Below are 114,318 nucleotides of genomic sequence, written 5' to 3'. Positions count from 1 at the left end.
TCCGGAGTACCTCCCTGTTGAGCCTGAGGATTATCGCCTTACCTTATTGGCAATCAAGGCTGATCAGCGCTTTCATGTGCTGGAGCATCGAGATGTGATGGGGGCGATGCTGGGCGTCGGGATGAAGCGGGAAAAATTCGGAGATATGCTGACAGATTCAGATGGCAGCTACGCGATTGTAGCAGAGGAAGTCGCTGATTTTGTGTGTGGGCAGGTGACGCAAATTCATCGGACATCTGTTCATTTTGAGCGGGTAGCATGGGAGGCGTTTACACCGCCTGCACCCAAGTTTGCAGAGAAAACAATCACCGTGCCATCACCGCGAATGGACGCGATCATCGGAGAAGTACACAATATGTCTCGCGCAAAAGCACTGGTTCCAATTCGAGCGGGAAAAGTAAAAATCAACTGGAAAGTAATCGAAGACCCGTCTTATCAACTCCAGATGGGAGATATGGTATCTCTTGCAGGCTATGGTCGGTTCAAAATTCTTGAGGTAGCAGGTCCAACACGCAGCGGAAGACTTCGCATGATTGTCGGACTGGTTACATAAGATGGACCATGGCGCAAAAAATTGTAAAATACGGCAGGAAACAATGCTAATCCTGTCGAAATGATTGAAGACGAATTATCGGGAAAAGTGGGGGGTTCATGTGCCATTAACGCCGTTGGATATACACAATAAGGAATTCAGCACAGGCTTTCGTGGGTATAACATTGACGAAGTGAACGAGTTTCTCGATCAGGTGATCAAAGATTTTGAGCTCTTGATAAAAGAGAAAAAAGAACAGGAAGAGCGCGTAGCCATTCTGAATGAGCGCGTAGATTACTATAAGAGCTTGGAAGAAAATTTGAGCAAGTCGATTCTGGTGGCGCAGGAGACAGCGGAGGACGTGAAGTCGAATGCCCGCAAGGAAGCGCAGCTCATCTTAAAGGAAGCCGAGAAAAATGCCGACCGAATCGTCAATGAAGCATTGGCGAAGTCGCGCAAAATCGCAATCGAAATCGAAGAATTAAAAAAACGTGCTTCGGTTTACCGTATGCGCTTTCGGACGCTCTTGGAAGCACAGTTGGAAATGCTGGAAAATGGCGATTGGGATAGCATTGAACAGCCACAAGTTGATTCGCCTGTAACAGTTGAATAAATCATTGACGTTCGAGCAATGATGGTATTATAATGAAAGACAACTTTTTCGAAATAAAGCACTTATAGAAGTTGAACACGCTTATACAAATCATAGACGATGAACGGGAAGAGTACGTGAGCCAGCACTGCCTAGAGAGTCGGGAAAAGGTGAAAACCCGGCCAGTTGCTTTCGCAGAAAATCACCCGGGAGTTCAATATCCGAAAACCCAGAAACCTCGATGGTTAAACAGGTGAGTAAGTGAGCGCGTCATTCCCGTTACGAATGAGTGAAGTGGAGCGAATCCGATGCAGGCTTTTTTGTCGTACGGGTTTGTTCAATCAGGGTGGTACCACGGGAGCTTTCTCTCGTCCCTTTTATGGGATGAGTGAAGGCTTTTATTTATTTAAGGAGTGAATCAGGCCATGGATTACAGCAAAACCTTAGCGCTACCAAAAACAGATTTCCCCATGCGCGGAAATTTGCCAAGTCGCGAGCCACAAATGCACGCGGCATGGGAAGAGCAAAATATTTATCAACAAGTGTTAGATCGTACAAAAGACCGCCCGTCTTTTGTCTTGCATGATGGCCCTCCGTATGCCAATGGAGACATCCATATCGGTCACGCACTGAACAAAATCCTCAAGGATTTCATCGTTCGCTACAAATCCATGGCAGGCTTTTATGCGCCGTACATCCCAGGCTGGGATACACATGGTTTGCCGATCGAGCAAGCGATTATCAATGCACAAGGGTTGGATCGTCGCAGCATCGAAGTGAACGATTTCCGCCAGCGCTGTGAAGACTATGCTTGGTCTTATATCGATAAGCAACGCGACCAATTCAAGCGTCTGGGCGTTCGCGGAGATTGGGAAAACCCTTATGTGACACTCTTGCCTGAGTATGAAGCCAACCAAATTCGCGTATTCGGCGAAATGGCGAAAAAGGGTTATATTTACAAAGGTCTGCGCTGCGTGTACTGGTCTCCGTCTTCTGAGACGGCACTTGCTGACGCAGAAATCGAATACAAGGACAAGCGCTCTCCTTCTATTTACGTCAGCTTCCAGGTAGCAGATGGAAAAGGCAAGCTGGACACAGAAACAGGCGTTGTTATCTGGACAACGACTCCGTGGACAATACCAGCAAACCTTGCAATCAGCCTGCACCCTGAACTCGAGTACAACGTAGTGAAGGCAGATGGCCGCAAATTCCTGGTAGCCAACGGTCTGATTGAAGCTGCGAGCAAAGAAATTGGCTGGGAAGGCGTAGAGATTCTTGCGACCTTTAAAGGTCAAGATCTGGAAGGCATAGAGACTCAGCATCCGTTTTACGATCGCAAGTCTCCACTCATCCTGGGTGAGCATGTAACCTTGGATGCAGGTACTGGTTGCGTTCATACTGCTCCAGGTCACGGGGAAGATGACTTTAACATTGGTCAAAAATACAATTTGGGTGTCCTCTGCCCAGTAGATCACGAAGGTAAAATGACCAATGAGGCACCAGGCTTTGAAGGTCTGTTCTACGAAGATGCCAACAAAGTGATTACGGAAAAGCTGAAAGAAAACGGAGCACTCTTGAAGCTCAATTTCTTCACACACTCCTACCCACATGACTGGCGTACGAAAAAACCGGTTATCTATCGAGCGACAGAGCAATGGTTCGCGTCTATCGACGGATTCCGTGAGCAAATGCTCGAAGCGATTAAAAATGTAAAATGGATTCCGCATTGGGGAGAAACGCGTCTGGCAAACATGATTGCGGATCGTGGCGACTGGTGCATTTCCCGTCAACGTGTATGGGGTGTACCGATTCCAATCTTCTATTGCAAATCGTGTAATGAACCGATCATTAACGACACGACGATCAACCATGTTGCTGATCTGTTCCGCAAAGAAGGATCGAAAGTATGGTTCTCTCGTGAAGCAAATGAGCTCGTTCCAGAAGGGCTTTCTTGCACGAAATGCGATTGCAAGGATTTCCGCAAAGAAACGGATATCATGGACGTTTGGTTCGACTCCGGTTCCAGCCACCAGGCTGTTTTGCGTGAAAGAGGCATTGCTTGGCCAGCTGACATGTATCTGGAAGGCTCTGACCAGTATCGTGGCTGGTTCAACTCTTCTCTCTCGACAGGTGTTGCCGTGTATGGCACAGCTCCTTACAAATCTGTCCTGAGCCACGGCTTTGCATTGGATGGAGAAGGACGCAAAATGTCCAAATCCCTCGGTAACGTCATCGTGCCTCAACAAGTTATTGACAAGATGGGCGCAGACATCTTGCGTCTGTGGGTAGCTTCTGTTGATTATCAGGCTGATGTGCGCATTTCCGATGCGATTCTGAACCAGATCGCTGAGGTGTACCGCAAAATCCGCAATACGTTCCGCTTCCTGTTGGGTAACCTGGATGGATTTAATCCAGCAACAGACCGCGTAGCGTACGAAGAGCTGGGTGAGCTGGACCGTTATGTTCTGGCGAAAGCGGCAAAAGTCGCTAAGCGTACACGCAAAGCGTACGATGAATATCAGTTCCATACCGTTTTCCATGCCGTTCACAACTTCTGCGTCATTGATTTGTCCGCGTTCTATCTGGATATTTGCAAGGATCGTCTGTATGTAGAAGCGCCAGATAGTTTGAAACGACGCGCTGCACAAACAGTGATGTACGATTGCTTGCTCAGTCTGGTGAAGCTGGTTGCTCCGCTGTTGCCGCATACATCCGATGAGGTGTGGGCGTTCATTCCAGGCGTGGAAGAGAAGAGCGTGCAGTTGACGGATATGCCAGAAGGTGACGAACAACATCTCAGCTTTGCAGCAGAAGCAGAGAGCAAATGGGATGCGTTCCTGGCGATCCGAGACGAGGTACTCAAAGCCATGGAAGAAGCGCGTCGCAACAAGGTGTTCGGTAACTCTGTTGACGCGAAGCTGGCTCTGTACCCACAAACGGAAGAAGTTGCGAAAACATTGGCAGCAATGGACGATCTGGCTGACCTGTTCATCGTGGCTCACGTGGATGTACACAGCGGATCTGCTCCGGCAGAAGCGGTACAACTCGAAGGAATTGCTGCTGTGGTCTCAGCCGCAGACGGTGGAAAATGCGAGCGTTGCCGCGTAGTAAAACCTGATGTTGGCACTCGCGAGTCGCACGCGTCACTCTGCGTACGTTGCGCAGATATCGTAGAACAACATTACGCACATGTAACAGAATAAAAATCGGTTGATCAACCTGTCATCCTATTGGGGATGGCAGGTTTTTTTCTGTGAAAAACGTCTAACCGTTTTGTTGGTCATATTTCCTACGGGACCAAGACATACTACCTGTTGAGGAAACCAAACAAAGGTGGTGTACAGCGTGGACCAAATGATGGTGGCCAGCTTCCGAGAAAAGCTGCTGGAACAGAAAAAGGAACTGGAAGACCGCGTACAGGACCATTATGGCATGAGAGAACCGATGACAACCTCTTTGCAGGAGTTTGCCATGTACGATAATCATCCGGCAGATATCGGCAGTGAGATGTTTGAGCGGGAAAAAGATTTGGCTCTAGACAGTCTCGATCGTGAGACTTTAAAAGAGATTGATCAGGCGCTTCTGCGTATGGAGGAAGGCACCTACGGCCTGTGTACGGTCTGTGGAGAGCAAATACCTGTGGAGAGACTAGAAGCACTGCCTCAGGCACAAACGTGCAAGGAGCACGCACCAGCACCGTTAGTCAATGAGTCACGTCCGATTGAAGAGGAGTTTTTGCAGCCACCATTCGGACGTACTTCTTTGGATGAAAAAGAAGGGCAGAATGGATTTGACGGTGAGGATGCTTGGCAAATTGTCGAGTCATGGGGGACATCCAGCACGCCTTTCTCGTACCAGGAACCCGACAAAACGGATTACGACGAAATGTATATCGAGAGCAATGAGCCGGATGGTTTTGTCGAAGCCGTAGAGGAGATCGGTTATACCGATATTGAGGGCTATCACGGACCGGACAGTGTGCATTTTATGAGAAGCGGGACGTATGAGGAGTACATGAGAAAAGGAGAAGGGAAAGGAAACTTCCTCTCCTATGATGATTACGAGGGAGAGCAAGCAGAACGAGAGGGTATGGATGATTACTCATGAGCCAGGTAGCGGTCGCAGACCTGCAAATTGAGCGCGTGGAAACGTATCCGCTACTTCATCGTCTATCGCAAGCTTACGGCGATGCGAATGGGTATAAGCGTTATCGAACCAGTTATCTCATTCGGATTATCACACGGGCTGGAATAGATGGCTGGGGAGAAATTATCGATTGGCTGCCGACGCTCCATAAGGGCTTTTGTGAGCGCATCATTCCGTACTTGCTAGGTAAGCAGGTCGATAACAGAGTAGCCATTGTCGATGTCCTAGGAAAGTGGCATCAGCGATCGGCTTCAGGTGTCAGTATGGCACTTACGGAAATTTTGGCGAAAGCAGCGGGGCTATCTGTATGTCAACTGTGGGGAGGCCAGATTCATTCTCGCATCCCGGTATATGCCTCCCTCCAATCTTATCGTGAAACAGAAGACTGGATGCAACAGTCATGGAAGCAAGTCAGCCAGCAAGTCGACGATGGCTTCAAGATGGTGAAAGTAAAGATTGGTGGGCGCTCTGTACAAGAGGATCAGACGCATATCGAAAAACTGATGAAATTGCTTCCTGAACAAGTTCAAGTAGCGGTAGATGCCAATCAGAGCTACGACTGTGCGACTGCAAGGAAGTGGGAAGGGCTTTTTTCCCGTTATGGCAATTGGCTTTGGCTGGAGGAGCCGATGCCCATGGATCGTACAAACGAGTATGTTAAGCTTCGTTCGTCATTATCCATCCCGCTTGCTGGCGGAGAAAACTTGATTCGTTGCGCACAGTTTTTGCCCTTGTATGAGGGGGGCGCTATCGATATTGCTCAGCCTGACCTGATGCATACGGGGGGCATTGACGATTATCGAACGCATCTACAAATGGCCCGTCAGTTTGGCTATCGCGTGTCTCCGCATTCCTTTGATGGCTCGCTGGCACGATTGTATACGTTATTTGCACAAGCTTGCTTGTTGGCATGGACCAAGATGGATAGCCATCCGATTGAGCCTGTCGAATGGGATGTCATGGAGAACCCGTTTACACAATTATTTCCGCTACGACCCATAAATGGCGAAGTGACGCTTCCAGCTGGCGCTGGAATTGGCATCGACCCTGATTGGGAGATTATTAACGCGTTGCGCTGGGACGGTAGCGCTTATGCGTAAGAGAAGGAGTTTCGTATGGCACAAAATGCGAAAAACCTGATTGGGCTTGTCGGGGTTCCATTAGTGATGGTGCTGGGTAACTCGATGCTGATCCCTGTACTGCCTACGATGAAAACAGAAATGAAGCTCACTGCCTTACAGACGAGCTTGTTGATCACCGCTTTTTCGATTGCAGCAGGTATTGTTATTCCTTTTGCCGGCTATTTGTCAGATCGATTTGGGAGGAAAATTGTCATTATCATCTCCCTTGCCTTGTACGGTCTGGGTGGTTTGGTCGCAGGACTTGCCGCGCTGTGGATAGATCAACCTTATATGGCCATCATGGGAGGGCGAGTCTTGCAGGGGATCGGGGCCGCCGGGACAGCCCCCATCGCGATGGCATTGGTAGGGGATCTGTTCGATGGCGCTTCGGAGAGTAGGGCATTGGGGTTGTTGGAGACATCAAACGGGATGGGAAAAGTATTAAGTCCGATTATTGGCTCCTTGCTTGCTCTCATCTCTTGGTACATGGTCTTTTTAGCTTTTCCGATTATTTGCGGAGTCGTCCTCCTGATGTTTTTATTTCTGACCAAGGAAAAGAAACAGGAGAAGAAGCCGCTTCCCGTCAAGCAGTACATGCATTCGATCTCGCAGGTGTTTAAGCAGCACGGAAAATGGCTTGTCCCCGCGTTTTTTATTGGGAGCATCTGCTTGTTCACGTTGTTTGGTGTACTGTTTTACCTGTCTGATTTATTGGAGGAAAAATACAAGATCGATGGTGTCATCAAAGGCTTCTTTTTGGCGATTCCCTTGCTCGTGATGAGTATAGCGGCATATGTGACAGGAATTATCATCAAAAAGAAGCTGAAGCTGATGCGTCTGTTTGTGATTATCGGCATGTTTTTGCTGGCTACGTCTTACATTCTGGCTAGCTTTGTCAAAGGGGCTTATGTTCTGATTGGTATTTTGGTCATCGGCAGCATGGGGACGGGGATGATTTTACCTTGCTTGAACTCCATGATCGTTGGGGCCGTACAAAAAACAGAGCGTGGCATGATTACCTCTTTGTATAGCGGAGTCCGTTTTATCGGTGTTGCGATCGGCCCACCTATTTTTACCTGGTTGCTTGGGATTTCTCGGACGGTTATGTTTATGTCAATCGCAGGTTTATCGCTCGTTTTCGCTGTAGTTGCGATCTTTTTCTTGAAGCCCAAGCAGGTCGAGCAGCAAGGACAAGGGGCAAAAGACAGCGAGACGCAAGCGTGGCGGCAAATATCAGAGGTAATGGGAATTGAACCAGAAACGGTACACGAAGTACAACGTGAGAGAGCCATCGAAAAGTATGGCTTTGATCCAAATGAGCTCGTCAAGCGTGTGTTGTCGGGAAAGAAGGAAAAGGAAAAACAATAAACAGGCTGTCTCTGTCGGTCATTCTCACCGAATACAATGTCGGAGAGCGACAGGGACGAGCCTGTTTATGATGGCTAGGACTCAGCGAAGGGATGACGTAAAGCTCGTTCGAGTGCGAGCGGATACACATCATCTTGCAGAATACGACTAAACTCCTGATTGCCTTTTACATCTCGCGGGATTTCCGAAAACACAATGGTGGCAAGCACGTCTGAGCCGCTTGGCTGGTTTGTATAATGCGCTACCTTTGCGATATAAATGTCTTTTCGCATCGAGTCGTCGATGGTGTACTGCCCGATGCGCTCAATCCCTTCCAGAATGGCGCCGGTTTCTTCATGGACTTCACGAACTGCTGCCGCCAGGCTGTTTTCACCCGGTTCAACTTTTCCCCCTGGTAGCTCCACACCACGTGTACGATGGCGAGTAAATAACAGCTTTCCTTGATAAAAAGCGAAGATCAGCACGTGACCTGCTTGGTGGATACGATACTCTTCGGGGGAAAAGGTTAGCTTGACAGGTAAGCCGAAATCGTCGTAAAAAGCGTACATGCAAAGCTCTCCTTCTACAGGCTCATTGATCTGTTGTTTTGAATTTGCAAGGAAATATGCTTGATCGCCTTCATCGCTTGACCAACTGCCAATGACAAACTCGCATAAGCGGCTCCGTTGCTCACGTCTCCAACTGCGTATATCCATGCAGAGTTGACTCGTTGATACGAATCCGTTTGCAAATAGTCATCGCCAAACGTGTCCAAGCCATCGAAACCAGCTGTGTTTCCATGAACACCAATTCGTGGCAGAATCCAATCGACTACGACCGTCTCTGGATTGCCTGCGCGTGTAGTAGTGAGTGTCAGAACCGTCCGTGCCTCTTCGTCCTGATAGTCACTTACTTGTGTTTCCCACAGGACTTGGATGTTGGGAAGGCCTGTGATTTTCTTTTGCCATTCGGGACGAGCACGCCACTCACTGCTCCGAACCAACAGATAAACTCGTCGGGCATGAAAGCTCAAATTTGCTGCACTCTCTAATGCACGATCTCCTCCGCCAATAACGGCGATATCTTGCCCGGCGATGGTGTGCGCTTGGGCAGTTGTAGAAAACCAAGGCGACAGGACGCTCGGACAATCAGCTAGGGCCGGTATTTCATTCCAGCCAACTCCTGTGGCGATGAGTAGATAGTCGACACGATAAACGGATTTCGAAGTAATTACCTGTTTCGTTTCCCGATCAATGGAAAGAATGGCTTCGTTCAATCGTATGTTTGGCTGCTGGATGAAAGGATGTGCGATCAGTACCTTTACAAGTGCAGCTCCCTGGTCATATACAAGGGGCGGAAAGTCGGTAATCTCGTTGTAAATGTGATGCAGTTGGCCGCCGAGTCTATCCGTTTTTTCGATAAGAAGACAAGAAAGACCTAATCGTTGGCACCATATTGCTGCGGACAACCCTGCGATGCCGCCACCTGCGATCAGCACCTGTATGTGTTCCACTCTCAAGTCCCTCCGATTCCCTTATTCATCTATCCGATTTTCCTCAGTTTTAGACTACCTGTTTCGATTCGCAAGTGCAAGAACTCTCAGGGAAAACCGATCGAGTTGAATCGGCAAGATTCTACATTTTGACGGAAGATTGTGGTAAAATGGGGCAAGGTTTTCCAGAATATATTGAAAAATGAAAAGCCCAAAGCACTATGGACCCCGTGATTTTAAAAAGGAGTGAACCGAACGTGCAAGTCAAGAATGACAAGCCTCAAGCTCCTGCAAAACCGCCGCGCAAAAGGATCAAGCGTGGCCAGCGAAGCAAGCGGATGTATCTGCTCTTGGCTGGTTGCTTATTCCTCTGTTTGTTGGCTGTAGGAGCAGGCTATGCCCTCAACCAGTTAAACAAGACACTGGACATTGTAACGGAAGACCCTTACAAGCTACCGGATCAACCTGTTGTAGAAAAGCCGTATGAGCAAAAAAAATCAATTGCCTTTGTCATCGTCGGGGTGGATACGCGCAAAAACATCGGCATGTTAAACACGGATGTCCTCGTCGTCGCGGTCGCCAATCCGGTTACGCAAAAGCTGAGCATGGTATCGTTGCCCCGTGATACCCGCGTTCAAATCCCAGGATATCCAGGTTATCACAAAGTTAATGAAGTATTTGCATTAGGGGAAAATATCAGGAAAGATGCAGAAATCAAAAGAAAGCCTGTTACCGAAAATGGCATGACGATGCTTAAAAAAACATTGAATCACATGCTGGGGATCACTGTCGAGCATTACGTGCAGCTTGACTTTGAGGGCTTCACAGCGGTCATAGATAAGCTTGGCGGCATTACGGTTGACGTCGATCGCGATCTCGTATATGAATTGCCGAAGCAAGGTGTATACCGCAATTTGAAAAAAGGAAAGCAAGTATTGAACGGAGAGCAGGCACTTGGCTTCGTTCGCCATCGCATCGATAGACGTGGAGACGCTTACAACTCGAGCGACTTCGATCGCAATCGCAGACAGCAGCAGGTAATCCGAGCTGTGGCAGAAAAGAGCATGTCTCTGGATGGGATATCGAGTTTGACAGCCGTACTGGATACCGTTGGTCAACATATCAAAACCGATCTCTCACCAAACCAAATAAAAGGATTGGCCCTCGATTTTGCCAGCTTTTCGTCAAGCAACATGGTTACTTTGGATAATGGAGCGATCTGGAGCTCTCCTTATTCTTTATGGCCGAGAGAGAACATGCAAGCTGTTCGAACTGCCCTGCAAACAGAAGTGGGAGTAGCTGGACCTGGCGAACAGCTCAGTGATGCAGCTGTAGCGGAAGTTGCAAAGGTCGAAATGAAAGCAGAGAAGAGAACACCAGCTCCGAAGCCTAAGTCTGCAACAGGTACAAAAGAACAGCCAAAAACACAAAAACCAGCTACACCACCAGCAAATCCGGCTCCAGAACCAACACAGGAGCCTGGAACATCGCCGACTGTACCAGATGGAAATGGCGGCGAACCCAATCCTGAGCCGACGGATAGTAATATGCCACCACCAGATATTTTGGCCCCGCCTGCACCGGCGACAGATAGTGCTGACATCGGGCAAACCGGATGATCTTGAGTACACCCCCCCAGGCAAAAGCACATATTCTATCGTACAAAGACAGTCTTGCCTTTGCCGGGAAGGGAGTGAGGAAGTTATGAAAAACCTGCAAGAGACCATGAAACAGTTGCAAAAAGCATCCGAAAGTTTGTCCAAGCTCGGCTTTGACCCAGATCATCCGTGGAAAGCATTGAGCCAGATGGGACAGGTGCTGGATACGAATTTTTGGGAGAATATCTCGACGCTCAATAAGCAAACAGCACAAAAGACGGCCGCCGCCGCCGCGCCAAATGTACCACCCGTGAAAAAGGGGAAAAAAAAGACGAAGGAAAAATCGATGCGTTTCGGGCAGGTAGACGATTCGCATTTTTCCCCAGCCTCGGATATCTTCCAGTCAGAGCAAATGGTCATTGTTTCCTGTGAACTCCCGGGCTTCGATCGCGATAGTCTGGAGATCACCCTCTCCGACCAACGGTGGTTGGAGGTCAAGGGGATCATCAAGGAAAGTGATCACCAGGGGTTTCGTACACAAGGGGAAAGAAGCTACGGCCCCTTTTATCGTAAGCTGGCTCTTCCGGTTTCCGTCAGTTCAAAAGGAATGAAGGCCCAGTATCAAGACGGTTTGTTAGAAATCTATTTGATGCGTGGTAGGTCTGCGAACGAACGAAAAACAACTTTTAAGGCGAGCTTGTAAAAGCAAGTGGTAGTGGAAAAGCAAAAAAGAACCTGGATGTTTCTACCAGGTTCTTTTTTATTGCACATAAACAGACGCGATGATATAATCAGATCACGACTGTTTTATATTGTATGGTCATAGTTAATGCATCTTACACTTTAATCGTACCATGCTGTTGAACTCTTGTCAAATGTTTTTTCTCAATTTAATGGTTAGGAGAGATATTGAATGAGTTCTTTGGTTCTCAGTTTTCAGGAGATGGAAAAAACGCAGCTTTTGCTCGTTGGCGGAAAAGGGTTACATTTAGGGGAATTGTCAAAAATTCAAGGAATACAAGTACCAGAAGGATTTTGTGTGACAACAGTGGGATATCAAAAGGCCATCGATCAAAACGAAACGTATCATGCTTTGTTGGATCGACTAGCCATGCTAAATGTACAAGACAGAGAACAAATCGGAGAAATCAGCAGGAAGATTCGACAAATCATTATGGAAGCAGAAATTCCTTCCGATGTTGTGAACGCCGTTACTCACTATCTCTCCCAATTTGGAGAGGAGCATGCTTATGCAGTGCGTTCTAGTGCGACTGCTGAAGATTTACCACATGCCTCTTTTGCAGGTCAACAAGATACCTATTTAAATATCATCGGCAAAGAAGCAATCTTCCAGCATATCAGCAAATGCTGGGCTTCCCTCTTTACGGATCGTGCGGTAATCTACCGCATGCAAAATGGATTTGACCACAGTCACGTTTATTTATCGGTTATCGTTCAAAAAATGGTTTTCCCACAGGCTTCCGGAATTTTATTTACCGCTGATCCCATTACATCCACCCGGAAGTTGCTATCCATCGATGCCAGTTATGGACTTGGAGAGGCACTGGTCTCTGGTCTGGTGTCTGCTGATTGTTATAAAGTGCAGGAAGGGGAAATCGTCGATAAGAGGATAGCAACCAAAAATTTGGCTATCTATGGACGAAAAGAAGGCGGAACAGAGACAAAGCAGATCGATCCTGATCAGCAAAAGACCCAAACACTTACTGAACAACAAATTTTACGACTGGCACACATTGGAAGGCAGATTGAAGCCTATTTTGGTTGCCCACAAGATATCGAATGGTGCTTGGTTAATGATACTTTTTCTATTGTCCAGAGTCGTCCAATCACGACTTTATATCCCATTCCTGAAGCGAATGATCAAGAAAATCATGTCTATGTATCTGTTGGTCATCAACAAATGATGACTGACCCCATGAAACCATTGGGACTGTCTTTTTTTCTGTTAACGACTCCTGCACCTATGCGCAAAGCGGGTGGAAGGTTGTTTGTTGATGTTACAAATATGCTAGCTTCACCTGACAGCAGACAAATCATATTAGATACCCTGGGACAATCCGATCCGCTTATAAAAGACGCGCTTATGACCGTCATAGAGCGAGGAGATTTTATACAATCGTTACCAATAGATAAAAACGAGCAGAGTCCCGGTAAGAGCAATAAAGGTATATCGTCTTTGGGTTTTCAAGAACAATTCGAAAACGATCCGACAATTGTTTCTGATTTGATTAAGCGTAGTCAAACATCGATCGAAGAGCTAAAGCATCACATCCAAACAAAATCAGGACCGGATTTATTTGATTTTATTCGAGAAGACATCCAGCAATTAAAGAAGATTTTATTTGATCCACAAAACATAGGCGTGATTACGGCTGCTATGAATGCTTCAAAATGGATCAATGAAAAAATGAACGTGTGGTTGGGGGAAAAAAACGTAGCAGACACGCTTTCTCAGTCTGTGCCAAACAATATTACTTCGGAAATGGGACTGGCGCTAATGGATGTTGCAGATGTGGCTCGTCCTTATCCAGAAGTAATTGATTTTTTACAGCATGCAAAAGAAGATAACTTTTTGGATGAGCTGGTTCAGTTTGAAGGTGGACAGGAGACGCAAGACGCAATCTATGCTTATCTCACGAAATACGGAATGCGATGTGCCGGAGAAATCGATATAACGAAAACTCGTTGGAGTGAAAAACCAATGACACTTGTTTCAACGATTCTAGGTAACATCAAAAACTTTGAGCCGAATGCTGGCAATCGGAAATTCGAACAAGGGCGACAGGAAGCGTTGGAAAAAGAGCAAGAGTTATTAGAGCGATTGAAGCAATTACCGGATGGTGAACAAAAAGCCAAAGAAACAAAACAAATGATCGACCTAATCCGGAATTTCAGCGGCTATCGGGAATATCCAAAATACGGCATGATTAATCGCTACTTCGTTTATAAGCAGGCTTTACTGAAAGAAGCCGAACAACTCGTACTAGCTCGCGTTATTCATGAAAAAGAAGATATATACTATCTCACTTTTGAAGATCTTCATGAGGTCGTACGCACAAACAAAGTGGATTATGAGATCATCAGCAAACGAAAAGACGATTACAAGTTTTTTGAAAAACTGACTCCCCCACGTGTAATCACGTCTGATGGTGAAATCATTGCAGGTGAGTACAAACGAGAAAATCTGCCAGCCAATGCGATTGTAGGTCTTCCTGTTTCTTCCGGGATTATAGAGGGGCGAGCACGAGTCATCTTAAACATGGAAGATGCTGATCTAGAAGATGGAGATATATTAGTCACCTCCTTTACTGACCCTGGCTGGACACCGTTGTTTGTATCCATAAAGGGGCTTGTCACCGAAGTTGGTGGACTGATGACCCATGGGGCAGTTATCGCGCGTGAATATGGTTTGCCAGCAGTTGTCGGCGTGGAAAATGCTACCAGTCTGATAAAAGACGGACAACGAATTCGCGTGCATGGAACAGAAGGGTATATTGAAATATTGTAGTAAGGGGGCTCGTGCCTCCTTTTTTGTGTCCTTTTTTCAGCCAAAATAAAAACAGTGTCAATGAAAAGACATTAACACTGCAGGGATTAGATGTTCCCAAACATCGGTTGATCGACGACATTGGGGTCCAGTGTATTCGTTGCGTTGACACCATTGAGCGTGTTGACGACGTTACCAGTGTTGCCGCCTCCTGAACCGGAGAATGTCTTGGCGGCTGTTTTGGGTGATATGTTGAGCGTATCTCCGAAGTTAACGGTACCCGAATTACTATTGATATTGACAGCTCCAATGACAGAAGGCACAGCCTACCCCCTCCCTCTGGTTTTTGGCTCGTCTTGGAAAATGTGACGAATATTTACGACTCGCGTTTCGAGTGTAATGGATTCATTAGAACCAACATGGACGACGGACGCTCCTGCTACGAAAGGGACTTCCACTTTTCGAATGAAAATGTACGGACAGTCGTGGAACGTATCAATGCAAATCGGATCTGAGAGACTAGGGGGAGTTAAAGGAACGGAAAAGGCCGAGAAATCCTCGAACATAAATTCATTTTCATAGAATATGGCCTGTTCGCGTTGGACGGCTAAAATGTTCGAGACAGCATCAATCTGCCGGGAATCACCTATTTGCAGAACAGATGAGGTATCGACCGAGATAACATCCAGCTTACGGACATGACTGGTTCTTCGGTACATGGAGACAACCTCCTTATGAAGCAGGCAGAGCAGTATCAATCGGGATCGAGGCCCCGACAATCATTTTTTCGGGTGGGGTTTCATAAATCGCTCTGAGGTCTACAGTCTGTGTGTCTCCAATAAACAAGGAAGCGGCAGAAGAAAGCGCACTGACGGAGACCTTCTTTACACAAATGGCTTCGTTTATCACTTGATACCTCATCATGGTTCGTTCACCTCACGAGGCAAATTTTTCACGAATGTTTCGCAGGTCTTGTCGATATCTCGTTTAACCTTTTGGACTGTATTTTGCATGAAAATATCGAGTTGCTCTGGTTCTAGTTCATCGGCAGGAAGCTCGCTCAGGTAATACTTAATCCGCTGATCGATCTGCTTTTTAATGTCATCCAAGATAAAGGCTCGATAATTGTTATCCAGTGGATAGTTGCATTCTGTTTCGATTCTTTCAAGAACGAGGTAGGCATCTGTCTCCAAGTATTGATAAATTTCTTTCTGGACACGGTCAAAAAGCGGGGCATTGCTTTGGTGCGGATTAGGGACATCCATCGATTGATTGATGGAAAAATCACCGATTCCAGCATCATTTCCTTTTGGGTTTAAGCCGATATTGAGAGTCCCTTCCAGTCGCTCAACCTTTAGCAGATCGAATTTGTACTCGTTCTTGATGACGGAAGGAATCTGTTTTTCCTTGAGATCATTTACATCTTGCTGCAGCTGTTCAAGCATTTGCTTCATCTTTTCGATCTTGTTGTTTTGCAATTGTATATAGTCATGTAACTGTTGAAAATACTGCATCATTTCGGGATCCATGTACATGACGACCATCCTTCTTCATCTAGCATAAAGCGGGTTAGCGAATCCGCGAGGGCGAGGGCGAAACCAACGGAATGAGCGGCACGAATTCTTCCGAACCGGTTGTGGGCAGAGGCCCCACTGGTGGAGCTGGCTCTGTGTATCCGCCAGTATTGTACAGCTTGGAAACGGGCTTAATAATCCCGGCACTTCCTATTTGGCACACCGAAGAGTTGCTTATGCCTTCGATCTTAAGCGAATTGATTACGATATGTTGCGTAACAAAAAAATTCATGCGAAATCTCGTCCCTTTGCCCTGAAATCGTTCGTTTCTTCTACAAAAAGCGGGATATCATTATCGGATTGTTCATTGACGTAGACGACGCTACGTGGAATTTTGAAGGACAGATTGGTACCAGAATTGAATGATCCTCCACCCGCGAAGGTTTTGGCATAGCTGGTAGGAGCGATTTTACGGACGTCTCCGACATTGAAAACGCCGCCCACGTTGTTTACATTGATGACTCCAACGAATGCTGGCATGTTCGGCACATCCTTTTGGGAGAGATCCTCTCTGTATTGTATGTCGTAGGCCAGTGGGTGTTCATACCTGTTTTTGCGACCGAACCAGTGTGAGCAGCATACGATGTATGGATAGGCGCGAGTTTTAGGAAAAGGAGAAAAAGTTCCATGAATATGAAGGTGACGAATAAAAAAATAGACGTCGGTGATTTCAGCTTTGGGGGAGTGTCTCGGTCGTCGATTGTGCTGATTGGGGACACCGATGTCCTGTCCTGCTACTCTATTTTTGATACGCCGCCACACGCCGTGATTTATTCACCCCAGGTTCCTCTCCAGCCGTTAAACCTTGGTTTGCGAAGAGGGTAGCGGTGGTTATTATGTGTTCGCATATTTGGTCTGATAGTGGCTGAGAGCCAACAATGGCCAAATCCAACGATAGCTGTGATAAGCAAAGTAAGTGCCGCCAGGACGTCCCCCGCCAGTCGGGTAGCGAGTCGTCCAGTCATTTGCTTGATTATGAGTGAGCAAATAGTGAATCCCTCGTTGAAGCTCTGCTGTCGGCTTTGTTGACACAGCTATCAGTGCATCGGTTGCCCATGCCGTTTGCGAAGGAGTACTTGCTCCGAGGGGGACGTACGTTTTTTTCTGGTCGCTTTGACAAGATTCTCCCCAGCCGCCGTCGGGATTTTGGTTGGCAACCAGCCACGCAACTGCTTTTTGGATGGCGGGATCAGTAGGGGAAAAGCCAACCGCCATCAGCCCGGTAATTGCAGCCCATGTACCGTATAGGTAAGCAATTCCCCAACGTCCATACCAGGAGCCGTCTGACTCTTGATGTTTGAGAAGCCAGCGGACTCCTTTTTCTACATGGGGGTCAGTCAATGTTCGTCCGGCATAGTTTCCGAGGAACTCTAAGGTCCTCCCTGTCAAATCGGCAGAGGAGGGATCTGTACTGACGGTATCTGCTCCTTCGATCGGCAGGTGACGAATGAAATCAGCATCGGTGTTTCGTTCAAAAGCAGGCCAGCCCCCATCGTCGTTTTGCATGGATAATAGCCATTCGAGACCGCGTTTCCAAGCGGCTGCTGCTGTTATATCCGTACGGGCAAGCAGGCGCAGAGAGCGCAGAGCAGCCGTCGTATCATCAATATCCGGGTTCATGGTGTTGTAGTCAGAAAAGCCCCAACCGCCAGGCTTTCCTTTTGGATTGCGGATTTTCCAGTCACCGTATGTATGCTGCTGCTTTTGGAGAAGGTAACGATTTGCTTTTTGAATCGCGGGATGTGTGGTAGAAAGTCCGCTTTTTTGCAGAGAAGAAGCCAAGAGCGCCGTGTCCCATACAGCTGAGGTAGCTAGCTGCAAGTGTGCGCCGTTTTCATAATCGTAGACACTATTCGTAAGCCCCTGCATCGCTTTTTGGATGAGTGGGTCTTTCGGAGAATAACCGCGAGCGAGCAGCGCAAAGATCATGAAAAAGGTAGAGGTCGAATAATTGTATAGAGTACCGTCCGGCTCGATTCGCGCGAGGATGTATTGTTCCAAACGCCGTAGGGCGAGCTTGTGCAGTTGTCCGGGTAAAAAGGGGAGACGCTGCAAGGAATCATGGATAGTAGCGAGGAACGATTGCCCTTCTTTGAGGAAATTCTCTAGGAATCGATGCGGATATAGCCCGCGAGAGATAGGTGTATCTGCGTATAAATCGGACAAGTCTGGCGCATCGTCAGGCTTTTTTACATATTTGCGATCAGCCACAATCATCATGGGGGCAAGATGGACACGTGCGTACCCGACAAAATCGTAAAAGCTGACAGGGAAACTCGGATGCAAGAGAGCAATCTCGACGGGAACGAGAAAATGCGAGGGCCACTGGTATTGTCCTGTCAAGGCTGTAGAGAATTTGGTCAGCATGTTCGCTTGTGTCAGCCCACCCTTTTCCAAAATAAACGAGCGAGCCAGTGCCATTCTCGGTTCGTCCTTCGTGTATTTGCCTGATAGCAGAAGGGCGTAATACGAGTCAATCGTCGTAGACAGATGGCCTTCATGCTCGTCAGGGTACAGCTTCCATGCCCCATTATCGTGTTGGAGAGATGTGATGTGAGCAGTGAGCTTCTCCATCAAACGCTCATCATGAATACCCAGCGTGCGCAATAGGATGATCATGTGAGAATCTGTCATCGGTGAGCTTTCCAGACAAAAGCGCCAAGTGCCATCCTCTTGTTGGCGCTGTAACAAAAAGGCTTGAATGCGGCTAATTTCTTGCTGGACTTCACGCAACTCATTCACCTCCCGATAAAATACGTTGCCTAAGGAAGAGAGGGGGAAGAGCATCGATGGGTTTGTCGTGGTACCAATACGCATCTCGCTTGCCGCTTGCCAGGAATCTGGGGAGAGTCCGTACGGCGACAGCACCATTGCCAATGCAAGAGCAAAAGACTGCAGAGCGGATTAGACAGGAGACGCTCGCCCACAACCGTGACAACATAGACAGAACGCGCGCCTATTTGTCGTTTTATCAAAAGCATCCACAAATTCATTGGGCGCTATTGGCTCATCTCGTATCGCGCAATGCGGGATGGAGTATGACCGATTTACGGGGAGAATTATTGCCTCGCTTGCTTCGAACAAAAGAGCAGCAGGATTATTTTTCGTTTTTGGAGCGGGGAAACTGGCTGATTTTTCACGATGCGTACCCTCAATTGTTACTGTATGAAGAGAGTGTCAGGCGACAGACCAACCTTTTTTACTTACTGCCTCATCTGGGCGTCTCTACTTTCATGCAGGCGATCTGGAATCATTTCTGGAAGACAACTGACAAAGAACTGCTCACCATTGGCTTGATTATCAATGAACAAAACTACTTGGAAGAACAGGTCATGAAAGACCCGGGTTATCAAAATTCAGTTGTCCGCACATTCCCGTTTGCCCTGCAGGAGCTTTTGCAATTGAATATGATCTTGTTTCCTCATCGGAAAGTGGCTAACGAGCAGGGAAGCTCCTTGCAGCTCGCGGGTGAGCGAGTGTTTCATTTTGCCTCCTTACCAGAGAGAATCAGCTTGGGAAAAAGGCTGTACAATCTGCTGTTCGGAGATACGAACAGGCAGGAGGCAGCGTACGCTTGGGCATTGGAACAGCCACACACAGGTTCGCGAAAAGATTATTGGCCCCATCTTTTTCACGATGTGAATGATATAGCTCCTGGCAAGCCTTATCAGGTAAAACTAATGAACTGTCAGCTGAGATCAGGGGCAAAGCGACTATTTTCCCCAGCGCTGCGTCAAGTTTGGAGACCTATCCATCATGAGCCGCCAAAAGAGTTAGATTGGTACAAAAACAAGAGCGATGTATGGCGTGTGCTGACTCGAACGGAGGAGACAGCAAATGCAGCGGAGTTGCGTGAGGCGTATTGCCAGGCGTTGGCGAAAATCGAGTGGGCTGTCGCAGCCAGAACGAGAATACTTGGCTAACTTGTAGTAAAATAGAGAGGAATCCAGAACGTTAGACCGATCCTCGACAGGTTGGCGGTCTTTAGGTACATTTGCAGAGAGTTTTTAGAAGGAGCGATTATCATTTGAAGATATTAATTATTGCGGAGAAACCTGACATGGGACGAAATATTGCCGCCGCAATAGATCCTAAAGCGAAAAATCACCGCACCTACTTAGAAGGTGAAAAATACATCATTACGTGGGCAATCGGGCACTTAATTGGACTAGCGGAACCGGAGGCGTACGACCAAAAATATAAAAAGTGGAACATAAATGATCTTCCTATCATTCCAGAAACATTTAAGCTAGTGCCCAATCGGAAAACAATCGATCAGCTAAAAATGATCGGGCAGTTGGCCAAACGAAGCAATCAGCTGATTAATGCATGCGATGCCGGGCGGGAAGGTCAACATATATTTTCACTCATTCAGCGACATCTAAAATTGAGTCACCCCGTTAAAAGACTGTGGATATCGGACTTGACCCCTGAAACGATCAGGAAAGGATTTGCGGAGATGAAAGATGCCGCAGCCTATGAAAACTTAACGAGGGCAGCAAAAGCTCGTAGTGAAGCAGATTGGCTAATCGGGATGAATGGCTCACGTGCATTTACGACCAAACATAATGCGCTCCTTTCTGTCGGACGAGTACAGACACCTGTCCTTGCTCTCATTTATGATCGACAGAAACAGATTGAGGCTTTTTCATCGGTTACGTTTTTTCAAGTGGAAGGGCATTTTTCGCAGGGTGAAAGGACGTACAAGGGTATTTGGCAAGGTGATCGCTTAACTGATCCATCCAAAGCAGAAATGCTGGCTCGTAAAGTGAAAGGAAAACAAGGGCGGATCGCATCCTACGAAGTAAAGGATACCAAGGAGTATCCATTCAAGTTGTATGACCTGACATTGCTACAACGTGAGGCCAATGGCAAGTACGGTTTTTCCGCCAAGAAAACCTTGGATTTAGCACAGGCACTCTATGAAAAACACAAGGTGATTTCTTATCCGCGGACGAATTCCAACTATGTGACAGAGCAAAATATTCCCGAAATGCACAACACCTTGTCGTCCTTGCAAGGCACTGGATATGACAATCTGGTAAAGGGTGCAAACCGTAGTTTGGTTCATAAAGGCAACAAATTTATATGTAATCCAGCAAAGGTAGACGACCACCATGCGATCCTGCCGACAAATCGCAAGGCTTCAGGGCTTACGCCAGATGAGCAAAAGTTATACGATTTGATCGTGCGCCGCTTTCTGTCACAGTTCTATCCACCAGCTGAATATAAGATGCATACGGTCATAACCGATGTGGAAAATGAATTGTTCAAAACGTCGGTGAAAGAACGGAAAAGTCTAGGTTGGAAGATTATTTATGCCGATCAGCAGAAGGAAAAGCCCAAGAATGTGAAAGGTTCGGCCAAAGAAGAAGAGGATAAAGAAGAGATTGAAGTGAACGAGCCTTTTATCATTCAACCTGATGCCAGCGTTGTATGCTCGGATGCCATGGTAAAGGAGAAAGAAACACAGCCGCCCAAGCATTATACGGAAGGAACGCTTCTAAAGGCCATGGAAAGCGCAGGCAAGCAAATCGAGGACGAGGAACTGCGTGATGCGATGAAAGAATCTGGTCTGGGAACCCCGGCAACTCGTGCCGCTACCATCGAACGACTGAAAAAAGTCGGATACGTTGAGATGCAGGGGAAAAAGGTTCAACTTACGCTAAAAGGCCGTACCGTTATCGAATTGATTAGGGGAGCAGGGATCGAACTATTAACCTCTCCTGAAATGACAGGGCATTGGGAGCGCCGCTTGAATGAGATCTCCCGAGGGACCGCCTCCGAAAGGCAGTTCATGGAGAATGTGAAGAAATTCGCTACAATGATCGTAGAAAAGGTTCGCGTACAATCTCGTGCTGAGAAGACCTTGTTTGAGAGTGAGAGTACCACGCAGAAAGGATCTTCGAAAACAAGAGGACGAGCTGGTGGGCGAACTACAGGCAGATCAAGTGGCAGGAATGCCACATCAAAGACTTCAACTCGAACGGTCGCAAAGGCCACTAGTACCACTTCGAGTATTATCACCAAATGTCCACGACCGGGTTGCGGGGGCTCTATATTCATGGGACGCAAAGGTTACGGTTGTTCAAATTACAACGTAGGCTGTAAATTCGTCATATGGAAAGAGAATTACGGGCGTATGCTGACGGATACACAGATTAAAGCACTCATTGAAAAAGGCAAAACAGGTAAAATGAAGCTTGAACGTCAGGATGGGACACAATTTCAAGCAAAACTTATTTTGAAAAGTGTAGAATCGGGCGAGCTTACTTTCGAGTAACGACGAAACGTAGGTTTAGACTATGCTTGAGCCAATAAAAAAATAAATTGTTGAAACTTACTTGCGTAACCTTCGTAAATACAGGTATAACGGGGACGGCAAATTTAGGCCGAACTACCTAGCACGTACTTAAGGAGGAATAAATCCATGTCCATTTTTAAAAGACTGCGTGATTTGACCATGTCCAATTTGTACGCTTTGATTGAGAAAGCAGAAGATCCAATCAAAATGACAGACCAATATTTGCGTGATATGCAAGAAGACTTGAACGAAGCAGAGAAAGCGGTTGCCGCCCAAATTGCTTTGGAAAAGAAATTCAAGGTGCTGTATGAAGAACAGGAAGCCTTGGTGAAAAAGCGTGAAGAGCAAGCTCACATCGCAGCACAAGCGCAGAACATTGATCTGGCTCGACGAGCTCTGGAAGAAAAGAAAGCCGCCGAGCAAAAAATGAACGAATACAAGGACAGCTACGAGAAAAACAAGCTGGCAGCCGACGGATTGCGCGAGAAGCTGGCTGAAATGAAAAAACAGATTACCGAGCTGAAAAACAAGCGCGAAACATTAGTTGCCCGCGTCAATGCAGCCAAAGCACAAAAGACGATCAACCAGGCGATGGGTGGCTTCGACTCGAACTCGGCTATGGCTGGATTGAAACGCATGGAAGAAAAAGCACTGCAAATGGAAGCAGAAGCAGAAGCCAGCGGCGAAATTTACAAAAAACAGAGCTCTTTAGATGATGAAATTGCGAAGCTGAATAAGGATCAAGCCGTTGAGGACGAACTGGCTGCTCTGATGAAAAAATATGAGGGGTAAACCGCTTCAGGCGGTTTCCCTTTTTTTCAGACCTTAAACACCTTGACGAAAGTGGAGTGATTCGCTTTGACGTGGAACGAAATACTAGGGATGCTGGTTTGGACAGGAGCTGGCGGCATTTTACTTTTTGTTTTAATGTGGATCGATTCGTTGTTTACGAAATACAAGGACATCACGGAAATCAAAAATGGAAACATCGCGGTTACGACGCGTTTTGTCATGAAGTTGTTTGCGCAAGGATATATCTTATCGCAATCCATTATTACTTCCAACTTATTGTGGACAGCACTGCTCGTTTCTGTGGTCTCCTTTATTATTTTATTCCTTTTGGAGAGAATCGTGGAATGGCTGTTAAAGCAAGTAGCCGGACTGGACTTGGAAAAAGGGACACAGGAAGGAAAAGTGGCACATGCCATGATGGCTGGTTCATTCCATCTCGTGGGTGCCTTGGTTTTGGCTGCATGTCTGTAAGACTTGAAAGGGAAGGGAGTACAGCATGAGTTTGATGAAGCGAATCCAAAATATTTTTGCCAAACATGAGCCTCCTGCACCGGAGAAGAGCATCCTGACGGTGGGACCGGGTGATGTGGTCGATGTATCGCTCGTTACCTATCAAGTAATCGGGAAGGCGAGCAATGCGAGTCGCAAAGCCACGATGCTTACGTTACAGGATGGAACGACCATTCGCTACCTGTATATCGAGGAACGGGAGAAGATTGTCTATCAACTGTATAGCGTGATTGATGGACGACTGGATTCAATAGACGAAGTACCGACCACAATCGAGATGGACGATGTCACCTACCATTTGGAGGAGCAATATAATGGCTCCGTTCAGGTTGTGGGGAAAGCGCCGTTTCACACATCAGGGGAGCAGTACATCTGGCAATTTCAATCGGATCAACGACAGTTGTTGCGAATCGAGTGGCAGGATGGCCGTTTCATGCTCTATGAGGGAGAAAGTGTTCTGCCAGCGGACGTGCAGGTACTGCGCGGCGCATAGAGAGGAGGGACAAGTACATGCCAAATCCATGGATGAAATCAATCAAGCTCCTGCTGATTCCGGCCTTGTTCCTCCTTACGCTAGCGGGTTGTGGCAGTCCTGCGGTGGGCGAGACATATCCGCTTGAATCTGTCTCTACCAAAGAAAATGGACAGTCGTCACGCATCTATCGTGCGGAAGACAAGACTGTACCGGAAGTAGCCTTGGAGCTGGCGGAGCAGAATACGCCAGATGAAATATCCAAAGAAGATCCGCAGCATATGTTCCTCATTTATCCGGACGAGGTATACCATTTGCAGCAAGACGCTGCTAAGCCGACGGATACGTTGATCGAGGTCGACAGCAAAGAGTACGTCCGGCAAAACTACGATTCTTCGTTTTTGCAAGGATACATTGTAGCCAGCGTACTGGATGATTTGTTCGACGGGCTGAAGAAAAATACTAAGGGCAGCTATCGTGGCTACTCTAGCAAGGACATATACAAGCCTTCCGGAACGTATCGCGTGCCTACAACCGAGGACAAAAAAGTAGCGCCGCCGATTACCAAAGAGGGTACCGGAAGTATTTTCAAACGGAGTAATGCGAAGAACGCGGATGGTACGGTAGGTTCTGACGGCAGCCTTTTCAAGAAGCAGGGGGAGTCGTCGTCTAGCGGCAGTTCAGGTAAAATTATTCGTTCTTCCAGCAGTCAATCGTCGAAGTCGAGTGGTTCTGTCTCATCCAAACGCTCGAGCTTTTCTCCACCGAAAAGTAAATCGCCCCCACGAACGAAGGTAGGGGGCTCTGGGCGAATTACAAAGCGCCGATAACCGTAAAAAATAGGACAGAAACGAACACCCCCAAACGATTTTTTGTATCTCGTTTGGGGGTGTTTTTGTTTTGCGGATTAGCGCTGCTTGGTCTCTACCGTATACGCAACGTCTTCATTTTGATATTTGTACACATACAAGTAGTAACGGCCTGGCTTTACTTGATAATGGGCATTTTGCAGATTTCCCTCCATCTCTTGCGGGTACGCTACAGGCTGATCTGGATTTCCTTCGTGGAACAGCATCCAAGTCACACTTTGTCCCTGCTGAGGGTTCAGAGAAATACGTATTTCTTCTGATTTATCTACTTGGAAGGCAAAAATATCTTGCCAGTCGTTTCCTTTCATATCGCCTGAAACAGTCGTGCCTATCGGCAATGGGCCATTTGCTTGCTCAGTAGAATCATTGCTCTCGCTTTCTTGATAGAGTTGCTCTTGCGGGCTATCTTCACCCGTAACCAATAAGGTAAAAGGTTGGTTCTCTTGCCCTGTACCATACGTATATGCAGTCACATAGTAAGTCCCTGGTTTTGCATCGAATGATCCGATCAGCTTGTTGCCTTCACGCTTGTTGGGATAGGCGATGTAGTTCTCTCTATCGGACTCGTGGAATACAAGCCACGCCACTCCATCTCCCTGCTTCGTTTCCATCTCTACTTGAAGCTGTTGGGCTGATTTTACATCGAGACGGAACTCCTGACTCGGTTTTTGTGGATGGATGATACCGGTGATCGGTTTACCCAATGAAATAGACGACTCTTCAGGGGTAGGCGTTGGATTCTCTGTCTCGGGTCCATCTTCATGAGCCAGCTTCCCGTGGAACACGACATCATAGACAAAGCGTCCATCTTTTGTCGTACGATAATTGGTGAAGTAGCTCGTAACTGTGTCATAGCCATTCCAGGAATGATCCGATAACTCCTTGAGGAATCCATCTGTGAGGCGGTTCATTTCTTGCCAATCCTGAAATTCCCCTTGGGAAGCTCCACCCGTATAGACCCCACGCAACGTGAAGCTGCGGAAATCTCCAGAGTCTTTTTCATCTGTTTTTACATCGGTCAGAGAGGCAACCTCTGCGATTTGACGATAAACCTCTTCTTTGCTGGTCACGTCCACTTTTTGTAAATAATCATCTGAAACGAGAGGGACATCCAACTCTTCATACTGGCCGATCAACTCTTCTAACGTTTCTTGATAGCCACGTTCAAGAGCGCGATCACGGCTGAATTCTTCGATCAAGTCATCATAAGCAGAGACATCATTGGAACGGATCGTATCATTGATTTTATCCAGACGAGCAAAATCATTCTTGAACATATGGTACTGAAGCGCGAAAGAGTAGTCGTAGAATGCCATGGTTCCGTATTTGGCACGCAACATATCTGCCGCGGTGTAATCGAGATAAGGCGCTGCATTTCGGATATTGCCTACAACTGACTGGCGGGGCTTGATTCCTTCTGTTCGGGTAGCACCTGCGAAAAACTCAGCTCCGCCTTCTTCATACCAAGGCAAGCGGCTGTTTTCATAAATCTCTCCCTGTCCCCACATGCCCGGCACTTCATATCTGCCTTGCAAATAGTGGACGAATTCATGGCGGAACAGCTCTTCCAGACTGTAAATGCTTTGCTCTTTTGTCCGGTCGTAGGTGAAGAAAGTGCCGGTACCCTCAATGTAGATACCACCGTTATCTGTTTCGTATCCGTACAAAAAGCGATTCATTTTATATTCATCAGGCGTATTGTAGATGACAATGGTCAGTACATCATCCGGATTACCACTCTCCAGCTCCTTGTCATTGCCGATGACACGATGGAATTGTGCCTTTACTTCCTTGGATGCCCAATACAAGCGCTCAACCTGTTCTTCTGTTAGTTTATCTCCCGTTTTGAACACAACCGCTCCGTCATCAAAAGTAAATTGCTGCGGAAGATAATGCTTTTTCCCTTCTTTTTTCATTTCCTCGAGGTCGATTTTCTTCCCATTGGCATCCTCACCATATGCTTCCTCGATTTGTTGCGCGGCCGTGAAGTATGGCTCGCTCCACTTATTAAAGGTTTTCATTGCTATCGTCAATACTTCATTGGCTTTGTCTGGATCACTGTAGTAGCTTCCCAATTTCCCTGTGTAATACAGGGCATTGTTCGTCAACCATACGTGGTCAGCGGAAGTGTCCCCATTTTCCGCCATGTCAAAGATGGGGGCGAGAAATGCGTCGATGTTGCCTTCCAGCTCATCTCTTTCTGAATCATCTACTCCCCAAATCAGAACATAGCCAACACCTTGAAGGACGCTGTAAAAGGCCTCGCTCGCTTCGCGATCATCTGACCATTTATCCCGATTGTCGTTAAAGTCCTCCATTACTTTTGACAGAAGGTCGATTGTCTCAGAATCAACAGTCGTGTTGCTAATTAATTTTCCCGTAGAACTGATGATTTCATTTTGAGTCTTTGTACCTAAGGCGAAATTTTGATTGGAAGTAATTGCTTGAAGTGCTGGAATAATCTTTTGCTTATACTTTGGTTCCATCAAATACTTTAATTCTTTATGGTAATACCCCAAGTAATATCCCGAACGCAAAACTTCTACAAATGTATGTATGCCTTGCTCGTCATCCTTGGTGAAGTTCTTGCCACTCTCTTGCAAGGCATCGATGATGGCCTGAACTCGCTCCTGATCCTCATAAAATTCCTGGGTGTCGTCGTTGTAAGTAAACAGCTCAGGGATTTGCGTCCAACTGATTTCCTTCAACAATTCAACAAGCTCTGAATTGTCCAATGTATTCAGGTGCGAGATGCTGTACTTCTCCTGTTTGGCTGCTTGGCGTAACTGACTCTTCGACATGTTTTCCTGAACCGGTGTATGACCAATCTGCGAATCACTGCGCTCTTTGGATGGGCTTGGCGGCGTGCTTTTGGCTTGAGCTGCTAGTGGCAAGCCTGCCGCTACCGTTGAAATTGCAATTGATCCTGCTGTTACCATGCTAATCCATGAATGATTCATTTGTTTCGTTGACTCCTTTTTCATTCTTTTTGGAAGTAGAAGTGAATATTTTATAGTATCGGTATCCAACATGAAAATACTTACAAATAAAACAAAAGATGACGGAATATAGCTCTTTCTTCCTATTCGACAAAAAGAAAAGAATGTCTAGAGAAGTTGCTTTGTAAGAATGGAAGGAGAGCGACTTTTGTTTGCCTATGACGAAAACATGATTGTTGATCGACAAAAGAAGAAGGGATGTGCATCCAGTATTCGACAGTCTTTGTTAGCAGTATTGGCTATGATTGACATTGGGAAAGCACAGATAGGTGAAGTTGGCGGAGGGGAGTGCTAGAAGATGCTGGAAAAAATTCTCGAACTGCGTTCACGATCCATGTCCATTGCACAAATTGCCAAAGAGTGCGGCTTAACGATCGGTCAAGTTAAGTATCGCCTGCAAAAAGACCGTGCGAAGCCAGTGACACCACCTCCCGCAAGAACGGAATTGGAATGGCAATTGCCTGCGTTTTATGGTCGGGACATTGTCAAAGTCATGACACAAGGACCGACTGTGCTATTCGTCTATTGGGAAATCACTTGGCCACGCATGAGAATGGTCGCATCGTACCTGCAAGCTGATTATCGTCACATCCAGAAGGGCTTGCGTCTGTATGATGTAACGGAACGTTTGTTTGATGGAAAAAATGCACATTCCGTCCGAGATGTGCTCGTACATGAAGACGCTCATTCCTGGTACGTGAAAGATGTAGAGCCAGGACGTACATACATGGTTGATTTTGGTTTATATGAACAGAAGCGGTTTTGTCCGATATTACGCTCGGAAACGGTGGTTACCCCGCGCCATTCAAAAGCTAACTGGGGGGAACCGTTAGTTGAGCCCATCCACGATTCAGCTACACCTTCCTGGTATGAGAACTTTTCCTCCTACTCGTTGTATACCCAAACATCAAATAAGTGAGGTGTCATTTGTGCACAAAGGATATCTCTCCCTCGTGTTGCATGCCCATCTGCCTTATGTCCGACACGGGGATCGGGACGATCGCCTGGAAGAGCGTTGGGTGTATGAAGCCATGCTGGAATGCTATCTTCCCTTGCTCATGGTTTTCGACAAGCTCCTCTCAGACGGCATCGCTTTTCGCATGACCCTTGCTATTTCTCCGACATTACTTTCCATGCTGGATGATGATCTGATCGTGACACGCTTTCGCACACATCTAGCGAAGACTGTTGAATTGGCTGGGAAGGAAGTCAAGCAAACCGCAGGTCAACCCCAAGAACACCGTATCGCCAAAATGTACGTGGAGCGTTTTCGAAGCATCATTGCCTATTGCCGCAAGTGGGATTTTCGCCTGATCAAGGCCTTTAGGCATATCGCGGACAGCGGATGCCTCGAACTCATCACTTGCGCAGCCACACACTCCTTTTTGCCCTATGTGGAAACAGAAGAGGCAATTCGGGCACAGCTTCAGGTGGGTGTCGATACACACGAGCGGATTCTGGGGAGACGTCCGAAGGGAATTTGGCTGCCGGAGTGCGCGTATACACCTGGACTGGATCGTTTGCTGAAAGAGGCGGGGCTTCGGTATTTCTTTGTAGACAGTCACACGGTAGAGCATGCGACGCCTGTACCTCGCAGAGGGGTGCTGGCTCCCTTGTTCACACCGCATGAAGTGGCTGCCTTTGCCCGAGATGAAGTAGCTTCCCGCCAGGTATGGAGCTCGATCGACGGCTATCCAGGGGACTATGACTACCGTGAATACTACCGGGATATCGGATTCGACAGGGAGATGAGCTACATCGAGCCATACATCCATCCTGACGGCATTCGCGTGCATACCGGTTTGAAATACTATCGGATCACCGGAAAAGAAGGGGATAAAGACTGGTATGAGCCAGACTGGGCGCGCGAAAAAGCAGCGTCTCATGCGGGACACTTCCTGTATCACCGAGAGCGTCAAGTGGAGGAAGCCATTCACTGGATGGATCGCAAGCCGTTAGTCGTCGCCACTTATGATGCGGAACTGTTTGGTCATTGGTGGTTCGAGGGTCCGCAATTTTTGGATTTTCTCATGCGAAAAACGGTTTGTGATTCAAAAGAAGTGAAATTAATTACACCATCTGAATATTTGGAGGAGTATCCAGAACAGGATCGTGGTCACTTGCCTATGTCTACGTGGGGGAGGAATGGCTACGGAGAAGTCTGGCTGAACGAGAACAATGGCTGGATATACAGGCATCTGCATCAAGCAGAGCGGGAACTGATCGGAGCGATTACTACTTTTTCTGAAAACAAAGGAGATCAGCTTGCCTTACGGTGCCTCAAACAGGCCGCACGCGAATTAATGCTGGCCCAAAGTAGTGATTGGGCGTTTATTTTAGACGGTCAAACGGTCACACGTTATGCGGTGCAACGCGTTCATGACCATTTGGTTCGCATGCGGGCTCTCGTAGCGATGTATCGAGAGCATCAACTGGATGAAGAGGCAATTTCGCAAGCAGAAGCTGACTTTCCAATCTTTCCTGACTTGGATATCACGTTCTATTTGCCTAAACAAACGCATAGAGTGAACGTATCGCGTCAATTGGTAGCGGCTACGCAAGATCAGTCTTCGACAAAAACAGTTTTGATGCTTGCATGGGAATTTCCCCCTCATGTGGTAGGGGGGCTTGGTCGGGCTGTCTACGATCTCGCCAGGCATCTTGTCCAGCAAGGAATCGTGGTGCATGTGCTGACACGTTCGACAGATTCATGCTCCATAGATGAGACGATGGAAGGGGTTCATGTACATCGTTTGCCTACGTACATTCCTTCTGAACAAGCTGACTTTCTGGCATGGGTGTTTCAACTGAATTTGGCGATGGTCGATGCTGCCTTCCAGCTCTGGTCATTCGGGGTGCGACCAGATGTCATCCACGCTCACGATTGGCTTGTCAGCTGGGCTGCGATCGAACTGAAACAGAGGTACTCTCTTCCGCTCGTCAGCACGATTCATGCTTTGGAACATGGACGGCAACAAGGCATTCATACACCGTTGCAGCAAAGGATTCATGAGTGTGAACGTACGCTAACACAAAGCTCTGACTCGCTGATCGTTTGCAGCAAGTATATGGAGTCGGAAGTCATGCGCCTTTTCGGAACGCCATCATCGCAATTACGTGTCATTCATAATGGTGTCGATCTCATGCCTCTACCGGATGTAAATCGTGAGCAGCTTCGGCAGGAGTTGGCGATAGGGGATGGCCCTGTCCTCTTTTTTGTAGGGCGCTTGGTCCAGGAAAAAGGTGTTCACCTATTGTTGGAAGCCATGGCAAGGCTGCGCGCTGAGTTTCCCCATGCGAAGTTGCTTATAGCTGGCAGAGGACCGATGCAAGACGAGTGGAAGCAGTTGGTTTATCAGATGGGACTTTCTGAGCAAGTCCGCTTCTTGGGCTTCGTAGAAGATGTTAGGAGAAATGAGTTGTTCGCCTTGTCTGATGTGGCGGTATTCCCGAGCTTGTATGAGCCTTTTGGAATTGTTGCACTGGAAGCGATGGCTCTGGGTACGCCAGTTCTTGTTGCGGATACGGGAGGGCTGCGAGAGATCGTTCGCCATGGTGAAAATGGCGCCATGATGTACACAGGCGACCCCGAATCCTTGACGAATCAACTCCGCTGGCTACTGCGCGACTCTGATCAGCGGCATCAACTAGCACAGACGGCCATGCAAGATGTGAAACAGTTTTATAACTGGACACTTCTGGCGAGTCAAACCATCGATCTATACCGTTCGCTTGGCGTACCCGCGGAAATCGGCATGACAACATAGATTGCAACGATGAAGGAGGAAGAAAAGAAGATGAAGGCAGTAATCATGGCTGGGGGAAAAGGTACACGACTACGTCCGTTAACATGCCACACGCCAAAACCAATGGTGCCACTCTTAAACCGGCCTTGCATGGAGTATACGATTGATCTATTGAAAAAGCATGGGATTACAGAGATAGCAGTGACACTCCAGTACCTGCCTGATGTCATCCGCGATACGTTTGGTGATGGATCTCGTTACGGTGTTTCGCTCGTCTATTTTGAAGAAACGATTCCTTTGGGCACGGCAGGCAGCGTGAAAAACTGCGCGGATTTTCTGGATGAGCGCTTTGTCGTGATTAGTGGAGATACGTTGACAGACATCGATTTGTCGGCAGCCATTCGTTTTCATGAGCAAAATCACGCACTGGCTACGTTGATTTTGACGCGCGTAGAAACACCACTGGAATTCGGAGTTGTCATGACAGATGAGGGCGGACGCATTACCCGTTTTTTAGAAAAGCCGAGCTGGGCGGAGGTTTTTAGCGATACGGTGAATACCGGGATATACGTCTGCGAGCCCGACGTCTTGTCTTATATAGAAGAAGAGCGGGAAGTGGATTTCAGCAAGGAAATTTTCCCGTCCTTTTTACAAGCAGCAAAGCCTCTATACGGATATGAGGCAAGCGGCTATTGGTCTGATATTGGCTCCTTGGAGGTTTATCAGCAAGCCCAGTTTGATTTGTTGGATGGACGCGTGCATCTCGAAATAAAAGCACAGGAAATCGCGCCGCGCATTTTCCTGGAAAATGATGTTCGCATCGATTCATCGGTCCGCTTGGAAGGCCCTGTCTATATCGGTGAAAATGTACACTTGCAGGCTGGAGTTTCCGTTGGTGCTTATTCCATTTTGGGAAAAAATACGGTGATTTCTTCCGGTACAAAGCTGTCCCGGTCAATCATTTGGGAAAATAGTGTCATTGGGAAAAAAACAGAGATCACAGGAACGACCCTTTGCCGCAACACCCGAATTGCAGATTGCGTACAACTCGGGGAAGGGGCGGTCATTGGAGACCAGTGCCTCATTGGGGCGAAGTCAGTGGTAAAGGCAGGGGTCAAAATTTGGCCGGATAAGGAAGTCGGTGAAAATGCGACTGTCACCACCTCGCTCATCTACGGTGCCAAGCAAACCAAAAATTTGTTTGGGACGCATGGAATCAAGGGCATTGGCAATGTTGACATCACACCCGAATTCGTCACTAGACTTGCTGCTGCCTACGCGTATTTATTACAAGCGGGGGATAAAATTGCGCTCTCCGCATGCGCACACCCATTTGCTCAGCTATTGAAGCATAGCATCATGACGAGCTTGTGCTCTTCCGGTATTGATACAGTCGATCTCGGGATTGGCAATTCCCCCTTGATCCGATATGGCGTGCGCTCTCTCGATTGCAAAGGCGGCATTCATGTTTATATGGCAGAGCCAGTCGATGATAAAGAGATTGTCATCCAATTTATCGATCATGCGGGCTTGCCGATTTCTCGTGATATGGAGCGAAAAATTGAGAATGCTTACTGGCAAGAGACGTATGTGCGCAACCTGCATCGGTTGGGAGCACTGCAAGTCGAGCATCAAGTACAAGAAGCTTATCTTCATGCTTTGGTCCAACAGTTGAATGTATCGTCCATCCAGCGCCAGCGCTTCCACCTGCTGATCGATTGTGAACAGCGTTTTTTCCCGACTTTTCTTGAGCCACTCTTGCATGCACTGGGAGTCACGGCACATTACAGCTCTATACAAGAAGGGATTCGTAAAAAGGGAGCGGATTTAGGGGTTCGTCTCGATAAAAATGGCGAGCAATTTACCTTGTTTACCGAGCATGGAGAGAAGCTCTCGAACGAACAGATCACGGCTCTGCAACTGCTGGCTTGCAGTGGTCAGCACCGACGTATCGGCCTTCCTGTGAGTGCACCGATTGAATTGGAGCATATGGCCCAGCTGTTGCAAATGGAGGTTGTACGCACCAAGGTCTCTCCGCGATCCATGATGGAGGTATCAAACGAACAGCGTTTTCATCCGATGTTTGACGCCGTGTACAGCCTCATGAGAATTCTTTCGTATCTCGCTTCTGAAGAAAAACCGCTCAGCGTTCTGCTGGAGCTGTTGCCAGCGTGCCATATGGAGAAAAAGACTGTCTTTTGCCCATGGGCAGCAAAAGGGAAGGTCATGCGCAGAGTGATGGAAGAAAACAAAGGCAAGCTGCTGGAGCTCGTCGATGGAATCAAGGTATACGATTCGAACGGCTGGGTGCTGATTTTACCCGATTCAGAGGATTCGCACGTCAAAGTGATTTCGCAAGGGGCGACGGCAGAGACCGCGGCTACACTTGCTTCTTCCTACGCGAGGCGAATTGCCGAATATCAGTTTCACGAAAAGAGAGAGATCGACAGCCTATAACGAAAAGGACGTGAAGGCATGCCGAGACCGCTCGTCGTCGGGAACGGAAAACTGCTGATTAATTTTGATGACAAGCTGCACATGCGAGATCTTTATTTTCCGTATGTCGGTCAGCTGAATCATGTTGGGGGACACTTTAGCAAGCTGGGGATATGGGTCCAAGGTCGCTTTTCCTGGCTGGATGAAGACGGCTGGACGCGGAAGCTCGGATACGGACAGGAGTCTTTGGTGACAGATGTTCATGCTCATCATGAACATCTGGGCATCTCCCTGCAAATTGCAGATGGGGTGCATCAGCGTGACCCGATTTATTTGAAAAAGGTGTGCGTTCGAAATTTGACGAGCGAGGTGCGAGAGGTCAGGCTGTTTTTTAATCACGATTTCAGCTTGAATGAGACGGAGGTAGGGGATACCGCTGTTTTTGATCCTATGCTGCGCACCATTTACCATTACAAGCGCAATGTGTACATCATGGCGAATGGAAAAACGGATACAGGTGGGATCGATCAGTACAGCGTCGGGATCAAGCGGTTCAACTATGCGGAGGGGACCTGGAGGGACGCGGAGGATGGCCTTTTGTCCGGCAATCCGATTGCGCAAGGCTCCGTAGATAGTACGATCTCCTTTTCCCTCATGCTGCAACCGCAAGAAGAGAAGGCGCTCTTTTACTGGATGTGCATTGGTGAATCGTATGAGGATGTCAAAGTATTGAACCAGTATGTACTCGAAAGCGATCCGGAACGTTTGCTCAGCCGGGTCGCGGTGTATTGGCAGCGTTGGGTCAATAAGGAAGAGCGGGACTTTGCTGATCTTCCGGCAGAGATTGTCAATCTGTATAAGACCAGCTTGCTACTCGTGCGCACGCAAATTGATCAGAACGGAGCGATTCTCGCTGCGAATGACTCGGATATTCTCCAATTCAATCGCGACCATTACAGCTACATGTGGCCAAGAGATGGAGCGTTGATTGCAAGTGCGATGGCGAAAGCGGGCTATACGGGAGTAGTTGCACCCTTTTTCCGATTTTGCTCAGACGCATTGAATAAGGACGGGTATTTGCTGCACAAGTACAATCCAGATGGGTCTGTCGGCTCCAGTTGGCATCCGTATATCGTTGAAGGAGATATTCAGCTCCCCATTCAGGAGGATGAGACGGCGCTCGTGCTGTACGCGCTCTGGGAGCAATACAAGAGTGGCAAGCAAATTGAAGACTGCCAGGCGCTCTATCCCACGCTGGTTCGTCCGGCGGCCCGCTTTTTGCTGGAGTATGTCCATCCAGAGCTGCAACTCCCAAAACCAAGCTACGACTTATGGGAAGAGCGACGGGGAATTTTTACGTTTACCAGTGCTACTGTTTTCGCAGGCTTAATGGCTGCGGCTCGTTTCGCCCAGCTGTTTGGTGATGATCGGCGCTACAAACGCTACGTAGAAGGGGCAGAGCGCATTCGTGGGGCAATGGAAAAACATCTGTACGACCCTGAAATCGGGCGTTTTTTACGTGGGATTTATGTAAGAGCAGATGGGAGTGTCGAAAAAGATTTCACGGTGGAGAGCAGCTTGTTCGCCTTGTTTGCACTTGATGTGTTTTCCGTAGACGATCCGAGAGTTGAGCGGACGATGGAAGCTGTCAAAAAGAGTTTGCGGGTAGACACGGCGATCGGTGGAATTGCTCGCTATCAAGGCGATTACTATTTCAAAAAATCACATGACACGGCGAAGGTGCCGGGAAATCCATGGATCATTTGCACCTTATGGGTGGCTGATTGGGAAATTGCCAAGGCAAAATCGCTCGATGAACTCCAAGAGCCAAAGAACAGACTGACCTGGGTCGTACGCCATGCCCTACAAAGTGGCGTGCTATCCGAACAGCTCGATCCGTATACAGGTGCTCCTGTATCCGTTGCACCGCTGACGTGGTCACATGCTACTTATGTTGCCACTGTTTTGCGTTATTTGGAAAAGGTGAATGAGTTGCGGTAACGAGGGGAGAGATGAGGAGATGACAACGATCCGTTTCGGTACGGACGGTTGGCGCGACATAATCGCAGATGGCTTTACTGTCGAGAATGTCCGCATTGTCGCACAAGCCATCGCCAGCTATACCAAAGAAATCGGACAACAGGAGCAGCCTGTTTTGGTCGGGCACGACACACGGTTCTTGGGGAGACGCTTCGCGGAAGAGGTTGCAGCTGTCCTGACTGCGAATGACATTCGAACCTATTTTGTGAACGAAGCAGCGCCAACGCCTGCCGTAGCCTTTGGAGTGAAGCATTTTGCAGCGAGTGGTGCAATCATGATCACGGCCAGTCACAATCCACCCGAATATAACGGCATCAAATACATTCCGGAGTACGCTGGACCTGCAACGCCTGCGATCACGCAAAGGTTAGAAGAGTGGATCAGCGAAACCTGCCAGGCGAAATCGGTGCGTACGATTTCCCTCGCAGAAGCAAAGGCCCGCAAGCTGCTGCAAGTCATTGTGCTGCGTCCTCATTACGAGGCGCATCTTAGACGGATGGTAAATATGGACGTTTTGCAAAACTCTTCCTTGTCCGTTGTTGTCGATGCCATGCATGGTGCCGGCATGGGGTACGTGAGCGGTTTTTTGTCTGAGGCGGGGGTGAAAAACGTTGGAATCCGAGAAGTCCCCGATGCGGCTTTTGGAGGAGATTTGCCTGAGCCAAACGATAAGCATTTGCATCTGCTAAAAAAAGAAGTCGTAGAACGCCAAGCATCTCTTGGCCTTGCCAATGACGGCGATGCGGATCGCTTCGGAGTCGTCGACCGCTTCGGACAGTACATCACGCCAAACGAAGCACTCGTCCTGCTGACCTATCATTTGCGAAAAAATCGTGGCTTGACGGGACGGATTGTCAGGACAGTAGCGACTACGCATCTATTGGATCGGATGGCTACATATTATGGTCTTGAGCTGGTGGAGACGCCAGTCGGCTTCAAGTACGTCGGTGAGGAAATGCGCAAAGGTGACGTGCTCATCGGCGGAGAGGAAAGTGGCGGGGCCAGCATTCTCGGTCACATCCCGGAGAAAGACGGTGTACTCATCAATTTGTTGCTCGCCGAGATGTGCGCGTATGAAAACAAAGGAATCGATCAAATATTGCGAGACGTATACGAGCAGTTCGGCGAGCTGTTCCATACGAGGCTTGATATGAAATTGCCGGAAAAAGATCAATGGGTACAGCAAATGATCACCAAGCCACCTGCACTAATTGGTCCTTATCAGGTTTTGGAAATTCAACGAGTGGATGGGGTCAAGCTGTTGCTCGAGGAAGGACATTGGGTCCTGATCCGTCCGTCTGGAACAGAACCGTTGGTACGCATCTATTGTGAAGCAACGAATGCGACGGCTTTGCAGAAGCTGCAAGATGCGATTCGTGAATGGTTTTTGGAGATTAATGTGTAAAATCTGAAGAGGAGAGCCTGCATGGATGTGCCAGGTTCTTCTTTTTTTCGTCGGTTCATGTTATGGGGCTGCGGTGAAGAGAAGAATATTTCCAGTCTAGGCTCCAGGTTCCGTCCTGCTGGGGGCTGAGACTGTCCGCTCCGAAGGGATTCGCGGGGAAACGCAAAAGTGGTAGCCGCTTCGAAGTAGGAGCACGGTTGCGTTTCTTTTGCCCGCGAATCCCTTCTCCGCTGGGTAGGACTCCACAAGTCGCTACGTCTGGAAATATTCTTCTCTGTCGTAACTGGTAAGGTTCTTCAATCTTTTCAGGCATTAAAAAATCGGTTCACACAGAAAGCTCGTAGAGGAAACAGGAGAAATAAGCGAAGATCTTAGGGACACCGACCGAGACGCAATGCAAAAAGCGAAACACGCCGTTAAGCGTCCACCTCTGAAACACATCCTGAAAGGACCACTTTGGACGCGGTTTCGCTTTTTGCATGGAGTCGTGCAGTCAATCCCGCAGGGGGTGGCCCTAGAATCTGAGCGTTTTCTCCTGTTTCCTCCCCACCACGACAGCAACGTACAAGAGACTTCATGAATCAGATAGAATAATTCGTGATACACTACTTAAAAACAGGTGCTATTGCTGGACATTGACTACCCATTTACCAAATCGAAAAAATGAGGTATTCTTGTCCATATGCAATCCTTTCATTGGAATCGGACAGGGCTTCCTGGCCACACCAGTGCAAAGGATTTTTTGCCCCTTATAGGAAGTGTCTGAATGATCGTAGTAGTAATTTTGTTTTAACGTAATTCGAAGTCGGTAACTGATGAGAGATGATGAGAAACGATGCGGATCGATCAGCATATATTGCAAACATTTTTACAGGAAGTTCAAGTGGAGAGTCTGTCGCCGGATGATCCAGTCGTCGTACACCACACACCGTACCCGTGGGAGTTGGTCGGTACCGGCAATTATGCTGCCGTATTTGCCCACCCGGACTATCCAAAGGTAGTCATCAAGCTGTACGCACCTGGAAGACCAGGAGCCGAACAGGAAATCGAAGTCTATCGCAAGCTTGGGGAGACTCGTTCCTTCCCCGTCTGTTATGATTATGGGGAAGGATACTTAGTCATTACGCGGATGAACGGCATCCCCCTGTTTGACTGTGTTCGCTTTGGTATTCCGATTCCTCCCCAGGTGATTGAAGACGTGGAGGAAGCGCTAGAAGAAGCTCGCAAGAAGGGTTTGTTTCCGCATGATGTCCATGGGAAAAACGTGTTAATGGATCAGGGACGAGGTTATCTGATTGACGTATCGGATTACTATGTCAATGATACAGACACGAAATGGCGTGATTTACGCAAGGCGTATTACAAGGTGTACCTGCCATTTATCAAGGATCGTGGATGGAAAATTCCATTGTGGATGCTGGAAGTGGTGCGGAAAGGCTATCGACTGTACAAAAAAGGAAAGCGCTTGTTCACGTAGGCCGACTCTGGTAAAATGATCATTTGACATTGTATTTGTACAGTTGCTGGTCGTAGCAGAATAAGGAGGACATTCCATTGTTGTACTATCTCATTGCGGCAGTAATTATTGCGCTTGATCAGTTTACAAAGTATTTAGTCGTGAAGTATATGGAACTGGGAGAATCCATTCCTTTGATCGCGGACGTATTTCATCTAACTTCCCATCGAAACATGGGAGCGGCGTTTGGCATCCTGCAAAATCAACGTTGGTTTTTTATTGTCATTACCACTGTCGTTGTGATTGGGATTGTCATTTCCTTGATTCGCTTGGGAAAAAATCAACCTCGTGCATCGTTGGCGCTGTCATTGGTCTTGGGTGGAGCCGTCGGGAATTTCATTGATCGTGCGATGACCGGTCAAGTCGTAGATTTTCTCGATTTTACGTTGATTAACTTCCCGATCTTTAACGTGGCTGATATGGCCATCACGATTGGTGTGGGGATTTTGCTTCTCGATGTTTTTCTGGATGGGAAGAAAAACAGATAGTCATGATAATAATAGTGGGAAAGCTCGGATAGGTGGAGAACATACATGAATGACACGCAATTGTTTGAACGTTACGATTGGACGGTAGAGCCAGCGGATACGAAAGAGCGCATTGACAAGTTTATCACGCTGCAAAATGAAGATTGGTCCCGTTCACAGGTGCAGGCTTGGGTGAAGGAAGGCCGTGTCACTGTAAATGGTGAACCGATCAAAAACAACTACAAGCTGCAGGCAGAGGACGAAGTGACCCTTCGTGTTCCGCCGCCAAAAGAAATGGAGATCCAGCCAGAGGAGATGTCCTTGGATATTGTATACGAGGATAGCGATGTCGTGGTCGTGAATAAACCACGTGGTCTTGTCGTACATCCTGCTCCTGGTCATTACAGTGGGACACTCGTCAACGGGCTTTTGGCACACTGCAAGGATTTGTCCGGAATCAATGGCGTTTTGCGTCCGGGAATTGTCCATCGCATTGACAAGGATACATCCGGCCTGTTGATGGTAGCCAAAAACGACAAGGCACATATGGGTTTGGCTGAACAATTAAAAGCACATACGGTCAATCGGAAGTATATCGCGATTGTTCATGGTGTCATCCCGCATGAAATGGGAACGATTGAAGCACCAATCGGGCGCGATCCGAAAAATCGCCAGCAAATGGCGGTCGTCTTTGAAAACAGTAAGCCAGCTGTTACGCATTTTATCGTGCTGGAGCGCTTCAAAGAGTACACGTTGGTGGAATTGAAACTTGAAACAGGACGTACCCATCAAATTCGCGTACACATGAAGTACATTGACTATCCACTGGCAGGGGATCCGAAATACGGTCCGAAAAATACATTGGAGCTCGATGGACAAGCTCTGCATGCGAAAACACTCGGCTTCATCCATCCCCGTACAGGAGAGCAGCTCGAATTCGAAGCGCCAATGCCGAAGGAAATGCTTGACGTCATTGAGGTTCTCAGACAAGCGTAAGAGAACGGGAGGAATAGCCGTGCTAAAAAGATTAGCGCATGTGACGCTGTACGTTCACGATTGTGAAGATGCATTGCGGTTTTACACGGAAAAACTCGGCTTCGAAAAACGCATGGATTCTCGGATGGATGATGGTTCTCGTTGGCTCACCGTCGGTCTTCCCGGGCAGGAGATAGAGATCGTATTGCATGACCCTACCCATTGGCATCGGGAAGAAGTTGCGCAGGAAATGCTTCGTCAGGTCGGCAAAAATCCAATGTGGGTTTGGGAGACGGATGATTTTGCGTCCACATACGAAACACTGCGTCAACGCGGCGTGAAGTTTGTGAGTGAACCAAACGAAGTGATGTATGGCATTGAGGCTGTTTTCGAGGATCTGTATGGCAATCGTTTTTTGTTGTTGCAGCCAGTCTTCCTATGACACTTACATAATGGCAGTTGGATTGGAAAACGCTAGTAGAAAGCTTATTACTTTCTTCTGGCGTTTTTTTTCATCATTCAATAGAGAGTGTAGGGAGTGAATGCCTGTGATCGGAAAATGGGGGAAGCTGATTAGTCTTTTTGTCCTTTTGGTTGTACTTGTCACTGCAAACGGTGAAGCAAAGGTGGCAGCCCAAAGCCAACAGCCAGAGCGTGTGAACAAAGAAATAAGCGTTCCGGCAAAAATTGCATTTACGAGCAACCAGCATTTGTTTTTGGTAGATGGACAGGATGCGACGGGAAAGATAAAGCAAATCACCAAGGACGGCTATGCACAGATCGTGGGCTGGTCACCAGATGGCAAGTGGCTCCTGTTCGTGAAGTACAAAGGCAACGACAATTACTCGACACCAGGCTACGTATGGATCGTCAGGGCGGATGGCAGCAAAGCTGTGCAGGTAGACGAGCGAGCAGTCTTTGAAATGCCGAAATGGTCCCCAAAAGCGAACAAGCTAGCATACACCGTGAATATCGGCAGCAATGAGACGCCAAGCCCATTACTGATTGTAAAAGAAGTCCATGATCAAGGAGAAGTAGCCTTGCAAAGTACAACAAAGGCTGATTTCGCAGATTTTGCCTGGATGCCGGATGGGGAAAACATGCTTGTCTCGCTACCTGCTGAAAAAAATAAGCCGATGACGCTGGCCTTGCGCACGCTTGCAGGTAAACCGTTGGCTGCCTACCCGATTGCAGAACCGCCAAAAGAGGAGGAAGGTATCTACCCATGGGCAGCGACAGGCTTACAAGTATCCCCGGATGGGAAGGCTGTAGCCTACTTTGTCAGGTATAACTCCGGCTCCTTGTCTGCTGATGGCGTACCTATTCAATGGTTTGATTTGACACAGCCTGCCAAAAAGCCAACAGAACTCGGAAAAGGATTGGCTTATCCTGATTGGCTTGTCTGGACACCAAATAGTGAACAGCTCGCCTTTGTCGATGGCACTGACCGGATCGCCACGACTAACAAGCAGTTGAAGCTGGCGGATCGAGCAGGAAAGGTCAAAACAGTCAGCCCTGGTCCAGCGGTGGTAGACAATTATCCAGTATGGATTCCAAAAGCTCCGTACACGCTGCTTTTCACTAGAGGCTTGGCTACAGCGTATTCATACGACCCCAAAAAGGTCATGGTACCGGAACAAGGCATCTGGCGACGGTCCGCAGATGGAGCTGAACAGCAGGTGACAAAAGGGGATGCGAATACAGCAGACTACTATCCTGCGCCATCTCCTGATGGGAAACAGCTCCTTTTCTTGCGTTTGGATCGAGCGGAGCATGGCTCCCTGTTTATCCAAGGAATAGGTGAGGATGCGGACAAACAAGTCGAGCTGATCAAAGACATTACAGGGGACATTGGTTATTATGCGAACTATTTGCCACCATGGGTCAGCGTCTATTGGGAATAGTTAGACTTTTTCGGGCTGCATTGACACCCGTCCAGAATCGTGACATAATTCTACATGACGAATGGAACCTTTTAATCCAGTCCAGTGAGGCTGGCAAGGGCACGGAATGACAAGCAGGCGGGACTCTTACAGTCCGGTCAGTTTGTCCGAGGGCTTCTTGTCTCCTGACAAGGAGCCTTTTTTCGTAAGGTCCACTGTTCCCGTCGAGAAGGGGGATATTGAGATGATTAACAAAAGCGTCATTATGGATGAAGCGGCGATCCGCCGCGCGCTCACTCGAATCGCACATGAAATTATCGAGCGAAACAAAGGCGTCGAGGATCTCATTATCGTGGGTATTAAGACCAGAGGGATCTACCTCGCGCAACGTCTTGTGGAAAGAATCGAAATGATTGAAAATGTAAAAGTCCCAGTCGGTGAGCTGGACATTACGTTCTATCGTGACGATCTGCAACACAAGTCCGAAGATGCCATTTTGCAAGGCTCCAAGCTCCCGGATCAAATCACAGGCAAGACGGTGATTCTGGTGGATGATGTTCTCTACACGGGAAGAACGGTGCGCGCCGCATTGGATGCACTGATTGACAACGGTCGACCACGGATGATTCAACTGGCTGTTCTGGTTGATCGCGGTCATCGCGAGCTGCCAATCCGCCCTGATTTCGTCGGAAAAAACCTCCCAACTGCTCGAACGGAAATTGTCGATGTACAATTGGCAGAAGTGGACGTTATGGACATTGTGTCCATCCGACAGCTACTGTAAAAATAAAATAACTCCTCTTTAAAAACGATCCCGTGAGGTCGGCAAGAGGCAAGAAACTTCCCATGAGCATGGTGAAGCTAGCCTCTTTGTGTCCGCACAAAGAGGTTTTTTGTATAAAAGAAGCTTTTTGAATGAAAGAAACAAAACAGGGGGCATACAGGCATGAGCCAAAAAAATTACATCGATGTAGACGAAACACCACATATTTCGCGATTGCTGCCACTTAGTATTCAACACTTGTTCGCGATGTTCGGCTCGACTGTACTTGTACCGATCTTGACGGGTCTGGATGTTGCAACAGCCCTCTTGGCGAGCGGGATCGGAACACTTCTGTTCCTGTGGATCACCAAAGGAAAGCTTCCGAACTATCTCGGTTCTTCCTTCGCCTTCATCGGTCCGATTATCGTCGTGAGTCAATCACATGGCGTAGGTACTGCACTCTTAGGTTGCTTCCTCTCCGGGATTGTGTACATCATCGTCGCCGGAATCGTGAAGAAGGCAGGGGTCAAATGGCTCGATCGGGTACTGCCACCAGTTGTCATCGCATCTGTCATCGTTGTAATCGGTCTGAGCCTGGCTGGCGTAGCAGTAGACATGGCGACGAAAGTCACCGTAGACGGTCAATCGCAAATGTCACTGACTTCGATAGAAATCTCGCTCGTTACTGTGGTCGTAACAGTGCTTGCAGCGGTTATGCTACGCGGTTTCCTTGGTCTTATCCCCATCTTGATCGGAATGGCTTCAGGTTATGTATACACACTGCTGCGTCACCCTGATCTGATTCATTTTCAAACAGTAAAAGATGCTCCTTGGGTTGTTGGATTCAGTGAAATGTTTACCTCTCACTTCAAATTTGCAGAGGTGACGAGTGCAATGGCGAATCCAAGCGCATGGATCGCTGCCCTGGTTATCGCACCAGTCGCTTTCGTCACACTGGCGGAACATCTGGGTCACTTGCTGGTAACGAGCAAGGTCATGGATCGTGATTTGATGAAAGACCCTGGACTGCACCGCAGCTTGCTTGGGGATGGTGTTGCAACTTCACTCGCTGCGATTATGGGCGGTCCTCCTGCAACGACGTACGGTGAGAACATCGGAGTCCTTGCGATTACAAAGGTATACAGCCGCGTCGTCATCGGTTTGGCTGCCGTTCTCGCGATTATGTTCGCCTTCGCAGGTAAGATCAGTGCCTTCTTGATGACGATTCCAACGCCGGTACTTGGCGGTGTCTCCATCATCCTGTTCGGTATCATCGCGGCACAAGGCTTGCGGATGTACGTCGAGCACAAAGTGAATTTTGCAGACAAACGCAATATGATTCTCGCAGCCGTCATCCTCGTCACGGGAATCGGCGGATACAAAATCAGTTTTGCAGGTACAGGTATCGCTTTCCTGAACGATCTGACCATCGATAATATCGCACTCTCTACCTTCCTGGGAATTATTCTGCACCTGATCCTTCCAGGGAAAGAGTCCGCGATGGGAGAAGCGCACCACGAAGAACAAAAACAAATAGCCTAAACGTTCCCAATCCTTTAAATCCAGTCCAGAGAGGCTGGCAAGGCAAAGAACGCTGTTTTGGCTGCCCGAAAAAGGCACTCAAGCAGCTTCTTGTCTCGCTTGCCTCCAGATGCAAAGCGATGCCAAGAAGCTTTTTCTTTTGACCAAACTGAACCGGAGGGATTCATGATGAAAAATGTAGCGCACCTGATTGGCCTCAAAGACTTATCAAAAGAACAGATCATCCAGCTCCTCGAGCGAGCAGAGTATTGGGCTGCCAGACCAACTGAGCAAGCGGATATCCTGCGCGGACGGTTTGTCGCGAATCTGTTCTTCGAGGCCAGCACCAGAACCCGCTTTTCTTTCGAAGTAGCTCAAATGCGACTGGGCGCACATGTTTTGAACTTCATTCCGGAAACCTCCTCTACCGTAAAAGGCGAGACGGTCTATGACACGATCCGCACCTTGGAGGCAATGGGCGTGGAAGCAGCCGTTATCCGCACCAAGAAAGAAGGCCTGCTGCAAGAGTTGGCAGAAAGCGTAGACCTGAAGCTGATCAACGCGGGAGATGGAACAAATGAGCACCCGACCCAATGCCTGCTCGATCTTTTGACCATGAAAAGGCAGTTTGGCCAGCTCTCTGGTCTCACAGTAGCAATCATTGGAGACCTGCGCCACAGCCGCGTGCTCGGTTCTCACCTCCATGCGCTACCGAAGCTCGGCGTGAATCTGCTGCTCTCAGGTCCAGCTACGATGATGCCGGCGCATATCCCGCAAGGTGTCAAAATCGTGGATATGGAAGAAGCGGTTCAAACCGCAGATGTGGTCATGATGCTGCGCGTTCAGCTGGAGCGCCATGCGGAATCCCTCTATCTATCGAAGGAAGAGTACCACAAGGCACACGGGCTCACTATAGAAAGAGCCAAAATGATGAAGTCTGGCGCAGTCATCATGCATCCGGCACCCGTCAATCGCGGGGTTGAGATTCATACCGATTTGGTAGAATGCGAAACGTCCTTGATTCAAACCCAAGTGACCAACGGAGTCGCAGCAAGAATGGCAGTTCTAGAAACTCTTTTGAAAGGGAGCGAAATGACATGGGAATCATCCTTGGCAACGGCAACGTACTAAATCAGGCGGGGGAACTCACCCCGATGGAAATATTGGTGGAAAAGGGAAGAATCACAGCGATGGGGGAAACACTCGATCGCGAGGGGCATGAATGGATCGACTGCCACGGCGGCATGATTAGCGCGGGTCTCATCGATGTCCACGTACATCTGCGTGAGCCAGGCTTTGAACATAAAGAAACGATCGAAACAGGGGCAAAAGCAGCGGTACAAGGCGGATTTACAACAGTAGCATGCATGCCGAACACACGACCGTCCATCGACAGTGTCGAGACCGTGACCTACATTTTGGACAAAGCGAGCGAGGCTGGTATGGCGCGCGTCATCCCATATGGTGCGATTACCGTTCGCCAATTGGGAAAAGAGCTGACGGATTTCGCTGGGTTAAAAGAAGCGGGGATCTTCGCGCTGACAGATGACGGTGTAGGTGTGCAATCAACAGCAATGATGAAAAAGGCCATGCAAAAAGCAGCAGAGCTCGGTATCGCAATCGTCGCTCACTGTGAAGACGAAGACCTGTTGATCCCGGGAGCAGCTTTGCATGACGGGGTGGTAGCAGCTCGACACGGACTCCCTGGAATTCCATCTGAGTCAGAGTCCATCCACGTCGGCCGCGATATTTTGCTGGCAGAACAGACAGGTGTGCACTACCATGTATGCCACATTAGCGCGAAAGAGTCGGTGCGTCTGGTACGCGACGGGAAACGCGCTGGCGTAAATGTAACGTGTGAAGTCAGTCCGCATCACCTCTTGCTGTGTGACGAGGATATTCCGGACAATCTGGATACAAATTGGAAAATGAACCCGCCTCTGCGCTCTCGTGAGGATCGCGCTGCACTGATTGCGGGATTGAAAGACGGCACCATTGATATGATCGCCACAGACCATGCACCGCACACCCAAGAGGAAAAAGCAAACGGGATTAACCGTGCACCATTCGGAATCGTCGGACTGGAGACAGCATTCCCGCTGCTGTACACCAATCTCGTGCAAAGCGGAGAGCTGACCTTGAAGAAACTGGTTGAGCTGTTGACCGTGAAGCCAGCAGAAGCATTCAAACTGCCATACGGACGTCTGGAAGTGGGCGCACCAGCAGACCTGACTGTGATTGATCTGGAAACGGAAAAAACAATTGACCCAAGCACATTCGCAAGTAAAGGAATCAACACACCATTTGCTGGTTGGGCATGCAAAGGCTGGCCGACCCTGACGCTGGTTGATGGGAAGATCGTATATCAAAACGTGTAAAAACGACTTACAGACAAGACAAAAGTTTTTACACGACAATGGAGGAGGAGCATAAATGCGTGCAAGATTGATCTTGGAAGATGGAACAGAATTTATCGGGACGGCATTTGGAGCGACAACGGAGTCCTACGGGGAAGTGGTTTTTAATACAGGGCTGACTGGCTATCAGGAGGTTTTGTCCGACCCATCCTACTGCGGACAGATCGTCACCATGACATACCCGCTGATCGGAAATTACGGGATCAATCGAGACGACTTTGAAGCTGTTCGTCCATACATTCATGGCTTCGTTGTTCGCGAGCATTGCGAGGCACCGAGCAACTGGCGCAATACGAACACACTCGATGAACTACTGAAAACATACGACATCCCGGGCATTGCGGGTGTCGACACTCGGATGCTGACGAGAAAAATTCGTTACCACGGCACGATGAAGGGCATGATTACAACCAGTGAAGCTCCGTTGGCTGAATTGGTTGCTGCCCTGAACGGCACGACATTGATGACAGACCAAGTATCACGCGTTTCTACGAAAAGTGTCTTCAGCTGCCCAGGTACAGGTCATCGGGTAGTGCTGGTAGACTTCGGAGCCAAGCACGGGATTTTGCGCGAGCTGACCAAGCGCAACTGTGACGTAGTCGTCGTGCCTTACAATGTAACAGCAGAAGAGATTCGCCGCATTCAGCCGGACGGAATCCTCTTGTCCAATGGCCCTGGGGACCCGAAGGACGTACCGCAAGCCGTAGAGATGATTCGCGAAATCTTGGGTGAATATCCTCTGTTCGGAATTTGCCTTGGTCACCAGCTGTTTGCACTAGCATCTGGCGCTGACACGACAAAAATGAAATTCGGACACCGTGGCGGCAACCATCCGGTAAAAGAGCTGCCAACGGGACGAACATATATCACATCCCAGAACCACAGCTATGCAGTCAAAGAAGACTCACTGGCAGGCACGGAACTGGAAGTTACACATATCGCACTCAATGATGGCACCATCGAAGGTGTACGTCATGCAGCAAAGAATGCATTCTCAGTACAGTACCATCCAGAAGCAGCTCCAGGTCCGTATGATTCCGGCTACCTGTTCGACCAGTTTCTTGCGATGATGGAAACCGCTAAGGAGGAAAAAACTCATGCCAAAACAAGATAATCTGAAAAAAATCCTCGTAATCGGCTCTGGACCTATCGTCATCGGGCAGGCTGCTGAATTTGACTATGCAGGCACGCAAGCATGCGAAGCGTTAAAAGAAGAGGGCATGGAGGTAGTTCTGATCAACTCCAACCCGGCGACTATCATGACCGATACAAACATGGCGGACAAAGTATATATCGAGCCAATCACACCTGAATTCGTAGCGCGCGTCATTCGTCAAGAGAAGCCGGATGGACTACTGCCTACGCTTGGAGGTCAAACAGGCTTGAACATGGCTGTTGCCCTCTCAGAAGCAGGCGTTCTCGAGCAAGAAAATGTAAAGCTGCTCGGAACCAAGCTGGAATCGATCAAGCAAGCAGAAGACCGCGAACTGTTCCGCTCCCTCATGAATGAACTGGGTGAGCCGGTACCTGAATCTGTCATCGTGAGCACGGTAGAAGAAGCTGTCAATTTCGCAAACGAAATCGGTTATCCCATCATCGTTCGTCCTGCCTACACCTTGGGTGGTACAGGCGGCGGAATTTGTGAAGATGAAGAAACCCTCCGCGAGATCGTCGCAAGCGGATTGAAATACTCCCCGATTACGCAATGCTTGATCGAGAAAAGCATTGCCGGTATGAAAGAAATCGAGTACGAAGTGATGCGCGATGCCAACGACAACTGCATCGTAGTCTGCAACATGGAAAACATCGACCCAGTCGGCGTGCATACAGGTGACTCCATCGTAGTAGCGCCTAGCCAAACACTGGCTGACCGCGAATATCAAATGCTGCGCACATCCGCACTGAACATCATCCGAGCGCTTGGTATCGAGGGTGGCTGCAATGTACAATACGCACTCGACCCGCACAGCTTCCAGTACTACGTGATCGAAGTGAACCCGCGTGTGAGCCGCTCTTCTGCACTGGCTTCCAAGGCAACAGGCTATCCAATCGCAAAGATGGCAGCCAAAATCGCAATCGGCTACACGTTGGATGAACTGAAAAACCCGGTGACAGGCCAAACGTACGCATGCTTCGAGCCAACACTGGACTACATCGTTAGCAAAATCCCACGCTGGCCGTTCGACAAGTTCCAATCCGCCAACCGCAAGCTCGGTACGCAAATGAAAGCGACTGGAGAAGTCATGGCGATCGGCCGGACGTTTGAAGAATCGATCATGAAAGCCATCCGTTCCTTGGAAATCGGCAGCTATCACATCGAGATCAAGGGAGCAAACGAAATCAGCGAGGAAGATTTGAAAGCACGACTGGTGCACGCGGATGACGAACGCCTCTTCCTGCTCGCAGAAGCACTGCGCCGTGGCTGGACGATCGAACAACTGCACAACCTGACCAAGATCGATCTGTTCTTCCTGCACAAGTTCCATAAAATGATTGCCTTTGAAGCGGAACTGGCAAAAGGCTTGACGAGCGAGAAGCTATACGAAGCAAAACGCATGGGCTTCACGGACCGCAAAATTGCCGAGCTGTGCGGTGAGACGGAAGAAGCGGTATACGCCATGCGCAAAGAAAAAGGCTTTGTACCTGTATATAAAATGGTAGATACTTGCGCGGCAGAATTCGAAGCGCAAACACCGTACTACTACTCCGCGTATGAAGTGGAAGACGAGCGCATCGAGACTGGCAAGAAGCGCGTGGTCGTGCTGGGCTCCGGACCAATCCGCATCGGTCAAGGAATCGAGTTTGACTATGCGACTGTCCACGCTGTCTGGGCACTAAGAGAAGCGGGCTATGAGGCAGTGATCATCAACAACAACCCGGAGACCGTTTCTACAGACTTCAACACTTCTGATCGCCTGTACTTCGAGCCTCTGTACATCGAAGACGTCATGAACATTCTCGATGTGGAAAAACCAGAGGGTGTCATCGTACAATTCGGCGGACAAACCGCGATCAATTTGGCTGACAAGCTGGCTGCACGCGGAATCAAAATCTTGGGTACGAGTCTGGAAAACATCGACGCAGCGGAAAACCGTGAGAAGTTCGAAGCGCTGCTGCGCGAGCTGGAAATCGCCCAACCACCAGGCAAAACGGTTACGTCGGTCGAGCAGGCAGTAGTGGCAGCAGAAGGTCTTGGCTTCCCAGTCCTGGTTCGCCCATCCTACGTACTTGGCGGACGTGCGATGGAAATCGTCTACAACGAGTCCGAGCTGTTGGAGTACATGGAAAAAGCGGTGAAAGTAAATCCTGATCACCCTGTACTGGTAGACCGTTACATGGTCGGGGTTGAAGCGGAAGTCGATGCGATCTGCGACGGCGAAAACGTTTTGATCCCAGGCATCATGGAGCATATCGAACGCGCAGGGGTGCACTCCGGTGACTCTATCGCTGTATATCCTCCGCAATCCTTGTCCCAAGCGATCAAGGATGAGCTGATCGACATGACGACAAAGCTGGCGCTTGCTCTGCAAATCAAAGGTTTGCTCAACATCCAGTTCGTCATTTATAAAGACCGCCCATACGTAATCGAGGTCAATCCGCGTTCGTCCCGTACGGTGCCATTCCTCTCCAAAGTAACGGGGATTCCAATGGCAAACATCGCAACGAAAGCGATCCTTGGTCACTCTATCATCGAACAAGGCTTTACACCGGGCTACCATCCAGAGGAGTCGATGGTTTCTGTCAAAGTACCAGTCTTCTCCTTCGCAAAGCTGCGTCGCGTCGATATTACGCTCGGCCCTGAAATGAAATCGACCGGAGAAGTCATGGGACGCGAGAGCACACTGGCAAAAGCATTGTACAAAGGCTTGGTCGCAGCGGGCATGAATATCCCGACACAAGGCACCTTGCTCGTGACTGTTGCTGACAAAGACAAGGAAGAAGCGCTAGACATCGTGAAACGCTTCCGTCACCTCGGGTTCAAGCTGATGGCGACCGCAGGCACAGCCGATTATTTGGAGCAAGCGGGACTGCAAGTCACACGCGTAAGCAAATTGTCCGAAGGCACGCCAAACCTGTTGGATGTCATCCATACAGGCGAAGCGAACATCGTACTCAATACACTGACAAAAGGCAAAACGCCACAACGCGACGGCTTCCGCATTCGTCGGGAAGCAGTAGAGAACGGCGCCGTATGCTTGACTTCACTCGATACAGCTTCCGCTCTCCTGCATGTACTGGAGACGATCACATTCTCTACAGAAGCAATGCCAGCCCAGCGTGCTGGTGCAAAAGTGGTAGTAACCGTATAAAAAGGGGAGAGCAGTGTGCAACAACAACTTATCGATATTCGCGAACGCATGATTGTTGCGCTCGACTTTTCCACACTGGATGAAGTCAAAAAGTGCATCGAGCCCCTACAAGGGCATATCCGCTATGTAAAAGTGGGGATGGAGCTCGCTTACGCAGAAGGGCCAGCAATCGTTTCCTTCTTGAAGGAAAAAGGACTCAAAGTGTTCCTCGACTTGAAGGTTCACGATATTCCCAATACAGCTAAAGGCGCGATGAGAAGCCTGGCGCGTCTGGGAGCAGACATGGTAAACGTTCATGCGGCAGGCGGCGTAGCCATGATGGCGGCAGCGAGAGAAGGTTTGGAGCAAGGGACAGCGGCAGGTGCTGCTCGTCCCCTCCTGATCGGTGTGACGATGCTGACATCTACTGGTTTGCAAACGATGAATCAAGAATTGGCGATTCCAGGTGCGGTAGAAGATGTTGTGGTGCACTATGCATTGATGACCAAGCAAGCTGGTTTGGATGGGGTCGTTGCTTCTCCACTAGAGGTACCGATGATCAAAAAAGCTGCTGGAGACGCATTTGTAACCGTGACGCCAGGAATTCGTCCACTGGGAGCAGATCAAGGTGACCAGACGCGTATCACGACGCCGGAACAGGCATTTTGCTTGGGCAGCGATTACCTCGTGATCGGACGCGCGATTACGGGTTCAAAAGATCCGGTAGGGGTTTGGCAAAGTATCGTCGCAGCAGTGGAAAAGGATCGTTCGTAAAGTAGCCAGCTGGAGGGAATAAGTGAAATGACGACAATGACAACCGCTAAACAAATTGCAGCGAATCTTCTCGAAATCGGGGCAGTTCATCTGCGACCGGAGCAACCATTTACATGGACGTCCGGGATCAAATCCCCGATCTACTGCGACAACCGGATCACGATGTCCTATCCGCATGTGCGCCGTGCCATTGCGAGAGCATTTGCCGATTTGATCAAGGAGCAGTATCCAGATGCGCAAGTCGTTGCTGGAACAGCGACTGCTGGTATTCCACATGCCGCATGGGTAGCAGAGCTGCTTGATCTGCCTATGATCTACGTACGGGACAAGGCAAAAGGCCACGGTCGCCAAAACCAGATTGAGGGCGCATTGGCGGCTGGTCAAAAGGTCGTCGTGATTGAAGACCTGATTTCCACAGGAGGCAGCTCCTTGAAAGCAGCGCAAGCGGTACAGGCTGAGGGTGGAGAGGTCCTGGGGGTCGTAGCCATTTTCAGCTACCAATTCCCGGATGCCCAAGCCTTGTTTGAGGAAGCAGGCATTCCTTGCTCCACCATATCGAATTACACAGCATTGTTGGAAGTAGCTTCAGAGCAAGGGGTTATTACAAGCGAACAGGAAAAAGTATTGGGCGAATGGCGGAAATCCCCGCGTACTTTTTTTGAATAAGAAGGGATGCATGAAGAGTAGGGCGGCGGTCAAACCGTCCTACTCTTTTTTGTTTCATCGTGGATCACAACCTGGACCCCTTCGGATCGATAGAACTGGAGGATATCGTCGGCGGTCATATCGAAATGGCCGAAATCCTCTGGAAAAAGAATACCGGGCGTAACAGTTGAGTTTTCGTTATCCCGAATGATTGGTTGTGCAAAAATGGCAGCTCCCAAAGCGGTCAGGTGAGTCTGCCCTTTCGGATCCGTGATCTCGACTTGGCGTTTCACGTTCATGCCATGCTGATTGCGTCCATTTATTTGGATGACAACATGGTGAGGTGAGCCTGCGCCTGGATTGTACAGTATTTTTTGACGTGTGTTCTTGCCGAGCAGGTTCCAAATCCGGCTTTTTACCAATGAAACGAGGGCAAAAGTAGACAGTTTACTGTCGAAGGCGATACGAAAATCAGCGGCAGTTACGTTTTGGGCTTTCACGAGCGTCATGTGATCCGGTGTGTCAAGACGATAGCATTTCGTATGGTATCCATTCGGAAAGGTCACAGGTAACGGATCTGACAAGGGTGTCACTTCTTTTACGCCAGTGGGTGTGGTGACAGTAAAAGGGATCGTCATACGATCCATATAGTCAGTGGAATCTGGACCTGCTTTGTCTTGAAGAGAATAAAGAGCGTGAAGATGAATCCGGACATCTTGCAGGGAAGAGGTATGTATGCTTGCAAGAAGGGCTACAGTTCCCCCCATCCACCCTGAGGCGAGTATGACTGGAGAGCCCATGTTCTGATTCTTCAATCGGTCGATGGACCGTGAAAATCGTTCTGTCCAACGCGTGACGTCAATCAAAGGGATCTGTCGGCGGACCGCAGCTAGTAGCAGCGTGTCATCAGGATCATTTACTGCACTAATAATCAAGGTCAAATCATCTGGAGCATGGGCGAGAGGATCGGATTTGGTGATGTCCAGGAGGAAAGGCTTTAGCCTAGTGGACGCAAAAGGCAATGACTTTCCTGCAGACCTTCCTCCCAGCAATAATTCGAGATTCGGGTGGCGATCGTGCAGGATCTTGGCAATTTGGCTCCCAACCGTTCCGTAGCCGCCGACTATTAAAACTTTGGTGAGGTTCATGAAGATTTCTCCTTTGATTAAAGGTTTATTCGTTTAAGTTTATTAACGGATAGGTGTGAAAAACAGGGACACACTGTCCCTTATCGTGACGGTTCAAATTCAGTTGCACTCTTCTTCGACGAAAGTCACCAATTGCTTAAAAAGTCTGATCGCCTCTGTAATTTCAAGCCGGTAAAACATCTCCGTTCCCTTCTTTTGAACGTTTACTAGGCCCGCTTGTTTTAATATTTTCAAGTGATGAGACACCGTAGGTCTAGACATGGGAATATGCTCGGCGATTTGTGTTACGTTCATGCTTTCCTTGTCGATGAGAAGAGCTACGATTTGCTGCCGAATTGGATCACCTAAGCCTTGGAAGTATGGACTTAACTCCATAAATATTTGAATCGCTTTTTCATTGCAGGTTGGATTCGTCATTGCACACTCCGTTAATAAACTTAATCATTTAAACCAAAGTATATGGGTTCCTCCTTATTTTTGCAAGTCATAAAAACGCCTCGTCTCTTCAAGGGGACGAAGCGTTTTTCATGGAAAAGAGCTAACTTTAGTTAGTGTTAGAAGGAATTTGGCTAATGATATCATTATTCATGATTGCTATTTAATTAGGCAGGGTATCAGAAAAAGTTCGAAGGAGGAAGAGCGATACACATAGGAAAGACAAGTCAGCGTATTCAGGCCTGAAAGAATGTAAGCAGGTAAACTGATTAAATGACAGAAAAGTACGGCGATTGAGTGCAAGGAGGATTATGGTACATACCAGACCTTTTGAATATGAGCAAGACGAAGCATTTATTTGGGAATTGTACTGTTCTACGAGAATCGAAGAAATGGCTCTTTGGGGTTGGAGTGAGTCGGACAAGCTTGCTTTTTTACAGTCGCAGTTTATCATGCAGCAGAAATCTTACCAAATGCAGTTTCCCGCTCAAAATCATCAAATCATTCTCCAATCCGAGCAGCCTATCGGTCGGATGATCACGGATGCGAGTGGAGATGCGCTGCGTCTTGTAGATATTTCTTTGCTGCCTGCTTATCGGGGACAAGGTGTTGGTTCTGGTATGATTGGCGATCTGCAAAAAGAGGCTCAAGCTTTCCAATTCCCTATCCGTTTACGTGTTGTACAAGGGAATCCCGCCTTTCGATTATATGAACGACTTCATTTCATCGTGACAGACTCAACGGGGCTGTATATCCAAATGGAATGGCAGCCACTTCTGCAAAAATGACCAATCTGTTCGTTTGACAAGGGAAATAACCACTTTACATAAGGAGGAAGCAACATGGCAGAGCCATTTCTTGGAGAAATCAGGATGTTTGGAGGAGATTATGCACCACAAGGATGGGCATTATGCAATGGACAAATCTTATCTATTTCTGAAAACGACACGCTGTTTAGTTTGATTGGAACCACATATGGCGGGGATGGACAAACGACTTTTGCGCTGCCTGATTTACGGGGACGTATCCCGCTTAATCAAGGCACAAATCCGAGTACAGGAACTACCTACGTGATGGGTGAAAAAAATGGGGTAGAATCAGTCACCTTAACCGTCTCACAATTGCCCGTGCATACGCATACGGTCCACGCATCATCGCAGCCAGGAACACAGAACAGCCCTGCCAATGCTGTATGGGCAAAAAATGCGCAGCAATATTCAGCGAATGTACCTGATGGATTAATGAACGCGTCCAGCTTGAGCAGTGTGGGTGGGAATCAACCACACAGTAACCTGATGCCGTTTACGGTTATTAATTTCATCATCGCCTTGTACGGAATCTATCCTTCACAAAATTAACATCCAAATCGAACAGGAGGATTTTACATGGAACCATTTCTTGGAGAAATTCGATTTTTTCCATTTTCATTTGCACCAAAGGGTTGGGCTTTGTGTAATGGTGCCGTGCTGCCTATCAACGTAAACCAGGCACTGTATTCCTTGTTAGGAACTACTTATGGGGGGAACGGGAAAACCACGTTTGCTTTACCCGATTTAAGAGGGCGTGTCCCCGTTCATAAAAACAATCAACAGGATCGTCCAATCGTACCGCTTGGTATGTCAGCTGGCGAAGAAACGCATGTATTAACGACAAACGAGATACCCGCCCATACCCATACGGCAACCGGCTCAAATGCAGCTGCCAATGAAAAAGTATGCGCGGGGAACTACTGGGCACAAGCTTCCGCTACAACCTATGGGACAACCCCGGATACGACGATGAGCGAGAGTGCGTTGCAAATGGTAGGGAATAGTGCACCTCATATGAATATGCAGCCGTATTTGGTCGGGAATTTTTGTATCGCGATTCAAGGGGTTTACCCGTCAAGAGACTAGAGGAGGTACTATCATATGGATCCGTATATTGGAGAAATTCGTATCTTCGGTGGCAATTTCGCACCGAGGGACTGGGCTTTTTGTGATGGACAATTGATCCCGATCTCTTCCAATCCTGTATTGTATTCGATATTGGGCACGAAGTATGGGGGAGATGGCAAGAACACATTTGCGCTTCCTAATTTAAGAGGTACAGCCCCGATGAACCAGGGGGCAGGACCTGGCTTGACACCGCGTTCGGCAGGAGAGACAGGTGGCGATGAAAACATCACTCTTCTGCAAAACGATATTCCGGCGCATACTCATATTCCGAATGTGTGCTCAACGCCTACAGTCGCTACACCAACAGGTGCGAAATGGTCATCTACTTTTGGCCGGGGAGCTGTCATTCCTTACTCCAACACGAGTGATGGAACACAGCTTAGCCCCCAGGCAATCGGTATGACTGGCGGGACTCAACCACATAATAATATGCAACCCTATCTCGGACTCTCGTTTATCATTTGTGTGAGAGGCGGGAATTTTCCGTCGAGAGGATAGGAACCGTAGCTTGGACGCCCGATGCTGTGTAGCAGGAGGCGTCTTTTTCGAATGACAGTCACAGCCCTTTCTTCCATCTTTTTCTACTTTTCGTATTCTTCTTGCGAGACGTATGCATTATAATGGATATGTCCGTGATACTAAACGATCGCTTGAAGCTTAAACGATCGCAGAGGATGAAGCAGATGACGAAGATAGAAATACTGAAAAGCATGTTGACGAGCGATCAACGCAACGCGCCAGTATGGCTGTTATTAGGGTTAGAGCATGCTGAGCAGGGGGATCGTACGGAGGCTTTACAGGCGTTTACGCAGGCCCTTGCCTATGGAAATGAAGCGATGAAGGAAAAAATTGTGATCGAACTCAACAAGCTACAAAAGGAATCCCCATATTCGCGGACGTTAAAAGGGATCAATCAGAAGGATTCCTCTACATATACGATGTTTACACCTAAGATACGCGTCATTGAAGGGGGCAAAGGGAAGACCACCGCGAAATCGGTTCAACTCGTTGAGAAAACGGCGGGTTTTGGAATGGTCGGCGGGCTTGGACGAGTAAAAGAGGCAATTTTTCAAAGACTCCTACATCCTATTTCGCAACGGTTGCCTCAAAAGAAAAGTACCATTTTACTTTACGGACCATCGGGGTGCGGAAAATCTTTGCTAGCAAAAGCAACGGCAGAAGAATGCCAGGCTCATTTTTTCTCCATGGCAATCACAGGCGGTCGAAGTATGTATACGCCGTCTAACAGGCAGTTCAACATCCATGACTTACTGGCAACAATCCCTGCCAATAAACCGTTCCTGTTCTTTTTGGATGAACTAGATGCTTCCAGCCATTACGAAGAGCATCCGAACTCCTATCATAGACAGGGGATCGATTCTAAATGGTTTCAGCAGATAACGGAGGCAGGCGAGTACGACGAACGATTCGTCCTGATGGGCGCAACCAACGTTCCATGGGAACTGGAGCCTTCCATGCTCCGAGCGGCTGGTTTTGATCACTGGATTTTTGTCGGGCCGCCAGATCGGAAAGCACGGGAGGATATTTTTCGCTTAAAACTGGAGGGCCGTCCTTCTGAGCTGCTCGATTATGAGCAATTAGCAGGATGGACAGAGTTTTATTCGGGGGCAGACATCGAGTATGTAGTGGAGCTCGCGACGGAGCAGGTATGGCATGATATCGTAACAAAAGGGGTCGAGCGCCCGATTCAAATGAGCGATCTACGGGAGGCCATTGCAGCTACCTATCCAACAACGATTGAGTGGTTGAGGACTTTGAAAGAACATTTGAAACAAGTAGACTACAACGGAATCTATGATGAAGTGTGGGACTACCTGTCTCTTCACAGTAGAATCTGAAATCAACGAAAAGATTGTCGGCTCGCTATCAAGCTGCGGTCTTTTTTTCTTGACGAAAATGTTGGAATATTGACTCAATATAGTCTTTTCTGTACGCTGAGTATAGGTACGAACAGTTGCTGGAAGGTGGAGGATACGCGATGAAAATAATAGATATATCCCGTCCGCTCATGGCAGGTATACCGACTTGGCCAGGAGACACTCCCTTTCACTATTTCGTAAACTGGCCTAAATCGGAGAGTGGCTCAGTCAATGTCGGTAAAGTAACAATGAGTATTCACACAGGTACCCATGTGGATGCTCCGTTTCATTTCGATGACGATGGCCGAAAAATAGCAGAATTGCCTTTGGACTTGTATATCGGAGAGGCAAGAGTGGTAGAGCTTACGGGACGTTCCAGCATTGGCCCAGAAGATTTTGCCCAGGTAGATCTGGAGGGGGTAGAACGCTTGCTACTCAAAACATTATCATGGAGCGACCCCAATCAGTTTCCGTCAACCATCTGTCACCTGCGAGCGGACTTGCCAGTGTTTCTCGCCCAAAAAGGCATTCGGCTAATTGGAGTGGATGTCCCATCTGTCGATCCGTTGGACAGTAAGGAACTAGCTGCTCATCATGGGCTTCACCAGCATGACATTCATATTTTGGAGGGGCTTCTGCTCGATCATGTGGAACCGGGTGATTACGAACTGATCGCACTGCCGCTGCTTTTGATGGAAGCAGATGGAAGTCCGGTACGTGCAATCTTGCGTCGTTCGTGAGGCTGCATATTGATAAAGCAGTGATTTTCTCGAATAATAACAGTGTAACTACAAAAACCATCATCACGGCGTACGTATGAAGGGAATGAAAAAAGTAGATGGAAGCGATGACCTTTGTCCTTTTTGGCGCAACAGGAGATTTAGCAAAACGCAAAATTTTCCCTGCGCTCTTTAACTTATATGTAGATCAAAAGCTGCCTGCTGCCTTTTCGATTATCGGTGTAGGGAGAAGGGCCTGGTCTGATGACGAATTTCAGGAATCTGTTCGCCAGTCTGTCCATGAGTTTTCCCGTCGTGCCCAAATTGATTCCCACGAGCTAGACGCTTTCTTGTCTGCTTGTCGCTATGCGGAAGTAGATGTCATGGAACCACATGCTTATGTAACGTTACATGATCTGGTCCTGCAAAGAGAGCAAGAGCTGCAGATCCCGCAAAACCGGATGTTTTACTTGTCAGTAGCCCCGCAATTTTTCGAGGGAATTGCAACCAATGTCAAAGCCAGCGGACTGGGTTCAACGACAGGCTGGAAGCGTCTAATCATTGAAAAGCCATTTGGACATGATTTGCAATCAGCGAAAGAATTGAATGAAAAGCTGGGGAAAGCTTTTTTGGAAGAAGAAATTTATCGCATTGACCATTACTTGGGAAAACCGATGGTTCAAAACCTCGAGGCTCTCGAATTTGCGAATCCGGTTTTCCAGGCTCTCTGGAACAATCAGTACATCGCCAACGTGCAAATTACGGCGAATGAAACGGTCGGCGTCGAGGACCGGGCTGGATATTACGAGCCAGCCGGAGCACTGCGTGACATGCTCCAAAATCATATGCTACAAATGCTCATGATGATCGCCATGCAGCTTCCGAAGCGAATCACGTCCGCCCATATCCGAGAAGAAAAGCGCAAGGTAATGGCCGCGGTGCGTCCGATGATGAAAGAAGAAGTCCGTACCCACGTCATTCGCGGTCAGTATAGCGCAGGACATATTCAAGGAACGCCTGTGGCTGGCTATAGGGACGAGCCTGGTGTCGATCCAGTTTCGATGACAGAAACGTATATTGCCACGCGTGTCTGGATTGATGACCCGTTTTGGCAAGGGGTACCTTTTTATATTCGCACGGGAAAAAGACTGCAAGAGAAATCAACCAGGATCGTCATTGAGTTCAAAAATCCGCACGAAAAGCTATATCAGGAGCAAAATGAAACGACATCACCTAATTTGTTGATCATCAGTGTGAATCCGAACGAAGGTATTGCCTTGCAGGTAAATAGTAAGAATCCGACAAATAGCGGTAAGATTGAGCCGGTGACGGTAGATTTCAGTGCAGGGACAAAAGACGTGCCAGAAGCGTACGAGCTGCTCTTGTTCGATGCACTCCGAGGGGATTCTACCTACTTTGCGCATTGGGATGAGGTCCGGCTGTCGTGGGAGTGGGTGACACCGATTTTGGAAGCCTTTGCTGAAAATTTGGTGCCGCTCTTTACGTACGAAGCTGGCTCATTCGGACCGAAGGCCGCAGAGCAATTGCTTGCTGCGGACGGATTCGTGTGGTGGATGGATAAGGTCGAAGAACAAGTGCCGGTCACTGCAACAAGATAGACCAAAAGAAAAGGGAGCGGATGAGATGCGATTTGGCGTAATCGGAACGAACTGGATCACCGAGGAATTTATCCAGGCTGGTCAAGAAGTAGAAGGCTTTTCTCTTCAGGCTGTTTATTCACGTACCATCGAACGCGCCAAGGAATTCGCTGACAAGTACCATGCTCCATTCGCCTATAACAGCCTAGAAGAAATGGCTGCAAGCAAAAATATTGATGCAGTCTATATTGCGAGCCCTAACTCCTGCCACGCGGAACAAGCCATCCAGTGTATGGACGCGGGGCTACACGTATTGTGTGAAAAGCCACTGGCTTCCAATGCGATTGAGGTAGAAGAAATGATCGAAGCAGCGAAAAGAAATGACGTGCTGCTTATGGAGGCTGTCAAATCTACGCTACTGCCCAATTTTTTTGCGATACAAGACAACCTGCACAAGCTGGGAAAAGTACGGCGTTTCATTGCTAGCAATTGCCAATATTCTTCGCGCTATGACGCCTATCGCGAAGGGAAGGTTTTACGTGCTTTTGATCCTGCTTTTTCAAACGGAGCCTTGATGGACATCGGAATCTATTGTCTTTATCCGTTACTCATCCTTTTTGGCAGACCAGACGACATCAAAGCAGAAGGAATTGTACTTGATTCTGGAGTGGACGGGGCAGGGAGTATGCTTTTGAAGTATCGAGAAATGGATGCAATCATTAGCTTCTCGAAAATTACGACCTCCTATCAACCAGCAGAAATTCAAGGGGAGGACGCTACGATGGTGATCGATCGAATCAACCATCTCAAAGAAGTGGACATTCGTTACAGGGACGGACGAATCGAACAAGTAACAAGGCCACAAACGCCAAAGACCATGCATTATGAAATAAGAGAATTCCTGCACTTGACGAGGAATGGGGCCAGACAATCTGCAACGAATTCGCATGAAGTATCCAAAATGGCCATGCAGGTCATGGATGAAGCGAGAAGACAAATGGGGATTGTTTTTCCAGCGGATCGAAGAAAACAGTAGGCAAAGGGGAGGGCGTTTGGGATGAAAATGTATGATGTAACCGCCACCGTGTACGAAGGAATGACGGTGTATAAAAACAAGCCGGAAAAGCAGCCGAAAATACGTACCGCTACCAATGGCTATGTAACAGAATCGAGAATCGACATGGACCTTCACACGGGTACCCATGTGGATGCTCCCCTGCATATGGTGAATGCTGGGGATACATTTGAGAGTATTTCATTGGACAGTCTGGTAGGCAGTTGCAAGGTTCTTGATCTCACAGCCGTAGAGGACAGGATCACTCGCTCCGACTTGGAGAGCTTCGATCTTGCGCAAGGAGATTTTGTCCTGTTTAAAACGAAAAACTCTTTTGAAGAGGCGTTCTCTTTTGAATTCATCTTTCTGTCTGAAGAAGGGGCAGAATATTTAAGTGAGCTGGGTGTGCGAGGCATTGGTACCGATGCACTTGGAATCGAACGCAGCCAGGAAGGACACCCCACACATAAAAAGCTGTTTTCAGCGGGAGTCATTGTCGTGGAAGGCTTGCGGCTCGCGGAGGTCCCGCCAGGCGAGTATTTTCTGGTAGCTGCACCACTCAAGCTGATCGGCACGGATGCAGCCCCGGCAAGGGTCCTATTGTTTGAAGGCTTACATAGCGTGTAATGGTGACGGTCACCCGCCTGTGAAGATCAGGCGGGTTCATTCATAGTGAGCTTGGTGTAAGCGTGGCTTTTTTGCAGGTAAAATAAATGACGAGGAGTGGGAATCACATGCTCAGACGACCAGAGCGCGATGAATACGCTGCTTATTTCGACTATTATATTGGACTTGTACCAGAGGGGGAGCTGCAAACGATCCTCACGCAGCAAGGAGAGAGGCAAGTCGCGCTATTTTCGTCACTTGCGCCCGAGCAAATTGATTATCGGTATGCACCAGGCAAGTGGACGGTAAAAGAGGTTTTGGGTCATCTCGTCGATACAGAACGCATCATGAGCTATCGTTTGCTGAGAATCGCGAGAGGAGATCACACACCCCTCGTCGGTTTTGATGAGAATGCTTTTGTCGAGCACGGGTGTTTTCAGCTAAGAGACCTCTCAGATTTATTGGAAGAGTATAAGGCTGTTCGTGCTTCCACCATCGCGCAGGTGCGAGGAATTTCTCCAGAAGCGTGGTTACGTACAGGACTTGCCAACGGAAACAAGCTATCTGCAAGGACGTTGGCCTATGTGATTGCAGGACATGAAGCTCACCACAGTACCATTTTAAAAGATCGGTATTTAGGGTAGGTCTTGTATGGAAAGGTTACAGACAATGTTCGCAAAACAAGGAAAAATAAGGTAAAATCTGAGGGGGTAGTGAGAACGGACAATTTCATAGGTGGAAACAGGTTCCTTAGGGTGTAATCAATTCGCCACAAGGATAATAGGGAAGCTCGGTGCAAATCCGCTTGCGAAAAACAGAGCGTGGACAAGTACGTCCCTCTTTTTCTGGCATTTTCTAACGATCGTCACGGTCGAGAGGAAAATGCTCTTTTTATTTTGGGCACGATAAAAGAAGGGGAGGGCGTGCGATGATTCCACTTTTCATTTGCCAATGGTGCGGATATGTCGAGGAAAAAGAGCTGCCTGAGGAAGGTCAGGAGGGCGTGTTTCATTGCACTTGCTGTAGTATGGAAGAAATAGAAAGCCTGTTCACCCACAACTGAAAGCCTTGCCAAATCAGCATGCAATCAGAAAAGAAAGAATTTTGTTGACGCTTGCCTTGGAATTTCTTAGAATAAAGCTCAACAGCATAATTGTTCTTATCCAGAGAGGTGGAGGGTCTGGCCCGATGAAGCCCGGCAACCGTTGCATATTGCGACAAGGTGCCAATTCCTGCGAGACGTTTCGTCTCGAAAGATAAGAAGCGGGTTACTCCATTAGTAGATGAACCTTCTTCTTAGCGAAGAAGGTTTTTTCAATTTCATATTTTCTTTATCCAGAGAGGTGGAGGGACTGGCCCGATGAAGCCCGGCAACCGTCACGCATATTTTGTGACAAGGTGCCAATTCCTGCAGGACATATACGTCCTGGGAGATAAGGAGGGGGAGCATTAGCTACTAACAAGCCTTCTTCTTATCGAAGATGGCTTTTCTTTTTATCTAAAATTCGGGGTATGGGGTGGTCAGGATGAGTGCAGAAGTGGTACGTGTGGGATTATTGGGGTTGGGAACAGTCGGTGGAGGCGTAATCAAAACGATCCGTTCGCAACAGGAGAAGCTGGCTTCTCGTCTGGGAAAACGAATTGAAATCGTCAAGGCATTGGTACGTGACTCGGAAAAAGAGCGGGCGGTTCATGTCGACCCGGCTTTACTGACAACTAACTTTGAGGATGTATTGAGAAGCGATGTAGATATCGTGGTTGAGGTCATGGGCGGTGTAGAACCTACCTATGACTACGTCCGTGCTTTGATAGAAAAGGGCTGCCATGTAGTAACTGCCAACAAAGAGCTCCTGGCGAAAAAAGGAACAGAGCTAGTCGATTTGGCAAATCAGCATCAAGTGCATCTGGCCTATGAAGCGAGTGTGGCAGGGGGCATCCCGATCTTGAGCGTGCTCCGGCAGTTCCTTCGTACGAACGATATTCAAGGCGTTCGCGGTATTCTCAACGGAACAACGAACTTCATTTTGACGAAAATGGAGGCAGAGCAGCTCTCTTACCAGGAGGTGCTCAAGCAAGCACAGGAGCTGGGCTATGCGGAAGCAGACCCTCGTTCGGATGTAGAAGGCTTCGACGCTATGTACAAGTTGTACATCCTGGCACAGCTTGTTTACGGAGAATCGCTGCCGCTAGCGGATGTTGTTCGTAAAGGGATTTCAGATTTGTCAGCGGGTCACATTCGGATTGCAAGCGAGCTGGGGTACCGGATCAAGCTGATCGCGCAGGCTTATCAAGCTGAAGAAGGAATTCGCCTATCTGTTGAACCAACGATGCTTCTGCTGAGCCATCCGTTGGCGCAAATCCACGACGCATTTAATGCTGTTCAGCTATCCGGCAACATCGTGGGAGACTTGTTGTTTACAGGAAGAGGGGCAGGAGAGCTCCCTACAGCAAGTGCAGTCGTGGAGGATTTGGCCTATTTATTGACACAGCCATTCACACCGCATCCTACTTGGAAAGAAAAAACGGCTGACAAAGCTGGGGTCACGGTGGACTCGGCAGAACACGTCCTATGTTATCTAGAGGGCTCATGTCATACTGCTACGCCAGATCGTGTCTTGCATTTTCTTCAGCAGGCAGGAGTCGACGTGCATAAACTAAAAGTCCAATTCGACTTGGGGGGCGTCTTGCGCGCAGGGTTGATTGTGACAGGAATCAGTGAAGAGCATGAGTCCTTATTGAAAAATGATTTTGGCTTAGAAGTACGCTGCTTCCCCATTATCGAATCTGCGTAAGTAAGAGGAATCATAAGATGAAAAGCCGTATTTCTAGGTATCTGGAAACACGGCTTCTTTTATCAGGGGGCAGTCTCCACCGCTTTTGCACGTGGCTGCACACGCCCGTCACTTTGTATGTCGACACTCTCAGAAATGGATTCCATGCGTTTTAGCAGGGCAGCGCCGTTGCTTTCATTCATGGGTACGGCTTGTCCCAATTCTGCGTGAAACGGAAGCATCGTCAGCTCACAATCACCGCTTTTCGTACAGTTTGCTTGCAGGACCATCGTTTCCCAAGTCTTGGGTTCGTTTGATCGTGTGAAAATGAAATTGCCAAGACTGTACGCAATCCATTTGTCGTTGTATCGTTCAAAGCCTTGAAGTACGTGGGGATGACCACCGACAATCAAATCTGCACCAGCATCGATGTAGGTACGAGACAGCTCTTTTTGATGATCGATAGGATAATCGGAGCGTTCCTTGCCCCAGTGTGCAATCACCACGACGAGATCCGCTTGGTTGTTCGCATCTTGGATCGCTTTCACTGCTAGCGTAGGATCATAGGAAGCGGCCATACCTGGCTGGGAATCCCCTGCAAACCAGCTTGTTTCGGGAATGACCCTGCTGAAGCCGAGAATCGCGATCTTGATGCCGTTCTTTTCTATGAATACAGGTGAATAGGCACGGTTGGCATCCTTCCCTGCACCGACGTATTCAATCCGGTTCTTGTCCAAAGCGTCAAAGGTATCGAGCAATCCCGGAACTCCTTGATCCATGGAGTGATTATTGGCGAGATTCACCACATCAATCCCTGCGTTTTTCATGGCAGGAACAGCAAGTGGCGACGACTTGTAGACATACGCCTTGTTCTGTGCAGCAACACCTGTGGCGGTTATCGGAGTTTCCAAATTGGCAATCGTAATATCATCTTGCGAAAAGAGTGAGCTTACATGCTTGTATGGGTAGTCATAGCTGTTTGCAAGTAAGGTTTTCTCTACATTCCCTGACATCATGATGTCACCGACAAAGGTAAGCTGCACAGAGGTCTTTTGGTTCACGTTGTCAGGAGCAGGCTGCTCGTTCGGGTTGGCATGTTCTCCATCCATCGCAATTTGGAATAGGTAGTAGGTTCCGACGACGAAGATGGCCAATACGCTAAATAGGAGCGTGCTCTTTCCAGCCCGTACCCATTTTCTGCGTGATTGTTTGCGCCGAGATTTTACCCGGTTTGATCTGGTCTCGTTCATTTTTCCCCCTTGTATTTCTATCCTTACATAAATGAATTTTGATATCCTATAAGTAATACGAAAAGAGGCGAAAAAAGGTGCGATTATCTTTTGATCATTTGGTTCATTTTGTACAACGAACTCCACAGGAAGTATCGGAACAATTTTGCCAAGCGGGTTTTCATGCGGTAGCTGGAGGGCGTCATGCGTCTTGGGGGACATGGAATAGCCTTAGTTATTTCGGGCTTTCTTATGTTGAATTTTTGGCGATTGAACACGAGGAGCTTGCTCGACAATCAGATAATCCGCTCGTACGTCAATGCATCGAGGATGAGGCAAAGGGAGAAGGATTTGGTCAGATTGCGCTTCGGACCAACGAGATGGATGCGTGGGCAGAGCGCCTGCGAAGCCAAGGTTTGCAGGTTACTGGACCTGTTGCGGGAAGTCGTACGCGTGATGATGGCACGACGCTTCAGTGGCGGATGTTGTTCCTCGAAGATGCAGATACTGCTCTTCTACCGCCATTTCTCATTGAATGGTCGCAAACGGATGAAGAGAGAATAGAAGATTTGACAAATCGTGGCATCATTGCCGCACATCCAAACGGGGCAGCCAATCTCCAATCAGTAGGCTATGTAGTAAAGGATCTAGATGAAGCAACCGCACGTTGGCAAAGCTGGTTTGGATGGAAGAAGAGCGAAACATTCCACGATAAAGAACGAGGGGCCATCTGCCAAGCATTTGAACTTCCGGGTGGAAATGTAGTGCTTTGCCAACCGACTGAAGAGGGATTGGCGCAGACTGCATGGGAAAATCGAGGGCAAAGACCGTTTTTTGCGAGGTTGGCAGGAGCAAGCAAAAATAGCGAGTATAAGATTGGTGGAGGATCTTACTTTCTAGCAGCGCTGGAATAGTCGTTTAGAAGAGATGGAGGCGTACAGATGGGATCACCTCGGCATATGATTTCCGCAGCAGCGATTATCATCAATGAGCGTCAGGAGATTTTATTGATCAAGGGTCCGCGCAGAGGATGGGAAATGCCCGGTGGAAAAGTAGAAGAGGGCGAGTCTCTCATGGAGGCAGCGATTCGAGAGACGAAGGAAGAGTGCGGATTAGAGATTGAAGTGACGAAGTTTTGCGGTATTTTTCAAAATGTTAGGAAAAGCCTCTGCAATGCGTTATTTTTAGCGAAGCCAGTCGGTGGAGAATTGATTACGACCCCGGAATGCTTGGAGGCAGGCTTTTTTCCGGTAGAAGAAGCGCTGGAGAAGGTTACCTGGAAAAATTTTCGGCAACGAATTGAATTGTGTTTGCGAGAAGAAGAGCATCCGATTTATGTAGAGTTTTGATCCTAGGAAGTGAAGGTGAGAGGGATGCTCATAATGAGTATCTTATTAACCATAATCCAAATTGTTCTGTTAGTCTTTATTTACAAAAAACGTGAAGAAACCGAGTCAAACCTAGGATGGAAAATTGTTGGATATTTTTGGTTAGGGGCATTTGCTTTTAAGGTAAACGAGATCCCGTTACCTTTAGGCTTTTTGCTATTTCTTTTGATTTTCCGTCCAATGACGAATGTTAAAACAAAAAAGCGTTCCGCTTATCTCGGTTTAGCATTTTTCCTCATCCTGCATTTGATTTTGCCAGCAGTGGAGAGGGATCTGTTTGAACGTCCACGAGATGTAGTTGCTGCCAGCAACAATATGTTTCAAATCAATTTCACGAACGATTGGATGACGATACGAGATCAACTCAAAATCGACGAGCAAGCACGGCTGGTATATTTTAAGGCGGATTATCAAAAAAATGGTCAGATAGATCGCTTGTACTATTATGTAGTCAGCGTTTCAGAAAAGGACTCTGTTTATTATGATATCAATTTTTCTGCTGACACAAATCGATATTCAATCCGCGCTGAGAAAACTGGTGTTGAAGGGTTAGAATATGTGGAATTTGTAGAGGCTTCGAGATTTTTTGAAGTTTTGGATGAGGTTCAGGTCCGAAACCTTTCTCTGGAACAGCCATTTGTAGGGTATACCCTCAGATTCGATGGAGAACGGATAAAGGATGCTGACGAGTATCAGCAAAAATATATGATCCTGGGGAAAGAAATCAAAACCATTACCAGAAATCAACTTCCGGCGGAAGGGTATCCCATCAATCTTTGCGGGAAAGGGAAGTCTTACGAATTACCGACTGGCTCTGGAGTATCAAACAGATGTGAAGCGAATGCAGATTTCTTTTTTGACTGAATAATGAAAGAAACCACCTCGCAATGGAGGTGGTTTTTTTCTAGGTGCCAAACGTCTTTTTGGTTAAATTCCGGTACATCACCAGCATCGCGATACGCCAAGGTACGAGCATACCGAATGCGAGCAAGAAGAACAGTCCACCCGTTTGAATTGGTGTAAAGCTATCATTGATCGCCAGTTTAATAATCAGCCGGATGACCAACAGACCGGACAAAATGAAGAAAAACGCACGGGACCGTTTCAAATACACATCTTGCCCAATGATTTCGAAACGTGACGTCATAATCAACGGTATCGAAAAGATAAGCCCAACCACAAAGGCTGCAATATCAAACTTGGGCGGTAATTGCGCCTCCGGGAACAAGAACATCGCAAACCCTGTCGCCATAAAGAAGGGTGGCAAAATAATGCTTTTTGCAGAAGCCGGCTTTTTTTGCCGACGCATTCTCACAAAGATCACTGCAATAGCCATCGCGAGAGGCAGCAGGATTCCCAAAACGGGAGAGGAAAGTATCTGCATGCAAAAACGCCTCCAAAAGTGTTCAACATACTTCCACTAGTGTACACCAAAGCATGGTCTGTGGGAAAGCGTTTGTCATGGTACGTTACATTCCGATTCTAGGCAGCCGCTTCATCGTGGGAGCGTACATCCAGCTTATGCTTTTTACTGTACAAGAAAGTCAATAAGCCAAAGAGCAAAGTCACCGAGCCGATGAAGAGGAGGTAGCCGCTAATGCCGAGAAGGTCCAGCCCGACGCCTGTAATCGCGAGAGCCAACAAGAAGAATCCGCGATCCAGCATGCTTTTGAAAGAAAAGAATCGCCCTTGCTGGTGTGGAGGTAGGCGCTTCTGAAAAATCGTTGCGATGACCGGGAAGAAGAAAGCAACGATAAAACCGAATACGGAGAAGGAAGCAAGCACCATGAATTTGTTATCGGCGAATGACATGCCAAACTGGGACAGCGCGAAGAAAAAGAGCATAATGGTGGACGCTGCCACGAGGTTTCTGCGGCCTATCCAACGTTTTGCCAAGAGACCCCCAATCAAAATGCTGATTCCTTCTGCTGCATAGATCCATCCCATGAGCTCAGGCTCCTGTTGCAGCTCGCTAAAGTTCAAGATCATCAGGTTCACACCGCCAAGGAACAAGGTGATCAACCCGTTATTAATCAATCCGACAAACAAGGCCGGGTCCTGTCGCGAGATCGTCAGTACTTCGCGAAACTCCACTTTTTCCTGAATCTTCCGAGAAGTGACTTGCGGAATGCGGAGAAAGAGCGTGACGACAGCGAGTACAGCGTACGCGATGATGGAGCACACATACAGCATGGACAGGTCCATGGACGCAACGAGTATACCACCGATTGCCGTTCCTCCAATGCGCGAGAGGGTAGAAATATTCAAATATGCGCTGTTCGCCTTGAGTAACTCGTCCTGGGAAAGGATGGCTGGCAAGGAGGCCTGCACGGTTGGAAAATAAAACGCGGCAGAGCATTGCATCACGATCAAAGATACGATCATCCACAGAAGAGAATCGTTTGCAAGAGCCGGGAACATGAAGACTGGGCTGAGTGTTCGGACCACGCTGGCAAACAGCATGATCTTGCCTTTGTCGTACATGTCAATCACCACACCCGCTTTTGGGGCGAGGAGAATGCTGACCACCAATCCACACATCAGAATCAAGCCCTTCACCGTATCAGAAGGAACGAGTTTCTGCATGAACGAAAGATTGGCAATAATCGAAATCCACATGCCCGCTCCCGCGACGATCTCTCCGCTCATTAAAAGCAGAAAGGTACGATTACCCCATAACATGAGAGCCACTCCAAACATTCGTTAGATAGGTAAAAATTTGAACACATCCATTCATTTGATAAAAAGCGATTTCTCTAGTATAGCATTCATACAAACGCTTGTATATTTATTGTCTTTGTGGGTATTCTTCGTATTCATAACGGACAAACTAACGCAATGCTGCGGCCATTACGCCAAAAGGAGCTATTCGTAAATGGCGCGAAAACGAACGCTGCTACTGTTGATCGTGTATGGATTTGCTGCGACACTCACGATCTTTTACGGATTGGTGGAAAAGCATAGTGTCATTGTCACGTTCTTTTCTTTTCATCTGCTCGTTTGCATCTGTATCCCCGTCATTCACGGATGGTGGGAAGGAGATTTGCGAAAGCACTGGCGTTTAGCGTGGGGAAGTTTTGAATGGCAGGGTACTTTATACGGACTGGCATTTGGTATTCTTATTTTGACTGAAGTGCTGGCTGGACTTTGGTTGCTCCTGCAGGAACCGGGAAGACCTGAAGCCGTTCGAACTTGGATGGAAGCCTGGGGGATTGAACGCCGCTGGATTTGGGTTTTTTCCTTCTATCTTATTTTCATTAACTCTCTGCTGGAAGAGTTGTTCTGGCGAGGCTTCGTATTGCAGCGGTTGCGCGCATCCTTATCCCGCTTCATGTCCATTTTTCTTTCCAGCTTTTTTTATTCCTTGTATCACCTGATTATCTCTACGATCCTATTTGGTTTTCGAAACGGCTTGTTCATTACGTTGATGGTTTTTGGTGCAGGGCTGATTTGGGGATGGATGAAAGGAATGTTTCCTTCGATTTACCCCATCTGGATTAGTCATTTGTTCGCGGATTTGGGTCTCGCACTAGCTGTGGTTCTCTGGATTTATTGACCGGATAGGAGGGCGAAATGGATGCTGGCGATTCATGAAGAATCGAGACTTCGCAAGCGATTGCTCAGTATACTTCGGCAAAACAGTGAAGCATTTCAACTCTACTATGACACGTATGGGTATACCCCGATTGAGCCGTTGCTGGATTACCTTCATACGCTGAAAGGGTGCGCATACATAACCCGGCAAGATCTTCATCAAGTCGTGGAATTCGATCCGGAGCGGAGTATCGAATGGGACGGTGGAGCACTCATTCGAGTTACCTACGGCTTTTTGCCCTCGATTGCAAAAAGCAGGCTCAACGAGATCGTACCACCTGATGTTCTTTATTACGGGACACATCGAAAGTTATTGAAACAAGTACTCACTGGCGGCCTGTTGCCGATTGCCAGTGAGTATGTGCAGCTTGCGGATAGGCCGGAACATATTGGAGAGCCGACAGAGACATTGCGCCTCGTCACTGTGAATGCAAAGGAGGCCCATGAAGCCGGCATTTGCTTTTACCGAGTGGGAGAGCGCTATTGTTTGAGCGATGCTGTCCCGGCCAGTTATTTGCAGCTGTACGCAGATTAGTTTGACTCGTTGTTCCGACGTGCTTCGCGCATTTGCAGCTGGTGCTGGCGTTCTGCCAAAACGTCGCTTCGATCCCTCAAGGTATGCTTATTCAGCAAGTAGGCGTCTTGCATATCGCTATCCCGATGTTCAGGGTGATTTTGCATCGTACAAGCCTCTTGATACGCCTGTTTCAAAGCATCGGACATGGGCAAGGACAGGCTTCGATAGGGCTGCCCATTTTGCATTTCTGTCAGGCGCTCTTCAAGCAGGCTCGCCAGACTCTCACTATCCAACCCAAGCTTTTGGATGTCTACATGATGCTTTTTGACAAGGGAAATGGCGCTTGTGAGCATTTTGATTGCACCTGACTGATTCCCGCGTCTCTGGTGATACAGAGCGACGGATATCTGAATCAAGCCAACCCACACTGGCTGTCGCTCATGTGGAGGAGCGCTTTTCCAATACTCCTCGAGAATCTCATGACACTCAAAATAATCGCGTTCTACATGAAACTGGATCAAATAATCCAGATACGGTTGCGGATACATGGTGATCTTCACCTCACTGCTTGGTTTTCAATGGTTCGTTTATGTACTATTATAAAGCATAGAGAGTAGAAAATGAGGTGTAAAACCATTTATGACAAGAGATGAACTCGTAGCTGTATTGGAAAAAAAGCGAATGACCGAAATCATAGAACTGATCGAGGATGCTGAACAGGGAGAACTGGAAGAGCTTGAGCTCGTGGAAAGCCTGGGATTGCTCATGGATCAGGAGTTGAACAAAGAAGTCCTTTCGTTATTGGAGAGCTTGGGTGTCACCATTATTTACTTGAGCGGCGATGAAGAAGACGAAGAGGAAGAAGACGACGAAGACGACGACAATTAGTGAAAAAAGAGAACCAACCTTGTGCATGGTGCCAGGTTGGTTTTTGCATTCCTTACTTTTGCGTCCATACGCGATTTTTATTTCGTGTAGCGGGGAACTTTTCCCCTCTGGAAAGTTCGATGATCATCGGGTTCTGCACACTTGCACCGGACTCACCAATCTCCATGTATACGGCATTTTTCGGAGACTTTTCTCCTTCACGAAAACGGCTGTGTTCTCCCACGAAGGCACCTTCTTCCTAAGGAATTGTCATCTGAATTAGTATGACCCGGTACACTGGCTTCATGCTTTTCCCTCAATTGACGATAGATTTTGAATTTCGATAAGATCATTTCAATTACTTTTGGAGAGGTGAATACATGCTACCTTTGACCTTGAAAAAGGAATCCAATATATCCGATTCGAAGCGGTGAGCTTCCTTCCCAAGAGCAGCTGCCAACGGTTAGGGGTTGGCGGCACAGTTGAAAGTCAATTACAACACCGTTCGCAGCGTGTATTTGCGTCTCCAGCAAGAAGGGCTGGTTGATTGTCGGCAAGGCAGGGGGACGATTGTAAGCAATAGCGCAAGTGACACGCTCTTGACACGTAACCCAATCCATCTTGCTTTACTCGCCAAAGAAACCATTTATAAAGGAAAAGCAATGGGCTATACCATGGATGAATTCTCGCGCGTCCTGTCCTGTGTTTTGCAAGAAATCAATCAGTTTCCGGTTCTTTTTTTGCGGTTCACAGAGCTGGAGGTCACTGAATATATGCGTTTGGTGCAGTACCATCTTCCGAGTGTGATGGTTGAAGGGAGAACCGTCGAGGATTTTTCCCAACAGGTAGAACGCGATGCAAATTTTTTGCAGCAATACAAATCCATCGTTATCCCACCTTCCGTTAACTTGAAACTTCCGAAGGATGCGCCTCCGATCGTTAGCCTTGATTTTATCCCGGACCCGACGACGGTGATCCCTGTGATGAAGGCCTACCCACGAAATACGAAAGTCGGATTGATCTGTGCGACCATCCCGAGGTGGTGCGGGGATGATCAATGATCTCTACAACGCAGGCATTACGCAGTTGGATATTCGGACAATAGAAGCGAACCACGCCGAAGTGTTTGATTTGATTGCATCCTGTGACGTCGTGTATATTTCCAAGCCTGGCTATATGGTGAAGCCTCATTTGCTGACGCTACCAAAAGTAAAGGAATTTCAAGAAATTCCTGACCACCACGGTATTAATGAGCTGCGCAAGCTCGTTACCCATTGACCACTCCAACTACTGAATAGCCTACGAGACACCCGCTGATTTTGACTAGTGTATAGACTTCTGTCCATGCCGATATACCTTCACCTACATACCTTGTAGATGTAACGAACAGGAGGGGGTGAGGTTAATGAGTTGCGGATGCAGAAGATCTCGTCGCAGATGCTATAAATGCTGCGAAAAGAAAGTGTACAAAAAGCATTGCTACTACAAGCCACACTACAAAACGCATTGTAAACCATACGGTCGTAGCTATGGACACGGACATTGTGGCGGCGGTTGGGGCCACTCTGGTGGCGGCTATGATGGTTACGGTTCCTCTTATGGTGGCGGGTACGGTGGAAGTCACGAGAGCAAGTATTAATAGAGAAAGGCGCCGTGATGGCGCTTTTTTCGTTTTTTCGCAAGTTTTGCGCAATTTGTCGTACAATAGAGGAAAAGGGTTAATGGAGGTATGGATATGCAATTCCTGAATGGGAAAGAGGAACGAATGTGGGCGATGATCGTACATCTATCCGCCTTCCTTGGTTTTATCGTTCCGTTCGGCAATGTACTAGGACCTTTAATCGTATGGTTGATCAAGCGTGAAGAGGGAGCCTTTTTTTATCAGCATGGAAAAGAGGCACTGAATTTTAGCATCTCGGTGATGATTTATGCCGCAATTTCAAGTTTGTTGATCATCATTTTTATCGGCGCACTATTATTGGGAGCCCTCTTTATTTTTTGGGCGATCTTCGTTATTATCGCTGCGGTGAAAGCGAATGAGGGAAAAGAATTCCGTTACCCGCTCACTCTGCGGTTTATAAAATAACCGTTCTTGGAAAAGTCGTTCCACTTGGGACGGCTTTTTATATTTATTTGAATTTTCTATTAAAAAGAGGGTGAACAGTCGTTCATCTCGAATTACAAGAGAGTGTAGTCGGTGAAGGGGGAGTCAAATCATGTTGACGGGAGTGACGATAGTTGATTTTTCTCGCCATCTTCCAGGTCCGATTTGTACGATGCGCCTGGCTGATTTAGGGGCAGAGGTCATCGAGGTGGAACCGTTTCACGACAAAGCTCACTCACCATTAACCAGGCCTTCTCATCCGGAAGCTAGAGAGACGGGAGCGTTTTACCTGCGTTCGCATCGCAATCATAAGAGTATTTCCTTGAATTTGCGGACGAATGAGGGAAAAGCGCTCGCGTTTGCTCTGGCCAGACAGGCTGATGTTGTGGTGGAAAGCTATCGACCAGGTGTGATGCGACATTTGGGACTTGATTACGACCGCCTGTGGGAAATGCACCCTGCGGTCATTTATTGCTCCGTGACGGGCTATGGCCAAAGCGGCGAGCTGTACCAAATAGGGGGGCATGACTTGAATGTCCAGGCAGTAAGCGGATTTCTCTCACTGGTTCGCGATCTGGAAGGCAAGCCTGTCGTTGCAGATATTCCGCTTTCTGATTATGCGCTCGGGTTGTATGCCAGTGAACAAATATGCGCGGCGCTTGTTCAACTTGCGCGGACAGGACGAGGAGCTTATTTGGATGTTTCGTCGGCTGACTTGTTAAGCTCTTGGACAGGCCTTCATGCACTGTTTATGTCATACAGCTCCTCGATTGGACGGGAGACCGGGAGAGGGAGTTTGCTGGCGTATCAGGTCTATGAGACAGCAGACGGTCAGTATGTCGCACTTGCTGCGTTGGAAGAAAAGTTCTGGCTCAATTTTTGCCGCGCGGTAGGAAGAGCAGATTGGGAGTTATGCCACCGCGCTAGCGTTGCTATGCATCCAGATGTGTTTGACGATATGAAAGCACTGTTTCTTTCCAGAACCCAAGCCGAGTGGAGTGAACTGGGCAGTGAAGTGGATTGCTGTCTGACCGCCGTTGAAGATTGGGAAAGCTGGGCAGACAATCCATACGTTACGAACAGGGAGATCGCGTATACGCTTCCTTATTTGGAAAAGAAGTCGCCCGATCAAGAGGGGAGTTTTGTGCATCGTTACAGGGCGGAGAGGTTGTCACCCCCGTGGCACACCGATTACACGTACGAGCTGCTCAAACGAAAGCTGAACCTCACAGAGGAGGATTTGAACAGGCTGCAAAGGCAGGGGGTTATTCCTGCTGCTTCTTCATAGGAAAGGGTGAGAAAAATGATGGAACAGGATCATCATACGCAACTGATCGTAACAAAAGCTGGTGGAATCTGCACGATTACGCTCAACAGGCCACAGGTCCTCAATGCGATGACGGTTGAAATGTTTTCCCTTTTACAGGACGCGATCGCAAAAGCTTCAGCAGATGAGGAGGTCGATGTACTTATTTTGCGGGGAGCGGGGGGGAACTTTTGCTCCGGTGCTGATTTGGGCGTGTTGACTGCGCTGACGGATAAGAGTGACGCTGATCAATCATTGACGATCATTAATGATTTCATCACCAACTTGCATCAAATGCCAAAGCCTGTGATTGCAGTCATCGAGGGAGTAGCCGTCGGAGCGGGACTCAATCTCGCGTTGCATGCTGATTTTGTCATTGCCACGGAAGACGCCCTGTTGCAGGAGCCTTTTGTCCAGATCGGTCTGACAACGGATTTTGGCGGGACATATCTTATGCCAAGGCTTGTTGGTACGGCGTGGGCGAAGCGTCTCGCACTGCTGGGAGAAAAGATTACAGGGAAAAAAGCGGAGGAAATCGGCTTGATCTATCGAGCAGTAGAAGCAAGTCAAGTCGAAAGTGAGGTTGAAAAATTGGTTGCTGCGGTACGTCGCCTGCCGAAGCAAGCGTATGCTGTAACAAAAGAGGGGGTGGGACGCTGCCAGACAAACGGCCTAGAATATGCATTGGCCTGGGAAAAGCAACAGCAGCCGTCCCTGATCGCACGTCCTGAATTTCAAATGCTTGTACAAGCGAAGCTGAAACGGACGTAGCGATGATATTTATTTTGGCAATGGGATGTTTAGTTCATGAATGCGCTGACCTGTCGCTGCACTTTCCTCGAATAAAGAGAGCACAGGAGATTTTGCGCTCGGGTCCAGTTTAAGATCGATGGAAAAGCTCCCCCATTCAGGAGCACCCATGCTTGCTGTCACAAAGCTATTTGCCAATGTCTTGTCTCCGTCCGTCACGACGAATCGTACGTTGGCTTCGTTCACGCGTGCTTCTCCCTTAATGGTATATTGTCCTTCGCCTGTTTTGGTGATCGTAATATTTCGAAACGATTCATTCTCGTATCGTCCCTTGTCCTCGCCAACAGGATGAAAATGTGTGCTAGCTGCTGCAGGCGGAATGATGGTGGGGAATGATACAGCAGTCAAGCTCATGGCGAGTAAGCAGGTTGTCAGCATGTTTGTTCGAAATTGCATGTTTTTCCTTCCCTTCATTCGTTGTCCCCTCTAGGTTGGCGAATTTGGAAGAGAACTATTCTTTCGTTAAAATGTGTGTGCTTTGTGAAGAATAGATGAGATAAAAGCCCAAAGGGAACTTTATCCGTTGAGCAATGGACCATTCTATGATAAAGTAGGGATATCAAGATCCTGCGATGTACGATAGGCCGTAAATGTTTCTAACCTTATACGTGTTTTTTGGGAGACGGAAACTGTGATGGATGTCAGGCCCACCTCCTTTTTGGATGCATGGGAAGGCTGAAGTGCAGAAGGGTCGCCCACCTGTGTGAGCGCAGGTTATAGAAACATGAGGTCAACGGCAGAGCGGGGACTTGGCCGTTTATGAATGCAATGAATTATCGATAGCACAAAAAACCACTTGGAATCTGCTTCCAGGTGGTTTTTGTTTTTGTACCGAGATCAATGAGTGGTTTTGTTTTGCTTGCCCGAGCCGTGACCTTGCCCTTGTTTTTGGGAGCCCTGATCTTGGTCCCCGTGATCGACAATAGTCAGGTCCTTTTCAAGTGTTTGGGAGTCTTGGGCGTCTTGAAGAATTTGATACATTTGCAGGAAGTTTGCTTTTTGCCCCTCAGGAATTCCTTTAATGCGAACGGTTAGCTCTTGCGGGCCGCCACCATTTTGCTGTTGCCCACCTTGGCTGTTCCCTTGCCCGCTGTGTTCATTTGAACTCGGTTGCTCATCAAGAAAGCTGAGAAACATCGAGTCGCTGTCTTGGTCTTGTTGGTTGTTTTGTCCGCTGTCGTGTGATTGCTGTCCTTTTCCGCTTCCGCCTTGTCCGCCTTGCTGCTCAAACAGCACGTTGAATTCGTTAAGATCGGTCTGGATGATGCCAATGACGTTCATCCTGATCCTCCTTCCAAAATAGAAATGATGCTTCAGCCCGGATGTTTGGAATGATGGACACCGTGGCGTTGCAGGTAACCATGGAAAAAGTATTCGACCACCGTAATGGCAAATGCCGTCAACAACAAACCAGATAAGGATATGGTCTGACCAAACAAGTAACAGCCAAGCCACAAGGAGGCATACACGAACAAGAAATCAGCTGAGCTCGCAAACGTATTGTTCGTACGCGGGAGGATTGTCAAATCAAGTACATAGCCCAGTAAACTGACAATCACGCTTGCGAGCACTGCAAACATAAGGGACGTACCCGACCACCAAAGCCCTGGAATGGCAATGATTCCGTTAAACAAGAGCTTAAGAACGATGTTCAAAGAACGAACACCACCTTTCATGCCCTTAGTATGAACTTAGGAAGTCGCACTATTCGTAGAAGAGGTGTTTGATTTTAAACGGCGAATCAGTGCTTCATCTGGTGTCACATACAGTGTTCGTTGCTGCTCGTAGATCACGTAGCCAGGCTTGGCCCCGCTCGGTTTTTTTACATGCCGGATGAGCGTGTAATCTACGGGAATTTGACTTCCCTCTTTGGCACGGCTGAAATAAGCCGCCAGATTCGCAGCTTCAAGCAACGTCTCATCCGAAAATTCACGAGCGCGAATGACGACATGGGATCCAGGGATATCCTTGGTGTGTAGCCATGTTTCTTGCGACGATGCGAGCTTGTTGGTTAAGTATTCATTTTGTTTATTGTTTTTGCCGACTAAAATTTCAATGCCGTCCGAAGAAAGGTACGTATCCAACTCTGGTCGGGTATCTTTTTTCTTGCGCGGACCGCGTTTTTTGCGATCTCGCATGTAGCCTTGCTCAACAAGCTCCTCGCGAATTTCTTCGGCATCTTTTAAGGTGGCATGTTCTAGTTGAACCAATACACCATCCAAATACAAGAGTTCAGCCTTCGCTTGCTCAATCTGGTCACTTACGATGGAAAGGCTATTTTTGGCCTTGTTATACCGCTTGTAATACGACTGTAAATTTTCCGAGGGGGTCTTCAACGGATCGAGCGGAATCGTGATGGTACTTCCTGCTTCGTCATACCAGTTGACTGTAACGAGCTCGCGATCCCCTCGCTTCATTTGGTGCATATTGGCGGTGATCAATTCACCGTACAGGCGGAACTGATCTGCATCATGCGCATCTTGCAGCGTTTGCTCGAGCTTCTCGATTTTCTTTTCATTTTTATTGCGCTCAGCCGTGACAAAACGAATTAAATCATGCGCACGCTGCTTGACAGTGTCACGGAGCGCCTTTCCTTCGTAAAATGCCTGCAAGCATTCTTGGACGGAAGGATAGGGGGTGGTAACCCCGTTTGAGAGATGAGTCAGCTCGACGACGTGAAAAAACGCTTTGCCGTTTGCCTCTACAATGGATGGCACATACTCATGAGCGTTGATTGCCTCCATCACCTGTGAAAAGGCAGCCCACAGTGTTTCCCGATTTGCGAGGCCGGCTCTGTGCAAAATTTCCTTTGCCAATAAGGGGCTGATCCCTGTATAGCCTTCTACGATTTGCTTGTCCAAACGGCCGCCGTTCCAGTCGAGGGAAGAAATAAACGCTTGCTCGGTTACAGTGAGAGGGTCGCGCTTATCTTGGCTCGGAGGAGAAACATAAAGTTTGCCAGGTGTGACTTGTCTGTACTGGCTAATGGCGAGCGTCACATGCATGGCGCTATCCAAAATCATTCCGGTTGTAGGATCGATGAGGATGATGTTACTGTGTTTGCCCATGATCTCTACAATAATTCGGCGGACTGCTGTGTCACCCAGCTCATCTCGGGTGCGTACGTCGATGTGAATGACTCGCTCCATCCCGATTTGCTGGACAGATTCAATTACGCCGCCTTCACAATGCTTGCGCAATAGCATGCAAAACATCGGAGCTTCCAGCGGATTCGTGAATTCTTCTGTCGTGATATGAAGCCGCGGATAGGTCGGGTTTGCAGACAGGAGGAACTTTACCGTTTCTCCTTGTGTCCGTACTTGCATAACAATATCGCTATGGTGGGGCTGGTGGATTTTCGAGATGCGTCCTCCTACCAGTTTATGTAATTCCCTCGCAACGGAGCGGGTTACTACGCCATCAAATGCCACAAAGGTCACCTCAGATCAAAAAAATGGCTAGAATAATAGATAGAGAGCTGCCAGTCACAGTGTAGCATAAGTCAGAGCAAGGAGGAATCTCATCGTGTGGGGTTGCTTCGGTTGACACTGCCAAGAGTTGTCTCCTATAATAAATTAACGATTTTGCGTCTATGGAAGTGAAAACTTGTGATTCGAAGCATGACTGGTTACGGTAGAAAAGAAGATAGCAGAGGCTCCATTCGAGCAACAGTCGAGATTCGTGCAGTGAATCACCGCTTTTCTGAGATTGTCGTGCGTCTGCCAAAAGCATGGAATATGCTTGAGGATTCGATTCGTAAGCTGGTCGCACAGTACGTCAGAAGAGGGCGTGTCGATGTCACTGTGTCTGTGGAAGGAAAAAATTCTTCCACTACGGTTATGGACATTGACTGGGATGTAGCTGAACAGCTAGTCTCCATTTCCCGCGAGATGACTCAGCGTTTTTCGCTAGAGACGCCTTTAACCGTCAAGGATCTGCTACACTTTCCTGGCGTGATACATACCAAAGAGTCAGAGGACAATGTGGAGGAGCTGGCAGATTGGCTCCAAGACCTGGTCAGAGGCGCGGCAATGGATCTCGTTTCGATGAAAGAGACAGAGGGAAAGCTGCTGCACGCTGATCTAGCCAGTCGCCTGACTGCCGTCAACACATGGACGCGGGAGATCTCCCAGTTGGCCCCACTTTGTAGGGAAGATTACAAGGGCCGACTTGAGCAACGCGTAAGTGAGTGGGCCGGTTTGACACCTATTGAATTGGACCCTGCTCGTGTAGCGCAAGAGGTTGCCTTCTTCGCTGATAAAAGTGATATTAGTGAAGAGTTGACCCGTTTAGATAGTCATTGCCAGCAGTTTTCCATTCAATTAGGCAAAGAAGAAGCAATTGGTCGAAAACTGGATTTTCTGCTCCAAGAAATGAATCGGGAAGCCAATACGATTGCTTCCAAAGCGAATCATTTGCGCATTCAGCATCTGGCTGTCGAGATCAAGACAGAACTGGAGAAGATGCGGGAGCAGATACAGAATGTTGAGTAGCATGAAAGGATGGGCTGGGCCGTCATGGCAATCAAGCTAATCAATATCGGTTTTGGCAACATCGTCAATGCCAACCGCATTATTTCAATTGTAAGTCCGGAGTCCGCTCCTATCAAACGGATCATCCAGGAAGCGCGCGATCGCAACATGCTAGTGGACGCGACCTATGGGAGACGTACACGTGCGGTAATCATTACAGACAGCGATCACGTGATTTTGTCAGCGGTACAGCCAGAAACAGTGGCACAGCGCTTGACTACGAAGGATGACGAATCGGACGAATAAAGTAGGAGTGTAAACAATGAGTATGGTTGATCGTGGTCTCCTTTTGGTTCTTTCCGGACCAGCTGGTGTGGGAAAAGGAACAGTATGCAAGGCACTTCGTGAAGTGATGCCTGATCTGGTGTATTCTGTTTCCGCTACCACACGCCAGCCGCGTCCTGGAGAGGTGGAAGGAGTTAATTACTTTTTTAAAAGCCAGGAAGAGTTCAAGCGGATGATTGAAGAAGATGCTCTTCTGGAATGGGCAGAATACGTAGGAAATTACTACGGAACACCTCGTCAGTTCGTGGACGATATGCTCAATGAGGGGCGCGATGTCATTCTTGAGATCGAAGTTCAGGGTGCTCTTCAAGTGAAAGAGCGCTTCCCGCAAGGTACGTTCCTGTTCCTAGCTCCGCCTGATTTAAACGAACTGGAAAACCGGATCGTGGGACGCGGGACAGAATCACAAGAGATTATTCGCAAGCGCATGGAAGTGGCGCGTGCTGAAATCGAGCTCATGGACCACTACGATTATGTAGTTGTCAATGACGTCATCGAATCGGCTTGCGATCGAATTCAAGCGATTATTACAGCGGAGCATCTGAAAAAAGAACGTCAGGTTCACAAATATCGCAAATGGCTACAGGAGGTTGAATAGAATTATGTTGTATCCATCTATTGACGAATTGACTGAAAAAGCGGAGAGCAAGTACATCCTGGTGACAGTAGCATCCAAGCGTGCGCGTCAACTTCGCGAAAATAGCGAAATTCAAGTGGTGAGACCAAAATCCAAAAAGTTTGTAGGTTTGGCACTGGAAGAGTTCATCTCCGACGAGCTTGTTCACGAGTTTTTGGACGGTCGCAAATAAGCAGTCACCTTTAAAAACAACCTCACGAGGTTGTTTTTTTCGGATTTCGGATAGGGGAGAAGGGAGAGAGTGCAGATGTATTCGCTTGCAGGAAAACGAATTGTTCTTGGAGTATCTGGCGGCATCGCTGCGTACAAGGCTGCTGCACTGACCAGCAAGCTGACACAGGCAGGTGCATTGGTGCATGTCATTTTGACAGAGGGTGCCTTACAGTTTATTCAGCCTTTGACGTTTCAAGCCTTGTCTCACCTGCCTGTGTATACGGATACATTTACGGAGCCAGACCCGCATGTGATTAGCCATATTGACCTGGCTGATCGAGCTGATCTCGTTTTAATCGCGCCAGCAACAGCCAACGTGATTGGCAAAATGGCGAATGGCATTGCGGATGATATGCTGACGACGACTGTACTGGCTACGAAAGCGCCTGTCATGGTTGCGCCTGCCATGAATGTCAATATGTACAATCACCCTGCGGTTATTGCAAATATGGACAAGCTTACGGCTTATGGTTATCGGTTTGTTGAACCGGGTGTCGGGCTCTTGGCATGTGGCTGGATTGGCAAAGGGCGTTTGGCGGAGCCAGAGGAAATCGTCGAAGCTGTTCGTCAATGGTTTGCTTCGGATGAGACGAGACAAACGATCCGAGAAAAAGATTTGCAGGACAAGCGCGTATTGATCACAGCGGGACCGACTCGTGAAAAAATTGATCCAGTTCGTTACATAACCAATCATGCTTCAGGAAAAATGGGCTACGCCATCGCGGAAGCGGCACGAGACAGAGGAGCGAAGGTCACACTGATCAGTGGGCCGACTGCTTTGGCACGTCCTGATGGAGTAGAATTCATCGCGGTGGAATCGGTACAAGAAATGTTTGATGCCGTTATGGAGCAGCTGCCTCACTGTGACATCGTCGTCAAATCAGCAGCAGTGTCCGATTATCGACCGAAGCATGTGGCTGAACATAAGATGAAAAAGGGTGATGGTCCACTCGACCTTGCGCTGGAGAAAGCACCCGATATTTTAAAGACGATTGGTGAGCGGAAAACGAAGCAATTCGTCGTAGGCTTTGCAGCAGAGACCCAAAATGTGTTACAGCATGCCCAGTCCAAGCTGGAGCGAAAAAATCTCGATATGATCGTAGCCAATAACGTATTGCTTGAGGGAGCAGGTATGGGGAGCGATACGAATATCGTGACCTTGCTAACCCGTGGCGGAGAGCAACTGGCATTGGATAAATTGAGCAAGCGGGCTGTGGCAGACAAGCTGTTCGATGCTGTCCTTGCAGTGCAAGAGCATAAACCGCTCCGAGACCTGTCATGATTGCCCAAATTATCGTGGACGTTCCGGTCAATCGAACGAATCGACCTTTTGATTACCATGTTCCGCCTTGGTTGCGTCCACTGATTCGCATTGGTAGCCGTGTGGTTGTCCCATTTGGTCCCCGTCAACTGCAAGGCTATGTCATCGGGATCGTAGAGGATGACGAAGCCATACCAGATCGTTCGCGACTAAAAGATGTCGTGCAGGTACAAGACGACACTCCTCCTCTTACGCCAGAACTGCTAAAGATGAGCGAGTGGATGTCCAAGCAATACTTGTGTCCGTGGGTAACGGCTGTACAGGCAATGCTTCCGGCCGTGCTTAAAGGGAAGTCGGAGAAGTGGCTGACGGCGACAGATGCATTGAACGAAGAAGCATGCGGGAGATCGGGGCTTTTGTGGGAATTGTTTCGCAAACGGCAACTACCGCTGACAGAAGTGGAGAAACAATTTGCGGAGGAGTATTTGCTCGTTCCAGGCTGGATACAGAGCGGTCTGCTCGCGACGGAGTATCAAGTAAGGGACAGAATCACCCGCAAGCAGCAATCATTTGTCAGGAGCTTATTAGATGAGGGTAAGCTGGAAGAAGCGATTGGTTCTTTACCAGCGCGGGCGGAGCAGATGCGTCGTGTCCTTCAACTGATGCTCATGCACAAGGAGCAGTCCTTATCTGTTCAAATGCTGCGGGATGAATACGGAATTACGCGTTCTCCGCTAAAAAGCCTGGAATCAAAAGGCTGGATCGCGATCGAGCAAGTGGAGGTTTACCGGGACCCGTACGCCAATCGACGTTTCCAGGAGAAGCAGAAGCCTGTTTTTACCCCGGTACAGGAAGCGGTGTTGACGCCCATCTTGCAATCGATTGAATCGGGAACGTATGCTTCTTACTTGCTGCACGGCGTTACCGGAAGCGGTAAGACAGAAGTGTATCTCGAAGCAATCGAACGCACGTTGGAAAAAGGGCGCGAGGCGATCTTTCTCGTTCCGGAAATTTCACTGACTCCGCAAATGGTGGAGCGCTTCAAGGCTCGTTTTGGTGCAGACGTCGCTGTTTTGCACAGTGCGTTATCACAAGGAGAGCGCTATGACGAGTGGCGCAAGATCATTCGAAATCAGGTGAAAGTGGTGGTAGGTGCACGATCTGCCATCTTTGCTCCGTTTCGGAATGTTGGTTTGATTGTGATCGATGAAGAGCATGAGAGCTCGTATAAGCAAGAAGAGACCCCTCGCTATCATGCACGGGAAGTAGCCTTGTGGCGAGCAAAAGAGAATCAGGGTGTACTCGTCATGGGAAGCGCGACTCCTGCCTTGGAGACGTATGCGCTGGCTACGCGAGGCCGATACGAGCTGTTACGCATGCCGGAGCGTGTCGGGAATCGCCCGATGCCAGAGGTACATGTTGTGGATATGCGCGAGGAGCTTCAGTCCCAGAATCGTTCGATGTTCAGCCGGAAGCTGCATGAGATGATTGCAGATCGATTGGCAAAAGAAGAACAGATGGTCATTTTCCTTAACCGAAGAGGCTTCTCTACCTTTGTCATGTGCCGATCCTGCGGCTATACGATGCGCTGCATTCATTGCGACATCTCGCTAACTTATCATAAATCGAATCATACGGCGCGCTGCCATTACTGCGGATACACCATCGCACAGCCTAAGCATTGTCCGGAGTGTCAGAGTGAGCATATACGTTTTTTTGGTACTGGAACGCAAAAGGTGGAAGCAGAGCTGGCAAAACTTTTCCCTGGAATCCGGGTCATCCGAATGGATGTGGATACGACCTCACGTAAAGGCTCTCACGAAGAGCTGTTAAACAAATTCCGCACGGGTCAAGGTGACGTTTTGCTTGGTACCCAGATGATTGCCAAGGGCCTTGATTTTCCACGAGTGACGCTAGCGGGAATCATTGCAGCGGATACTTCCTTGCATCTGCCTGACTTCCGTGCAGCGGAAAAGACATTTCAGCTCCTGACGCAGGTAGGTGGACGCGCAGGGCGGCATGAGCTGGACGGCGATGTCGTGATTCAGACGTATACGCCGGAGCACTACAGCATTATTCATGCGACCAAGCATGATTATCCCGCATTTTATCAGGATGAAATGATGCAGCGCAGACGAACAGGCTACCCGCCGTATTTCCGTCTCGTATTAATAACGTTTAGCCACGAGGATGTTCCCGTTGTTATCCGCGGTGCGCATACAATGGCTGACTATTTGCGGCAGCGTTTGGCACAGACAACGGTCCTCTTGGGCCCAGTCGCTTCGCCCATTGCAAGGGTGAAGGATAGATTTCGTTTTCAGATCATGCTAAAATATCGTGATGAACCGCAACTGTCAGACCTGCTCGCTCAGGCGACGGCTGCGTTTGAAGAATGGAACAAACAGCAGAAAGTATTGATGACGATTGACGTCGACCCTTACGTACTGCTTTAGGGAGGATATGAAACACATGGCGATTCGCACAATTGTAAAACATCCAGATCCGATTTTGCGTGAAAAGGCAATGGTTGTAACTAAATTTAATTCCAACTTGCACAAGCTGCTTGATGATATGGCAGATACGATGTACGATGCAGACGGTGTAGGCTTGGCTGCTCCACAAGTGGGCATCTCCAAGCGTGTCATTGTGATGGATTGCGGTGATGGACTGATTGAAATGATCAATCCGGAAATCGTTGAGCATGAAGGGGAGCAATACGATTATCCAGAAGGCTGCCTGAGCATTCCTGGTCTGCAAGGAGACGTTCGTCGCCACAAGTGGATCAAGCTGCGCGGTCATGATCGTAACGGAAATGTGGTTGAGCTCGAGGCAGACGACCTGTTGTCCCGTTGCGCTCAACACGAGATCGATCATTTGAACGGTGTTCTCTTTATCGATGTAGCTGACAAGGTGTACAAAGTAAACCCGAACCAGGAAGGGGAATAACCATTTGAAAGATGCTCGCATCCTGTTTATGGGTACGCCTGACTTTGCTGTATCGAGTCTTACGGCTGTACTCGAAGCAGGCTACAACGTGATTGGAGTCGTCACACAACCCGATCGTCCCGTTGGACGCAAGCAAGTATTGACGCCGCCCCCCGTGAAGGAGGCGGCTTTGCGTCATGGACTTTTGGTATTGCAACCGGAGAAAATCAAGGCAGAGGAAGCGCTTGAAGAAGTATTGGCGCTCGAGCCTGATCTGATCATTACCGCGGCGTATGGGCAGATTTTGCCTAAAAAACTGCTCGATGCACCGAAATATGGCTGCATCAATGTGCACGCCTCTCTTTTGCCGAAATATCGCGGGGGTGCCCCGATTCATAAATCGATTGTCGAGGGAGAACCGGAAACAGGCGTGACCATCATGTACATGGTGGAAGCTCTCGATGCAGGGGATATGCTGTCCAAGGTAGTCGTGCCGATTGAGGAGCGCGATACCGTGGGGTCCTTGCATGACAAATTGGCTGCGGCAGGCTCTGAGCTGTTGATTGCTACCGTTCCGCCCCTGTTGGCTGGTGAGCTCGTAGCAGAGCAACAGGATCATTCGGCAGCGACATTTGCTCCGAATATCAAGCGTACAGACGAAAAAATTGACTGGAGCCGTTCGGCGGAACAAATTTACAACCAAGTCCGCGGCTTGAATCCGTGGCCGGTCGCATTTACTACATGTGAAGGCAAGATTTGGAAGTTGTGGTGGGTAGAAAAAATGCCTGCTTTGGGCGAAGGCAAAGAGCCGGGAACGATCATCGCCCGTGAGGAAGACGGTATCGTTGTCGCTTGCGGTAGCGGTGCAGTGAAAATAACCGAATTGCAGCCAGAAGGCAAAAAACGTATGAGTGTACTCGACTTTTTGCGTGGAGCGGGCAGCAGCATTGAAATCGGCACAAAGGTAGGAGAATAGTCCGTGGCAAAAAAGGGAGCTCGCGATATCGCCCTCGATGTTTTGAACAGGGTAGAAGAACATAAGTCTTACAGCAATCTTGAGCTGCGCAATGTTCTGGATCGGGAAAATCTCAGTGCAGCAGATGCAGGGCTGGTGACAGAGCTTGTGTACGGTACCATTCAGCGCAAGTTGACGTTGGATCATGTCCTGTCCCATTTTGTAGGGAATAAAAAGGTCCAGACCTGGGTCCGTAATTTGCTACGTCTCAGCTTGTATCAAATTCGCTTTTTGGACCGTATTCCTGAGCGCGCTGCCGTACACCAGGCGGTTGAAATCGCCAAGAAACGCGGTCACCAAGGGATTGCTTCGATGGTCAACGGTGTTTTGCGCAATGTATTGCGCCAGCCAGATGTGTGGGAGCGTCAGCCAAAAGGCGGACGTGCCTTGCAAATCGCCGTAGCCTATTCTCATCCAGAATGGCTAGTGCGTCAGTGGCTTACGGTCTATGGAGAAGAGACGACGATTGCGATTTGCGAAGCCAACAACAGAACGCCGCATAGCTCAGTCCGCGTCAATGCATGGAAAACGACGAAGGATCAAGTGCTGGACAAGCTGGCGGAAGAAGGGCTGGAAGGCCAAGTGTCGTCTGTCAGCCCTCATGCCATTCTGATGGAAGGCGGACATGCAGCAGGCTCTCGCATGTTCAAGGAAGGCTACTTTACGATCCAGGATGAGAGCTCCATGCTCGTAGCACCAGCTCTTGCTGCCGAACCAGGCATGCGTGTACTGGATGCTTGCGCGGCACCAGGTGGAAAAACAACGCACATAGCGGAAATGATGGAAAACCGCGGGCAAATCATTGCAAGTGACGTGCATCCACACAAACGCGATCTGATTGCGAATGCAGCGAAAAGACTTGGGATTACGATCGTTGAGCCAATTGTTAGTGATGCGCTGGACCTACCTGAAAAAGCGCTGGGAACTTTCGATCGAATCTTGCTGGATGCGCCATGCACCGGATTTGGCGTGATTCGTCGCAAGCCTGATCTGAAATGGAACAAAACGCCTGAAGATGTCCGTGCGATTGCTCAGCTACAGTATGAACTGCTTAAGACATTGGCACCGATGCTTACTCAAGATGGTGTCATGGTTTACAGCACATGTACGATCGAGCCAGCAGAAAACCAGGAAATTGTTCGCCGCTTTGTCGAGGAACACCCTGATTTCGTATTAGATGATACACTGGCACAAGACCTGCCTGAGGCTGTCAGAGGCCATGTCGATGAAACCGGAGCCTGCGTACAAATTTTGCCTCACCATTTCGAGAGTGATGGATTTTTTATCGCGCGATTGAAACGAAGAGGATAAGGTAACGGACGTTCAAACAAGGGGTGGCGCACCAACAGGTGGAAAATGCCACTCCTTTGCCTTTGTTTGCGAGGGCTCGGATTGGTTTACACTAGGAAAAGCGACGCATTTATAAATCTGGATGTCAAAACCGTTTGAAGCGAGACGCCCCACGAGGTACAATGATAGAATGGATTTAGGCAAGCAATGATTTTGAGGATGTGGAGATAAGAATGCCGTTAACGACATTTACTGGCGCAAAGCCGCTTATTTACAGTATGACGCAAGATGAAATGAAGGAATGGCTGGTTAGTGCCGGCGACAAAGCATTTCGTGCGCAACAAATTTTTGACTGGCTATATGTAAAGCGCGTCACTTCTTTTGACGAGATGAGCAATTTGTCCAAGGAGCTGCGCCAAAAGCTGGCTGATGCATTCCGCATGGAGCCACTCAAGGAAATCACGCATCAGGAGTCGCAGGATGGGACGATCAAGTTTTTGTTCCAGCTTGTCGATGGCCATGCAATTGAGACGGTGATTATGCGTCATAACTACGGAAACAGCATTTGTGTTACGACACAGGTGGGCTGCCGTATCGGATGTACGTTTTGTGCATCTACATTAGGTGGATTAAAGCGTAACCTGGATGCAGGTGAAATCGTCTCTCAAGTATTGACGGCACAACGCAGATTGGATGCGGAAGGTGAGCGTGTCAGTCACGTTGTCGTCATGGGGATCGGGGAGCCTTTCGAGAACTTCGAGAGCTTGATGGCGTTCTTGTCTGTGATCAACGATAACCGTGGACTCAATATTGGTGCTCGTCACATTACGGTTTCCACCAGTGGAATTGTGCCGAAGATTTACGAGTTTGCTGAACGAGGCGGACAAGTGAACCTGGCGATTTCCCTGCACGCTCCAAACACGGAGCTGAGAAGCCAACTGATGCCGATCAACCGCGGCTTCCCGCTCGCTAAGCTGATGGAAGCATGCCACCATTACATTAACAAGACAGGGCGCCGCATCAGTTTTGAGTACGGTCTGTTCGGTGGGAAAAACGATCAGCCCGAGCATGCAGAGGAACTGGCCGAACTCATTGGCGACATGCTTTGCCACGTGAATCTGATCCCGGTGAACTACGTACCAGAGCGTGATTATGTGCGTACGCCACGCAATGAGATTTTTCAGTTCAAACGCATTTTAGAGGAAAAAGGAATCAATGTGACCATCAGACGCGAGCAAGGCAGTGACATTGCTGCTGCTTGCGGACAATTGAGGGCACAACACGCTAAAGAAACCGTGGGGTGATGCCATGGAAATCGCGATGAAATCCCATGTTGGCCGCGTTCGTCAGGTTAACGAGGACTATTATGCCTGTGTAACCGATTTAAACGGACGCGTGCTCGCCATTGTAGCAGATGGTATGGGTGGCCATCAGGCTGGTGATATCGCCAGTCGCCTTGCTGTTGAGCGAATAGTAAAAGAACTGCGTCACCTAGATGGAGACCTCGAAGCAGAGGATGTGCGTGAGCAATTGATGAACGCCGTCTTGCTTGCGAATAAAGAAGTCTATGAATATGCGGTTGAACATCCGGAGTGCAGTGGCATGGGCACAACCGTGGTTGCTGCCTTGTTCGACCAATCCTCCGTGATTACTGCGCATATTGGCGACAGCCGTCTGTATTTTTACAACCAAGACGGACTGGTCATGAAAACAGAAGACCATTCCCTTGTAAATGAGCTATTGAAAAGTGGACAGATTACAGCCGAAGAGGCGTCTGTCCACCCTCATCGCAACGTCATTATGCGTTCGCTCGGGACTGAACCGGATGTGCTCATTGATCTTGGGCAGTTTGAATGGTCAGAGGGTGATGTTGTCTTGATTTGCTCAGATGGATTGAGCAACAAGGTCAGTCATCCTTCCTTAGAAGAAAATTTGCAGAAACAGATATCGTTACAAGCGAAGGTGGACGGTTTGGTGCAGGAAGCACTGGATGCCGGTGGGGAAGATAACATAACGCTGGTTGCCGTACGAAATACGCTTGATGCCGGTCAGGAAGAGGGGTGAGAGAGATGGAAGGTCAACGACTGGGAGGACGATACCAAATAGAATCCCGCGTCGGTGGGGGCGGTATGGCCATTGTATACAAGGCCAAAGATTTAATATTGAATCGTCCAGTGGCAGTCAAAGTGCTGCGTTCACAGTTTGGTACGGACGAAGATTTCGTCAATCGTTTCCGACGTGAAGCGCAGGCGGTGGCGAGCTTATCTCACCCCAATGTGGTTGGGGTGTATGATGTCGGTCAGGAAGGCGATACCCATTACATGGTGATGGAGTACATAGAAGGCTATACGTTGAAAGAGGTCATCATTCAACGTGGTGCGCTGCCGGTAGAAGAGGCAGTGCGGATCGCCGAGCAAATTTGCGATGCACTCGATCATGCGCATCAAAACCAGATCATTCATCGAGATATCAAGCCGCATAACATTATGATTGGAAAAAATGGTCGGGTGAAGGTTACGGACTTCGGGATTGCGCGAGCCGTTACTTCAGCAACGATTACGCATACGAATGCGATGCTTGGCTCTGTCCATTATTTTTCGCCAGAGCAGGCGCGCGGTGGGATTACCGGGGAAAAATCCGATATTTACTCGCTGGGGATCGTCTTGTACGAAATGGTGACGGGTGAACTGCCGTTTTCCGGTGATTCGCCTATATCAGTGGCGCTCAAGCATTTGCAGGAGCCGCTTCCTGAGCCACGCCAAGTCAATCCGGCTATCCCACAGAGTGTGGAAAATGTCATTTTGAAGGCGCTGGTAAAGGATCCGTTTCTCAGATACGCATCTGCGAGTGAAATGCTAGAAGATTTGGAGACCTGCCTGTTTCCAGAACGATTAAACGAAGAAAAGCTGACGTTCCCGGTGGATGAAGAGATGACGCGAGTGGTGCCGATCATCACACCTGACATGCTCGAAGGCCAAATCAATGGCAAAACCGGGGGAGCGGGGCGTAGCCGCTATGAGCAGCGCACAGAAGAAGAGGATGCCAAACCAGCCAAGAAACAATGGTGGGTCAAAGCTCTGTTGTGGGTAGGTGGTATCGGACTGTTTTTCGTACTGGCATTCTTCGGATTTAACTTACTGTTGAATCTGTTCCCGTCCGTTCCAGAGGCACAGGTACCTCATGTGGAAGGGATCGAAGTGACGCTCGCTGAGAAGAAGATTCAAGATGCCAAACTTGTTGCCCGTATCGTCGAAGAAGCCAATGATACGATAGAAAAAGGAATGGTGATACGCCAGGACCCTGCACCTCCCATGCGGTTAAAGGAAAATTCCGTTGTCACCTTGTATGTAAGCAAAGGACAGCAAGAGATCAACATGCCAAATCTGGTCACGCTGCCACGGGCAACAGCAGAGGAAGCACTGAAAAGTAATGGCTTCAAACTGGAGAATGTCACTTTCGTAGAGGAAGAGGACGACAAGGCCGAGGTAGGGACAGTTATCAAGCAGTCTCCAGCCGCAAATGAAAAGGTGTTCCCTACCAAAACGAATGTGACGGTTACGATTAGTAAAGGAAAAGCCTTCGTGAAAATGCCGGATGTGCGGAATAAATCCGTAGAGGCTGCGCAAGTAGAATTGTTCAAGAGAGGACTGGGTGTTGGGAAAATCACCGAAGTGCCTACTTATACCACGGACAAACCAGGTATTGTTCTTAGCACTCACCCTTACGATCCGGGAATGGATGTGCAAAAGGACGTAGCGGTTCCGCTTGAAGTCAGTAATGGCCAATATCCGCAGGACGCCAAGACCGGGACCTCGCCTGTCTATGTAGATGTGATGCCGGGTGATACGTTGGAAGTGCAAATTGAAGTGACGGATGCCAGCGGTACGAAGGTTGTGCTGACTGAGACTGTTACTGAAAGCAAAGAATACAATGTGCCATACGTAGTGTCGCCTCAAAAAGATGCGTTGATCAGGCTGTTGGTCAAAGGGCCGAACATGAACAACTTTATGGAGGCACAAAAGTATTCGATTTCCTATAGCAGCTTGCCATAGTGTAGTGGAGGGACATGAATGCCAGAAGGACGGATTGTGAAAGCGCTCAGCGGTTTCTATTATGTAGCCGACGAAGGGCGAATCTACAGTTGCCGTGCACGAGGGCTTTTTAAGAAAAAAGATGCAAAAGTAAATCCACTGGTTGGGGATTGGGTCGTCTACGATGCGATCAATGAGGAAGAAGGCTATATCATGGAGGTGGGCGAACGGACGAATGAGTTGGTTCGTCCGCCCGTTTCCAATGTGGATCAGGCGGTACTCGTCTTCTCGATGTACAAGCCGATGTTCAGTCCGTTGTTGTTGGACAAGTTCCTGACGCACACGGAGCGTGCAGGGATTGATTCCGTGATCGTGCTATCCAAAGCTGATCAAGTGTCGGAAGAAGAGGTCGCCGAAATCGTGGAGAAGTATGAAGCGATCGGGTACCGCGTGATTCCGACCTCAACAGCGGATGAACGCGGTGTTGAGGAAGTGCGTGAGATTTTGCGGGACCGTATTTCGGTTTTTGCCGGTCAGTCAGGTGTGGGCAAATCCTCCCTGATCAACATGCTGTTTCCGGGTGTCAGCCTGCAGACGGGAGATGTCAGCCAAAAGCTCGGACGCGGAAAGCATACAACGCGTCATGTCGAGCTGATTCCGCTTGCGGGCGGCGGCTATGTAGCAGACACACCGGGCTTCAGTTCACTGGAATTTATCGATTTCTCCGAGCTTGATCTGGCGGAATCCTTCCGGGACTTTGCCGATCGCAGCTCGGATTGCAAGTTTCGTGGCTGTCTTCACGTAAGCGAGCCATCTTGTGCTGTTCAGGCCGCGCTGGAGGCTGGAGAGATCAGTGAACAGCGCTACGAGCACTACAAACAATTCCGCGAAGAGCTAAAAGAATACCAACGGAGGAACAAACCATGGTAAAAATCGCACCTTCTATCCTATCTGCTGATTTTGCTCGTCTGGGTGAAGAAATTCTCGATGTCGAGAAGGGAGGAGCGGACTGGATTCACGTGGATGTGATGGATGGACACTTCGTTCCAAACATTACGATCGGCCCTCTGATTGTGGAGGCGATTCGCCCAGTGACCAAGCTGCCTCTCGATGTACACTTGATGATCGAAGAACCAGATCGCTACATTCCGCAATTCGCGAAAAGTGGGGCAGACTGGATTACGGTTCATCAGGAAGCATGCCGTCATCTGCATCGCACGCTGTATTTGATCAAGGAGCAAGGTGTGAAAGCGGGAGTTGTACTGAACCCGGCTACACCGATTTCGACGATCGAGCCAGTCCTTGCTGATTTGGATATGGTCCTCCTCATGACTGTGAATCCTGGTTTTGGTGGACAAAAATTCATTCACAGCGTTGTGCCAAAGGTTGCCCAGTTGCGTCAAATGCTGAACGAGCGTGGCTTGGGACATGTGGAAATCGAAATCGATGGCGGTGTCAATGCACAAACAGCACGTTTGTGCGAGGAAGCAGGAGCGACTGTCCTCGTTGCAGGCAGCGCGGTATTCAATCAGGCAGATCGGGGTCAAGCGATCGCTGCGATTCGTGGACAGTAAGAATAACACGTAGCTGTAAGCTGACGCCGATATGCTGATATTATCCCCTTTAGGTAGACAGTTAAGAGATTGACTCTTACTGTTAATTTGGAGGGGATTTTTTCATGAAAAGATTACAACATACTCATTCAGCTGAATCGAAATATAAAGCAGTTCAGATGTATCTTGAATGTGGTTTAGGCTATAAACGCGTTGCTAAAGAGTTGAATATTCCAGAGGCTTCAATAAGACGCTGGGTTAAATACTACGAAAATGAAGGCATGGCTGGCTAGAAGAGAAACGTGGGAAATCAAAAGGTTTGAACAAAGGCAGGCCGATAAAATCGCCCAATATGCCGTTGTAGAGCAACTCTCAGTCAATGGAGATAGTATCTCCATGCTTTGTGAAATCGCTCATGTATCCAGAAGTGGATTTTACAAATGGCAGCGAAGACGTGGTACATCTTCGTCTAAACAACTGGAGGATCAATTTTTAAAAGAAAAGATATTAGAAGGGCATCAACGCTTACGTGGCATCTTAGGATATCAGGGGTATCAGTATACTTCTAGGCATTTTAGTAAACTTCTGAAATACTACAAGATGAAAGCAAGTATGTCTCGAAAGGGCAACTGTTTGGATAACGCCTGTATAGAGAGTTTTTTTGGACATTTTAAATCAGAGTGCCTATACATACAGTCTTTTGAATCTGAAGAGGCGCTCAAAACCGCTATAGATGAGTACATACGGTTTTATAATTACGAAAGGTTTCAGGCAAAATTAAACAACCTTAGTCCGGTGGAATACCGTACCAAGGTTGCTTAGGACCTATCAGTTTTAATGCTGTCTACTTGACGGGGGTAATATCATGCAATCGGCGTCGGCTTTTTTTTGCTTTTTCCTGTTTGTAGGTTTGCAATCATCTGAATATTGTAACTAATTATGTGATAAATCAATTAATAATAAAAATAAAAGTATAATTATAGTTCATGCTACAAATAGAATAAAAACGAATTTTTCTTATTTTAATAAGGATTATGGGTAATTTGTGGTAAAGGTTAATTAACAAAAATAAAACATTTTGGAAAATATTGCTTTTTGATAAATATAATGATTAAATCAAATTATCCAGATAATGGTAAAAATTACCTATCTGAGAGATACTGGCCAGTATCAAGAAATGTTGCTCGCCCTCTAAAAAAATCAGGAGTTGATCATGTATGAAATCGTTATGGAAAAACAGTGTAGCGGTTCTCACCATTCTCTCCATTCTGCCATTTTCACAAACTGCCGTGCACGCTGAACAAAAACATGCGGAGCCGATCTCGACTTCTCAAGTAGACGTGCAAACGAAAAAATTGTCTATCGAAAAAGAAGGTACATTGACAGCGGCTGAACGAGCATTCGTAGGAAAAGTAAAATCGAAGAAGGGTGTACATCGCCAAGGCGACCTGTATGTGGTGTCCCGTGGTGAAATGCCTACCTCTGGTTATAGTTTGAAGGTTGTTGGAACTCAGCAAGGATGGGAAATGCTCACGGTTTATGTAGAGCTGACAAATCCTGCTCCAGAAGACATAACAATACCAGCGGTGCACACACCTTATATCATTGTGCGTGCAAGCCTACCGCCGTACACAACAATGGTGTTTATGGATGCAAAAACAGATAAAGTGTTGTTCCGATAAACTGCTTGATGGATAGAAATGAAAAAAGGCCGGATATAATCATCCGGCCTTTTTTTTAGTAGAGACAGGTTGTTTTGGGTGCCACTCTTATAAAAATGCCCCCTTAGATTTCGGCGGGAAAACGGGGGTAAATTAAGGCTGATTCGATGTTACATACGTACCGGCGATCAAATCATGGATCGAGCGTTTATCCTGACGAACACCTACCATGATGGCGCTGACGATTATCCCAAGACCGAGTGTAATGACATACACGAGCCCTGCGACTAAGTTGCGTAACAGCATGGTTCCGATACCAACAGGCTCTCCATCGATTCGGGCGATGCGAATACCGACAATTCTTTTGCCCACCGTATAGCCATGCCAAAATACCGGCACGAGGAGGCTGTACAGCGAGGAGATGATATTGGTAACAAGATTGTCTTCTGTATTGCCTGTAATGATATAGGTGATCAGTAGTAACGGTAGTCCGATAATGAGTGCATCTAGTAGACCGGCACCGAGCCGGCGCCAAAATCCTACTGGATTGCTTGGCGATGTAGTGATTGATTCCATGTTTTCCCTCTCCTTGTTATTCGAATAGGAATATATATGACTGCCTATTCGAAAATAGTGCAGATAAGGCTCCGTCGTTAATTAGACGGAGCCTTAATTTTCCATAAAATTATACACCTGTAAAATTATTATGACAAGGTTAAAAACATCCGAAGCATTACGGCAATCCTTCCAGGAATGGCGTCAATGACGATATGCTCGTGGGAGGCGTGGGCTCCATCACCAACAGGTCCCAAACCGTCAAGCGTTGGTGTTCCTGCATCAGCGGCGAAGTTTCCATCACTTGTTCCACCGACACCTTGCTCTGTCAATTCAAAACCTTCCAGACGTGCTTGTTCCTGTGCATGCAAGAACAGTTGCTCGGTACCAGCAGTTCGTTCCATAGGGGGCTTGGTGATTCCGCCTTCCACGAACAGCTTGGCTTCCGGATGGACAGGGGTCAGCTGACTCATCAATCGGGTAATACGCTCGCTTTCCTCGCGGCTTTGGATACGCACATCAATTTCTGTCATGGCAAAGTCAGGTACGACGTTCGATGCACTTCCGCCTGTAATGGTACCGACAGACAAGGTTGTGCCCGCCTCATAATTCGTAAACGATTGAATAGCGAGGACGTGGTGAGCCAGCTCAGCGATCGCATTGATCCCCTTGGCGTGATCATTGCCTGCATGTGCAGCACGGCCTGTTACTTTTAAAATGAAGTCTCCGCCACCTTTGCGGCTTGTTTTCAAAGAGCCATCCCCAGCGGCAGGCTCCAGTACCAATGCATACTTACTTCTTCTTGCTTCCTCTCTAATGAGCATTTCGGAGGAAACACTGCCAATCTCTTCGTCGGTGTTCCAAAAAAAGACGAGCTTTTTTTTAGGCAAAAGATTGTGTTCCATCATGGCGCGCAGGGCGAAATAGCTAAAAACGATGCCTGCTTTCATGTCGTATGTACCAGGCCCATAGAGTCGGCCATTTTCCTCGCGACAAGGCTCAACGGCTAACGTACCAATGTCTTTTACGGTATCGAAGTGACCGAGAATGAGGATTTGTTCGTCGCCATCTCCATACTCCATTCGCAGCTGATTTCCGTAATGCTCTTGTGGCAAGCTCTCCACCCGACACCCCAATTGGCGAAAGCGTTCTGCAATCAGGCTGCCTAATTGATCGACAGCTTGCTTGTTGTGGGTGGGTGTTTCCATCTCTACATATGTACGCAGTTCCTCGATAATTTCTGGGAGCTGCTGCCGAAAATAAGACGTCCAATTTTTCTCCATGTCAGCCTCCTGTAATTCCTTTTACTAGCACTATAAAGCCTTGTTTGCTTTTCTGCCACTAAAATAAAGATTTGTGCATAAAATTCTGTATATTCTGCGTTTAAAATGTAAGTAAAAAATGATTGAAATTGTTCAGATTATGAGTAAAATAATCATTGTGATGCATAAATATAAGTTTTCATGCAAATTAATGCTACGAATAGACTGCTTTATGCGTAAAATTCATAACAACGGGGGTTCATCATGAAGAAAACAAAATCATTTATTTCTCTGGCACTTACTTCCATGCTTGCGGCGGTCGTGATCGCTGGATGCGGTACGGGCAATCAAACGGCAACAGGACAAGCATCAGCGCCTTCTGCTGGCGACAAGAAAACATTGGTCATGGCTACTTCTGCTGACTATAAGCCGTATGAATATCACGATCTGAGCAGCGGAAAAGATGAGATTGTCGGCTTTGACATTGATATCGCGAAATACATTGCAAAAGAGCTCGGTTACGAACTGCAAATCAATGACATGAACTTTGACGGGCTTATTCCGGCACTGCAAACGAATCGCGCAGACTTCGTTATGGCGGGCATGACAGCAACACCTGAGCGCGCGAAGAACGCTGATTTCTCCACCATCTATTACGATGCGAAAAATACGATCGTAGCAAAGAAAGACAGTAATCTGACCAAGCCTGAGCAATTGGCTGGCAAAAAAGTGGCAGTACAGCTCGGTTCTATTCAGGAAGGGGCAGCAAAGGAGCTTGCAAAGACTGTTTCCGGCTTGCAGATCACTTCGCTGAACAAGCTGCCTGAGATTGTCGAAGAAGTAAAAGCGGGCCGTGTAGATGCTGCCATTATCGAGGACACAGTAGCGAAAGGCTTCGTGGAAAACAATGACTCTCTGCAATTCACCACTCTGGATGAAAATGAACAGAATGGCTCCGCTGTTGCGTTTCCAAAAGGATCGCCACACGTAGAGAAATTTAATGAAGTCATTAAAAAGATGCAAGAAAACGGAGAAATGGACAAGCTGATTCAAAAATGGTTCGGTCAATAATAATCTCTCCAGACAACGAAGAATAACTGTATAAGCAGCAAGAGGGGAGAATGGGCATGAATTTGGATTTTGCACAAATCGTGCCCTATATTCCTTTCATATTGGAAGGGATAAAGGGCACGCTACTTGTTACTTTGATTTCGGTTGTATTGGGATTTTTCTGGGGCTCCATCCTCGCACTCATTAAAATTTCGAATGTGAAATTACTAAACTGGCTCGCGGTTGCTTATACTTCGGTTTTCCGCGGGACACCATTGATTTTGCAGCTTACCTTTGTTTATTTTGCAACGCCACAGCTTACTGGCTACAACATTTCGCAACTGGAAGCAGCAGTACTGACGTTTACATTAAACTCAGGTGCATACATTTCTGAGACGATTCGTGGTGGAATTTTGGCGGTGGATAAAGGGCAGTGGGAAGCGGCCAAAGCGCTTGGTGTACCTTATCACCGGATGATGCTCGACATTATTTTGCCGCAGGCTGTCAAAAACATCTTGCCTGCACTCGTCAATGAAACGATTGCACTCTTGAAGGAATCCGCACTCGTTTCCACGATTGGTCTTGCAGACATCATGCAGAACGCGAATGTGGTCAAAGGCACCATCTTCCGTTATTTTGAGCCATACATGATGGCCGGTATCCTGTACTATGTCATGGTTATGATCCTGACTTGGGTAGCTCGTGTACTGGAACGGAGGATGAGACTCAGTGATTAAGATCGATAACATTACGAAGTCATTTGGACAACTGAATGTACTGAAGGGCATCACGACGAACATCGGTAAAGGGGAGGTTGTCGCCATCATCGGTCCATCTGGATCAGGGAAGTCAACGCTGTTGCGTTGCATCAACCTGATGGAGACACCAACGACAGGTACAATTACGATCAACGGACAGGAAATCACGGCTCCAAAGGCTGACGTGATGGGCATTCGTCAGCAAATCGGGATGGTTTTCCAGCATTTTCACCTGTTTCCGCATATGACGGTATTGAAAAACTTGACCTATGCTCCGATGAAAGTAAAAGGCATGTCTGCGGCTGAAGCGGAAAAAAAGGCGAGAGAGCTATTGGTGCGTGTAGGGCTGGCGGACAAAGCGGATGTCTTTCCATCGCGCTTGTCAGGCGGTCAGAAGCAGCGTGTAGCCATTGCCCGTTCGCTTGTGATGGAGCCACAAATCATGCTGTTTGACGAGCCGACCTCTGCCCTCGACCCAGAAATGGTTAAGGAAGTTTTGGAGGTTATGAAGGGGCTGGCTGATAGCGGAATGACCATGGCAATCGTCACGCATGAAATGCGCTTCGCCGAAGAGGTGTCAGACCGTATTTTGTTCCTCGATGATGGTCGCCTCTTGGAAGATACGCCACCGGAAGAGTTTTTCCAAAAGCCAAGAAGTGAACGTGCTCAGCAGTTTTTGGAGAAGGTTCGGTAATATAACTAGCCGCAGTGCCGATGAGGCAGCGGCTTTTTTCTTTGACACAAGCATAGACTTGGGCTAGAATCAGAAACAGTTTAGGAGAGGTAGTTCAAAAACTCGACTTTTGATCACGGAGTAGTCCATGCGGGCTCCTTCGGCATCGAAAGAGGCGTTCACCTTCAAAGTCCGGTGCTCATGTAGGTTCCCTACATTCCGCTCCTCCTTTTTCAGGTTCTCGCCACTTTCTTGGTGCTGAAAAGTCAACTTTTTGAACATCCATTTGAAGTGTAAAAAATTTTTTATTTATTCTATTTTGAGGAGTGACTATTTTGGATCGTCAACGGTTGGTCATTTTGTTGGAAATGGCGATGATGGCGGCTCTTGCAATTGTGTTTAGTCAGATCAAGGTTTTCGAAATGCCACAGGGTGGCTCTGTGTCCCTGGTGATGGTGCCAATCGCGTTGATCGCTGTTCGCCGTGGACTCGCTGCTGGTGTCATTACAGGGCTTGTTGTCGGATTTCTTCAATTGCTCTTGGGCAGTACAGTTGTCCATCCAGTTCAGCTGTTGCTGGATTATCCGCTTGCTTTTGGGACGCTGGGTCTCGCTGGGCTTGTTCGCCTGTCTGGCTACGAAGGAACGAAGCAACGTATCGTGGTACTGTGGAGCGGCTTGTTCATTGGCGTGATTGGGCGATTTGTCTGCCATTTTCTATCGGGTGTTATCTGGTTTGGCAGCTACGCGCCAGAAGGTGTACCAGTCTGGCAATATTCCCTCATTTATAACATCACGTATCTGCTGCCAGAGATGATTATCGCAGGAGTCGTCTTGACAGTTGTGCTTAGCAGCGCATCGCAGCTGCTGTTACCCGCACGCGATCGAGTCGCATAAGAAACAGGAAAAAATCGGTATCAAGTACAAACTATCCACATAATGTAATCAGGCAGCGAGTTTTCGTTGCCTGATTTTTTACTTCTTAGACATATACTTTTTTCAGGTGGCAGGATACATGTTTATCCGACAGCAGAATATGATGTAATATGCACGTTTTTGAGAACACCTAAAGGAGGTGCTTACGCGAAATGGGATTGCGCTCCTATCGCCTGCGACAGGGGGGCGCCTTGCGACGTGTTCTCGGGGTTGCGTTGGCTGTCGGGGGAATCACCATTTTCCTGTATTGGGCACCTCCGTGGGTTTGGTATAGCCTATTGGCATTAGCACTCATAGGGGCCGGCGTGTATTTGTATCGTGTGTAGTAATTTCGGTGAGGAGGGGTAGCATGCGGTTTTACACCATCAAGTTGCCGAAGTTCCTGGGTGGCATGATTCGGGGCATCATCGAGGCGTTCAACAAGAAAAAGTGAAGCTTCGGCCCCGAGCCTCCTTTGGGAGAAGAGTGGAGAAACGGGAGAAATGCAAAAAAGCACCTCGAGGGTGCTTTTTTTCGCATAGTTGATCTCAACTATACGCGAGTTACGAGACCGGATTTCAGTGCTCGAGTACTTACATAAACGCGCTTCGGTTTTCCATTTACGAGAATGCGCACTTTTTGTACGTTGACACCCCAGGTGCGGCGAGTTGCGCGCATGGAGTGGGAGCGAGCGTTTCCAGCTTTAGCAGATTTACCTGTTACAAAGCAACGACGTGCCATTACGATCCACCTCCCTTGTTACATCTAAACGGGATTTCCTTTGTGGGAAATACAAATACTCGACTATAGTAGCACATCATTGCTGTCAATTGCAATACTTGACAAGATGAATTACCCAGTCTTTCTCACAGGGTTGATAGGATCGACAAAACGCTTCATTTCTCTTTTGTGTTAGTGTAGAATTGTAAGGAAGCATGGTTACGCTTACCTATGACGGTCAAGCTGTTTAACAGAGGAGGAGTCCTTGCATGACAGTGGAAATGAATACATCGCTAGGAAAGATCGATGTTACAGAAGACGTGATCGCACGAATCGCTGGAGGCGCGGCCATGGAAGTTTTTGGACTTGTGGGCATGGCTTCTCGCAAAGCGCTGAAAGATGGAATCGCTGAGTTGTTAGGAAGAGACAACCTGAGCAAGGGTGTCGTCGTTCATAACACAAATGGCGAAGTAGTATTGGACATGCACATTATCGTCAGCTATGGCGTGAAAATTTCCGAGGTGGCAGGCAACGTTCAACGCCGTGTTCGGTATACCTTGGAGCAAACAGTAGGCATTGATGTGACTGCTGTTAATATTTTTGTGCAGGGAGTTCGTACAGACAGGGATATGTAAGGAGGAACATCAGTTGGTACATACGCGTCTAGATGGCGTGCTGTTTAGCCGGATGGTTTACCTGGGGGCGAACCTTTTATCCGACAACGTCAGAGTAGTGGATGGATTAAACGTCTTTCCTGTGCCGGATGGCGATACGGGGACAAACATGAATTTGACTTTCTCTTCCGGTGTGGAGGAGTTGACTCGAAAAGAATCCCCCCGAATCACTGAATCGGCAGCTGCTTTGGCAAAAGGTCTGTTAATGGGCGCGCGCGGTAACTCCGGCGTGATTTTGTCCCAGTTATTCCGCGGCTTCAGCAAATCAGTCAATGGAAAAGATGAGGTTAACGCCCGTCAGTTTGCCGATGCCTTGAAAGCTGGTGTTGACTCTGCGTATCAGGCAGTGATGAAGCCGGTAGAAGGTACGATTTTGACTGTTGCCCGTGAAGCGGCGGAGATGGCTGTGCGTGCAGCGCGCACGTCAGATGATATTATCTCTGTCATGGAAAAAACATACGAGCAGGCGCAAGCTACGCTGTTGCGTACGCCGGAAATGCTGCCTGTTCTCAAAGAAGTGGGCGTAGTCGACTCAGGTGGACAAGGTCTGTTGTTTATTTATGAAGGGTTTTTGCGAGCATTGCGCGGGGAAGAGCTATCCGCCGATCGTGAGCGTTCGGTACCCAAAATCGGTCAAGAAGAGCTGGACAAGCTCATTTCTGAGCAACATCATGCACAAATCCACATGAAAACAGAAGACATCACGTACGGGTACTGTACGGAGTTTATGGTTCATGTCGCGCATAGCACCGAGGCGAACAAGAAGCCGTTCTCAGAAGCGCTGTTCCGCAGCCATCTGGATACGATGGGCGATTCACTGCTGGTCGTCTCTGATGATGAAGTTGTCAAGGTACATATTCATGCAGAGCATCCGGGAAGCGTACTACAATACGCGCAGCAATTCGGCAGCCTGCATCGACTGAAGATAGAAAACATGCGCGAGCAGCATGCGAACATTTTAAAAGCGGAAGAGAGCAAAGGACAGGCGAAGCCAGAATCAGCTGCTCAACCTGCTACAGAGCTGCTTCCATACGGATTGATCGCGGTAGCTGCTGGTGAGGGAATCGCTACGATTCTGCGCAGCATGGGTGTGCATGTGGTAGTAGAGGGCGGCCAAACGATGAACCCGAGCACAGAGGACTTCATGAAGGCCATCGCAGGACTGAATGCCCAGCACATCATCATCCTGCCAAACAACAGCAATATCATCATGGCAGCACAGCAGGCATCCGAGCTCGCTGAAGTTCCTGTATCTGTTGTACCGACGAAGAGCATTCCGCAGGGATTGGCAGCACTGGTCAGCTTCCGCACAGATGTTGAACCGGAAGCGAACGTGCAAGCGATGACCAAGGTGATTGCCCAGGTAAAAACAGGTATGGTGACGCACGCGGTTCGCGACACGCAAATGGGTGAGGTACAAATCAAAGAAGGCGATTTTATCGGCATGGCTGAGAAAGAAATCGTCACAGCAGGCCCCGACTTGCTAGCATGCGCAACGACGCTGCTCTTGGGAATGGTGGATGAAGACTCCGAGATCGTGACGATATTCTTAGGAGAAGATGCGACAGAAGATCAGGCTCATGCTTTAGAAAAAGCTTTGTCCGATGCATACCCGGATGTGGAAGTTGAGATCCAGGCAGGCGGTCAACCGTTGTATCCATTCATTTTTTCTGTCGAGTAAAAGCCAACTTTTTGAATACGAACGAATAGGGAGAGGAGCGATCGAGAATGCCAATTGTGATTCTTACCGACAGCGCGTCTGATATCGATGCGTCTGTGAGGCAGTCATTGGGGATCGTGGCCGTCCCGTTGAAAATCATGTTTGGGGCGGAAACGTATGTGGACGCAGTCACTATCTCGTCTTCGGAGTTTTTTGATAAGCTGAAGCAATCGAATGTGATGCCGACGACCTCGCAGCCGTCTCCGCTTGAATTTGCCGAAGCATACAAAGAGATTTATGAGAAATATGGTAAGGACGTGCAAATCATTGCCATACTCTTATCGGGTTCCTTATCGGGTACGTATCAATCAGCGATGATCGCCAAGTCGATGTTGGATGAAAATATCGACATTACGGTGATCGATTCTCGCAAAGCTTCGTTTGTTCATGGAATGATCTGCGTGGAGGCTGCCAAAGCCGCACAAGCAGGCAAGAACAAGGAGCAGATTTTGGATCAGATTGATCGTTATTTGGATGAGGTGCAGGTATATTTTATTGTGGATACTCTGGAGTTCCTGCAAAAAGGCGGACGGATCGGAAAAGCATCCGCTGTCATCGGTTCGCTCTTGAATATCAAGCCGATTTTGACACTTGATACCGCTGGGTACGTGTCTGCTTTTGACAAGGTACGAGGGACGAAGAAAGCTCTGAATCGCGTATTTGAAGCTTTGCAGGAATACGCGAAAGGCGAGCCTGTGAAAATCGCTATGTTGCACAGCAGTGTTCCAGATCAAGCGGCTGAGCTCTTGGAGCGACTCAAGCAAGAGTTTACGGTAACGGACTCTTGGTTGGAACAGATTGGTCCCGTGATCGGTACGCATACAGGTCCAGGTCTACTCGGGATCGTTATGGTAAAAGATAGGTAAGGTATATATGGTATGGAGAGGAGCTTCCCTGAGGTAGGGGGCTTCTTTTTTGTACAGAGGTTCTGGTGATTATCGGCGTTGATCAGCGATAAAGAATTGTTACGGATCCTTTCTTTTCAGAGGGAGTTTTTTCATATAGCCTGATTTAACCGCATGTTGTCAGCATAAATCGGTTATGATTGCTTTACGTACAGTTTCCTCTGTAGCGCTTTCAAAGGCTGTAGGATACAATGAGAGGGAATCTTGTTGAACCCCTTGTGATTCAGGAGGAGAACCGGTTGAAGTACAAAAGCGTATTTGATATTATCGGTCCAATCATGGTTGGGCCATCTAGCTCCCATACGGCTGGTGCAGCCCGTATTGGTCGTGTGGCTCGCAAGCTGTTTGGCAGAATGCCTTTGCGAGCAGAGATTGTGTTTTACGGCTCATTTGCAAAAACATATCAAGGACATGGCTCTGATGTGGCGACAGTGGCAGGAATTCTTGACTTTGACACGTCGGATTTGCGTCTGAAAAATTCGCTGGTGATTGCAGAAAAAGCTGGCATGGAAGTGAAGCTGTCCACTTCTGAGGTTTTGACAGAGCACCCGAACACGGCGCGGATCAAGCTGTCTGATGATGAGCATCAGATTGAACTCGTTGGTGTTTCCATTGGTGGCGGGAAGATCGAAGTGTTGGAAGTAAACGGATTTTCCTTTCAGTTGGGCTTCGATACACCGACGCTCTTGGTCTTGCATGAAGATCGCTTTGGGATGATTGCGGCTGTGGCGAAGGTGCTGACCCAGCACAACATTAATGTGGGGCTCATGGAAGTGTCTCGACACACACGCGGTTCGCGTGCTTTGATGGCAATCGAAACGGATTCGACGATCTCCCCGGAAGTCCTGGAGGAAATTCGTCAAATTCCCCATATCTTTGACGGATCCCTGCTCGCATTGAACTAAGCAAAAGGACGAGCAGGATTAGAGGAGTGAACAACCAGATGTTTCGTAATGTGGCTGAACTAGTAGAGTTGGCCGAATCCCAGGGGAAGAAGATCTCCGAGGTGATGATTGAAGCAGAAATGGAAGTTTCCCAGCGCAGTCGGGATGCCATTATGCAAGATATGTACGCCAACCTCGATGTGATGGAAAAAGCAGTACGTCGTGGGCTTACCGAAGATATTCGCTCGCATAGCGGATTGACGGGCGGCGATGCGAAGAAGCTGCAAACATATATGGAGACCAAGACGTTTTTGTCCGGTCCCACACTTTTGAATGCTGTCTCGATGTCTGTGGCGGTTAACGAAGTAAACGCAGCAATGGGCACGATTGTCGCAACGCCGACAGCAGGAGCATGCGGCATTGTACCAGGGACGCTGTTTGCTGTATCCGACAAGCTGCAGCCGACTCGTGAGGAAATGGTCAATTATTTGTTTACAGCAGGCGCTATCGGGTATTGCATTGCCAATAACGCATTCATTTCGGGTGCTGCGGGTGGTTGCCAGGCAGAGGTGGGCTCTGCAACGGCCATGGCTGCTGCGGCGATTGTAGAAATGGCTGGCGGTACGCCTGAGGAATCTGCCCAAGCAGTGGCGATCGCGTTGAAAAATATGCTCGGTCTGGTCTGTGACCCCGTAGCCGGACTGGTTGAAGTGCCTTGTGTGAAACGAAATGCGATGGGAGCAGCGATTGCGACGGTAGCCGCAGATATGGCAATGGCAGGCATCAAGAGCGTAATCCCGACAGATGAAGTTATCGATGCCATGTACCGAATCGGCTGCGCCATGCCGACTACCCTGAAGGAAACCGCACAGGGTGGTCTTGCTGCCACGCAAACGGGCCGCATGATCGAAGCCAAAGTGTTCGGCGTACGGATGGAGAAGTAGGATGGCTGGTGCATATCAATCGCCCGTCTCCCTTTTGCACGGGGTAGGGGAAGAGCGGGCGAAGGCATTTGCAGGACTGGGAATCAACAGCATTGGTGATTTGCTGGAGTATTTCCCGTCTCGCTATGAAGATTACCGTGTGCGCGATTTGACAGAAGTAAAAGACGGAGAGAGGGTCACGCTGGCAGGTACGGTGTACGGCGAACCCTCTGTTCGTTTTTATGGAAAAAGAAAATCACGACTGTCGGTCAAGGTTGTTATGGATCGTGTCGTGGTGACGGCGGTCTGGTTCAATCAGACGTTTGTCAAAAGCAGGCTTTCGCCAGGCAAGGAAATACTCGTCACAGGAAAATGGGACAAGCACAAGCTACAAATCACTGTGAGCGAAATGACAGAAGTAGACTCCGAACGCGCGACAAAACGAGGCGAGCTCGCCCCTGTCTATCCACTTGGCGGCGATGTGACGCATACACTGCTGCGCAAAACCATTCAACAGGCGTTGCGTCAGTACGGCAAGGAGATTCCTGAGATCCTTCCTGCGGATATCGTGGAGCGCTACCGACTGATGCCGCGGATACATGCCTTTCATTCGATTCATTTTCCTGAAAATGCGGAAGATGGTCGTCAAGCCCGGCGACGGATTATGTTTGAGGAGCTTTTCTTATTCCAGTTGAAAATGCAAACACTGCGCAAGATTAATCGGCAGCAAACGGAAGGCGTTGCTTTGGCGATTCCGATGGAAGAGGTCCGGGAATTTGTCAAAGGATTACCGTTCCCGCTGACAGATGCGCAGAAACGTGTGGTAAAAGAAATATTGGATGACATGCGGGCCCCTCATGCGATGAATCGGCTGCTGCAAGGGGACGTAGGCTCTGGGAAAACCGTCGTAGCTGCTATCGCGCTGATTGCTGCGGTGAAAGCAGGTTATCAGGGAGCGCTGATGGTACCGACGGAGATTCTCGCCGAGCAGCATGTGCAGTCGTTGACGAAGCTCTTGTCTGATTACGGCATTCAGGTCGCGCTCTTATCTGGCTCACTGACCGCGAAACGTAGACGCGAAGTCATCGGCTCTCTGCAAATGGGGTTAATCGATGTCATAGTCGGCACCCATGCGCTCATTCAAGAGGATGTCTTTTTCTCCCGTCTTGGTCTCGTGATTACGGACGAGCAGCACCGATTCGGTGTGGAGCAACGGCGAATTTTACGGAATAAAGGCTTGTCACCTGATGTCTTGTTTATGACTGCAACGCCAATTCCGAGAACACTGGCAATTACGGCATTTGGCGACATGGACGTCTCGACGATTGATCAAATGCCTGCGGGGCGAAAACCGATTGAGACGACATGGAAAAAGCATGATCAGTTTCCGGCTGTGCTGGAGCAAATGCGGGATGAGTTGCGCAAAGGACGACAGGCTTATGTGATTTGTCCGCTCATTGAGGAATCCGAAAAGCTCGATGTGCAAAATGCGATTGATGTACATGCTCAGCTCACACACATTTTCCCTGAATTCGGCGTAGGCCTGATGCATGGGCGACTGCCAGCGAAGGAAAAGGATGCAGTCATGCAAGCCTTTCTTGCGGCAGAGCACGCTGTCCTGGTCAGTACAACGGTCGTAGAGGTTGGTGTGAATGTGCCAAATGCCACCTATATGGTCATTTATGATGCGGAGCGGTTTGGTCTTGCTCAGCTTCACCAATTGCGTGGGCGCGTAGGACGTGGCTCTGAACAGTCATATTGTGTGCTGATCGCCGATCCGAAATCCGAGATCGGAAAAGAGCGGATGCGTGTCATGTGCGAGACGACGGATGGATTTGAGCTGTCGCAGCGCGATTTAGAATTGCGCGGACCGGGTGATTTTTTCGGAACAAAGCAGAGCGGCTTGCCGGAGTTTAAAGTCGCTGATTTATTAAGTGATTACAAAGCGCTGGAGGTAGCGAGACAGGAGACTGTCAAGCTGGTAGCAGAGGACTCTTTCTGGCGCGACGAAAAGTATCACTGGCTGCGAGACTATTTGAAGAATGAGGGCGTACTGGACGGTGTCGTCTTCGATTAATAAGGAAGGAAGGCTTTCCCACTTCAAGCGTGTGGGAGGCTTTTTTCTTTTGTGGGGTGAAACTTTAAGCAGGCTATCGACGTCTATCCTCTGTAAGGAAAATTTTTCTAGGAAGCGAGGCGAGTTTTTTGTCTTTGCGAAAAATTCGGGGAATGAGTATGTCCATTGTGTTCGCATTGCTTATCATGACAGGATCCGACTTCGCGCAAGCAACTTCCACGGACAGTCGGATTGCTCAGACTGGCCCATCCCATACGACCAGCCAAACGACAAAGGAATGGAAGCAAAAGGAACTGCCTTACGACTACGCGGCGATGAAAGAAGACGTGGTCATTCAGCTAAACGATGATCCACAGCTCTGCTCTCCTCGGAGAACGGTCGTGGGACCTGCACCACAGGCATACACCCTCTTTTTTAAAGAAGCCGTAAACCGTGGAACAGTCGAAGCAGCGATCCGCAAAAATGCCCAAGAAGAGACCAAAAAAGAGGACTTGGGCTACGTGGAGCCGATTTTTACGTTTCACTGGGTGCACGACCGTCAACTGCAATTGCTGGCTACTCTTCCTGATACGCTTGCCAAAGACAGAAGCTGGACGGAATATGTTATAAACGTAGCAGGAGCGAAGACGGTAAAGGGAACCGTGTTTGACGATACGAATGATTTCTCGGCGGTGGTGTTTGCCCCGTCTCAGATTTGGCGAGTCTCCGTCGATGGCAAGGTGAAAGAAAAAATGACGGACTTTGCCGTCAGGACTCCCATGGAGTTTATCGACCCTGAGGAACGGTATGTGTTGCTGGAGCGATTTACAGAATATTGCGAGTGCGATGCGCGTTTCCCTATGCTGTATTCGATTTATGACACACAAACAAGAGAGCTGACTGCTTATCCAGTAGAGCTGACTGACAACTATAGCGGTGCAGGCGACTTCATGGCAGATCGTCGAGGCTTCTTCTTCGCTCATCCACCGAAAGGGACAGAAGTACCGAAAAGCGAGTTTGCCACTCGTGTCAAGGTAGATGGATACGTACATGGAGCCAGTTTTAGCCATGATCGTAAGCATGTATTGATGGCAGTAGGCAAGACCGAGCAGAAAAAGGATCTCGATCTGGTCGTGTACGATTTGGCGACTGGAAAAGAACGGCGCCTCCCAGGTGTAATCAAAGGATGGGTTCCAACAGATGAGATGAATGGGCAAGTCCAGCCCGTCAGTTTTATGGATGATGGACGTTACGCCACGTTTGAAATGAGAACAGAGGAAGAAAGCTTTGAAGAGCTTCGTCAACGCTACGATTGGCAATCAGGCAAGGTGATTAGCTGGAACCCACCCGTTCCCAAAGAAGCTTGGTCTGGCTATATCCAGTCGACAGATGGCGCCTATCAAATGTATTGGAATGCAGGGGTGTTTAAAGGCGACGTCAAACTGATGGAAATGAAACCAGATGCGATATGGATTCCAGGGACTCACCATTTGGTTTATATCGATTGGGAAAAAGCTGAACAAGGAGCGGAGTCTGTATCGTCGCTCTTCCTGTTCGATGCCGATCGTAAGCAACAATCTGTGCTGGTGAAAGGACTGCCAGCAAGTGTATCTATTTTGGGAGCTAGCAACGACGGCAAATGGCTGTATATCACGACTCCGGATCCACTTGCCCCTTAAGCATCATATTCCGTTGCGAGCATCGATAAAATGATCAAGGACTCGTAAGTATCGCCTGATTTCAGGCAATCGCGCAAGGTGCCCTCTATGTGAAAGCCTTCCGATACGTAAAGGCTGCGGGCGCGGTCGTTCGTTTCTTTTACATCTAGCCAGAGTCGATGGGCTTTTTGCTCGATGAAGGCCCAATGCTTGATCTGACGCAGGAGGTTGCGACCGTAGCCTTCGCCCTTCACTGCGATTGTAATACGCATGAGTTCAATACTTTGATGAGGATTGGTCAGCCCGGCGATGATGACGTAGCCGACGGGGTGGCCTGTTTCTTTTTTTTCGGCAATCATATGGAGGATGTCCGGGTTGCCAAGTGCGTGGTGGTGCTGCTCTTCGCTCCACGGGATAATGAACGGGGTATTCTCTGGCGCATTTTCTACTTCCCATACGAATGGAATGTCTGCCGGTGTAGTGCGGCGTAAGTGGATGGTCATGCGAGTATCTCCTTTTCAGCTTAACATTTGCTTATCATGATCAGATTGCCGTCAGGATCGCGGAAGTTGAACCAGTGGCCATGCTGGATAGGAACGACGACTTCCACTCCGCTCTCCTTAAGAAATGCATAAGAGGCTTCAATATCCTGTGTGTTGAAATGAAACAACGGAGCATCATCTGTGATGCGCTTCGGAAAGATTTTGCTGTCCAAAACGAGCGTCAGTCCGCTTTGTAAGGGAATGCAGTATATATGCCCAAACATAATCTCGCCGTCCGCGGGAATGCCCAGCAGGCGGCAGTACCAGTCGCGTGCGCGCTCGATGTCGCTGACGGCTACAAAAACGGCTCCGACTTGGGGGAGCAGGGGGGAAGGGGTTGTCATTATGATAGAGCTCCTTTCAATTGGTGTTTTTCATAAGGTCGACCCGTCATAATCGTGCACGAAATGTCGGATCGCCCGATTTTGCATCTGCTATTCTGAGGGAGAAAGAGAGGTCATTACCATGGATTTGCTTGAAAAGCTGAATGAGGCTCTGGACTACATCGAAGACCATTTGACCAGCGAGATTGACTATAAAGAAATCGCCCGGGTGGCTTGTTGCTCCGAATATCACTTCAAAAGGATGTTTTCTTTTCTCGCTGGTGTTCCGCTATCCGAGTACATCCGGCGTCGGCGCATTACGCTTGCAGCTTTTGAGCTTGCGGACAGCAACGAGCGGGTCATTGACATTGCGATCAAATACGGATACGGATCGGCTGATTCCTTTGCCAGAGCTTTTCAGAATGTGCATGGCGTCACTCCGACAGAAGCCAGATACATCGGCCATTCCTTGAAGGCTTATCCGCGAATGACCTTTCATCTATCCATTAAAGGAGGCAGTGCCATGAACTACCGTATGGAAGAAAAAGAGGCATTTCGCATTGTGGGTCTGAAAAAAAGAGTCCCGTTGATTTATCGTGGAGTCAATCCAGAGATTGCGGCCATGTGGGCTTCATTAGATATGGAGACGATTCAGCAACTGAAGTCGCTATCCGATGTCAAGCCACTTGGACTGCTCAGTGCGTCCACGAACTTTTCAGAAGGTCGGCTGGAATATGGCGAGCTCGATCACTATATCGGCGTAGCCACTACAAAAGCTTGTCCTGACAATCTGGCAGTACTCGAAGTTCCTGCTTCCACTTGGGCGGTATTCGAAGCAGTTGGTCCTTTTCCAGATACGCTGCAAGATGTCTGGGCCCGGATTTATTCGGAATGGTTTTTATCCTCTGGTTATGAACAGGCGGAGGGTCCGGAGATTTTGTGGAACGAAAATAAAGAGATTTCATCACCAACCTTTCGAAGCGAAATCTGGATTCCTGTCGTGAAAAAGTAACCCCTTATTGGATTCGTTCTCGCTTGCGGAACACCTACCGACGTGTGCTTATCCGGGAAGAAATAATTACCAACTTTTTTTTGCGCGAGACAGGCATAAAAGCGAACGTTTGTTTGCTATAATAAGAACAAAGTAACGAGAGAACATAAGTTCTTATTTAGGGGATGATTGTGTGTCCAATGCGAACAAGCGGATCGTGTTTTTGATCGACATGCAGAGCTTTTATGCCAGTATCGAGAAAGGGGCCAATACAGAGCTGCGAAACAAGCCGATTGTCGTCGCAGGTGATCCAGAGCGGCGCAGCGGAGTCGTGCTGGCAGCGTGTCCGATTGCCAAGTCATACGGAGTGGTCGCGGCCGAAGCGCTGTGGCAGGCGCAGCAAAAGTGTCGCCAGCTCGTCGTTGTTCGTCCGCGCATGGAGATGTATATTCGCATCTCCATGCAAATCACTCGCATATTCGAAGCATTTACAGACAAGGTGGAGCCGTACTCGATCGACGAGCAGTTTCTCGACGTGACAGGCAGCGTCCATCTGTTTGGTGATCCGCTACAGATGGCTGCACAGATTCGGCAGCGCGTCTGGATGGAGACGGGAATCAACTGTCGGGTAGGTATCGGGGAGAACAAGGTACTGGCCAAGATGGCCTGAAGACAGACGAATATATGTGTACATAATTAAAAAACGCTGCTATAGCAAGGGATATTAGACATCTCCGCCTGTACATTATTTAACCCAACTACTTCGCCAAAGAAGTAGTTTAGTTCCCCGGAAAAGTGAAACTAACAGATAATTACCAAGGTGAAGAATTTAAAGAAGGGCTTATTTGTGATTGGTAGAACAGAAAAGAGTTTAGACTAGAAGGTTCCAAACGTGAAGATAAAAGTATAAACATCCATTTTATATATCACATTTACCGATGAGGGTAAGTACTACCATTGAGATAAATCTCTGATTTTGGATGGCAACAACCCATTGCTTAAGAAGTCTTTTTTTAAATCGCGATGCAGACGGGTATGTGTGGACGGCGCTGAAAATCCTCTAAGCGGGAAGTGACTGTATGTATCTAAGGTCATCCGTGTGTTTTCATGTCCCAATGCTGCATATTAGTTCAACTTACTTACAAGTTAAAAATAATAATTTTATTTAATGCAAAATTCTAAGTATACTAAAGTCAGTTAATTCGCAATAGTAAATAAAATCACAAACTTGAAAGCGTTAATAATTTGCGAAGAGCGCCAAAACTTTTTATTGGAAGAGGGGATATAAATGAGTAATGCGAAAGATGTAGCAGCATTGGCTGCCAATCATGTTAGTCCAGACGATTTGCCTTGGATTCCTTATTTTGGAGACGCGAAATTTAAGCTGCTTAAGGCCAACCCGGTGACAGGACAAAATCTTACCATATTAAAAGTTCCCCCTGGTATGCAACTTCCTGCTCATTTTCATTCTGGTACAGTCATTGTGTATACCATCCAGGGATCCTGGAGGTATCTTGAGGATGATTGGATCTCCAGAGCTGGTGATATCGTATATGAACCTGCTGGCTCCAAACATACACCGCAAGGCTTAGGGGATGAAGATGTTATTAC

Annotated in this window: 117 protein-coding genes, 1 other RNA gene, 1 pseudogene, 2 riboswitches and 1 other annotated feature (2 of these 122 cut by a window edge); of the genes and pseudogenes, 93 read left to right on the top strand and 26 right to left on the bottom strand. The window is 48.3% G+C overall.

Annotated features, from left to right (window positions below):
• The 6 genes from ACKKE8_RS20375 to ACKKE8_RS20350 form a co-directional block, all read left to right on the top strand.
• Nucleotides 1-553, top strand: the 3' portion of a protein-coding gene (locus ACKKE8_RS20375; protein WP_409174645.1) for an RNA-binding protein. 221 nt of this gene lie to the left of the window's left edge; only the last 553 of its 774 coding nucleotides appear in the window; its start codon lies off the left edge, out of view; it ends in the stop codon at nt 551-553.
• 100 nt (nt 554-653) lie between these two features.
• On the top strand, nt 654-1,145 hold the full coding sequence (locus ACKKE8_RS20370) for a DivIVA domain-containing protein (RefSeq protein WP_007717747.1): 492 nt from the start codon (nt 654-656) through the stop codon (nt 1,143-1,145).
• 90 nt (nt 1,146-1,235) lie between these two features.
• Nucleotides 1,236-1,503 (top strand) — a binding site (T-box leader).
• 46 nt (nt 1,504-1,549) lie between these two features.
• Entirely contained in the window at nt 1,550-4,327 is a 2,778-nt protein-coding gene (ileS, locus tag ACKKE8_RS20365; protein WP_409174644.1) for an isoleucine--tRNA ligase, read from the top strand.
• A 151-nt stretch (nt 4,328-4,478) separates the two neighbouring features.
• Complete coding sequence (locus ACKKE8_RS20360; protein WP_409179173.1) at nt 4,479-5,231, top strand: TraR/DksA C4-type zinc finger protein; 753 nt, start codon at nt 4,479-4,481, stop codon at nt 5,229-5,231.
• Between the two features lie 20 nt (nt 5,232-5,251).
• Nucleotides 5,252-6,370: a mandelate racemase/muconate lactonizing enzyme family protein gene (locus tag ACKKE8_RS20355; RefSeq protein ID WP_409179172.1), complete on the top strand. Its 1,119-nt coding sequence runs from the start codon at nt 5,252-5,254 to the stop codon at nt 6,368-6,370.
• A 15-nt stretch (nt 6,371-6,385) separates the two neighbouring features.
• The gene (locus ACKKE8_RS20350; RefSeq protein ID WP_409174643.1) at nt 6,386-7,759 is read left to right on the top strand and encodes an MFS transporter; all 1,374 of its coding nucleotides are present in this window, start codon (nt 6,386-6,388) and stop codon (nt 7,757-7,759) included.
• 74 nt (nt 7,760-7,833) lie between these two features.
• Here the strand turns inward: ACKKE8_RS20350 and ACKKE8_RS20345 are convergent, their stop codons facing one another.
• Together ACKKE8_RS20345 and ACKKE8_RS20340 are read right to left on the bottom strand one after the other, a co-directional pair.
• Nucleotides 7,834-8,307, bottom strand: coding sequence for an NUDIX domain-containing protein (locus tag ACKKE8_RS20345; protein WP_409174642.1), 474 nt, complete (start codon nt 8,305-8,307; stop codon nt 7,834-7,836).
• Between the two features lie 14 nt (nt 8,308-8,321).
• Nucleotides 8,322-9,251 (bottom strand): NAD(P)/FAD-dependent oxidoreductase, encoded by a 930-nt coding sequence (locus ACKKE8_RS20340; protein WP_409174641.1) that lies wholly within the window; start codon nt 9,249-9,251, stop codon nt 8,322-8,324.
• A gap of 236 nt (nt 9,252-9,487) precedes the next feature.
• Between ACKKE8_RS20340 and ACKKE8_RS20335 the strand changes: the two genes are divergently transcribed.
• The 3 genes from ACKKE8_RS20335 (at nt 9,488) to ppsA (ending at nt 14,357) form a co-directional block, all read left to right on the top strand.
• Nucleotides 9,488-10,849 carry an LCP family protein gene (locus ACKKE8_RS20335; protein WP_409174640.1) on the top strand — a complete coding sequence of 454 codons (1,362 nt, stop codon included), beginning with the start codon at nt 9,488-9,490 and terminating at the stop codon, nt 10,847-10,849.
• 85 nt (nt 10,850-10,934) lie between these two features.
• Nucleotides 10,935-11,531, top strand: a complete 597-nt coding sequence (locus ACKKE8_RS20330) for an Hsp20/alpha crystallin family protein (RefSeq protein WP_409174639.1) — start codon at nt 10,935-10,937, stop codon at nt 11,529-11,531.
• Between the two features lie 210 nt (nt 11,532-11,741).
• The gene (gene ppsA, locus ACKKE8_RS20325; protein ID WP_409174638.1) at nt 11,742-14,357 is read left to right on the top strand and encodes a phosphoenolpyruvate synthase; all 2,616 of its coding nucleotides are present in this window, start codon (nt 11,742-11,744) and stop codon (nt 14,355-14,357) included.
• An 86-nt stretch (nt 14,358-14,443) separates the two neighbouring features.
• Here ppsA and ACKKE8_RS20320 read toward each other — a convergent pair whose 3' ends face one another.
• From ACKKE8_RS20320 to ACKKE8_RS20295, 6 genes are read right to left on the bottom strand one after another with little or no spacing between them, the layout of a single operon-like run.
• Nucleotides 14,444-14,659, bottom strand: a complete 216-nt coding sequence (locus ACKKE8_RS20320; protein ID WP_017249535.1) for a spore germination protein — start codon at nt 14,657-14,659, stop codon at nt 14,444-14,446.
• A gap of 3 nt (nt 14,660-14,662) precedes the next feature.
• On the bottom strand, nt 14,663-15,055 hold the full coding sequence (locus ACKKE8_RS20315; RefSeq protein ID WP_409174637.1) for a spore germination protein GerPE: 393 nt from the start codon (nt 15,053-15,055) through the stop codon (nt 14,663-14,665).
• Nucleotides 15,056-15,068: 13 nt separating this feature from the next.
• Entirely contained in the window at nt 15,069-15,260 is a 192-nt protein-coding gene (locus ACKKE8_RS20310; protein ID WP_409174636.1) for a spore gernimation protein, read from the bottom strand.
• Nucleotides 15,257-15,871: a spore germination protein GerPC gene (locus ACKKE8_RS20305; RefSeq protein ID WP_409174635.1), complete on the bottom strand. Its 615-nt coding sequence runs from the start codon at nt 15,869-15,871 to the stop codon at nt 15,257-15,259. Before ACKKE8_RS20305 ends, ACKKE8_RS20310 begins: the two co-directional genes overlap by 4 nt.
• A 34-nt stretch (nt 15,872-15,905) precedes the next feature.
• Nucleotides 15,906-16,142 (bottom strand): spore germination protein GerPB, encoded by a 237-nt coding sequence (locus tag ACKKE8_RS20300; protein WP_409174634.1) that lies wholly within the window; start codon nt 16,140-16,142, stop codon nt 15,906-15,908.
• On the bottom strand, nt 16,139-16,390 hold the full coding sequence (locus tag ACKKE8_RS20295; RefSeq protein ID WP_409174633.1) for a spore germination protein: 252 nt from the start codon (nt 16,388-16,390) through the stop codon (nt 16,139-16,141). Before ACKKE8_RS20295 ends, ACKKE8_RS20300 begins: the two co-directional genes overlap by 4 nt.
• 147 nt (nt 16,391-16,537) lie before the next feature.
• Here ACKKE8_RS20295 and ACKKE8_RS20290 point away from each other — a divergent pair, with 147 nt between their 5' ends.
• Nucleotides 16,538-16,735 carry a hypothetical protein gene (locus ACKKE8_RS20290; protein ID WP_409174632.1) on the top strand — a complete coding sequence of 66 codons (198 nt, stop codon included), beginning with the start codon at nt 16,538-16,540 and terminating at the stop codon, nt 16,733-16,735.
• A gap of 9 nt (nt 16,736-16,744) precedes the next feature.
• Here the strand turns inward: ACKKE8_RS20290 and shc are convergent, their stop codons facing one another.
• Entirely contained in the window at nt 16,745-18,727 is a 1,983-nt protein-coding gene (shc, locus tag ACKKE8_RS20285) for a squalene--hopene cyclase (RefSeq protein ID WP_409174631.1), read from the bottom strand.
• On the opposite strand from shc, the gene ACKKE8_RS20280 reads away from it, so the two are divergent.
• The 6 genes from ACKKE8_RS20280 to ACKKE8_RS20255 all read left to right on the top strand — a co-directional run bounded on the left by ACKKE8_RS20280 (nt 18,700) and on the right by ACKKE8_RS20255 (nt 24,818).
• Nucleotides 18,700-19,833, top strand: a complete 1,134-nt coding sequence (locus ACKKE8_RS20280; protein WP_409174630.1) for a DUF2515 domain-containing protein — start codon at nt 18,700-18,702, stop codon at nt 19,831-19,833. The two genes, shc and ACKKE8_RS20280, sit on opposite strands and share 28 nt — an antisense overlap.
• A gap of 104 nt (nt 19,834-19,937) precedes the next feature.
• Nucleotides 19,938-22,193, top strand: a complete 2,256-nt coding sequence (locus ACKKE8_RS20275; RefSeq protein ID WP_409174629.1) for a DNA topoisomerase 3 — start codon at nt 19,938-19,940, stop codon at nt 22,191-22,193.
• A gap of 147 nt (nt 22,194-22,340) precedes the next feature.
• Nucleotides 22,341-23,006, top strand: coding sequence for a PspA/IM30 family protein (locus ACKKE8_RS20270; RefSeq protein ID WP_409174628.1), 666 nt, complete (start codon nt 22,341-22,343; stop codon nt 23,004-23,006).
• Between the two features lie 66 nt (nt 23,007-23,072).
• On the top strand, nt 23,073-23,477 hold the full coding sequence (locus ACKKE8_RS20265) for a DUF350 domain-containing protein (protein ID WP_409174627.1): 405 nt from the start codon (nt 23,073-23,075) through the stop codon (nt 23,475-23,477).
• A gap of 25 nt (nt 23,478-23,502) precedes the next feature.
• The gene (locus ACKKE8_RS20260; RefSeq protein ID WP_409174626.1) at nt 23,503-24,009 is read left to right on the top strand and encodes a DUF4178 domain-containing protein; all 507 of its coding nucleotides are present in this window, start codon (nt 23,503-23,505) and stop codon (nt 24,007-24,009) included.
• A 17-nt stretch (nt 24,010-24,026) separates the two neighbouring features.
• Nucleotides 24,027-24,818 (top strand): DUF4247 domain-containing protein, encoded by a 792-nt coding sequence (locus ACKKE8_RS20255; RefSeq protein ID WP_409174625.1) that lies wholly within the window; start codon nt 24,027-24,029, stop codon nt 24,816-24,818.
• A gap of 77 nt (nt 24,819-24,895) precedes the next feature.
• On the opposite strand, the gene ACKKE8_RS20250 is transcribed toward ACKKE8_RS20255, so the two are convergent.
• On the bottom strand, nt 24,896-27,817 hold the full coding sequence (locus ACKKE8_RS20250) for a collagenase (RefSeq protein WP_409174624.1): 2,922 nt from the start codon (nt 27,815-27,817) through the stop codon (nt 24,896-24,898).
• 187 nt (nt 27,818-28,004) lie between these two features.
• On the opposite strand from ACKKE8_RS20250, the gene ACKKE8_RS20245 reads away from it, so the two are divergent.
• The 19 genes from ACKKE8_RS20245 (at nt 28,005) to pyrE (ending at nt 52,754) form a co-directional block, all read left to right on the top strand.
• A complete protein-coding gene (locus ACKKE8_RS20245; RefSeq protein ID WP_409174623.1) occupies nt 28,005-28,151 on the top strand; it encodes a hypothetical protein in 147 nt (48 codons plus the stop codon).
• A 3-nt stretch (nt 28,152-28,154) separates the two neighbouring features.
• Nucleotides 28,155-28,775 carry a DUF4912 domain-containing protein gene (locus tag ACKKE8_RS20240; protein WP_409174622.1) on the top strand — a complete coding sequence of 207 codons (621 nt, stop codon included), beginning with the start codon at nt 28,155-28,157 and terminating at the stop codon, nt 28,773-28,775.
• 10 nt (nt 28,776-28,785) lie between these two features.
• On the top strand, nt 28,786-31,623 hold the full coding sequence (locus tag ACKKE8_RS20235; protein ID WP_409174621.1) for a 1,4-alpha-glucan branching protein domain-containing protein: 2,838 nt from the start codon (nt 28,786-28,788) through the stop codon (nt 31,621-31,623).
• A 30-nt stretch (nt 31,624-31,653) separates the two neighbouring features.
• Entirely contained in the window at nt 31,654-34,059 is a 2,406-nt protein-coding gene (locus ACKKE8_RS20230; protein ID WP_409174620.1) for a sugar phosphate nucleotidyltransferase, read from the top strand.
• An 18-nt stretch (nt 34,060-34,077) separates the two neighbouring features.
• Nucleotides 34,078-36,039, top strand: coding sequence for a glycoside hydrolase family 15 protein (locus ACKKE8_RS20225; RefSeq protein ID WP_409174619.1), 1,962 nt, complete (start codon nt 34,078-34,080; stop codon nt 36,037-36,039).
• Between the two features lie 19 nt (nt 36,040-36,058).
• Nucleotides 36,059-37,483 carry a phosphoglucomutase/phosphomannomutase family protein gene (locus ACKKE8_RS20220; RefSeq protein WP_409174618.1) on the top strand — a complete coding sequence of 475 codons (1,425 nt, stop codon included), beginning with the start codon at nt 36,059-36,061 and terminating at the stop codon, nt 37,481-37,483.
• An 835-nt stretch (nt 37,484-38,318) separates the two neighbouring features.
• Nucleotides 38,319-38,960, top strand: a complete 642-nt coding sequence (locus tag ACKKE8_RS20215; protein ID WP_409174617.1) for a serine/threonine protein kinase — start codon at nt 38,319-38,321, stop codon at nt 38,958-38,960.
• A gap of 77 nt (nt 38,961-39,037) precedes the next feature.
• Entirely contained in the window at nt 39,038-39,487 is a 450-nt protein-coding gene (lspA, locus tag ACKKE8_RS20210) for a signal peptidase II (protein WP_409174616.1), read from the top strand.
• A gap of 45 nt (nt 39,488-39,532) precedes the next feature.
• Entirely contained in the window at nt 39,533-40,462 is a 930-nt protein-coding gene (locus tag ACKKE8_RS20205) for an RluA family pseudouridine synthase (protein WP_409174615.1), read from the top strand.
• Nucleotides 40,463-40,481: 19 nt separating this feature from the next.
• Nucleotides 40,482-40,883, top strand: a complete 402-nt coding sequence (locus tag ACKKE8_RS20200; protein ID WP_409174614.1) for a VOC family protein — start codon at nt 40,482-40,484, stop codon at nt 40,881-40,883.
• A 100-nt stretch (nt 40,884-40,983) separates the two neighbouring features.
• Complete coding sequence (locus ACKKE8_RS20195) at nt 40,984-42,345, top strand: hypothetical protein (RefSeq protein ID WP_409174613.1); 1,362 nt, start codon at nt 40,984-40,986, stop codon at nt 42,343-42,345.
• Nucleotides 42,346-42,568: 223 nt separating this feature from the next.
• Nucleotides 42,569-43,108 (top strand): bifunctional pyr operon transcriptional regulator/uracil phosphoribosyltransferase PyrR, encoded by a 540-nt coding sequence (pyrR, locus tag ACKKE8_RS20190; RefSeq protein WP_007728461.1) that lies wholly within the window; start codon nt 42,569-42,571, stop codon nt 43,106-43,108.
• Nucleotides 43,109-43,270: 162 nt separating this feature from the next.
• Nucleotides 43,271-44,629: a solute carrier family 23 protein gene (locus tag ACKKE8_RS20185; protein ID WP_409174612.1), complete on the top strand. Its 1,359-nt coding sequence runs from the start codon at nt 43,271-43,273 to the stop codon at nt 44,627-44,629.
• Nucleotides 44,630-44,797: 168 nt separating this feature from the next.
• Nucleotides 44,798-45,739 (top strand): aspartate carbamoyltransferase catalytic subunit, encoded by a 942-nt coding sequence (locus ACKKE8_RS20180; protein ID WP_409179171.1) that lies wholly within the window; start codon nt 44,798-44,800, stop codon nt 45,737-45,739.
• A complete protein-coding gene (locus tag ACKKE8_RS20175; protein ID WP_409174611.1) occupies nt 45,706-46,986 on the top strand; it encodes a dihydroorotase in 1,281 nt (426 codons plus the stop codon). The genes ACKKE8_RS20180 and ACKKE8_RS20175 overlap by 34 nt, the downstream gene beginning before the upstream one ends.
• A 55-nt stretch (nt 46,987-47,041) precedes the next feature.
• Nucleotides 47,042-48,139, top strand: a complete 1,098-nt coding sequence (locus ACKKE8_RS20170) for a carbamoyl phosphate synthase small subunit (RefSeq protein WP_409174610.1) — start codon at nt 47,042-47,044, stop codon at nt 48,137-48,139.
• Entirely contained in the window at nt 48,123-51,335 is a 3,213-nt protein-coding gene (gene carB / locus ACKKE8_RS20165; RefSeq protein WP_409174609.1) for a carbamoyl-phosphate synthase large subunit, read from the top strand. Before ACKKE8_RS20170 ends, carB begins: the two co-directional genes overlap by 17 nt.
• A 15-nt stretch (nt 51,336-51,350) precedes the next feature.
• Entirely contained in the window at nt 51,351-52,088 is a 738-nt protein-coding gene (gene pyrF / locus ACKKE8_RS20160) for an orotidine-5'-phosphate decarboxylase (protein ID WP_409174608.1), read from the top strand.
• Between the two features lie 27 nt (nt 52,089-52,115).
• Nucleotides 52,116-52,754, top strand: a complete 639-nt coding sequence (pyrE, locus tag ACKKE8_RS20155) for an orotate phosphoribosyltransferase (RefSeq protein WP_409174607.1) — start codon at nt 52,116-52,118, stop codon at nt 52,752-52,754.
• A gap of 29 nt (nt 52,755-52,783) precedes the next feature.
• Here the strand turns inward: pyrE and ACKKE8_RS20150 are convergent, their stop codons facing one another.
• Nucleotides 52,784-53,881 carry a saccharopine dehydrogenase gene (locus tag ACKKE8_RS20150; RefSeq protein ID WP_409174606.1) on the bottom strand — a complete coding sequence of 366 codons (1,098 nt, stop codon included), beginning with the start codon at nt 53,879-53,881 and terminating at the stop codon, nt 52,784-52,786.
• A gap of 99 nt (nt 53,882-53,980) precedes the next feature.
• Complete coding sequence (locus ACKKE8_RS20145; RefSeq protein WP_007728447.1) at nt 53,981-54,298, bottom strand: metalloregulator ArsR/SmtB family transcription factor; 318 nt, start codon at nt 54,296-54,298, stop codon at nt 53,981-53,983.
• Nucleotides 54,299-54,627: 329 nt separating this feature from the next.
• Here ACKKE8_RS20145 and ACKKE8_RS20140 point away from each other — a divergent pair, with 329 nt between their 5' ends.
• From ACKKE8_RS20140 to ACKKE8_RS20085, 12 genes are all read left to right on the top strand, one after another.
• A complete protein-coding gene (locus ACKKE8_RS20140; RefSeq protein ID WP_409174605.1) occupies nt 54,628-55,104 on the top strand; it encodes a GNAT family N-acetyltransferase in 477 nt (158 codons plus the stop codon).
• Between the two features lie 54 nt (nt 55,105-55,158).
• Nucleotides 55,159-55,674 (top strand): phage tail protein, encoded by a 516-nt coding sequence (locus ACKKE8_RS20135; RefSeq protein ID WP_409174604.1) that lies wholly within the window; start codon nt 55,159-55,161, stop codon nt 55,672-55,674.
• A gap of 27 nt (nt 55,675-55,701) precedes the next feature.
• Nucleotides 55,702-56,211, top strand: coding sequence for a phage tail protein (locus ACKKE8_RS20130; RefSeq protein WP_409174603.1), 510 nt, complete (start codon nt 55,702-55,704; stop codon nt 56,209-56,211).
• 15 nt (nt 56,212-56,226) lie between these two features.
• The gene (locus ACKKE8_RS20125; RefSeq protein ID WP_409174602.1) at nt 56,227-56,751 is read left to right on the top strand and encodes a phage tail protein; all 525 of its coding nucleotides are present in this window, start codon (nt 56,227-56,229) and stop codon (nt 56,749-56,751) included.
• 185 nt (nt 56,752-56,936) lie between these two features.
• On the top strand, nt 56,937-58,112 hold the full coding sequence (locus tag ACKKE8_RS20120; RefSeq protein WP_409174601.1) for an AAA family ATPase: 1,176 nt from the start codon (nt 56,937-56,939) through the stop codon (nt 58,110-58,112).
• A 140-nt stretch (nt 58,113-58,252) separates the two neighbouring features.
• Complete coding sequence (gene kynB, locus ACKKE8_RS20115; RefSeq protein WP_409174600.1) at nt 58,253-58,873, top strand: arylformamidase; 621 nt, start codon at nt 58,253-58,255, stop codon at nt 58,871-58,873.
• Between the two features lie 98 nt (nt 58,874-58,971).
• Nucleotides 58,972-60,471: a glucose-6-phosphate dehydrogenase gene (gene zwf, locus ACKKE8_RS20110; protein WP_409174599.1), complete on the top strand. Its 1,500-nt coding sequence runs from the start codon at nt 58,972-58,974 to the stop codon at nt 60,469-60,471.
• 25 nt (nt 60,472-60,496) lie between these two features.
• Nucleotides 60,497-61,486 (top strand): Gfo/Idh/MocA family protein, encoded by a 990-nt coding sequence (locus ACKKE8_RS20105; protein WP_409174598.1) that lies wholly within the window; start codon nt 60,497-60,499, stop codon nt 61,484-61,486.
• Nucleotides 61,487-61,507: 21 nt separating this feature from the next.
• On the top strand, nt 61,508-62,131 hold the full coding sequence (locus ACKKE8_RS20100; RefSeq protein ID WP_409174597.1) for a cyclase family protein: 624 nt from the start codon (nt 61,508-61,510) through the stop codon (nt 62,129-62,131).
• Nucleotides 62,132-62,238: 107 nt separating this feature from the next.
• On the top strand, nt 62,239-62,754 hold the full coding sequence (locus ACKKE8_RS20095; protein WP_409174596.1) for a DinB family protein: 516 nt from the start codon (nt 62,239-62,241) through the stop codon (nt 62,752-62,754).
• A gap of 284 nt (nt 62,755-63,038) precedes the next feature.
• Nucleotides 63,039-63,173: a hypothetical protein gene (locus tag ACKKE8_RS20090; RefSeq protein WP_409174595.1), complete on the top strand. Its 135-nt coding sequence runs from the start codon at nt 63,039-63,041 to the stop codon at nt 63,171-63,173.
• A gap of 93 nt (nt 63,174-63,266) precedes the next feature.
• Nucleotides 63,267-63,373, top strand: a riboswitch (SAM riboswitch).
• 65 nt (nt 63,374-63,438) lie between these two features.
• Nucleotides 63,439-63,550, top strand: a riboswitch (SAM riboswitch).
• 86 nt (nt 63,551-63,636) lie between these two features.
• Entirely contained in the window at nt 63,637-64,902 is a 1,266-nt protein-coding gene (locus tag ACKKE8_RS20085; protein WP_409174594.1) for a homoserine dehydrogenase, read from the top strand.
• 62 nt (nt 64,903-64,964) lie between these two features.
• On the opposite strand, the gene ACKKE8_RS20080 is transcribed toward ACKKE8_RS20085, so the two are convergent.
• A complete protein-coding gene (locus ACKKE8_RS20080) occupies nt 64,965-66,131 on the bottom strand; it encodes a CapA family protein (protein WP_409174593.1) in 1,167 nt (388 codons plus the stop codon).
• 77 nt (nt 66,132-66,208) lie between these two features.
• Between ACKKE8_RS20080 and ACKKE8_RS20075 the strand changes: the two genes are divergently transcribed.
• The 3 genes from ACKKE8_RS20075 to ACKKE8_RS20065 are packed head-to-tail and all read left to right on the top strand — an operon-like array spanning nt 66,209 to nt 68,362.
• The gene (locus ACKKE8_RS20075; RefSeq protein ID WP_409174592.1) at nt 66,209-67,024 is read left to right on the top strand and encodes a VOC family protein; all 816 of its coding nucleotides are present in this window, start codon (nt 66,209-66,211) and stop codon (nt 67,022-67,024) included.
• Between the two features lie 27 nt (nt 67,025-67,051).
• Entirely contained in the window at nt 67,052-67,459 is a 408-nt protein-coding gene (locus tag ACKKE8_RS20070; RefSeq protein ID WP_409174591.1) for an NUDIX hydrolase, read from the top strand.
• A 33-nt stretch (nt 67,460-67,492) separates the two neighbouring features.
• Nucleotides 67,493-68,362: a hypothetical protein gene (locus ACKKE8_RS20065; protein WP_409174590.1), complete on the top strand. Its 870-nt coding sequence runs from the start codon at nt 67,493-67,495 to the stop codon at nt 68,360-68,362.
• A 40-nt stretch (nt 68,363-68,402) separates the two neighbouring features.
• Here ACKKE8_RS20065 and ACKKE8_RS20060 read toward each other — a convergent pair whose 3' ends face one another.
• A complete protein-coding gene (locus ACKKE8_RS20060; protein WP_409174589.1) occupies nt 68,403-68,882 on the bottom strand; it encodes a CcdC family protein in 480 nt (159 codons plus the stop codon).
• 98 nt (nt 68,883-68,980) lie between these two features.
• A complete protein-coding gene (locus ACKKE8_RS20055; protein WP_409174588.1) occupies nt 68,981-70,180 on the bottom strand; it encodes an MFS transporter in 1,200 nt (399 codons plus the stop codon).
• Between the two features lie 193 nt (nt 70,181-70,373).
• Between ACKKE8_RS20055 and ACKKE8_RS20050 the strand changes: the two genes are divergently transcribed.
• Both ACKKE8_RS20050 and ACKKE8_RS20045 read left to right on the top strand, forming a co-directional pair.
• On the top strand, nt 70,374-71,054 hold the full coding sequence (locus ACKKE8_RS20050) for a lysostaphin resistance A-like protein (protein ID WP_409174587.1): 681 nt from the start codon (nt 70,374-70,376) through the stop codon (nt 71,052-71,054).
• A gap of 21 nt (nt 71,055-71,075) precedes the next feature.
• Nucleotides 71,076-71,627 carry an RNA 2'-phosphotransferase gene (locus ACKKE8_RS20045; RefSeq protein WP_409174586.1) on the top strand — a complete coding sequence of 184 codons (552 nt, stop codon included), beginning with the start codon at nt 71,076-71,078 and terminating at the stop codon, nt 71,625-71,627.
• Here the strand turns inward: ACKKE8_RS20045 and ACKKE8_RS20040 are convergent.
• Nucleotides 71,624-72,157, bottom strand: coding sequence for a DUF309 domain-containing protein (locus ACKKE8_RS20040; protein ID WP_409174585.1), 534 nt, complete (start codon nt 72,155-72,157; stop codon nt 71,624-71,626). The genes ACKKE8_RS20045 and ACKKE8_RS20040 overlap by 4 nt on opposite strands.
• Before the next feature lie 91 nt (nt 72,158-72,248).
• On the opposite strand from ACKKE8_RS20040, the gene ACKKE8_RS20035 reads away from it, so the two are divergent.
• Nucleotides 72,249-72,497 carry a hypothetical protein gene (locus ACKKE8_RS20035; RefSeq protein ID WP_327951965.1) on the top strand — a complete coding sequence of 83 codons (249 nt, stop codon included), beginning with the start codon at nt 72,249-72,251 and terminating at the stop codon, nt 72,495-72,497.
• A 52-nt stretch (nt 72,498-72,549) separates the two neighbouring features.
• Here the strand turns inward: ACKKE8_RS20035 and ACKKE8_RS20030 are convergent, their stop codons facing one another.
• A complete protein-coding gene (locus ACKKE8_RS20030; protein ID WP_017249478.1) occupies nt 72,550-72,720 on the bottom strand; it encodes a YjzC family protein in 171 nt (56 codons plus the stop codon).
• A gap of 238 nt (nt 72,721-72,958) precedes the next feature.
• On the opposite strand from ACKKE8_RS20030, the gene ACKKE8_RS20025 reads away from it, so the two are divergent.
• The 6 genes from ACKKE8_RS20025 (at nt 72,959) to ACKKE8_RS20000 (ending at nt 76,657) form a co-directional block, all read left to right on the top strand.
• Entirely contained in the window at nt 72,959-73,537 is a 579-nt protein-coding gene (locus ACKKE8_RS20025) for a hypothetical protein (protein ID WP_409174584.1), read from the top strand.
• Nucleotides 73,527-73,754 (top strand): hypothetical protein, encoded by a 228-nt coding sequence (locus ACKKE8_RS20020; RefSeq protein ID WP_409174583.1) that lies wholly within the window; start codon nt 73,527-73,529, stop codon nt 73,752-73,754. The genes ACKKE8_RS20025 and ACKKE8_RS20020 overlap by 11 nt, the downstream gene beginning before the upstream one ends.
• A 127-nt stretch (nt 73,755-73,881) precedes the next feature.
• Nucleotides 73,882-74,115, top strand: coding sequence for a hypothetical protein (locus ACKKE8_RS20015; RefSeq protein ID WP_409174582.1), 234 nt, complete (start codon nt 73,882-73,884; stop codon nt 74,113-74,115).
• 96 nt (nt 74,116-74,211) lie between these two features.
• Nucleotides 74,212-74,562, top strand: coding sequence for a DUF4870 domain-containing protein (locus ACKKE8_RS20010; RefSeq protein ID WP_106653305.1), 351 nt, complete (start codon nt 74,212-74,214; stop codon nt 74,560-74,562).
• 130 nt (nt 74,563-74,692) lie between these two features.
• On the top strand, nt 74,693-75,868 hold the full coding sequence (locus ACKKE8_RS20005; protein WP_409174581.1) for a CaiB/BaiF CoA transferase family protein: 1,176 nt from the start codon (nt 74,693-74,695) through the stop codon (nt 75,866-75,868).
• 18 nt (nt 75,869-75,886) lie between these two features.
• Nucleotides 75,887-76,657, top strand: coding sequence for an enoyl-CoA hydratase/isomerase family protein (locus ACKKE8_RS20000; RefSeq protein ID WP_409179170.1), 771 nt, complete (start codon nt 75,887-75,889; stop codon nt 76,655-76,657).
• 9 nt (nt 76,658-76,666) lie between these two features.
• Here ACKKE8_RS20000 and ACKKE8_RS19995 read toward each other — a convergent pair whose 3' ends face one another.
• Nucleotides 76,667-77,092, bottom strand: a complete 426-nt coding sequence (locus tag ACKKE8_RS19995) for a Gmad2 immunoglobulin-like domain-containing protein (protein ID WP_409174580.1) — start codon at nt 77,090-77,092, stop codon at nt 76,667-76,669.
• Nucleotides 77,093-77,257: 165 nt separating this feature from the next.
• Between ACKKE8_RS19995 and ssrS the strand changes: the two genes are divergently transcribed.
• A non-coding RNA gene (ssrS, locus tag ACKKE8_RS19990) (6S RNA) lies at nt 77,258-77,448 on the top strand.
• A gap of 85 nt (nt 77,449-77,533) precedes the next feature.
• On the opposite strand, the gene ACKKE8_RS19985 is transcribed toward ssrS, so the two are convergent.
• From ACKKE8_RS19985 to ACKKE8_RS19975, 3 genes are read right to left on the bottom strand one after another with little or no spacing between them, the layout of a single operon-like run.
• Nucleotides 77,534-77,977, bottom strand: a complete 444-nt coding sequence (locus ACKKE8_RS19985; RefSeq protein WP_409174579.1) for a hypothetical protein — start codon at nt 77,975-77,977, stop codon at nt 77,534-77,536.
• Nucleotides 77,978-78,009: 32 nt separating this feature from the next.
• Nucleotides 78,010-78,351: a DUF2512 family protein gene (locus tag ACKKE8_RS19980; protein WP_047068205.1), complete on the bottom strand. Its 342-nt coding sequence runs from the start codon at nt 78,349-78,351 to the stop codon at nt 78,010-78,012.
• A 36-nt stretch (nt 78,352-78,387) separates the two neighbouring features.
• Entirely contained in the window at nt 78,388-80,127 is a 1,740-nt protein-coding gene (locus ACKKE8_RS19975) for an NFACT family protein (protein ID WP_409174578.1), read from the bottom strand.
• Between the two features lie 177 nt (nt 80,128-80,304).
• Between ACKKE8_RS19975 and ACKKE8_RS19970 the strand changes: the two genes are divergently transcribed.
• The 17 genes from ACKKE8_RS19970 to ACKKE8_RS19890 all read left to right on the top strand — a co-directional run bounded on the left by ACKKE8_RS19970 (nt 80,305) and on the right by ACKKE8_RS19890 (nt 96,120).
• The gene (locus ACKKE8_RS19970; protein WP_409174577.1) at nt 80,305-81,189 is read left to right on the top strand and encodes a YicC/YloC family endoribonuclease; all 885 of its coding nucleotides are present in this window, start codon (nt 80,305-80,307) and stop codon (nt 81,187-81,189) included.
• A 24-nt stretch (nt 81,190-81,213) separates the two neighbouring features.
• Nucleotides 81,214-81,474 carry an extracellular matrix/biofilm regulator RemA gene (remA, locus tag ACKKE8_RS19965; RefSeq protein WP_015891999.1) on the top strand — a complete coding sequence of 87 codons (261 nt, stop codon included), beginning with the start codon at nt 81,214-81,216 and terminating at the stop codon, nt 81,472-81,474.
• A gap of 16 nt (nt 81,475-81,490) precedes the next feature.
• Nucleotides 81,491-82,111: a guanylate kinase gene (gmk, locus tag ACKKE8_RS19960; protein ID WP_409174576.1), complete on the top strand. Its 621-nt coding sequence runs from the start codon at nt 81,491-81,493 to the stop codon at nt 82,109-82,111.
• 4 nt (nt 82,112-82,115) lie between these two features.
• Entirely contained in the window at nt 82,116-82,322 is a 207-nt protein-coding gene (gene rpoZ, locus ACKKE8_RS19955; protein ID WP_016742004.1) for a DNA-directed RNA polymerase subunit omega, read from the top strand.
• A 75-nt stretch (nt 82,323-82,397) separates the two neighbouring features.
• Nucleotides 82,398-83,645 carry a bifunctional phosphopantothenoylcysteine decarboxylase/phosphopantothenate--cysteine ligase CoaBC gene (coaBC, locus tag ACKKE8_RS19950; protein ID WP_409179169.1) on the top strand — a complete coding sequence of 416 codons (1,248 nt, stop codon included), beginning with the start codon at nt 82,398-82,400 and terminating at the stop codon, nt 83,643-83,645.
• Nucleotides 83,642-86,077 (top strand): primosomal protein N', encoded by a 2,436-nt coding sequence (gene priA / locus ACKKE8_RS19945; RefSeq protein WP_409174575.1) that lies wholly within the window; start codon nt 83,642-83,644, stop codon nt 86,075-86,077. The genes coaBC and priA overlap by 4 nt, the downstream gene beginning before the upstream one ends.
• 16 nt (nt 86,078-86,093) lie before the next feature.
• Nucleotides 86,094-86,570: a peptide deformylase gene (gene def / locus ACKKE8_RS19940; protein ID WP_007728382.1), complete on the top strand. Its 477-nt coding sequence runs from the start codon at nt 86,094-86,096 to the stop codon at nt 86,568-86,570.
• A 4-nt stretch (nt 86,571-86,574) separates the two neighbouring features.
• Nucleotides 86,575-87,525 carry a methionyl-tRNA formyltransferase gene (gene fmt / locus ACKKE8_RS19935; protein ID WP_409174574.1) on the top strand — a complete coding sequence of 317 codons (951 nt, stop codon included), beginning with the start codon at nt 86,575-86,577 and terminating at the stop codon, nt 87,523-87,525.
• Nucleotides 87,526-87,528: 3 nt separating this feature from the next.
• A complete protein-coding gene (gene rsmB / locus ACKKE8_RS19930; protein ID WP_409174573.1) occupies nt 87,529-88,875 on the top strand; it encodes a 16S rRNA (cytosine(967)-C(5))-methyltransferase RsmB in 1,347 nt (448 codons plus the stop codon).
• Nucleotides 88,876-89,087: 212 nt separating this feature from the next.
• Nucleotides 89,088-90,158 carry a 23S rRNA (adenine(2503)-C(2))-methyltransferase RlmN gene (rlmN, locus tag ACKKE8_RS19925; RefSeq protein ID WP_409174572.1) on the top strand — a complete coding sequence of 357 codons (1,071 nt, stop codon included), beginning with the start codon at nt 89,088-89,090 and terminating at the stop codon, nt 90,156-90,158.
• A 4-nt stretch (nt 90,159-90,162) separates the two neighbouring features.
• Nucleotides 90,163-90,918, top strand: a complete 756-nt coding sequence (locus ACKKE8_RS19920; protein ID WP_409174571.1) for a Stp1/IreP family PP2C-type Ser/Thr phosphatase — start codon at nt 90,163-90,165, stop codon at nt 90,916-90,918.
• A 5-nt stretch (nt 90,919-90,923) separates the two neighbouring features.
• Nucleotides 90,924-92,906 (top strand): Stk1 family PASTA domain-containing Ser/Thr kinase, encoded by a 1,983-nt coding sequence (pknB, locus tag ACKKE8_RS19915; protein WP_409174570.1) that lies wholly within the window; start codon nt 90,924-90,926, stop codon nt 92,904-92,906.
• An 18-nt stretch (nt 92,907-92,924) separates the two neighbouring features.
• A complete protein-coding gene (rsgA, locus tag ACKKE8_RS19910; RefSeq protein ID WP_409174569.1) occupies nt 92,925-93,815 on the top strand; it encodes a ribosome small subunit-dependent GTPase A in 891 nt (296 codons plus the stop codon).
• Entirely contained in the window at nt 93,809-94,459 is a 651-nt protein-coding gene (gene rpe, locus ACKKE8_RS19905) for a ribulose-phosphate 3-epimerase (RefSeq protein WP_409174568.1), read from the top strand. The genes rsgA and rpe overlap by 7 nt, the downstream gene beginning before the upstream one ends.
• Before the next feature lie 104 nt (nt 94,460-94,563).
• Nucleotides 94,564-94,731 carry a transposase gene (locus ACKKE8_RS19900; RefSeq protein ID WP_409174567.1) on the top strand — a complete coding sequence of 56 codons (168 nt, stop codon included), beginning with the start codon at nt 94,564-94,566 and terminating at the stop codon, nt 94,729-94,731.
• Nucleotides 94,712-95,260, top strand: a complete 549-nt coding sequence (locus ACKKE8_RS19895) for a transposase (RefSeq protein ID WP_409174566.1) — start codon at nt 94,712-94,714, stop codon at nt 95,258-95,260. Before ACKKE8_RS19900 ends, ACKKE8_RS19895 begins: the two co-directional genes overlap by 20 nt.
• Nucleotides 95,261-95,655: 395 nt before the next feature.
• Nucleotides 95,656-96,120, top strand: a complete 465-nt coding sequence (locus ACKKE8_RS19890; protein WP_409174565.1) for a protease complex subunit PrcB family protein — start codon at nt 95,656-95,658, stop codon at nt 96,118-96,120.
• 132 nt (nt 96,121-96,252) lie between these two features.
• Here the strand turns inward: ACKKE8_RS19890 and ACKKE8_RS19885 are convergent, their stop codons facing one another.
• Together ACKKE8_RS19885 and ACKKE8_RS19880 are read right to left on the bottom strand one after the other, a co-directional pair.
• A complete protein-coding gene (locus tag ACKKE8_RS19885) occupies nt 96,253-96,675 on the bottom strand; it encodes an RDD family protein (RefSeq protein ID WP_409174564.1) in 423 nt (140 codons plus the stop codon).
• 128 nt (nt 96,676-96,803) lie between these two features.
• Complete coding sequence (locus ACKKE8_RS19880; RefSeq protein WP_409174563.1) at nt 96,804-97,937, bottom strand: M20 family metallopeptidase; 1,134 nt, start codon at nt 97,935-97,937, stop codon at nt 96,804-96,806.
• 243 nt (nt 97,938-98,180) lie between these two features.
• On the opposite strand from ACKKE8_RS19880, the gene ACKKE8_RS19875 reads away from it, so the two are divergent.
• From ACKKE8_RS19875 to spoVM, 6 genes are all read left to right on the top strand, one after another.
• The gene (locus ACKKE8_RS19875) at nt 98,181-98,987 is read left to right on the top strand and encodes a transporter substrate-binding domain-containing protein (RefSeq protein WP_409174562.1); all 807 of its coding nucleotides are present in this window, start codon (nt 98,181-98,183) and stop codon (nt 98,985-98,987) included.
• 56 nt (nt 98,988-99,043) lie between these two features.
• A complete protein-coding gene (locus tag ACKKE8_RS19870) occupies nt 99,044-99,703 on the top strand; it encodes an amino acid ABC transporter permease (RefSeq protein WP_015891983.1) in 660 nt (219 codons plus the stop codon).
• Nucleotides 99,696-100,418: an amino acid ABC transporter ATP-binding protein gene (locus tag ACKKE8_RS19865; RefSeq protein WP_409174561.1), complete on the top strand. Its 723-nt coding sequence runs from the start codon at nt 99,696-99,698 to the stop codon at nt 100,416-100,418. Before ACKKE8_RS19870 ends, ACKKE8_RS19865 begins: the two co-directional genes overlap by 8 nt.
• A 314-nt stretch (nt 100,419-100,732) precedes the next feature.
• Nucleotides 100,733-101,293 (top strand): energy-coupled thiamine transporter ThiT, encoded by a 561-nt coding sequence (gene thiT / locus ACKKE8_RS19860; protein WP_409174560.1) that lies wholly within the window; start codon nt 100,733-100,735, stop codon nt 101,291-101,293.
• Nucleotides 101,294-101,484: 191 nt separating this feature from the next.
• Nucleotides 101,485-101,658, top strand: coding sequence for a hypothetical protein (locus tag ACKKE8_RS19855; RefSeq protein WP_007728365.1), 174 nt, complete (start codon nt 101,485-101,487; stop codon nt 101,656-101,658).
• Between the two features lie 23 nt (nt 101,659-101,681).
• Nucleotides 101,682-101,765 carry a stage V sporulation protein SpoVM gene (spoVM, locus tag ACKKE8_RS19850; RefSeq protein WP_005831022.1) on the top strand — a complete coding sequence of 28 codons (84 nt, stop codon included), beginning with the start codon at nt 101,682-101,684 and terminating at the stop codon, nt 101,763-101,765.
• Nucleotides 101,766-101,863: 98 nt separating this feature from the next.
• Here spoVM and rpmB read toward each other — a convergent pair whose 3' ends face one another.
• Nucleotides 101,864-102,052 carry a 50S ribosomal protein L28 gene (gene rpmB, locus ACKKE8_RS19845; protein ID WP_005831020.1) on the bottom strand — a complete coding sequence of 63 codons (189 nt, stop codon included), beginning with the start codon at nt 102,050-102,052 and terminating at the stop codon, nt 101,864-101,866.
• A gap of 248 nt (nt 102,053-102,300) precedes the next feature.
• On the opposite strand from rpmB, the gene ACKKE8_RS19840 reads away from it, so the two are divergent.
• From ACKKE8_RS19840 to ACKKE8_RS19810, 7 genes are all read left to right on the top strand, one after another.
• Nucleotides 102,301-102,666, top strand: coding sequence for an Asp23/Gls24 family envelope stress response protein (locus tag ACKKE8_RS19840; RefSeq protein WP_007728362.1), 366 nt, complete (start codon nt 102,301-102,303; stop codon nt 102,664-102,666).
• Between the two features lie 13 nt (nt 102,667-102,679).
• Nucleotides 102,680-104,386 (top strand): DAK2 domain-containing protein, encoded by a 1,707-nt coding sequence (locus tag ACKKE8_RS19835; RefSeq protein WP_409174559.1) that lies wholly within the window; start codon nt 102,680-102,682, stop codon nt 104,384-104,386.
• A gap of 47 nt (nt 104,387-104,433) precedes the next feature.
• Nucleotides 104,434-105,291 (top strand): DegV family protein, encoded by an 858-nt coding sequence (locus ACKKE8_RS19830; RefSeq protein WP_409174558.1) that lies wholly within the window; start codon nt 104,434-104,436, stop codon nt 105,289-105,291.
• A gap of 278 nt (nt 105,292-105,569) precedes the next feature.
• Complete coding sequence (gene sdaAB, locus ACKKE8_RS19825; RefSeq protein WP_409174557.1) at nt 105,570-106,235, top strand: L-serine ammonia-lyase, iron-sulfur-dependent subunit beta; 666 nt, start codon at nt 105,570-105,572, stop codon at nt 106,233-106,235.
• Nucleotides 106,236-106,273: 38 nt separating this feature from the next.
• Complete coding sequence (sdaAA, locus tag ACKKE8_RS19820) at nt 106,274-107,158, top strand: L-serine ammonia-lyase, iron-sulfur-dependent, subunit alpha (protein WP_047068155.1); 885 nt, start codon at nt 106,274-106,276, stop codon at nt 107,156-107,158.
• A 1-nt stretch (nt 107,159) separates the two neighbouring features.
• Nucleotides 107,160-109,214 carry an ATP-dependent DNA helicase RecG gene (gene recG / locus ACKKE8_RS19815; protein WP_409174556.1) on the top strand — a complete coding sequence of 685 codons (2,055 nt, stop codon included), beginning with the start codon at nt 107,160-107,162 and terminating at the stop codon, nt 109,212-109,214.
• A gap of 128 nt (nt 109,215-109,342) precedes the next feature.
• Complete coding sequence (locus ACKKE8_RS19810) at nt 109,343-110,872, top strand: hypothetical protein (protein ID WP_409174555.1); 1,530 nt, start codon at nt 109,343-109,345, stop codon at nt 110,870-110,872.
• Here ACKKE8_RS19810 and ACKKE8_RS19805 read toward each other — a convergent pair.
• Together ACKKE8_RS19805 and ACKKE8_RS19800 are read right to left on the bottom strand one after the other, a co-directional pair.
• Nucleotides 110,869-111,354 carry a GNAT family N-acetyltransferase gene (locus ACKKE8_RS19805; RefSeq protein WP_409174554.1) on the bottom strand — a complete coding sequence of 162 codons (486 nt, stop codon included), beginning with the start codon at nt 111,352-111,354 and terminating at the stop codon, nt 110,869-110,871. The genes ACKKE8_RS19810 and ACKKE8_RS19805 overlap by 4 nt on opposite strands.
• Nucleotides 111,355-111,374: 20 nt before the next feature.
• Nucleotides 111,375-111,737 carry a VOC family protein gene (locus tag ACKKE8_RS19800; protein ID WP_409174553.1) on the bottom strand — a complete coding sequence of 121 codons (363 nt, stop codon included), beginning with the start codon at nt 111,735-111,737 and terminating at the stop codon, nt 111,375-111,377.
• Nucleotides 111,738-111,858: 121 nt separating this feature from the next.
• Between ACKKE8_RS19800 and ACKKE8_RS19795 the strand changes: the two genes are divergently transcribed.
• The 3 genes and pseudogenes from ACKKE8_RS19795 to ACKKE8_RS19785 form a co-directional block, all read left to right on the top strand.
• Entirely contained in the window at nt 111,859-112,728 is an 870-nt protein-coding gene (locus tag ACKKE8_RS19795; protein WP_409174552.1) for a GyrI-like domain-containing protein, read from the top strand.
• Nucleotides 112,729-112,900: 172 nt separating this feature from the next.
• Nucleotides 112,901-113,374, top strand: a pseudogene (gene polYB / locus ACKKE8_RS19790) (DNA polymerase IV); the annotation flags it as partial.
• Nucleotides 113,375-113,995: 621 nt separating this feature from the next.
• Nucleotides 113,996-114,318: the 5' portion of a 2,4'-dihydroxyacetophenone dioxygenase family protein gene (locus tag ACKKE8_RS19785; RefSeq protein WP_409174551.1), read on the top strand. Its footprint extends 145 nt past the window's final position; only the first 323 of its 468 coding nucleotides appear in the window; the start codon lies at nt 113,996-113,998; its stop codon lies off the right edge, out of view.

Source organism: Brevibacillus fortis, from assembly GCF_046196545.1.
GTDB classification, from domain to species: domain Bacteria; phylum Bacillota; class Bacilli; order Brevibacillales; family Brevibacillaceae; genus Brevibacillus; species Brevibacillus fortis_A.
This window is presented reverse-complemented; position numbering and strand designations above follow the sequence as displayed.

What these genes read in the sequence shown, in the direction of transcription:
- carB (WP_409174609.1), top strand. Translation starts at nt 48,123, where the DNA reads ATGCCAAAACAAGATAATCTGAAAAAAATCCTCGTAATCGGCTCTGGA.
- priA (WP_409174575.1), top strand. Translation starts at nt 83,642, where the DNA reads ATGATTGCCCAAATTATCGTGGACGTTCCGGTCAATCGAACGAATCGA.
- ACKKE8_RS19830 (WP_409174558.1), top strand. Translation starts at nt 104,434, where the DNA reads ATGCCAATTGTGATTCTTACCGACAGCGCGTCTGATATCGATGCGTCT.
- ACKKE8_RS20280 (WP_409174630.1), top strand. Translation starts at nt 18,700, where the DNA reads ATGGGTTTGTCGTGGTACCAATACGCATCTCGCTTGCCGCTTGCCAGG.
- ACKKE8_RS19870 (WP_015891983.1), top strand. Translation starts at nt 99,044, where the DNA reads ATGAATTTGGATTTTGCACAAATCGTGCCCTATATTCCTTTCATATTG.
- ACKKE8_RS20180 (WP_409179171.1), top strand. Translation starts at nt 44,798, where the DNA reads ATGAAAAATGTAGCGCACCTGATTGGCCTCAAAGACTTATCAAAAGAA.
- shc (WP_409174631.1), bottom strand. Translation starts at nt 18,727, where the DNA reads ATGCGTATTGGTACCACGACAAACCCATCGATGCTCTTCCCCCTCTCT.
- ACKKE8_RS20150 (WP_409174606.1), bottom strand. Translation starts at nt 53,881, where the DNA reads ATGAACCTCACCAAAGTTTTAATAGTCGGCGGCTACGGAACGGTTGGG.
- ACKKE8_RS20175 (WP_409174611.1), top strand. Translation starts at nt 45,706, where the DNA reads ATGGGAATCATCCTTGGCAACGGCAACGTACTAAATCAGGCGGGGGAA.
- ACKKE8_RS20020 (WP_409174583.1), top strand. Translation starts at nt 73,527, where the DNA reads ATGATCAATGATCTCTACAACGCAGGCATTACGCAGTTGGATATTCGG.
- ACKKE8_RS20105 (WP_409174598.1), top strand. Translation starts at nt 60,497, where the DNA reads ATGCGATTTGGCGTAATCGGAACGAACTGGATCACCGAGGAATTTATC.
- ACKKE8_RS19885 (WP_409174564.1), bottom strand. Translation starts at nt 96,675, where the DNA reads ATGGAATCAATCACTACATCGCCAAGCAATCCAGTAGGATTTTGGCGC.
- zwf (WP_409174599.1), top strand. Translation starts at nt 58,972, where the DNA reads ATGGAAGCGATGACCTTTGTCCTTTTTGGCGCAACAGGAGATTTAGCA.
- ACKKE8_RS20055 (WP_409174588.1), bottom strand. Translation starts at nt 70,180, where the DNA reads ATGTTATGGGGTAATCGTACCTTTCTGCTTTTAATGAGCGGAGAGATC.
- ACKKE8_RS19880 (WP_409174563.1), bottom strand. Translation starts at nt 97,937, where the DNA reads ATGGAGAAAAATTGGACGTCTTATTTTCGGCAGCAGCTCCCAGAAATT.
- ACKKE8_RS20060 (WP_409174589.1), bottom strand. Translation starts at nt 68,882, where the DNA reads ATGCAGATACTTTCCTCTCCCGTTTTGGGAATCCTGCTGCCTCTCGCG.
- ACKKE8_RS20040 (WP_409174585.1), bottom strand. Translation starts at nt 72,157, where the DNA reads ATGTATCCGCAACCGTATCTGGATTATTTGATCCAGTTTCATGTAGAA.
- ACKKE8_RS19920 (WP_409174571.1), top strand. Translation starts at nt 90,163, where the DNA reads ATGGAAATCGCGATGAAATCCCATGTTGGCCGCGTTCGTCAGGTTAAC.
- ACKKE8_RS19875 (WP_409174562.1), top strand. Translation starts at nt 98,181, where the DNA reads ATGAAGAAAACAAAATCATTTATTTCTCTGGCACTTACTTCCATGCTT.
- ACKKE8_RS19985 (WP_409174579.1), bottom strand. Translation starts at nt 77,977, where the DNA reads ATGAACGTCATTGGCATCATCCAGACCGATCTTAACGAATTCAACGTG.
- ACKKE8_RS20065 (WP_409174590.1), top strand. Translation starts at nt 67,493, where the DNA reads ATGAGTATCTTATTAACCATAATCCAAATTGTTCTGTTAGTCTTTATT.
- ACKKE8_RS20010 (WP_106653305.1), top strand. Translation starts at nt 74,212, where the DNA reads ATGCAATTCCTGAATGGGAAAGAGGAACGAATGTGGGCGATGATCGTA.
- ACKKE8_RS20095 (WP_409174596.1), top strand. Translation starts at nt 62,239, where the DNA reads ATGCTCAGACGACCAGAGCGCGATGAATACGCTGCTTATTTCGACTAT.
- rpe (WP_409174568.1), top strand. Translation starts at nt 93,809, where the DNA reads ATGGTAAAAATCGCACCTTCTATCCTATCTGCTGATTTTGCTCGTCTG.
- ACKKE8_RS20100 (WP_409174597.1), top strand. Translation starts at nt 61,508, where the DNA reads ATGAAAATGTATGATGTAACCGCCACCGTGTACGAAGGAATGACGGTG.
- ACKKE8_RS19900 (WP_409174567.1), top strand. Translation starts at nt 94,564, where the DNA reads ATGAAAAGATTACAACATACTCATTCAGCTGAATCGAAATATAAAGCA.
- ACKKE8_RS20300 (WP_409174634.1), bottom strand. Translation starts at nt 16,142, where the DNA reads ATGAATTTTTTTGTTACGCAACATATCGTAATCAATTCGCTTAAGATC.
- ACKKE8_RS19805 (WP_409174554.1), bottom strand. Translation starts at nt 111,354, where the DNA reads ATGACCATCCACTTACGCCGCACTACACCGGCAGACATTCCATTCGTA.
- ACKKE8_RS20000 (WP_409179170.1), top strand. Translation starts at nt 75,887, where the DNA reads ATGGAACAGGATCATCATACGCAACTGATCGTAACAAAAGCTGGTGGA.
- ACKKE8_RS20315 (WP_409174637.1), bottom strand. Translation starts at nt 15,055, where the DNA reads ATGTACCGAAGAACCAGTCATGTCCGTAAGCTGGATGTTATCTCGGTC.
- ACKKE8_RS20225 (WP_409174619.1), top strand. Translation starts at nt 34,078, where the DNA reads ATGCCGAGACCGCTCGTCGTCGGGAACGGAAAACTGCTGATTAATTTT.
- ACKKE8_RS20250 (WP_409174624.1), bottom strand. Translation starts at nt 27,817, where the DNA reads ATGAATCATTCATGGATTAGCATGGTAACAGCAGGATCAATTGCAATT.
- rpoZ (WP_016742004.1), top strand. Translation starts at nt 82,116, where the DNA reads ATGTTGTATCCATCTATTGACGAATTGACTGAAAAAGCGGAGAGCAAG.
- ACKKE8_RS20350 (WP_409174643.1), top strand. Translation starts at nt 6,386, where the DNA reads ATGGCACAAAATGCGAAAAACCTGATTGGGCTTGTCGGGGTTCCATTA.
- ACKKE8_RS20205 (WP_409174615.1), top strand. Translation starts at nt 39,533, where the DNA reads ATGAATGACACGCAATTGTTTGAACGTTACGATTGGACGGTAGAGCCA.
- ACKKE8_RS20050 (WP_409174587.1), top strand. Translation starts at nt 70,374, where the DNA reads ATGGCGCGAAAACGAACGCTGCTACTGTTGATCGTGTATGGATTTGCT.
- gmk (WP_409174576.1), top strand. Translation starts at nt 81,491, where the DNA reads ATGAGTATGGTTGATCGTGGTCTCCTTTTGGTTCTTTCCGGACCAGCT.
- ACKKE8_RS19840 (WP_007728362.1), top strand. Translation starts at nt 102,301, where the DNA reads ATGACAGTGGAAATGAATACATCGCTAGGAAAGATCGATGTTACAGAA.
- rlmN (WP_409174572.1), top strand. Translation starts at nt 89,088, where the DNA reads ATGCCGTTAACGACATTTACTGGCGCAAAGCCGCTTATTTACAGTATG.
- ACKKE8_RS19800 (WP_409174553.1), bottom strand. Translation starts at nt 111,737, where the DNA reads ATGACAACCCCTTCCCCCCTGCTCCCCCAAGTCGGAGCCGTTTTTGTA.
- ACKKE8_RS20360 (WP_409179173.1), top strand. Translation starts at nt 4,479, where the DNA reads ATGATGGTGGCCAGCTTCCGAGAAAAGCTGCTGGAACAGAAAAAGGAA.
- ACKKE8_RS20005 (WP_409174581.1), top strand. Translation starts at nt 74,693, where the DNA reads ATGTTGACGGGAGTGACGATAGTTGATTTTTCTCGCCATCTTCCAGGT.
- def (WP_007728382.1), top strand. Translation starts at nt 86,094, where the DNA reads ATGGCGATTCGCACAATTGTAAAACATCCAGATCCGATTTTGCGTGAA.
- ACKKE8_RS20240 (WP_409174622.1), top strand. Translation starts at nt 28,155, where the DNA reads ATGCTGGAAAAAATTCTCGAACTGCGTTCACGATCCATGTCCATTGCA.
- ACKKE8_RS20085 (WP_409174594.1), top strand. Translation starts at nt 63,637, where the DNA reads ATGAGTGCAGAAGTGGTACGTGTGGGATTATTGGGGTTGGGAACAGTC.
- ACKKE8_RS19890 (WP_409174565.1), top strand. Translation starts at nt 95,656, where the DNA reads ATGAAATCGTTATGGAAAAACAGTGTAGCGGTTCTCACCATTCTCTCC.
- ACKKE8_RS20170 (WP_409174610.1), top strand. Translation starts at nt 47,042, where the DNA reads ATGCGTGCAAGATTGATCTTGGAAGATGGAACAGAATTTATCGGGACG.
- ACKKE8_RS19995 (WP_409174580.1), bottom strand. Translation starts at nt 77,092, where the DNA reads ATGCAATTTCGAACAAACATGCTGACAACCTGCTTACTCGCCATGAGC.
- pyrE (WP_409174607.1), top strand. Translation starts at nt 52,116, where the DNA reads ATGACGACAATGACAACCGCTAAACAAATTGCAGCGAATCTTCTCGAA.
- ACKKE8_RS20130 (WP_409174603.1), top strand. Translation starts at nt 55,702, where the DNA reads ATGGAACCATTTCTTGGAGAAATTCGATTTTTTCCATTTTCATTTGCA.
- pyrR (WP_007728461.1), top strand. Translation starts at nt 42,569, where the DNA reads ATGATTAACAAAAGCGTCATTATGGATGAAGCGGCGATCCGCCGCGCG.
- ACKKE8_RS20260 (WP_409174626.1), top strand. Translation starts at nt 23,503, where the DNA reads ATGAGTTTGATGAAGCGAATCCAAAATATTTTTGCCAAACATGAGCCT.
- ACKKE8_RS20345 (WP_409174642.1), bottom strand. Translation starts at nt 8,307, where the DNA reads ATGTACGCTTTTTACGACGATTTCGGCTTACCTGTCAAGCTAACCTTT.
- ACKKE8_RS20140 (WP_409174605.1), top strand. Translation starts at nt 54,628, where the DNA reads ATGGTACATACCAGACCTTTTGAATATGAGCAAGACGAAGCATTTATT.
- ACKKE8_RS20015 (WP_409174582.1), top strand. Translation starts at nt 73,882, where the DNA reads ATGAGTTGCGGATGCAGAAGATCTCGTCGCAGATGCTATAAATGCTGC.
- ACKKE8_RS20305 (WP_409174635.1), bottom strand. Translation starts at nt 15,871, where the DNA reads ATGTACATGGATCCCGAAATGATGCAGTATTTTCAACAGTTACATGAC.
- ACKKE8_RS19795 (WP_409174552.1), top strand. Translation starts at nt 111,859, where the DNA reads ATGGATTTGCTTGAAAAGCTGAATGAGGCTCTGGACTACATCGAAGAC.
- ACKKE8_RS20120 (WP_409174601.1), top strand. Translation starts at nt 56,937, where the DNA reads ATGACGAAGATAGAAATACTGAAAAGCATGTTGACGAGCGATCAACGC.
- ACKKE8_RS20295 (WP_409174633.1), bottom strand. Translation starts at nt 16,390, where the DNA reads ATGCCAGCATTCGTTGGAGTCATCAATGTAAACAACGTGGGCGGCGTT.
- coaBC (WP_409179169.1), top strand. Translation starts at nt 82,398, where the DNA reads ATGTATTCGCTTGCAGGAAAACGAATTGTTCTTGGAGTATCTGGCGGC.
- ACKKE8_RS20230 (WP_409174620.1), top strand. Translation starts at nt 31,654, where the DNA reads ATGAAGGCAGTAATCATGGCTGGGGGAAAAGGTACACGACTACGTCCG.
- ACKKE8_RS20290 (WP_409174632.1), top strand. Translation starts at nt 16,538, where the DNA reads ATGAATATGAAGGTGACGAATAAAAAAATAGACGTCGGTGATTTCAGC.
- ACKKE8_RS20185 (WP_409174612.1), top strand. Translation starts at nt 43,271, where the DNA reads ATGAGCCAAAAAAATTACATCGATGTAGACGAAACACCACATATTTCG.
- recG (WP_409174556.1), top strand. Translation starts at nt 107,160, where the DNA reads ATGGCTGGTGCATATCAATCGCCCGTCTCCCTTTTGCACGGGGTAGGG.
- ACKKE8_RS19855 (WP_007728365.1), top strand. Translation starts at nt 101,485, where the DNA reads ATGGGATTGCGCTCCTATCGCCTGCGACAGGGGGGCGCCTTGCGACGT.
- ACKKE8_RS20145 (WP_007728447.1), bottom strand. Translation starts at nt 54,298, where the DNA reads ATGACGAATCCAACCTGCAATGAAAAAGCGATTCAAATATTTATGGAG.
- ileS (WP_409174644.1), top strand. Translation starts at nt 1,550, where the DNA reads ATGGATTACAGCAAAACCTTAGCGCTACCAAAAACAGATTTCCCCATG.
- rpmB (WP_005831020.1), bottom strand. Translation starts at nt 102,052, where the DNA reads ATGGCACGTCGTTGCTTTGTAACAGGTAAATCTGCTAAAGCTGGAAAC.
- ACKKE8_RS20270 (WP_409174628.1), top strand. Translation starts at nt 22,341, where the DNA reads ATGTCCATTTTTAAAAGACTGCGTGATTTGACCATGTCCAATTTGTAC.
- ACKKE8_RS20080 (WP_409174593.1), bottom strand. Translation starts at nt 66,131, where the DNA reads ATGAACGAGACCAGATCAAACCGGGTAAAATCTCGGCGCAAACAATCA.
- ACKKE8_RS20070 (WP_409174591.1), top strand. Translation starts at nt 67,052, where the DNA reads ATGGGATCACCTCGGCATATGATTTCCGCAGCAGCGATTATCATCAAT.
- ACKKE8_RS20310 (WP_409174636.1), bottom strand. Translation starts at nt 15,260, where the DNA reads ATGATGAGGTATCAAGTGATAAACGAAGCCATTTGTGTAAAGAAGGTC.
- ACKKE8_RS20135 (WP_409174604.1), top strand. Translation starts at nt 55,159, where the DNA reads ATGGCAGAGCCATTTCTTGGAGAAATCAGGATGTTTGGAGGAGATTAT.
- ACKKE8_RS20220 (WP_409174618.1), top strand. Translation starts at nt 36,059, where the DNA reads ATGACAACGATCCGTTTCGGTACGGACGGTTGGCGCGACATAATCGCA.
- ACKKE8_RS19895 (WP_409174566.1), top strand. Translation starts at nt 94,712, where the DNA reads ATGAAGGCATGGCTGGCTAGAAGAGAAACGTGGGAAATCAAAAGGTTT.
- remA (WP_015891999.1), top strand. Translation starts at nt 81,214, where the DNA reads ATGGCAATCAAGCTAATCAATATCGGTTTTGGCAACATCGTCAATGCC.
- spoVM (WP_005831022.1), top strand. Translation starts at nt 101,682, where the DNA reads ATGCGGTTTTACACCATCAAGTTGCCGAAGTTCCTGGGTGGCATGATT.
- rsgA (WP_409174569.1), top strand. Translation starts at nt 92,925, where the DNA reads ATGCCAGAAGGACGGATTGTGAAAGCGCTCAGCGGTTTCTATTATGTA.
- ACKKE8_RS20255 (WP_409174625.1), top strand. Translation starts at nt 24,027, where the DNA reads ATGCCAAATCCATGGATGAAATCAATCAAGCTCCTGCTGATTCCGGCC.
- ACKKE8_RS20215 (WP_409174617.1), top strand. Translation starts at nt 38,319, where the DNA reads ATGCGGATCGATCAGCATATATTGCAAACATTTTTACAGGAAGTTCAA.
- sdaAA (WP_047068155.1), top strand. Translation starts at nt 106,274, where the DNA reads ATGTTTCGTAATGTGGCTGAACTAGTAGAGTTGGCCGAATCCCAGGGG.
- ppsA (WP_409174638.1), top strand. Translation starts at nt 11,742, where the DNA reads ATGAGTTCTTTGGTTCTCAGTTTTCAGGAGATGGAAAAAACGCAGCTT.
- ACKKE8_RS20330 (WP_409174639.1), top strand. Translation starts at nt 10,935, where the DNA reads ATGAAAAACCTGCAAGAGACCATGAAACAGTTGCAAAAAGCATCCGAA.
- ACKKE8_RS20035 (WP_327951965.1), top strand. Translation starts at nt 72,249, where the DNA reads ATGACAAGAGATGAACTCGTAGCTGTATTGGAAAAAAAGCGAATGACC.
- pknB (WP_409174570.1), top strand. Translation starts at nt 90,924, where the DNA reads ATGGAAGGTCAACGACTGGGAGGACGATACCAAATAGAATCCCGCGTC.
- ACKKE8_RS20045 (WP_409174586.1), top strand. Translation starts at nt 71,076, where the DNA reads ATGCTGGCGATTCATGAAGAATCGAGACTTCGCAAGCGATTGCTCAGT.
- ACKKE8_RS20195 (WP_409174613.1), top strand. Translation starts at nt 40,984, where the DNA reads ATGCCTGTGATCGGAAAATGGGGGAAGCTGATTAGTCTTTTTGTCCTT.
- ACKKE8_RS20090 (WP_409174595.1), top strand. Translation starts at nt 63,039, where the DNA reads ATGATTCCACTTTTCATTTGCCAATGGTGCGGATATGTCGAGGAAAAA.
- kynB (WP_409174600.1), top strand. Translation starts at nt 58,253, where the DNA reads ATGAAAATAATAGATATATCCCGTCCGCTCATGGCAGGTATACCGACT.
- ACKKE8_RS20125 (WP_409174602.1), top strand. Translation starts at nt 56,227, where the DNA reads ATGGATCCGTATATTGGAGAAATTCGTATCTTCGGTGGCAATTTCGCA.